Origin of the sequence: Streptacidiphilus rugosus AM-16 (genome assembly GCF_000744655.1) — a bacterium.
Lineage (GTDB): Bacteria > Actinomycetota > Actinomycetes > Streptomycetales > Streptomycetaceae > Streptacidiphilus > Streptacidiphilus rugosus.
Genome location: NZ_JQMJ01000003.1, coordinates 965171 through 1077728 on the forward strand (window position 1 = coordinate 965171; position 112558 = coordinate 1077728).

Consider the following 112558-nt stretch of genomic DNA (forward strand, 5'->3'; position numbering starts at 1 on the left):
CGCACCCGCTGGCGCGCGCTGTTCAACCTGGTGCTGATGGGCGCGCTGAGCTTCGGCCTCGGCATGATCATCGTGTCGGCGCACGCGAAGACGACTGTGGGGAACCCCTCACTGCGCGAGCGGTTCTGGGAGGTGTTCTGGGGGCTGGTCGGCATCGGCGGCCCGATCCAGTACACCGGCGACCGGACCGGCGACCTGGTCTACTACTCGCTCGCCGGCCTCGGCCTGTTCACCGCGGTCAGCACGGCGTGGCTGGCGCTGCGTCCCTCCAAGCCCTTCGCCTCGCTGGACCAGGCCGAGGAGCAGCAGGTCCGCGAGCTGCTGACCAAGCACGGCGCCCGCGACTCGCTCGGCTACTTCGCGCTGCGCCGCGACAAGTCGGTGATCTTCTCGCCGACCGGCAAGGCGGCGGTGGCGTACCGCGTCGTCTCCGGTGTGATGCTGGCCTCCGGCGACCCGATCGGCGACGTCGAGGCCTGGCCCGGCGCGATCAAGCGGTTCATGGAGGAGGCCTACCAGCACGCCTGGGTCCCCGCGGTGATGGGCTGCAGCGAGACCGGCGGCGAGGTGTGGACCCGCGAGGCGGGTCTGGACGCGCTGGAGATCGGCGACGAGGCGATCGTCGAGGTCGCCGACTTCACCCTGGAGGGCCGCGCGATGCGCAACGTCCGCCAGATGGTGAAGCGGATCGAGCGCGCGGGCTACGAGTGCCGGGTGCGCCGGGTCTCCGACCTGGACGCGCAGGAGCGCGACGCGATCCGCCACGCGGCGGACACCTGGCGCGGCACGGAGACCGAGCGCGGCTTCTCGATGGCGCTGGGCCGCTTCGGCGACATCCGCGACGAGGGCTGCGTGGTGGTGACCGCGCACAAGGCGGTGGAGGGCGCTCCTGAGGGGACGTCGGACATCCGCGCGGTGCTGCACTTCGTGCCCTGGGGCAAGGACGGCATCTCGCTGGACCTGATGCGCCGTGACCGGGACGCGGACCCAGGCCTGAACGAGCTGCTGATCGTGAAGGCGCTGGAGGCCTGCCCGTCCCTGGACGTCACCCGGGTCTCGCTGAACTTCGCGATGTTCCGTTCGGCGCTGGCGCGGGGTGAGCGGATCGGGGCCGGTCCGGTGCTGCGTGCCTGGCGGGGGCTGCTGGTGTTCCTGTCGCGGTGGTTCCAGATCGAGTCGCTGTACAAGTTCAACGCGAAGTTCCGGCCGATCTGGGAACCGCGGTTCCTGGTCTACCCGAGCACGGCGGACCTGCCGCGGATCGGCATCGCCGCGCTGCAGGCGGAGGCGTTCATCGTGATGGAGCTGCCGAAGGCGCTGCGCCGCTTCCAGAAGCAGCACCCGGAACCCAACGCCGCGATCACCGTCCCCGCCCCGAGGTAGTCGCACGCTCCGGCGACCGACGGCGTGCGGAGGGCCCTGCGCGTGGGCGGCCATCCGCTCGTCAGTGGCTCGTCACGCAGTTCCTCGCGCCCCTTGGGCAGGCGGTCGTCTGCCTGAATTGTCACGCGCGGGATAATCAACGCATGAACACTCCGCACCGCACGCTGCCCGGGTTGCCCGATTGGGGTCGCTGCGGGGTGATGGGCATCGTCAATGTCACGCCGGACTCCTTCTCGGACGGCGGGCTCTGGCTCGACCCGGACAAGGCGGTCGCCCACGGGCTCGCGCTCGCGGAGTCGGGCGCGGACATCGTGGACGTCGGCGGTGAGTCGACCCGGCCAGGGGCCACGCGGGTGACCGAGGACGAGGAGCTCCGGCGCGTGCTGCCGGTCGTGCGGGGGCTGGCCGGGGCCGGGGTCGTGGTCAGCGTGGATACCATGCGCGCGGTCGTCGCCGAGGCCGCCGTCGCCGCCGGGGCGAAGGTGATCAACGACGTGAGCGGAGGGCGCGCCGACTCCGGCATGGTCAAGGTCGCCGCGGAGACGGGCGTCCCCTTCGTGGTGATGCACTGGCGCGGCCAGTCGACGGAGATGGACGCGCTGGCCCGCTACGAGGACGTCGTCGCCGAGGTGGTCGCGGAGGTCGAGGCGCAGATGGAGACGGTCGTGGCCGGCGGGGTCGACCCGGCCCAGGTGATCGTCGATCCCGGCCTCGGGTTCGCCAAGACGCGTGAGGACGACTGGGCCCTGCTGGCCCGGCTCGACGCCTGGGCGCGCCTCGGGCGCCCGCTGCTGGTCGCGGCCTCGCGCAAGCGGTTCCTCGGCACACTGCTCGCCGACGAGCAGACCGGCGAGCTGCGCCCCGCCCGCGCCCGTGACGCCGCCACCGCGGCCGTCTCCGCGCTCGCCGCGGCCGGCGGCGCCTGGGCGGTGCGGGTGCACGAGGTGACGGCCAGCGCCGACGCGGTCCGTGTCGAGGCGGCCCTGCGGGCCGCCCGGTGACCGGGGTTCCCAGGGGGAGCGAGGCCGAGGTCGCCGCGGTCACCGAGGCGAATCTGGCCCTCTACGCCGCGCTGGAGGCGGGCGACCTGGACGCGCTGACGGACGTCTGGGTCTCCGGGGCCGACGCGGACGACGTGCACGGCGCGGTCTGCGTGCATCCCGGCTGGCCGGTGCTGCGCGGGCGGGCGTCGGTGCTGCGCTCCTACGCGCTGATCATGGCCCACACCGAGTACATCCAGTTCTTCCTGACCGACGTCGAGGTCGAGGTGCTCGGCGATGTGGCACTGGTCACCTGCACCGAGAACATCCTCTCCGGCGGCGAGGCCGAGGAGGAGGGCGAGCTGGGCCCGCTGGTGGGCGGGCGGGTGGTCGCGACCAACCTGTTCCGGCGTAGCGGGGAGGGCTGGCGGCTCTGGTCGCACCACGGTTCTCCGGTGCTCACCGGCGGCGACGACGACGAGGACTGACCGGCCGCGCGTCAGCAGCGGCGGCGCGAATTGATCCTTTCGGGCGGGGCCTGGGAATCAAATGGGCCCCGCGCGGGATTGTCGGTTTTGCAAGGTAGCTTGGTGCCGGTAGGCATCGAAGCCTGCTCGCTCCCGCGTGCGTCGCCGGCGAGCCGGACGACAGGGAGTCTTCACATGCTCGACCGCATCACGGTCACGGGCCTGCGCGCTCGCGGCCATCACGGCGTCTTCCCGCGTGAACGGGAGCTGGGCCAGACCTTCGTCGTCGACGTCTCCCTCGGCGTCGACACCCGCCCGGCCGCCTCAGGGGACGACCTCGCCGCCACGGCGCACTACGGCGTCATCTCGGAGGAGGTCGTCGCCGTCGTCACCGGCGACCCGGTCGACCTGATCGAGACGCTCGCCCAGCGCATCGCCGACCAGTGCCTCAGCCACGCCGCCGTCCAGGAGGTGGAGGTCACCGTGCACAAGCCGGACGCACCGATCACCGTCCCGTTCGACGACGTCACCATCACCATCGTTCGGAGCCGCGGATGAATCTCATGAATCCCGATCCCACCGCCACGCCGGTCCCCGCCGAGGTCAAGGCGACCGTCGACTCGGCGGACACGACCCTGCACAACCCGCGCCACGCCGTGATCGCCCTCGGCAGCAACCTGGGCAACCGCCTGGAGACGCTGCAGGGCGCCGTGGACGCGCTGGAGGACACCCCCGGCGTCCGGGTGAAGGCCGTCTCCGCGGTCTTCGAGACCGACGGCGTGGGCGGCCCCGAGGACCAGCCCGCCTACCTCAACGCGGTGCTGCTGCTGAAGACGACGCTGCCGCCGCAGTCGCTGCTGGAACGCGCCAACGCCATCGAGGACGCCTTCGGCCGCGTCCGCACGGTCCGCTGGGGCCCGCGTACGCTGGACGTCGACATCGTCTCCTACGAGGGCGTCGAGCAGGACGTCCCCGAGCTGATCCTGCCGCACCCGCGCGCCCACGAGCGCGGCTTCGTGCTGGCCCCCTGGCTGGACGCGGACCCCGAGGCGCAGTTGCAGGGCCACGGTCCGGTCGCCCAGCTCCTGGCCGCCGTGGGCGCCGAGGGCGTCCGCAGGCGTGAGGACCTCGCGCTGCATCTGCCGCGCTGACGCCCTCTCACGACGCCTGCCGCGCCCCAGGTCGTAAGGTGGAGCGAATCCTTGGCTGGAGGGACTTTCGTGAAGGCGCTTCGCCCGCTCGTGCTCGCCGTGATCACGCTGATCGCCGGATTGCTGTCCTGGGCGGGGGCGCGGCTGTGGAATTCCGTCGGCTCGCTGCCCGGTGTGCCCGCGGCGGCGCCGATCGTGCTGGCCGTGATCGCGGTGGTGCTGACCGCCACCGCGATCTCGCTGCGCGGGCGGCTGCGCGCGCAGCGGGACCGGGTGCCCGGCGCGAAGGGCGTCGATCCGCTGTCCGCCGCGCGGGCGGTGGTGCTGGGTCAGGCGAGCGCCCTGGTCGCGGCGCTCGTGACGGGCGTCTACGGCGGCATGGGCGTCTTCCTGATCAGCCTCTGGGACACCTCGCCGGCCCGCAAGGGGCAGTCGCTGACGGCGCTGTTCGCCGTCGTCGCGGGCATCGCGGTGATGGCGGCGGCGCTGTGGCTGCAGCAGGTCTGCAAGCTGCCGGAGGACCCTGACGACCCGTCGGTGCCCGACCGCACACGGTGATCGAAGCCGTCTGTCAAGAGTGTCTTTGGGACCTCGCCTGACATAAGTCGGACGATCACGCTAGATTTCTGGCCATGTCTCGTGGTCGCCACCGTCAAGCCTCCCCGCTGCGCCGGGCGCTGCCGTCGCTCGCCTGTTCGGTCCTCGCGCTCGCCGCGCTGGCGGCTGCGTTGTTGACCAGCAGTACCGGCGTGCTCAGGGTGCTGGTGATCGCGGTCTCCGTGGGCGCGTGCGCGGCCGCGGTGCTGCTGCGTCAGCGCGAGCAGGCGGCGGAGCAGGAGCTGGCCGCCGAGCAGGCCGCGCGCGGGCGCGACGAGGCCCGCTTCGAGGAGCGGGTCGCCGAGCTCGAGTACCAGGCGGAGGCCGCCGAGGAGCAGGTCAAGCGCCTGGAGCGGCGGGTCCTCGCGCAGCGGAGCCAGCTGGCGCACGCGGAGGCCACCCACGGGCAGCTGCTGCGCGAGCGCGCCCGTCTGGCCGCCGAGCAGGCGCTGCGCGAGGCGGAGGCCGTGCAGGCCCGCGAGTCCGCGAAGCGCGGCGCCCGCCCGACCACGACCGCCTACCTCAAGGCCGCGGCCGCCCTGCGCACCCTGGAGCGCCGCGCCGAGCTCGCCGAGACCGGCCACGCCGTCGCGCTCCGCCGGCCCGCCCGTGCCGAGCTGGTTCCCGCGGCGGAGGCCGACGCGGCCACCGCCGCAACGGCCGTGACGGACGCTCAGGTCCCCGCGGCGACGGCGGACGCCACCCCGGCGCCGGCCACCCCGGCCGCGACGCCTACGACCGCGGCCACCCCGGCCGCGACGGCTCCGGCCGCGCAGGCGGGCGAGAAGGCGGCCGCCCCGGCGGCGCCAGTGCGAGCGGGGCGATCGACCGACGGGCCGCGGCGGCGGAGACCGCGGGCGCACAGGGACAGACCTACGGGGCCGCCTCGGCTGCGGCGGGCGCCACCGGGCGCACCGGCCAGCGGCTGGTCGCGCCGTACGTCGCCGGGCGCGCCGGCGCCGCGGGGTCGGAGCCGTCCGCGGACGCCGCGCCCGCGTGGGCGCGCGCCGCGCTGCCGCCGCTGCGGCCCGCGGCCGCCGTGCCGCCGACCGCGATGCCGCGTCAGGGCCGGGCCACCGGGACGTTCAACTTCTTCGCCCGCCAGGAGGGCGCGATCGGCTCCAAGCTCGGCGCCGAGACCGGGCCGGAGACCGGGGCCGGGACCGACACCGCCGACGTGGTCGGGGACGAGGCAGCGGCCGCGCAGGCGCGCTACGTGGCGGCCCCTGAGGCCCCGTCGGTGCTGCCGACCAACGCCCACGAGCGGACCGAGCACGCCATCGTCGACCTCACCGCCGAGGACGAGACCGAGCCGATCGACGTCCGCGCCATCCGCGCCGTCTGACGGGCACCGCGCCGCGGGCTACTTGTCGACGTCGCCGACGACGAAGAACATCGAGCCCAGGATCGCGACCATGTCCGAGACCAGCGTCCCCGGCAGCAGCTCGCTCAGCACCTGGATGTTGTTGTAGGACGCCGAGCGCAGCTTCAGCCGCCACGGCGTCTTGTCGCCGCGCGAGACCAGGTAGTAGCCGTTGATCCCGAGCGGGTTCTCCGTCCAGGCGTAGGTGGCGCCCTCCGGCGCCTTCAGCACCTTCGGCAGTCGCACGTTGACGGGACCCTGGGGCAGCTCCGCGATCCGGTCCAGGCAGGCGTCCGCCAGGTCCAGGCTGTTGTGCAGCTGCTCCAGCAGGCACTCGAAGCGGTCCAGGCAGTCGCCGCGCTGCCGCACCGGAACCCGCAGCACGTCCGCCAGCTCGCCGTAGGCCAGGTACGGCTCGTCGCGGCGCAGGTCGAAGTCGACGCCGGAGGCGCGGGCGATCGGCCCGCTCACCCCGTAGGAGTGCACCAGCTCGGGCGCGAGCACGCCGACGCCGCGGGTGCGGGCGCGGAAGATCTCGTTGCCCAGCACCAGCTTGTCGAAGACCTCGCTCTTCGCCCGCACCGCCGCGACCGCGCCGCGGACCCGCCCGTACCAGCCGGCCGGCAGATCCTCCTTCAGGCCGCCGACGCGGTTGAACATGTAGTGCATCCGCCCGCCCGAGGCCTCCTCCAGGACCGCCTGCAGCCGCTCCCGCTCCTCGAAGGCGTGGAAGATCGGCGTGATCCCGCCCAGCTCCAGCGGGTAGGAGCCGAGGAACATCAGGTGGTTCAGCACCCGGTTCAGCTCGGCCAGCATCGTCCGGGTCCAGGTCGCCCGCGCGGGGACCTCCATGCCGAGCATCCGCTCGACCGAGAGCACGACGCCCAGCTCGTTGGCGAAGGCGGAGAGCCAGTCGTGCCGGTTGGCCAGCATGATGATCTGCCGGTAGTCGCGGGCCTCGAAGAGCTTCTCCGCGCCGCGGTGCATGTAGCCGATGACCGGCTCCGCCTCGGTGATCAGCTCGCCGTCCAGCCGCAGCCGCAGTCGCAGCACGCCGTGGGTGCTCGGGTGCTGCGGACCGATGTTCAGCACCATGTCGCTGGTGCCGAGCTCCGTGGCCGCGCCCGCGCCGATGCCCACCGTCGTCTCCCTCATGGGCACAGAGTCTGCCATCCCGCGGGGATCTCCATGTCCACAGCCTGTGCACCCCACAGGAAGGAGCCGAGTCCGCCGAGCGCGGTCAGCTCCGCCGCCTCACCGGCGGCGGTCAGGGCCCGGACGTAGCCGGCCGGATCGGTGGACGCCAGGGCGAGCGGCGGCCGCTCCCCGGAGACGCCCAGCGCGCGCAGCGCCTCGCGCTGCGTCGTCCACAGGCTGTGGGTGACGCGGCGGTGCGCGGCGGCAGCCGCGTCCAGGCAGGCGTCGAGGGCGACGTGCGCGGTCAGGTCGCAGGAGCCGTCGGGGACGGGCTCGACCTGCCGGCCGGCCCGGTAGCCGGTCAGGGTGCCGAAGGGAGGTCGGTCCGCCCGGGTGTGGGCGTAGTCGACGGCGACGGCCAGGCCGCGTCCCAGCGAGCCGACCGCCTCGGCCCAGGCGCGGTCGCGCGTCCCCCCGAGCTCGGCGCGTTCGGCGGCGCTGCCGAAGGCGGCGTCGAGCCAGTCGGCGTCCTCCCTCGAGAGGAGCTCGCCCGGCCGCTCGTCCCCGGTGGCAGGGTCGACCAGGACGTAACGGGCCGCGCCCGTCCCGTCCCGTTCGGCGATCTCGCAGGGCACGTTGTCGAGCCATTCGTTGGCGAAGACCAGCCCGGCCCCGACCGGTTCGATCCGGTCGGTCCACTCCACCCAGCCGGGCAGCTCGGCCGGTCGCTCCGCCCGCTCCACCGCCCGCAGCCGCAGCCGGTCCGCGAGCCCGGGGTCCTGCCGACGCGCCTGCGCGCCCAGCTCGACCAGCAGCTCCCCGCGTCCGGCCCCGATGTCGCAGACGACCAGCTCGTCCGGACGGTCCAGTGCCTCGTCCACCCACCGGGCAAGCCGCAGCACCGCGCCCGCGAACAGCGGGGACGCGTGCACGGAGGTGCGGAAGTGCGCGGCCGGGCCTCCGCCCGCGCGGACGAAGAAGCCGTCCGGGCGGCCGTAGAGGGCCTGGTCCATCGCCTGACGCCATCGCACATAGCCCATGCGTCCACCCTGGCAGCGGGTGCCCTTTCCAACCAAACTCCGACTTGGGGAGGAGGAGGACTCCGCCCGGCGGCGGACGGTGGGGCCCTTCGGCACTGCCTAATCTGGAAGCGTGCAACTCCTCTACAGCTGGTTCCGCCGCCACCCCACGGTGTCCGACACCGCGTGGGCGCTGCTGCTGCTCCTGCTGTCGTCGATGCAGATCCTCTCCACCCACAGCGTCGTCCAGTTGCTGATCTCGCTCTGCCTCTGCGGCCTGCTGTGCGTGCGGCGCATCTATCCGGACGCGACGCTGTGGATCGCGGCCGCCCTGTCCTTCGTGCAGCTCGCCTACGGCGACAACGTCTACGTGGCCGACATCGCGCTGCTGGTGCTCTGCTACGGCGCGGCGGCCTTCGGCAAGCCGTGGACCTCGCGGGCCGCGCTGATGCTGGGCTTCGCGTCCGGGCCGCTGGCGGTCATCGCCTTCGACCACACGGTGATGTCGCGTCCGTCGATGATCGCCGAGGCGCTGCTGGCCTCCACCCCGTTCGTGCTGAGCTGGGTGCTCGGCCGCTTCACCAGCATCCGCCGCGCCTACTACCTGGAGCTGGAGGACCGCGCCGCGCGGCTGGAGCGCGAGCGCGACGCGCAGGCCAAGGTCGCCGTCGCGGCGGAGCGCGCGCGGATCGCCAGGGAACTGCACGACGTGGTGGCGCACAACGTCTCGGTGATGATCGTCCAGGCGGACGGCGCCTCCTACGTGATGGACTCCTCGCCCGAACAGGCCAAGGAGGCGCTGGCCACCATCGCCGGCACCGGCCGCCAGGCGCTGACAGAGATGCGCCGCCTGCTGGGGCTGCTGCGCAGTGAGGAGACGACGGGCGAGTACGTCCCGCAGCCCGGCGTCGAGCAGCTGCCCGACCTGCTGGAGCAGGTCCGCAGCGCGGGCCTGCCGGTGGAGTTCAAGGTCGAGGGCGAGCCCAGGCCGCTGCCGCGCGGCGTGGAGCTGACGGCCTATCGCATCGTCCAGGAGGCGCTGACCAACGCCCGCAAGCACGGCGGCCCGCAGGCCAGCGCGACGGTCAGGATCAGCTTCGAGGACGGCGACCTCGCCATGGTCATCGAGGACGACGGCCGCGGCGCGAGCGCGCAGCTGGCCAAGGACGGCGGCGAGGACGGCTTCGGCCACGGCCTGATCGGCATGCGCGAGCGCGTCGGTATGGTCGGGGGCAGTCTCGACGCGGGGCCGAGGGTGGGCGGCGGTTTCCGCATCAAGGCCGTGCTTCCGCTGGGCCCGTCCCGTATCTGAAAGGCAGAGTTGTCCAAGTGACCGTCCGAATCATGCTGGTCGACGACCAGGAGCTGCTGCGCACCGGCTTCCGCATGGTGCTGCAGTCGCAGAGCGACATCGAGATCGTCGCGGAGGCCGGGGACGGCGCGCAGGCGCTGGAGGTCCTGGCGGACACCGAGGTAGACGTGGTCCTGATGGACGTCCGCATGCCCCGCCTGGACGGCGTGGAGGCCACCCGCCGCATCTGCGATCCCGCGACGCGGCTGGCGTCCTCGCCGCGGGTGCTGATCCTGACCACCTTCGACCTGGACGAGTACGCGTTCTCTGCGCTGAAGGCCGGGGCGAGCGGCTTCCTGCTGAAGGACGTCCCGCCGGTGGAGCTGGTCGCGGCGATCCGCGCGGTCAGCAGCGGCGAGGCGGTGGTCGCGCCGACGACGACGCGGCGGATGATCGACCGGTTCACGACCGTGCTGCCGGCCGCCGGGCCCACGAAGCTCCCGCCGGAGGTCGAACGCCTGACGGACCGTGAGCGCGAGGTCCTGCTGCTGGTGGCCCAGGGCCTCTCCAACGGCGAGATCGCCATGGGCCTGGGCCTCTCCGAGGCGACGGTGAAGACCCACGTCGGAAGGATCCTGACCAAGCTGGGCCTCCGCGACCGCGTCCAGGCCGTCGTCCTGGCGTACGAGACCGGCATCGTTCAGGCACGCGGGTAACCGTCAGAGGCCTTGCCTGGTTTCTCGCCTGCAGAGCCCGGCGCGCCCCTGAGGGGTCATCCCAGGAGCGAAAGGAACTCCGTCAGCGCGTCGGCGATCTCCTGGGGGGACCAGTCCAGGGCGGGGTCGGCGACGGTGATCTCGGTCAGGGCCAGGCCCGGGACGGGGCTGTCGCGCCAGCCGCCGAACAGGGCCCGCTTGGTTTCCTCCGCCTGACGGAGCGTCGCCTCGTTGAGGGCTTCGGCGGTGAAGGGGAGCCAGAACTGGAACTGGTGCGTCTGCGGGACCGCCGGGTGGACGCGGGAGCCGGGGGCCGTGGCGAGGGCCAGGGCGACCTGCTTGGCGTGGACGACGTAGTCGTCGAGGCGGGGGATTTCGCGGTCCAGCCCGATCAGCGCGGCCAGCGCAGCGGGCCACTGCTGGAACAGCTGGCCGCCGTAGCGGTGCCGCCAGGCCTTCGCCTGGGCGACGAAGTCCGTCGGGCCGGCCAGCGCCGCGCCGCTGACGCCGCCGAGGGTCTTGTAGAAGGACACGTACACCGAGTCCGCCAGCTCCGCGATCTCCCGCAGCGGGACGCCGAAGTGCCGGACGGTCTCCCACAGGCGCGCGCCGTCGAAGTGCACCACCGCGTCCCGGTCCCGAGCCGCCTGGACCGTGGCCGTGAGCTCCGCCCAGGACGGCAGGACGAAGCCCGCGTCGCGCAGCGGCAGCTCCAGCATCAGCGTGCCGAACGGCTCGCCGCAGTCGGCGACCTCGCTCGCCGTCGGCAGGCGCGGCGCGGTCGTCGGCCAGACGCTGCGCAGGTCGCTCAGTTGGGCGTAGGCGTGCCGCTCGTGCACCTCGGGGTGGGCCAGCGGGTGCATCGCGACGAGGTCGTTGCCGGTCCGTTCGGCCCAGCAGCGCAGGGCGACCTGCTGGGCCATCGTGCCGGTCGGGAAGAACGCCGCGGCCTCCGTGCCGAGCAGCTCGGCGACGCGGTCCTCCAGCGCGGCGACGATGCCGTCGCCGTAGACGTCGGACCGCCCGTCCAGGTCGTACGCGGCGCGGCCGGCGTCGCCGGAGAGGTCGGCCAGTCGCTCGGCCAGGCTCTGCGGGCGGACCCCGGACAGCTGCCGTTCGCAGCCGCGCAGCGCCAGGAAACGGCGCTCGACGGGGTCGGTCGTGGTGGTCTCGTCTGCGTCAGCCATGGGGCCAGCCTCTCAGACGCGGCCGCCGCTCTCGCCTCGGACGAGGCTCCCGCGGGCGCGGCCGATGACGTACGATCCGCAGCGCCCGTCAGTGCACTCCGGAGGAACCGTGTCCCAAGCGCTCGCCAAGCTGGTGCTGTCTCCCTTGGCGCGGATGATCTACCGGCCGGTCGTGATCGGACGTGAGAACGTCCCCAAGCGCGGCGCCGTCATCATCGCCAGCAACCACCTCGCCGCCATCGACAGCGCGGTGATCCCGCTGCTCGCGCCGCGTCCCGTGTCGTTCCTGGCCAAGGCGGAGTACTTCACCGGGACGGGGATCAAGGGCTGGTTCACCAAGCTCTTCTTCTCCTCGATGGACTCGATCCCGGTCGAGCGCGGCACCCACCGTTCGGCGCAGGCCTCCCTCGACGCCGGGCTGGCGGTACTCCAGGAGGGTGGTGCGTTCGGGATCTACCCCGAGGGGACCCGCTCCCGCGACGGGCGGCTCTACCGGGGGCGCACCGGAGTGGCCTGGCTCGCGCTGGCCTCAGGCGCGCCGGTCGTGCCGGTGGCGCTGACCGGGACGGAGCGGATCCAGCCGGTCGGCAAGCTGCTGCCGCGGATCCGCCGGGTCACGATCAGGTTCGGCGAGCCGATCGACTTCTCGGATCGGATCGGGGTCACCCCGGTCGGCCCGGTCCGCCGCGAGGTGACCGACCAGATCATGGACGCGATCCACGCCCTGTCCGCGCAGCCACGGGCCGACGTCTACAACGAGCCGCCCAGGGCGGCGTAGCGGGCGGCGTCGCGGGGCCCTCCGGTCCGCGACGTTGCGTACGCCACACCGCCGCACCGCCGCGTCGGTCGCACCGTAAACTGGCTCGGAACGTCTGGTACCCCCACCTGGGACTGGAACGGAACTGCACCGCTGTGAGGCGTCGGCAATGAGCAGTGAGTCATGAGCGCGGACGAGTTCGGCCTGCCGGTCTTCGGCGATCCCGACCCGAGCGCGCCCGACAACCGGCCCGCGCGGCTGGCCGTCGGCATCGTCGGCACCGGGCGCGTCGGCCCAGCGCTGGGCGCCGCGCTGCAGTACGCGGGGCACAAGGTGGTCGCCGCCTCGGGTGTCTCGCTGGCGTCGCAGCGGCGCGCGAACGCGCTGCTTCCCGGGGTGCGGCTGGTCACGCCGCCGCAGGTGATGGCCGCCGCCGATCTGGTGCTGCTGACCGTGCCCGACGACGCGCTGGCCGACCTGGTCGCCGGGCTCGCCGCGACCGGCGCCGTGCGTTCCGGGCAGCTGCTCGCGCACACCTCGGGCGCGCAGGGCATCGCGGTGCTCGAACCCGCCACCAGGGCCGGTGCGCTGCCGCTGGCCCTGCACCCCGCGATGACCTTCACCGGCACCAGCGTCGACGTGGCCCGGCTGGCCGGCTGCCCGTTCGGCGTCACCGCGCCGGAGGAGCTGCGCCCGGTGGCCGAGGCGCTGGTCGTCGAGATGGGCGGGGAGCCGGAGTGGATCCCCGAGGCCGCCAGGCCGCTCTACCACACGGCTCTGGCGCACGGTTCGAACCACCTGGTCACACTCGTCGCGCAGGCGATGGAGCTGCTGTCGCTGGCCGGCGTCGCCGAGCCGGGACGGATGCTCGGCCCGCTGCTGGGCGCGGCGCTGGACAACACCCTGCGCGCCGGGGACGCCGCCCTGACCGGCCCGGTCGCCCGGGGCGACGCCGGCACGGTCCGCGCCCACATCGGCGAGCTGCACCGGACCACCCCCCAGCTGCTGGAGACCTACCGGGCGATGGCCCGCGCCACCGCCGACCGTGCGCTGGCCAACGGCATGCTCAAGCCCGAGGCCGCCGAGGCCCTGCTGGACGCCCTCGCGGAGGAGACCTGATGACCTTCCTGGTGAACACCGCGCGCGAGCTCGAGGCGGCCCCGCGCGGCGGCGGCCCCCGCGCCGTCGTGATGACCATGGGCGCCCTGCACGAGGGCCACGCCACGCTGATCCGCGCCGCCCGCGAGCGGGCCGGGGCGGAGGGCACGGTCGTGGTCACCGTCTTCGTCAACCCGCTGCAGTTCGGCGCGGGCGAGGACCTGGACCGCTATCCGCGCACCCTGGAGGCCGACCTGGTGCTGGCGGGCGACGCGGGCGCGGACCTGGTCTTCGCGCCCTCCGTCGAGGAGGTCTACCCCGGCGGCGAGCCGCAGGTCAGGCTGAGCGCCGGGCCGATGGGCACGGGCTACGAGGGCGCCTCGCGGCCGGGCCACTTCGACGGGATGCTGACCGTCGTCGCCAAGCTGCTCCACCTGACCGGCCCCGACCTGGCCTTCTTCGGGGAGAAGGACGGCCAGCAGCTGGCCCTCATCCGGCGCATGGTCGCCGACCTCAACTTCCCGGTGGAGATCGTGGGCGTGCCGACCGTCCGCGAGGCGGACGGTCTGGCCCTGTCCAGCCGCAACCGCTTCCTCTCCGCCGAGGAGCGGAAGCGCGCGCTCGCGCTCTCCCGCGCGCTCTTCGCCGGGCGGGACGCCCGCGCGGCGGGCGCGGATCCTTCGGCGGTGCGGAAGACGGCCCTCGGCGTGCTCGAGGAGGCGGGGAGCGGCATCGCCCTCGACTACCTCGGGCTGATCGACCCGTCCGACTTCACCGAGATCGACAGGGACGACTTCACCGGCGAGGCGGTTCTGGCCGTCGCCGCCAAGGTGGGGGCGACCCGGCTCATCGACAACGTCCGCATCCGGTTCTGACGCCCGTCAGCAGCCCAGGCATGTACTTCCCCCAGGAGACGTGACCACCCATGATCCGCACGATGCTCAAGTCCAAGATCCACCGGGCCACCGTCACCCAGGCCGACCTGCACTACGTCGGCTCGGTCACCGTGGACGAGGACCTGCTCGACGCCGCCGACATCCTGCCCGGCGAGCTGGTCCACATCGTCGACATCGACAACGGCGCGCGCCTGGAGACCTACACCATCGCCGGCGCGCGCGGCACCGGCGTGATCGGCATCAACGGCGCGGCGGCCCGCCTGGTCCACCCCGGTGACCTGGTCATCCTCATCGCCTACGGGCAGATGGAGGACGCCGAGGCCCGCGCGTACACGCCGCGTATCGTCTTCGTTGACCGCGACAACCGGATCAGCCACACCGGCGCGGACGCCGCCGCTGCTCCAGAGGGCAGCGGTCTGACGCGGGGCGACGCGATCGGGACGATCGCGCCGCAGCCCGCCTACGCAGTACGGAGCCAGTCATGACAGTGCGCAGACTCGCCGCCCCTGCACCGGGCTGGATCACGACCGCGGACGTGGTCGTGGTCGGCTCCGGCGTCGCGGGGCTGACCACGGCGCTGCGCGTGCGCGCCGCCGGGCTGCGGGTGCTGGTCGTCACCAAGGCGATGCTCGACGACGGGTCGACCCGCTGGGCGCAGGGCGGCATCGCCGCGGCGCTGGGCGACGGCGACACCCCCGAGCAGCATCTGCAGGACACCCTGGTCGCCGGCGCGGGCCTGTGCGACGAGGACGCCGTGCGGACGCTGGTCACCGAGGGCCCGGACGCGGTCCGCCGCCTGATCGCCACCGGAGCGGCGTTCGACCGCGACGGCGACGGCGAGATCATGCTCACCCGCGAGGGCGGCCACCACCGTCGCCGCATCGCCCACGCGGGCGGCGACGCCACCGGCGCGGAGATATCGCGTGCGCTGGTCGCGGCCGTCCGCGAGGACGAGGGCGTCGAGCTGATCGAGCACGCGCTGGTGCTCGACCTGCTGACCGACGCGGAGGGCCGCACCGCGGGCCTCACCCTGCACGTGATGGGCGAGGGTCAGCGCGACGGCGTCGGCGCGGTCCACGCCCGGGCCGTGGTGCTGGCCACGGGCGGGCTCGGGCAGGTCTTCTCCGCCACGACCAACCCGGCCGTCTCCACCGGCGACGGCGTCGCGCTGGCGCTGCGCGCCGGCGCCGAGGTCGCCGACCTGGAGTTCGTGCAGTTCCACCCGACGGTGCTCTGGCTGGGCCCGGACGCGGAGGGACAGCAGCCGCTGATCTCCGAGGCGGTCCGCGGCGAGGGCGCCCACCTGGTGGACGCGGACGGCGTCCGCTTCATGGTCGGCCGGCACGAGCTCGCCGAGCTCGCCCCGCGCGACATCGTCGCCAAGGGCATCATGCGGCGGATGCAGGAGACCGGCGCGGAGCACATGTTCCTGGACGGCCGGCACTTCGGCGCGGAGATGTGGGAGGAGCGCTTCCCCACCATCCTCGCCTCCTGCCGCGCGCACGGGATCGACCCGGTGACGGAACTGATCCCGGTCGCCCCCGCCTCGCACTACGCCTCCGGCGGGGTTCGCACCGACCTGCGCGGCCACACCTCGGTCTCCGGCCTCTACGCCTGCGGCGAGGTCGCCTGCACCGGTGTGCACGGCGCGAACCGGCTGGCGTCGAACTCGCTGCTGGAGGGCCTGGTCTTCGCCGAGCGGATCGCGGCCGACATCATCGAGCGGGACCGGCTGGGCAAGCTGGCGCCGCGTCACGAGGACACCACCCGCCCGGTGGAGATCGTCCCGCTGCTGGCCGCGGAGGCGCGGGCCGAGATCCAGCGGGTGATGACCCGCGGGGTCGGCGTGCTGCGCTCCGCCGAGAGCATGGCCGGGGCCGCCGAGGGGCTTGCCGCCCTGGTGGGGTCCGACCTGGAGAAGAACGAGCCTCCGCAGGTGGAGACCTGGGAGGCCACCAACCTCCACCTGGTCGCCTCCGCGCTGACGGCCGCGGCACTGCTCCGCGAGGAGACCCGCGGCTGCCACTGGCGCGAGGACGCGCCGGATCGCGACGACGTCCACTGGCAGAAGCACCTGATCACGACCTTGAACGAAGGACGTCTGCAAGTGCGTTAGGTGCAGCCACCTCAGGGGCGCGGGGAACTGCGCGAGCAACCACCGGCATGCGGATGGCCCCGCTCGTTCGGCGCGCACCTGGGTGGGTGGCTTGTCGCGCAGTTCCTCGCACCCCCGAACACTCCGTCCCTCTCTGCAAAAAGGAATCCGACGTGCACACCCACGAAGAACTCGAGATCGTCGACGCCTGCGGCGACGGCTGCGCCTGCGGTGAGGGCGAGTACGAGACCGGGCTGGACCCGGAGCTCGCCGCGCTGCTGGAGGCCGCGGGCCTGGACCCGGTCGAGGTCGAGGACATCGCCACGCTCGCGCTCGCCGAGGACCTGGCCGGGGGAGAGGACGTCACCTCCGTCGCCACCGTGCCGGCCGACGCCGTCGCCACCGCGGACTTCGTCGCGCGGGAGGCCGGTGTCGTCGCCGGCCTGCGGATCGCGGAGGCGGTGATCTCGCTGGTCGCCGAGGAGGAGTTCTCCGTCGAGCGGCACGTCGAGGACGGCACGTCCGTCGCCGCGGGCACGGTGCTGCTCAGCGTCACCACCCGGACCCGCGACCTGCTGACGGCCGAGCGCTCCGCGCTCAACTTGCTCTGCCACCTGTCCGGCATCGCCACCGCCACCCGCGCCTGGGCCGACGCCCTGGACGGCACCGAGGCCGTCGTGCGGGACACCCGCAAGACGACCCCCGGCCTGCGCGCGCTGGAGAAGTACGCCGTCCGCTGCGGCGGCGGGGCCAACCACCGGATGGCGCTGTCGGACGCCGCGCTCGTCAAGGACAACCACGTCGTCGCCGCGGGCGGCGTCGCCGAGGCGTTCCTGGCCGTGCGCGCCGCCTACCCGGACCTCCCGGTCGAGGTCGAGGTCGACACGCTCGCCCAGATCCCGCCGGTGCTGGAGGCCGGTGCGGACCTGATCCTGCTCGACAACTTCGGCGTCGACGAGCTGCGCGAGGCCGTCGCGCTGGTGGGCGGCCGGGCCAAGCTCGAGTCCTCCGGCGGCCTGACCCTCGCCAACGCTCGCGCCGTCGCCGAGACCGGCGTCGACTACCTCGCGGTGGGTGCGCTGACCCACTCGTCGCCGATTCTTGACATCGGCCTCGACCTGCGCGGATAGTCCTCCCGCCCTCCCACCCGCCATCGAGGCCCGGCTGTTCCAGAAAGCGACAAGCGCCCATGCTGCTCACGATCGACGTCGGCAACACCCACACCGTCCTCGGACTGTTCGACGGTGAGGAGATCGTCGAGCACTGGCGGGTCTCCACCGACCCGCGCCGCACCGCGGACGAACTCGCGGTGCTGATCCAGGGGCTCATGGGCGCCCACCCGATGCTGCGCACCGAGTCCGTCGACGGGCTGGCGATCTGCTGCACGGTCCCGACCGTGCTGCACGAGCTGCGCGAGGTGACCCGGCGTTACTACGGCGACGTGCCCGCCGTGCTGGTCGAGCCGGGCGTCAAGACCGGCGTGCACGTGCTGACCGACAACCCCAAGGAGGTCGGCACCGACCGGATCGTCAACACCCTGGCCGCGAAGCACCTGTACGGCGGGCCGTGCATCATCGTCGACTTCGGCACCGCGACCAGCTTCGACGCCGTCAACGAGCGCGGTGACTTCGTCGGCGGCGCGATCGCGCCCGGCATCGAGATCTCGGTGGAGGCGCTGGGCGTGCGCGGCGCGATGCTGCGGAAGATCGAGGTGACCCGGCCGCGCAGCGTCATCGGCAAGAACACCGTCGAGGCGATGCAGTCCGGGGTGCTTTTCGGATTCGCCGGCCAGGTGGACGGAATAGTGAACCGGATGGCGGCGGAGCTTTCGGAGAACCCCGACGACGTCCAGGTCATCGCCACCGGCGGGCTGGCCCCGCTGGTGCTGGGCGAGGCGACCAGCATCGACGTGCACGAGCCGTGGCTCACCCTGGTCGGTCTGCGGCTCGTCTACGAACGGAACACGGCCACCAGCTGATTCGCCGGGCCCGCCGAGCACACGGCCGAACGGCTGGCTTTGTTCGGACGACCCGCCGACATGCTCGTGGTTCATCCGATTTTCCCTTTTCGCTACGTACAGTCATCCCATGCCTACGCCTCACGGGTCGCGCGGCGGCATGGCCTTCAGCGCAGACGAGCTGCGAGTCCTCCGGCGGGCCCTCGCCCACGTCCTCAATCCACCGATCGGCGCCGACGCCAGACCGGACGGGTCCGCCCGTGCCGCCTGGGTGGAGGACGTCCAGGACGTCCTCCGGCTGTCCGAGGCGATCGACGAGGCGGTGCTGGAAGGCGGCAGAATGCGCGCCTTCGCGCTCGCCGAGCTGGTCCGGTACCGCGCCGCGCTGCCGGGCAGCGCGTCCGGCTATGTGGAGCGGCTTGAGGAGGCCGTCGCCGACGGCTACCTGCCGGACTCCGAGGACCTGACGGCCCTGCGCTCGGTCAGCGCGCTGCCCTGCGCCCAGCCCGAGCGCGCCCGCCGGGCGTCGCTGCGGCAGCGTTGCGCCGAGCTCGCGGAGGCGGGCGTGCGGCGTCGGCTCGACATCCCGCCCGTCGTCGCCCTCGCCGCCCCGCGCTCCGCTCCAGAGCTGTCGGTGGCGGTGCGTCAGGTGGCGGAGCCTCCGGCGGCAGAGCGTCCGGTGACCGAGCGTCAGGCACCGGAGATCCCACGGCCGCCGCGGATCGCGAGCGTGTCGATCGGGGGGAAGGTGGCGGATTTCGCGCGTGCGAACCGCCCGACCAGGCTGCGTGAGAAGACCCGCGCAGAGTCGTATCCCCTGCCCGTCCGTCGAGGAGGAACGATCGCCATGAGCAGCAGCACCGAGCACACCGGCCAGGCGTCCCGGCCCCAGCCCCACGCCCCCGCCCCGTCCCCGGCGCAGCCCGCGACCGGCCCCGTGCGGCCGGTGCGGCCGATCCCGACGCCCGGCGACCTGTTCCCGCGCGGCGTCCGGCCCTCGGGCGAGCAGGACGAGGAGCTGGCCACCGGCACCGGCTGAGCCGCCGCGGCGCCGAGGTAACGGTCGGGCCACAGGCCTGGCCTCCGGGTTCCCCGAGGTGTTTGGATCTTGCTTTCTTCTCGCCTCCTCCTCACCGGGAACCTCACATGGTGTTCGCACGCGCGCGGAGGACGGCCCTTCTCGGGGCCGTCGCCGCTGCCGCAGTCATCTCCGGCGGCCCGACCGCTCTCCCCGCGTTCGCTGCGGGCGCCGCTCCCGCCGGCGGCGGCAGGCAGTTCACCACCGTCGTCACCTCGCCCGAGGTGACGCTGCTGCCGCAGTCCGGCGGGGCGCAGGCCCGGTCCTTCCACGACGTCGGACTGGTCGTCATACCCGAGAGCGACGGCGTGACCGGGGTGAAGGTCGCCGTCGACGCGAGCTCGCTCGCCGGGCTCGTCGAGCTGTCGCTGCCGCAGAACTGCGCCTTCACCGACGCCGCCAAGGTGCACGCGAGCTGCACCCTGGCCGCGGTGGACGGGATCGCGCCGCTCCAGCTCGGCCTGCGCACCACCGCGTCCGCCGCCGTCGGGGCCAAGGGCACGGTCGCCTTCAAGGTCACCGCCGCGAACGCGACCGAGGACCCGGGCGACGACCCGGACACCACGGCGGTGACCGTCGGCGACGGCCCCGACGTGGCCGTGGGTCAGCTCCCGCCGGTGCTCGACCTGAGCTCGGGCAAGCCGGTCGAGGCCAACCCCTCCGTCAGCAACCTCGGTGACCGGGACGCCCACGGCGTCACGCTGGTGCTGTCCAGCCTGACCGAGGACTTCAAGGTCGGCGGCTCGTACGGCAACTGCCGCTACGGAGCCGACCTCCACATCTTCCCCGGCGCCCCGAAGAACGGGGTGGTCTGCCACTTCGACACGGTGGTCAGGCCCGGGGAGACCTACTGGCTGGGCGCGGCCGCGCCGGTCTCCGTCGCCGCATCGGGGACGGACGGCCTGGACGGCGCGCTGATCTACGGCTGGGACACCGCGGACGGGGCCGTCGCGTCCGGCGTGACCGGCGGCACGCCCGGCACCGGCGCCGCGCTGACCCTCGTCGCCTCCCCACCGGCGGCCAGGGCGGCCCAGGCCGTCGACATCAACTACGACAACAACCTGGGCCTCTCCGGCCTGCACGTCGTCAGCCAGGACGACCTCGCCGCCGTCGCGCACAACGTGCGCGGCACGGTGGGCCGGACGCTGACGGCCTCCTTCGGCGTGCGCAACGCCGGCAAGGTGCCGACCCGCGCGCTGCCCGGCACGGCCGACGTCACCGCCGTGATGGTGCTCGGCCTGCCCAAGGGCGTCCAGGTGGTCTCGGCGCCCAAGAACTGCGTCGACGACACCAAGGTCGGGAACTCGCTTAAGCACGCCCCGGCCGTCGCCCACGCCCGCACCGCGGCCGGCTTCGACCCGGCGACGGTGTACTTCTGCCCGGTCCAGCACGTGCTGCAGCCGGGCCAGGAGGCAGACTTCTCCTTCTCGCTCAAGCCGACCGAGCCGCTCCGGGCCGCCCAGGGCGCCGTCGTCGCGGCGGGTCAGGTCTCGGACGCGAACGAGGACGACAACCTCGCGACCTTCACGGTGACCGCGACCAAGGCCGCGCCGGGGAACCCGACCCCGAAGCCCTCGGCGCCGGCCTCGCAGTCGGCCGGATCGGCGTCGGCCTCCCCGGCGGCGGGCGGCGGCCTGGCGCACACCGGCGGCGGCTCGGACACGCTGCCGCTGGCGGGCGCGGGCGCGGCGGCGATCGTGCTGGGCGCGGGTGCGGTCCTGCTGGCCCGCCGTCGCCGGGCGGGTGCGGGCAGCCACGGCTGAGCCGCGGTCCGGGCCGGTATCGGCCCGCTGACTGAACCGGACCGGGACAGGACATGTCCCCGCGAAGAACTGACGAGTTCTTTGCGGTTGACTGTCCTGTCCTGTCCCTTTGTGGCCGAAGTATCGGGCCGGGGTCTCGGCCGCGAGACGGGTGGGAAGCGGGCGCCCGGCCCGCGCCGCCCGGGCTCTCCGGGATATCGGGTGGCGGGGCACCGCCGTGCGGTCGATACCCTGGTGGGGTGAGCGATCAGCAGACCCCCGCAGCCGCAGCCGGCTCCGCAGCAGCCCAGGACGACCTTCCCGAGCAGATGCGGGTGAGGCGCGAGAAGCTGGAGCGGCTGCGCGCCGCCGGCGTCGACCCGTACCCGGTCGGATTCCCGCGCACCAGCACGCTGGCCGACCTGCGGGCGGCCTACCCCGGCCTGGAGCCGGACACCGCCACCGGTGAGCGCGCCGGCGTCACCGGCCGCGTCGTGCTCAGCCGGACCGGCGGCAAGCTCTGCTTCGCCACGCTCCGCGACGGCACCGGCGACCTGCAGGTCATGCTCTCCCTCGACAAGCTCGGCGAGGACCGCCTGGCCGCCTGGAAGGGCGACATCGACCTCGGCGACCATGTCGGGGTCGAGGGCGAGGTGATCACCTCCAAGCGGGGCGAGCTGTCGATCATGGTCGACCGCTGGGAGCTGACGGCCAAGTGCCTGCGCCCGCTGCCGGACAAGCACAAGGGCCTGTCCGACCCCGAGGCCAGGGTCCGCCAGCGCTACGTGGACCTGATCGTGAACCCCGAGGCCCGCGAGATGCTGCAGCTGCGCGTCCGGGTGCTGCGCTCGCTGCGCGACACCTTCGAGCGCCGCGGCTTCCTCGAGGTCGAGACGCCGATGCTGCAGCCGATCCACGGCGGGGCCAACGCGCGTCCGTTCACGACGCACATCAACGCCTACGACATGACGCTCTACCTGCGCATCGCCACCGAGCTCTACCTCAAGCGGCTGATGGTCGGCGGCGTGGAGAAGGTCTTCGAGATCAACAGGAACTTCCGCAACGAGGGCGCGGACGCGACCCACAACCCGGAGTTCACCGCGATCGAGTCCTACGAGGCCTACGGCGACTACGACACCCAGGCCGAGCTGACCCGTGAGCTCATCCTCAACGCGGCCAAGGACGCGCTGGGCACCACCGTGATCCGCGGCCTGGACCAGCACGGCGAGGAGGTCGAGATCGACCTGGCCGAGCCGTGGGAGGAGATCAGCGTCTACCCGGGCATCAGCGCCCGGCTCGGCGTCGAGGTGACCCCGCAGACCTCGGTCGACGAACTGCGCAAGCTCGCCGACGAGCACGGCGTGCCCTACGAGAAGAAGTGGGGCCACGGCCAGCTGATCCTGGAGTTCGTCGAGCGGCTGCTGGAGCACAACGCGGTCCGGCCGACCTTCATCAGGGACTACCCCACCGAGGTCTCCCCGCTGACCCGCAAGCACCGCTCGATCGACGGCGTCGCGGAGAAGTGGGACCTGGTGATCTTCGGCAAGGAGGTCGCCACCGCCTACTCCGAGCTGATCGACCCGATCGACCAGCGCGAGCGCCTCACCGCCCAGTCGCTGCTGGCGGCCGGCGGCGACGTCGAGGCGATGCAGGTGGACGAGGACTTCCTGCGGGCCCTGGAGTACGGCATGCCGCCCACCGGCGGCATGGGCATGGGCGTGGACCGGCTGGTGATGCTGCTCACCGGAAAGCCGATCAGGGAGACCCTCCTCTTCCCGCTCGTGAAGCCCGAGTAGAGTCGACGCCATGCAGTACATCGAGGCACTGACCCCGCCCGTCGTGATGGCCGTCGCGTTCGGCTTCATGATTCGTGCGATCTTCCGCAACCAGGGCGGCGCCAACGCCGCCAAGGAGGATGCGGCCGCCGAGGCGATCACGCTGTCCCAGGAGTAGGGAACACCGGCCGAGGGGTGCGGGGTGAAAACCCCGCACCCCTCTGTCATGCCCTGTGGATTAATTCGGGCAAAAGTGATATTTGCACTGTATGGCGCGCCCACTCGGTGAACTCGAGAACGAGGTGATGACCCGGCTCTGGCAGTGGAACCGGCTGGTCACCGTTCGCGAGGTGCTGGAGGATCTCCAGCAGGAACGCGAGATCGCTTACACCACGGTCATGACGGTGATGGACAAGCTGTTCCAGAAGGGCTGGCTGCGCAGGGAACAGGAAGGGCGCGCCTATCGATATGCGCCGGTGTCGACGCGCGAGGCGTATACCGCGACGTTGATGAACGACGCGTGGGAGACGAGTGACAACCCGGCGGCGGCTCTGGTGCACTTCTTCGGCATGATGTCGCCGGAGCAGCAGGAGGCGCTCGGCGACGCCCTGCGGGTCTTCGCGCCCTCGCTCTTCCCGGCCGATATCGACGCCTCCGTCGACGCCCCGGAGGAGGCTGTGCGGGACGGCGACCCCGCACGGTAGCGTCTCTCCATGCAGGTCACCATCCGCCGCGCGCGGACCACCGATGTGCCCACGATCCGGCGGCTCGTGGACGGCTACGCCCGCGAACGGATCCTCCTCAACAAGCCGACGGTGACCCTGTTCGAGTCGCTGCAGGAGTTCTGGGTGGCGGAACGGGACGACAATGCCGAGGTCGTCGCGTGCGGAGCGCTGCATGTCATGTGGGAGGATCTCGCGGAGGTCCGCACCTTGGCGGTGGACCGTTCCTGCCGCGGTACCGGCATCGGTCACCTGCTGCTGCGGAAGCTGGTGGAGACGGCCCGCTGGATCGGTGTGCGTCGTATTTTCTGCCTGACGTTCGAAGTCGAGTTCTTCACCAAACACGGCTTCCAGGAGATCGCCTCGACTCCGGTCGACGCCGGCGTCTACGACGAGCTCTCGCGGAGCTACGACGAAGGCGTCGCGGAGTTCCTGGATCTCGAACGCGTCAAGCCGAACACCCTCGGCAACACCCGGATGCTTCTGCATCTGTGAGAGATGAGTTCTCCGGGGCCGGTTGAATTTTTCCCGCAAAGACGGTTTGCTTTCCTACAAGTAATCCAGGCTTTTGAGGAAAGGGACAGCCCGTGGCGCAGAAGGTCCAGGTCCTTCTTGTCGACGATCTCGAAGGCGGCGAGGCTGACGAGACAGTGACGTTCGCTCTCGACGGGGTTGCCTACGAGATCGATCTCACCCACGCCAATGCGGGCAAGCTGCGCGAGCTGCTGGCCCCGTACACGGACAAGGGACGCAAGCAGAGCGGCCGCCTGGCCGGTGGGCGCGGTCGTGGCCGCGCCGCCGCCGCACGGCCGGTGGGCGGGAACCCGGACACCGCGAAGATGCGCGCCTGGGCCAAGGAGCAGGGCTTCGAGGTCAACGAGCGCGGCCGGGTGCCGAGCAACATCCGCGAGGAGTACGAGAAGGCGCACAGCTGATCCGCGCCTGACGCTGTGCCGGGACGGTCGGCCACGGGTCGGCCGGCCGGGGCAGCCCGGCGAGCTGGGTGCGGGCGCAGGCGTCGGCGCAGGCGTCCACCAGGCGCGGCGGCGGCAGCGGGCCGGGGCTGCGGCCCTCGCGCAGCCGGCGCGCGGACGGGAGCCGGCCGGCCTCGTGGCCGCGCAGCACGCCGTCGAGGTGGGCCCAGCCGAGCCAACGCAGCAGGGCGGGCAGTTCCGCCGCCACCCCGACGGGGAGCGGCAGCAGCAGCCGTCCACCGGCCTCGGCGCCTTCGGGTCCGTCCGCGGCCCCGGCAAGGGCCCAGGCGGCTCCGGTGGCCCGGCCGCGCAGGTCCATCCTGGCCAGTGCCAGCAGTCCGGCGCCCAGGGGAACGTCGAGCAGGTCGCAGTCGCCCGGCAGGGGGACCGCGGCCTGCTTTGCCGTACTCGTGGACTGAGGCACAATCGGGACAACCGGTGGAGTGCTCTTCCGGTTACGGGTTCCCCCAGTCGCCCGCGGTCGTCCGTGAAATCGGCGGATTCCTCGGTGGGCGAACACCAGACGGAGTCGCTCCGGTATGGAACGGGCCGTCGCCGGGGTATGAATGCCCATGTGGGAAGCCGGATGCAGGCGCGCTGCGGCGTGTCGGCGGTGGCGTTCGCCGTCGGCGTAGCGATTCCAGGTGGATCTGCCTGGCCTGCGGGAACACCATCCCGGAGCATTCGGTTGGAGTCATTGTCGGCCGTCGCACGGTCCCCCACCAGCGGGTGTCGACGGTTGGAGTGAGGAGCTGTTCCGGCCCCCGGGACTAGCATGCGGTAGGACAGGGAGGGGATTCCCTCGTTGCCCCGACCGCTCTGAGGAGCGATTAACGATGTTCGAGAGGTTCACCGACCGCGCGCGGCGGGTTGTCGTCCTGGCTCAGGAAGAAGCCCGGATGCTCAACCACAACTACATCGGCACCGAGCACATCCTTCTGGGCCTGATCCACGAGGGTGAGGGTGTCGCCGCTAAGGCCCTGGAGAGCCTCGGGATCTCGCTCGAGGCGGTCCGCCAGCAGGTTGAGGAGATCATCGGACAGGGGCAGCAGGCCCCGTCCGGCCACATCCCCTTCACCCCCCGGGCGAAGAAGGTCCTGGAGCTGTCGCTCCGCGAGGCTCTTCAGCTGGGTCACAACTACATCGGCACGGAGCACATCCTGCTCGGCCTGATCCGCGAGGGCGAGGGCGTCGCCGCCCAGGTCCTGGTCAAGCTGGGCGCCGACCTGAACCGGGTGCGGCAGCAGGTCATCCAGCTGCTCTCCGGCTACCAGGGCGGCGGCAAGGAGTCCGCCACCGCCGGTGGTCCCGCCGAGGGCACTCCTTCGACCTCCCTGGTCCTGGACCAGTTCGGCCGCAACCTGACGCAGGCCGCCCGCGAGGCCAAGCTCGACCCGGTCATCGGGCGCGAGAAGGAGATCGAGCGGGTCATGCAGGTGCTGTCCCGCCGCACCAAGAACAACCCGGTCCTCATCGGCGAGCCCGGCGTCGGCAAGACCGCCGTCGTCGAGGGCCTGGCCCAGGCGATCGTCAAGGGCGAGGTGCCCGAGACGATCAAGGACAAGCAGCTCTACACGCTCGACCTGGGCGCGCTGGTGGCCGGCTCCCGCTACCGCGGTGACTTCGAGGAGCGCCTGAAGAAGGTGCTCAAGGAGATCCGCACCCGCGGCGACATCATCCTGTTCATCGACGAGATCCACACCCTGGTGGGTGCGGGCGCCGCCGAGGGCGCGATCGACGCCGCCTCGATCCTCAAGCCGATGCTGGCCCGTGGCGAGCTGCAGACCATCGGCGCCACCACGCTGGACGAGTACCGCAAGCACCTGGAGAAGGACGCGGCCCTGGAGCGCCGCTTCCAGCCGATCCAGGTCGCCGAGCCGTCGCTCGCCCACACCATCGAGATCCTCAAGGGTCTGCGCGACCGCTACGAGGCGCACCACCGCGTCTCCATCACGGACGCCGCGCTGGTCGCCGCCGCGACGCTGGCCGACCGCTACATCTCGGACCGCTTCCTGCCGGACAAGGCGATCGACCTGATCGACGAGGCCGGCTCCCGGATGCGCATCCGCCGGATGACGGCGCCGCCGGACCTCCGCGAGTTCGACGAGAAGATCGCGGACGTGCGGCGCGAGAAGGAGTCCGCGATCGACGCGCAGGACTTCGAGAAGGCGGCTTCGCTCCGTGACAACGAGAAGCAGCTGCTGACCGCGAAGGCCAAGCGCGAGAAGGAGTGGAAGGCCGGCGACATGGACGTCGTGGCCGAGGTCGACGAGGAGCTCATCGCCGAGGTCCTGGCGACCGCCACCGGCATCCCGGTCTTCAAGCTGACCGAGGAGGAGTCCTCGCGTCTGCTGCGCATGGAGGACGAGCTGCACAAGCGCGTCATCGGCCAGAAGGACGCCATCAAGGCGCTCTCCCAGGCCATCCGGCGCACGCGTGCGGGCCTCAAGGACCCGAAGCGTCCCGGCGGCTCCTTCATCTTCGCCGGCCCGTCCGGCGTCGGTAAGACGGAGCTGTCCAAGACGCTCGCCGAGTTCCTCTTCGGCGACGAGGACGCGCTGATCCAGCTCGACATGTCCGAGTTCAGCGAGAAGCACACGGTCTCGCGGCTGTTCGGCTCCCCGCCCGGCTACGTCGGGTACGAGGAGGGCGGCCAGCTGACGGAGAAGGTGCGCCGCAAGCCGTTCTCGGTCGTCCTCTTCGACGAGGTCGAGAAGGCCCACCCGGACATCTTCAACTCGCTGCTGCAGATCCTGGAGGACGGTCGCCTGACCGACTCCCAGGGCCGGGTCGTGGACTTCAAGAACACGGTCATCATCATGACCACCAACCTCGGCACCAGGGACATCTCCAAGGGCTTCAACCTGGGCTTCGCCGCCACCGGCGACATCCAGACCGGCTACGAGCGGATGAAGGCCAAGGTCGGCGAGGAGCTCAAGCAGCACTTCCGCCCCGAGTTCCTCAACCGTGTCGACGACATCGTGGTCTTCCACCAGCTCGGCGAGGACGAGATCATCCAGATCGTGGACCTCATGGCCGCGAAGGTGGACGAGCGCCTCAAGGACCGCGACATGGGTCTGGAGCTGCGTCCGGCCGCGAAGCAGCTGCTCGCCAAGCGCGGTTACGACCCGCTGCTGGGCGCGCGTCCGCTGCGTCGCACGATCCAGCGCGAGATCGAGGACACGCTGTCGGAGAAGATCCTCTTCGGCGAGCTGCGCTCCGGCCACATCGTCGTCGTGGACGTCGAGGGCGAGGGCAAGGACGCCAAGTTCACCTTCGTCGGCGCGGACAAGACCCCGGTCGTGGACGCCCCGCCGGTGACGGCGGGCCCGGACCTGACCAAGGGCTGACCAGCCCGAACCGTGTAGTCCACCCAAGGGCCGCCCCCGCGAAAGCGGGGGCGGCCCTTGGCGTCGGGCCATCGAACGCCACCTGATATCGTTCGCCCACTGCTGACACCGAGATCATCGGGCCCGGCCAGGGGGTCGGGCGACACCCAGGGGCGGGTTAGTGAAACCACATCACAGACGCACGCGTTCGAAAGCATGGATCGGCGCGACCGCGGCCCTCGCGGCCTCCGCGCTGGTCTACGGGGCGATAGCCGAGGCGTCCTCCTCGTCCTCCTCCGCGCCGACCGCGGCGGGCACGAGCGTGACGCCGGTCCGGCTGGGCAGCACGCTGCAGGGTCAGTTCGCCGCCGCCGCCCGCGAGTTCCACGTCCCCACGCGGGTGCTCCTGGCGCTCTCCTACCAGCAGTCGCTCTGGGACACCCACGAAGGCCTGCCGAGCACCACCGGCAACTACAACGTGATGGGCCTGACCCAGGTCAGCGCCGCCGATCTGGCGCCGACGGCGGCCGGCGAGGTCGAGAGCGGCGGCTCGGACGACCCGGCGATCGTGCGGCACGCCGCGGCTGCGAAGTCGAAGGCGAAGAAGCAGGCCCCGGCGGTCGACGCCTCGGCTCCCGGCTTCCACACGCTGGACGCCGCCGCGAAGCTGATCGGCGAGCCCGCCTCCGCGCTGAAGTCCGACGCGCGCCAGAACATCCGCGGCGGGGCGGCGCTGCTGGCCTCGTACGAGAAGAAGCTGAACGGCTCGCTCCCCGCCGACCCGGGCCAGTGGTACCGGGCCGTCGCGCAGTTCGCCCACGCGGACGACGCCGCCACCGCGAAGGAGTTCGCCGACCGCGTCTACACGGTGATGCGCACCGGCGCGCGCCGCACGACCGCGGAGCAGCAGGCGGTGTCCCTGTCGGCCGACCCCGGCCTGAAGGTGACCGGCGCCGCCTCGGCGAGCACGCTGGCCGGCGCGGGAGTGGCGCCGAGGGCGCTCACGGTGACCCGCGCCGCGGCGGGGCCGTCGTTCAGCGCGGAGTGCCCGACCGGTCTCAGCTGCACCGTCGCGCCGGCCCTGTACAAGCAGGACTCCGCGGACATCACCGACTACGGCAACTACGCGCTCGCGGACCGCTCCGCGGCCGGCGGCGACATCACCTCGATCGTCATCCACGACGCCGAGGGCACCGTGGCGGGGGCGATCGCGCACTTCCAGGACCCCACCAGCTACGCCAGCTCCCACTACATCGTGGGCATGGACGGCTCGGTCGCCCAGATGGTGCCGACGGCGGACATGTCCTGGGACGCGGCCAACAAGACGTTCAACACGCACTCCGTCGGCGTGGAGCACGAGGGCTACGCGGCCAAGAGCGGTCAGTGGTACACGCCGTCGGAGTACCAGTCCTCGGCCAAGCTGGTCCGCTACCTGGCCACGCGCTTCAGCATCCCGCTCGACCGGCAGCACATCATCGGTCACGACGAGGTGCCCGGCATCAACGACTCGATGCTGCCGGCGCAGCACTGGGACCCGGGACCGTACTGGGACTGGAGCTACTACTTCAGCCTGCTGGGCGCCCCGCTGAGCGGCAACGACCAGGCTGTCGTCGGCGGCACCGTCACCATCGCGCCGCCGTACACGACCGCCAACCAGCCGGCGATGGTCGGCTGCGACGGCACCGGCACCGGCACGGCGGCCTGCCCGGCGCACCCGGCGAACTTCGTCTACCTGTACAAGGGGCCGGGCACCGGCTCCGGGCTGATCCAGGACGCGGACTACGCCGCCAACAACCGCACCGGCAGCACCGGCAAGACCTGGGCCGCCGACTGGACCGACAAGGCGGTCTACGGCGAGACCTTCGTCGTCGCCCAGATCTCCGGTGACTGGACCGCGATCTGGTACGGCGGGCAGAAGGCCTGGTTCTACAACCCGGGCGGCGCCAACGCCTATGCCAACAACAAGCCCGGCGCGCAGCTGGCCACCCCGGCCGCCGGCAGTGCCGTGCCGGTCTACGGTCGTGCCTTCCCGGATTCCAGCGCCTTCGGCACGAACACCGCGCTGGCGGCCAACGCGCCCATGGTTCCGCTGAGTTACTCGTTCTCTCCGGGGCAGAGCTACTTCGTGGCCGGAGCGCTCACCACGGGCGACTACTACGACTCGAACAACTACTACCCGGACTACACGAGTTGTGTGAACGGTGGTGGGTGCCAGTACTACAAGAGCTCGGTGCAGTACTACCCGATCTCGTTCAACCACCGTCTGGTGTTCGTCAAGTCGAGCGACGTCAAGCTGTCGGCCCCGGTGACCCCGGCCACCAGCACCTACGTGCCGGTGACGCCGACGCGGCTGCTGGACACCCGGTACGGGATCGGGGCCGCCAAGGCCAAGGTCGGTCCCGGCGCGTCGATCGCGCTGAAGATCGCGGGCGCCACGGCCGGGGCGAGCACGGTGCCGAAGTCGGGCGTCACCGCCGTCGTGCTGAACGTCACCGAGACCGGCGCCACCCAGAGCGGCTTCGTCTCGGTCTACCCGGACGGCACGCCGCTGCCCAACGCGTCGAACCTCAACTTCACGACCGGCCAGACCGTCCCCAACCTGGTGACGGTCCCGCTGGGCGCGGACGGCTCGGTGCGGCTCTACAACCGGGCGGGCAGCGTCCACCTGATCGCCGACATCAGCGGCTACTACGTCAGCGGACCGAGCGGCGCGCACTTCGTCGGCTCCGGGCCGACCCGGGTGATGGACAGCCGCACCGGCAAGGGCGTCCGCACCGGCCCGGTCGGTCAGGGCGGTTCGGTGGCGCTGCAGCTGTCGGGCGCCGGCGGCGTGATCTCCGACCCCGGCGTCACGGCCGTCGTGCTGAACGTCACGGTGACCTCGCCGACCGCCGCCAGCGACCTGATCGTCTACCCGAGCGGGCCGAGCAGGCCGACCGTCTCCAACCTGAACTACACGGCGAAGCAGACGATCTCCAACCTGGTGGTCGTCCCGGTCGGCGCGGACGGGAAGGTGATGTTCTACAACCAGTCCGGCACGGTCCAGGTCATCGCCGACCTGGCGGGGTACTTCACCACCGGCGGCGGCTCGGTCTTCCACACCGTCGCCCCGGCGCGGGTGATGGACACCCGGTACGGCACCGGCGTGCGCGCCGGCGTCGTCGGGGCCGGCGGCACGGTCAGCCTGCCGCTCGGTGCGACCCACGGGATCCCGCTCAACGCCACCGCCGTGGTGATGAACGTGACCGTGGCCGGGCCCACGGCGGGCGGCTTCGTGACGGTCTATCCGGACGGCAGGACGATGCCGGGGGTGTCGAACATCAACTTCGCCGCCGGCCAGACGCTGCCGAACCTGGTCGTGGTCCCCGTGGTCAACGGCCGGGTGGACTTCACCAACAAGTTCGGCAGCGTCAGCCTGATCGCCGACCTCACCGGCTTCTTCACCGCCGGCTGAGCGCGGGCGCTCCGCGCCGCAACGCACCGCAGGGCCCGGCTCCCGAGAGGGGAGCCGGGCCCTCGGTCATGTGAAGCGGTACCAGCGGAAGTTCTCCGAGGGCCGGATCCGCGGTGCGGGCGCGGGCACGGCGTTCGTCGGCACCTCCTTCATCCCCGTGTCGAAGCCGACGAGCAGGTCCGCGGGGAAGCCCTCGACCGCCCGGCCCGGCGCCCAGTCCACGCCGTAGAACCAGAGGCTGGTCAGCCCGGGGAAGAGCCGGGTGACGGCGGTCGGGCTGAAGAACCTGGGCTGCCGCAGCCGCAGCACCTCGACGTGGGGGAGCGGCGGTGCCAGGTCCACCAGCGGGTGGGAGTCGAAGGCCTCCAGATCCAGGGTGGTGATCCTGCGGTGCGCGCGCAGCAGCTCCCAGTCCTCGGGGAGCAGGTCGGAGGCCATCAGCCGCAGCGAGCTCAGCTTCGGCGCGCGCAGCACCTGCTCCAGTTCCAGACGCCGTCCGAAGGGGGCGGACGCGTTCGCGAAGCTCACGTGCTCCAGCTCGGTCATCCGCCCCAGCGGCGCCATCGAGGGGACGCCGGGGCAGCCGAGGACGATGACCCGCTCGATCGGCCGGTCCGCGAGCGGAGCCAGGTCGAAGGAGCCGGAGCAGTTGATGAGCAGCAGGTTGGTCAGCTCCGGTGCGTCGCGCACCAGGCCCAGGTCGACGGGGTTGGGGTTCTCGTGCAGACGCAGTTCGCGCAGCGGCTCGCGCGGCAGCAGGCGGATCACGTCGTCGGTCAGGTCGCCGGAGAACTCGATCCGCCGCACCGGCTCCTCGACCTGCGTGCACAGGAACTCGACCTCGGCCCGGCCGGTGGCGACCAGGCGCAGGTCCTTCGAGCGGTCCAGCCGGGCGATCACGGCGCGGCCGTAGTCCTGCGTGTCGAAGCGCTGCCACGCGTACGCCAACTGGGCGCGGACCTCCAGCATCGGGTGGTCCGCGTAGGCGGCGAGCAGCGGGAGGGCCCGCTCGGTCCCGATGAGCGAGGCGCAGACGACCACGCCGAGCGCCGTCGCGTCGTCCAGGCCCTCCGGGCCGGGCAGCAGCTCCAGGACCACGGGGCCGGCGATGGCGAGCGCTTTGCCCGCCTCGCGGCCCTGCGGCGGCACCAGGGCCTCCGAGGCCCGGGTCACCTCCTCGCGGACACCCGGGTCCAGCTCGACCGCCAGCTCCAGGCAGGCGGCGGCCAGCAGCCGCAGCCGGTGGGCGTGCTCGGGCTCGGCCTCCGCCCGGCGCAGGATGCCGGTCAGCAGGTCCGCGCGCTCCCTGCGGCGGCCGTGGCCGACGGCGAGGCGGAACACGTCCTCCCACTGGTCCTCGTGGGCGTGCTCGACCAGCAGCGGGAGGTCGCCCTCCTCGATCGCGGCGAGGGCGCCGAGGTAGTCCTGGAAGGTGCGGTGGACGAAGTCCACGGCGCCGGAGACCGGTTCGCGCAGCAGGCCGCAGCGGACCAGCAGGTGCCGCAGCACCCGCGGCGGGTCGGGCTCGATCTGCGGCATCTGCGGCAGCGCGCGCTCGATCCTGGCCAGCGCCTGATCGGTGGAGAGCTCGGACCGGCCGTTGCGGATCAGCCAGTAGGCGAGTTTCTGCAGCAGCGCCAGCTGCTGCGCCTCGGTCAGCCTGATGCCCTCGGACGCGGGGTCGACGCCGCGCTCCTCGTCCCTGCGGACCAGCAGCATCTCCAGCGCCGCGTCGTAGAGGGCCATCCTGCCGTTGGGCAGATGGCCGCGGCGGTCCGCGTTGAGGGCGCAGATCAGCGAGCACATCAGCGGGTTGGTGGCCAGCCGGCCGAGGTCCTGCTTGCGGCCGACCGCCTCGGTCAGCTGGGCGCGCCACAGGGACAGCTCCTCGCGCTGCTCGGCGACGGCCCCCACCGAGGCGGCACGGTGCCAGCGGTCGATGAAGGCGACGACGTCGCCGCGGCTCATCGGCAGCAGCTCCAGCTCGGAGAAGCCGAGTTCGGACAGCCACCCCTCGCGGACGGCGGAGGGGCGGGTGGTGACCAGGCAGCGGGAGTCGGGGTAGGCGGCGAGCAGTCCCCGCAGCCAGTCGTGGACGCGGCGGCGTTCGGTCTCCGGCACCTCGTCGATGCCGTCGATCAGCAGCAGCACGCGGCCCTCGGCCAGGCGGCGGCTCATCCAGCCCTCGGAGCCGGGGAAGCCGGCCAGCGGGTTGCCGGACGCCTTCAGGAACTCCTCCGGCCCGGGCAGGTCCCTGCCGGGCCTGGCGATGGCCCGCAGCCGCAGCAGCACCGGGATGCAGTCCTTGAACTGGCTCAGCTGGTCCGGCAGTTCGTCGCGGGCGGCCAGCGTGGTGAGCCACTGCAGCAGGGTGGTCTTGCCGGAGCCCGCGCCGCCGCGCAGCAGGATCCGGCTCTCCTGGGCTAGCGCGTCCTCGACCCGCTGTGAGGAGGGGGCCTCGGACTCCTCGTCGAGGCGGGGCCGTCCGCCGGTGAGCTCCAGGCTCAGATAGGCGACGTCGAGCTGCCAGGAGTCCCCGTCCTGGCCGGAGCGGGTGACGCCGTAGATCTTGACCTTGTCCCACTCCGCCGCGAGGTAGTCGCGCAGCCGGTCCTCGAAGGACTCGGCCTGCGGGGCGAGCGTGGTGCGGAGGAAGGTGACATTCCCCCGGTCGAAGATCTCGCAGACCTCGTCGTCCTCGACGAACTCCTGGCCGAGGGTGAGCTCCAGTCGGCTCTCGCCCCAGTGCGGCGGCACCGAACGCACCAGGCCCACCAGGCAGTTGTTCACGAAGACCGGCGCGCCGGACATGCCTGCCCAGGGGGAGGGGCTGCCCTGGTCTCCGACGGGCGGCTGATGGTCGCCGTCCAGCACCGGCCGCCCGTTCAGCAGGCCGCTGGCGGGCTTGAGGGTGCCGGTGAGCTGCTCGGTGTCGAGCTCCCCGCCGCCCGAGCGCTGCATCCGCGGATAGCCGACGGCGCCGGCGCCGGTCAGCGGGGACAGGCCCCGCAGGAACCCCCAGGTCAGGCGCTCGAAGCCGCGGAACACGGTCGCGGGCAGCAGCAGCGAGTCCGAGACCAGCAGGGCGGCGTCGCACCGCTCGTCGTGGCGCCGCCAGACGACCTTGCACGGGTAGGGCCCGCCGTGTCCGGGGATCGCGACGGAGGCCTCCTCCGCGTCGCCGACCACGTGGGCGGCGGTGAGCACCATCCACGGACTGAGCAGGTAGCCGCTGCCCTGGCCCTCGCCGAGGACGGCGGCCAGGCGTTCGGGTTGAGGATGGGTCACGGCGTCTGCGTCGGTCCGAAGTTGCCGGTCCTGGCCCGGTCGGGGTTGCTCACGTCCCACCGCGCGTTGCTGCCGCGGTGCTTGGGCGACAGGGTGACCGAGACCCGCTGGGTCTCGGTGCGGCCGCGAGCGGCCTCGTAGCCCGCGGCCAGGACCCAGGCCTTGACCCCGCCCTTCACCGTGCGGTCGTGGTTCAGCTGGACCTCGAACTCCAGGTGGATGTCCCCGACTTCGAAGGCGAGGTCGGAGTTCGTGCCGCGGGCCGCGGCGTCGACGAGCTGGGTGCGGATCGCCTCGATGGCGTCGGCGAGCTCGATGCGGTGGTCGTGGTCGTCCATGCCTCAATGATCCCCGAACCCGCGCCTCTCGAACGGGCTTTCGCGACCGTTGCTCAGGCCTCCGCGCCCTGGGCGATCGCCTCGGCGACCTCCTCCACCCGCGCGGCCTCCTCGGCGGCGAAGCGCTCCGCGTCGAGCTGCTCGGCGATCTCCTCGTCCTGCGCCATCAGCGCGTCCAGGTTCGAGTCGCCCATGTCGAAGACGCCCATGTCGAGGTAGGCCTGCTGCAGCTTCGGCCCCCACAGGCCGATGTCCTTGACGCAGGGCACGATCCGGGAGAACAGCAGCTTCCTGAAGAACTGCAGGTACTCGCTCTTCTCGCTCAGCTCCTCGGCCTCCTTGAGCGGGACGCCGAAGTCCTCCAGCACCTCCACGCCCCGGATCCGGTCCCGCATCAGGTAGCAGCCCTCGATCACGAACTCCTCGCGCTCGGCGAGCTCGGCCGAGGAAAGCTGGGCGTAGTAGTCCTTGAGCGCCATCCGACCGAAGGCCACGTGCCGGGCCTCGTCCTGCATGACGTAGGCGAGCAGCTGCTTGGGCAGCGGCTTGCTGGTGGTGTCCCGCAGCATGCCGAAGGCGGCGAGCGCGAGGCCCTCGATCAGGACCTGCATGCCCAGGTAGGGCATGTCCCAGCGGGAGTCGCGCAGCGTGTCGCCCAGCAGCGACTGGAGGTTGTCGTTGATCGGGTAGAGCATGCCGATCTTCTCGTGCAGGAAGCGCGAGTAGAGCTCGACATGGCGGGCCTCGTCCATGGTCTGGGTCGCCGAGTAGAACTTGGCGTCCATGTCCGGCACCGACTCGACGATGCGCGCGGCGCAGACCATGGCGCCCTGCTCGCCGTGCAGGAACTGGCTGAACTGCCAGGAGGCGTAGTGCCGGCGCAGGTCGGCACGGTTGGCCTCGCTCATCCTGTCCCAGTACGGCGTGCCGTAGAGGGTCATCGCCTCGTCAGGGACGCCGAGCGGGTCGTACGGGTCGACCTCGATCGACCAGTCGATCCGCTTGACCTGGTCCCACTGCTTGTCCTTGCCCTTCTGGTACAGGTTGAGCAGCCGCTCACGGCCCTCGTCGTACTCCCAGTTGAAGCGGGCCGCCCCGGAGGCGGGGACGGTCCAGAGGCCTTCGGCCGGTGGGGTGGTGTAGAGGTCGTGCGTCGGCATGGTGGGCTCCTTTGACGCCGAGTACGGGCCCGAAACGAGGGCCTGCCAGGAGCGTCACATGCGTTTACCAACCGGTCAACCACGGCTGGGGACAGCGCGGAGCCACCCGGATCCGGCGGATCCTTGTGGCCCCTGCGTATTGACAGTCAGTCGAATGAGCGCATGCGACCGGTCCGCCGGACGGTCCGTTGTCGGGCCGCGCGCCCGGTTTCCGGCTGGGTCGGGGTCTACCTGGTGGGAGGCGGCTCCGGCCCGGGGCGCGCCGCGGATACCGGGAGAGTCACGATGGGAAAACTCGTGGTCAGCCAGAACGTCACGCTCGACGGCGTCGTCGAGGATCCGAGCGGTGAGGGAGGGCTCAGGCACGGCGGCTGGTTCGTCCGGTTCATGGGCCAGGACTGGGAGGCGTGGGCGGAGCTCGAACTGGCCGAAGCGCAGGCCGCCGAGGCGCTGCTGATGGGTCGGCGAACCGACGAGTACTTCGGCGCGCGATCGTCGGTCATGAGCGGCGAGTGGTTGGACCGTTTGAACCGTCTGCCCAAGTACGTCGTGTCCGGGACGCTCAAGGAGCCCAAGTGGACGAACGCCACCGTCCTGGCGGGCGAGGTGGTCGCCGAGGTCTCGAACCTCAGGCAGCGGACAGCAGGCGAGATCGTCGTGTACGGCAGCCGTCCGCTGGTGCGCACGCTGATGGAACACGACCTGGTCGACGAGCTGCGCCTGACCGTCTTCCCGGTCGTGGTCGGCGCGGGCGAGCGCCTGTTCGGCGAGACCGACGACGAGCGACCCCTGCGCCTGATCCGCACGAGGACCGTGGGGAACGGCCTCGCCCACCTGACCTACGAGCGCGCCCGTGAGGTCCCCGGCCGGACGGCCGCCCGTCGCTGAAGCACGCCGTCCGCCGGAACAGGCACGGCCTCTGCTAGCGGGCGGGGTAGAGGGAGTAGCCGGGGAAGTTGCCGTAGAGCTTCTCCTCCGGGCCCTCAGGGCCGTAGGTGACGGCCTGGACCAGCAGGTCGCCGCCGACGAAGGCGCCCTTCCACGAGGCGCCGAGCCCGCCGAAGACCTCCTCGCGGTCGCCGCGCGAACGCGGCTTGTTGATGCCGACCTTGAAGGCCAGCAGGTCGGGCGCGACCCTGGCGGCGAACTCGGCGTCGTCCGTGGCGATGCTGGCGACCAGGGAGCCGTTGCCCGCGTTCATCCCCGCCAGCAGCTCCGCCTCGGTGTCGACCAGCACGATCGAGTCCAGCGGCCCGAAGGGCTCGCTGTGCTGGAGGGTCCAGCTGCGCGGCGGGCTCAGCAGCGCGGCCGGGGCGATGTACGCGCCGGTGTCCTGGCCGTCGAGGAAGACGCCGTCGGCGAGCGTGCCCCGGTGCAGCGGGACGGCGCGGCCGGCGACGGCCTCGTCGAAGTGGCGGTGCAGCTCCGCCGCCTTCGCCGCGTGGATGACCGGGCCGAAGTCCAGCTCGGGCAGCGGCGCGTCCGCTTCGGGCACCGCCAGCGGGTGCCCGAAGCGCAGGCTGCCGAGGACGCCCAGGTAGGTCTCAAGGAACTGGGGGAACATCCGCCGTTGGACCACGTAGCGGGGGTAGGCGGTGCAGCGCTGCTTGGCGTACTCGAAGCCCTTGCGCAGATGCGCGGCCAGCGTCGGCCAGTCGCTGAAGTCCCAGACGCCCCACGCGTTCAGGCCTTCCTGTTCCAGGAAGTGACGTCGGTTCAGGTCGGCCAGGGAGGTGGCCGCGCGGCGTCCGTTGGCGCGTCCGCCGACGAAGGCGAGCGCGCCGAGGCCCGGGGCGCGGATCAGCGCGTCGGCGATCTGGTTGCCCATGCCGGAGAGCAGCGTCACCGGCAGGCCCGCCCGGCGCATCAACGCGTGCGCCAGGGTGAGGCAGTGGAAGCCGCCCTGCGAGGGGGTCTTGGCGACCACCGCGTTCCCGGCCAGCAACTGCACCAGCTCCGCGTGGACCTGGACGCTCATCGGGTAGTTCCAGCTCGCGATGTTGGAGACCGGACCCGGCAGCGGAGTGCGCGGGCTCGTGCCGGCGACGCCGAGCTGCCGGTCGATCTCGTCGAGGTACCAGCGCACCCCGTCGAGGCAGCGGTCCACGTCGGCGCAGGCCAGCCGCCACGGCTTGCCGATCTCCCAGACCAGCAGCATCGCCAGCAGCTCGCGCTGCGCGGCCAGCGCGTCGACGGCGGCCGACACCCGCGCCCTGCGCTCGTCCAGCGGGGTCCTCGACCAGGCGGCGTGCTCGGCGATCGCGAACCGGACGGCGGCGTCGGCCTCTTGGATGCCGATGCGCGGCGGCCCGGGGATCGGACTGCCGTCGAGCGGCGTGGAGTGCTCGCCGGGGGCGCCGACGGCGTGCCAGTCGCCGCGGACCAGGTTGAGCAGGCGGTCGGGTGCGAAGGCCTCGGGCGCGGCGGCGAGACAGCGGGCGTAGGTGTCGCTCCAGGACGTTCCTGGCTTCAGGACGAGGGTCACGGCAGCTCCTGGGATACGGGCGAGAATGACCGGAGAGCGTGGCGTGGCCGCGTGACAGCGTGCTGTGCGGATGTTGCACAGGCCACCCACCGGACAGGCTCGCAGGACGCGCCGGAGGTTGGTACAGGCGTGCGCCCCGTGGTGACCTGTCTCACGTCCAGGCCCTCGGGGCGTTCGTCGGGAGCAGCGCTCGTCCCACCTGACGACGGTAACCGCGGATCAGCGGCTCCGCAGGTCAGGACGGCCAGGGGCGGGGGAGCGACGGGGGAGGGCCGGAGGGGCTCAGGCGTCGGCGGGGGTCTTGCCGATCCGGTCGGCCACGTCGAGCGCGATGCGCAGGGCCGCGTCGCGGCGGGCGGGCTCGTCCGGGAGCTCGGGCAGGTCGCGCACGTCCTGCTCGCAGTGGTGCGCGTCGGCCACGAAGGCGGCGACGTTGATGGTCATCAGGGCGACGGCGGCGCGGACCCGGTCCTCGAAGCTCGGGTTCGGCCCCTGCATCAGCCGGGTCAGCACGATCATCCGCTCCTTGAACGCGTTGCCGGCGTTCAGCTCGCGCAGGGTGGGCTGGTTCTCGTGGAAGAACCGCAGCATCGGCTGCCGGTCCGCCATGCCCTCGGCGAAGCGGCGCAGGATCTCGTCCCGCACCTCGGCGCTGTACTCCTGCTGCTCGCCCCAGGCGATGGCCTCCTCGATCGGCGCGGACATGCTGGCCACGATCCCGGCGAGGATGTCCTCCTTGGTGCGGAAGTGGTAGTACAACGCGGCTTTGGTGACGCCCAGACGGTCGGCGATCTCGCGCAGCGAGGTCTTCTCGTAGCCGTGCTCCACGAACAGCTCCAGGGCCACGTCGAGAATGCGTGCCCGGGTGTCGCCGCGGGGGGTCTGGGTGGTCATGGCTTCTTCTCGCTCCGCCTGTGGTGTGGTGCGCCCCGGAAGGCCGCACTGCCCCGTTCTCGGGATGAGCTTAGCGTGCTCCGATCAGGGTACTAGCCGGTCGTCAAGTAAGCGAGAGCGGGTGGGACCTCAACGCGGGAGCCGGTAGACGCCCGGCGCGACCGGCTCGACCAGTCCGTCGGCGACCAGCCCGTCCAGCGCCCTGGCCCGCTGGACGCCGTCCGGCCACACCGCGTCCAGCGTCGCCTGGGCGACGCTGTCCGGGGCGTCCCGCAGGACCGCCAGCAGCTTCCCGCGGACCTGGCGGTCCGTGCCCTCGTAGCTCTGCCCGCGCCGGGCCGGCCCCTCGTACGGCGGACTCCCCGCCAGCCGCCAGGCGCAGGACCGCTGCACGGGGCAGGCCCCGCACTCCGGGCTGCGCGCGGTGCAGACGAGTGCGCCGAGCTCCATCACGGCGACGGCCCAGGTGGCGGCGGTCTCCGGCAGCTCCGGCAGCAGCGCGGCGGCGGTGCGCCGCTCGGCGGCCGTGGTGGCGTTGGCCGGGTACTCCTGCCCGCTCACCGCCCGGGCGAAGACCCGTCGCACGTTCGTGTCCAGCACGGCGTGCCGCTGACGGAAGGCGAAGGACGCGACGGCGGCGGCGGTGTACTCGCCCACGCCCGGCAGCGCGAGCAGCGCGGCGTGGTCCTCGGGGACCTCGCCGCCGTGCCGCTCGGTGATGGCCACGGCCGCGCCGTGCAGCCGCAGTGCGCGGCGGGGGTACCCCAGCCGCCCCCACGCCCGGACGGCCTCGCCGGCAGGCTCCTCGGCCAACGCCTCCGGCGTCGGCCAACGGCGGATCCACTCCTCGTACACGGGGAGCACGCGTTTCACCGGGGTCTGCTGCAGCATGAACTCACTGACCATGACGCCCCACGGCGTCGCCCCCGCCTCCCGCCACGGCAGGCTCCGCGCGGCGACGGAGTACCAGGCGAGTATCGGCCGATGCAGTGCGTGTGCGGTATCCATGGCGCACCCGATCCTATCGGTGCGGCGCGCCGCCCGAGGGGCGCGAGGCTCCGCTGACGTCCGCCTCCGGCGCGTGCGTGCGGGCAGGTCGCCGAGGAGAGCCGGTTCCGACACCTCAGGGGCGCGAGGAACTGCGCGACAAGCCACCGGCGACCGGACGGTCCCCACTTGGACAGGGCCATCCGCACCGGGTGGTTGCTCGTGCAGTTCCTCGCGCCCCTGGGGGCGTGGGAACGGCCCGCCGGTGCCAAGCGCGCGTCAGAGCCGGAGGTTCAGGGTCTGGGTCAGCCAGTTGCGTTCGGCAGGGGTGTGGAAGGGGACGCCGCGGAGCGGGAGGCGGAGGGTGACGCGGGTGCCGTGGCCGCCGGGGGCGTCGGAGAGCGAGACGGTCCCGCCGTGCAACGCGGCCTGCTGGGCGACCAGCGTCATGCCGAGGCCGGAGCCGGGGCTGTTCGGGCCGCGGGTGAAGCGGTCGAAGACCGACGCGCGGAGGGCGGGCGGGATGCCGGGGCCCCGGTCGTCGACCGTCAGCAGCGCCGAGCCCTCCCGGCCGTCGGTGACCGTCAGCGAGACCGCCACCCGCGCGGGCTCGCCGGGCGCGTGCCCGTGCACCACCGCGTTCGTCAGCAGGTTCGTCACCAGGATCTTCAGGCCGGGTTCCCAGCCGCGCACGCGGACCCCGAAGCCGCCGGTCAGCGTCAGCGACGCGTCCGGCCGGGCGCGGGCCACCGACTGGACGCAGGAGTCGACCAGCTCGCCCAGGTCCAGGTCGGTGAAGGCCTCCTCCTCGACCAGGTCGCCGCGCGCCAGCGTCCGCAGCGCGGTCAGCAGCTCCAGCAGGCGCGCGTGCTCGCCGCGCAGATCGGAGACGACCTCCGCGCGTTCCTCGGCCGCCAGGCCGGGGTGCGCGGCGAGGATGTCGAGGTTGGTCTGCATGGACATCAGCGGCGTGCGCAGCTCGTGCGAGGCCGCGGAGGCGAACGCGCGGGCGGTCTCCAGTGCTTCGCCCGTTCGCGCCGCCTGCTGGTCGTAGCGGGCGAGCACCGTGCTCAGGGACGCCGCGAGCTCGTCGACCTCGGAGACGCCCGAGCGGCGGTGCCGGAAGTTCTCCGCGCCCTCGGCCGGGTCGAGCTCGGCCGCGCGGGCGCTGAGCGAGCGCAGCGAGCGGGTCGCCCGGCGGGCCAGCCCGAGCGTCAGCAGCCCGGCCAGCGGGGCCGCCAGCAGCGCGACCAGCAGCACCCGGCCGCGCACCGCGGCCTGCTGTGCGTGGTCCTGGCCGACCGGCGAGAAGACCCAGAGCGTTCCCGCCTGCCCGCCGGGCACCGCGACCGCGCGGCCGACCGCGCGGAAGCCCGCGACCGTCACCGCGCTGCCGGTCGGCTGCGGCAGCGCGACGCCGGCGGCCGGGCGCGGACCCCCGGAGATGACGTCCACGCCCTGGGCGTCGGTGACCTCCACGCCGGCGTTCAACGCCGCGTCGAGGACGCGGCGGCCCTGGTTCTGGACGACCTTCGGCCGGCCGGCCCGGTTCGCGGCCAGCTCCCGCTGCACGTCGGGGACGAGTGCCACGGACAGCGAGCGCAGCTGGGAGTCCTGCTGCTGCCGGATGTCGTGGTTGACCAGTCCGAGCAGCAGCGCGCCCGCGGCCAGCACCAGCAGCGGGACGGCCAGTGCGACCGTCAGCGCCAGTCGTGTGGAGAGTTTCATCTCCCTGCCCCGTCCGTCGGCTCCTTCGGCAGGCGCAGCACGAAGCCGACGCCCCGCACGGTGTGCAGCAGGCGCGGACGCCCGCCCTCCTCCAGCTTGCGGCGCAGATAGCTGACGAAGGTGTCCACGGCGTCGGTGCGCACGTCGAAGTCGTAGCCCCAGACGCGGTCCAGCAGCTGGTCCCGGGTCAGCACCAGGCCGGGGTTGCGCACGAACTGCTCCAGCAGCGCGAACTCGCGGCGGGTGAGCCGCAGCTCGGTGCTGTCGCGGAACGCCTGGCGGGTGGTCGGGTTCACCACCAGCGGGCCCGCCTGGAGCACCTCCGTCGGCGGGGGCGCGGTCCGGCGGCGCAGCAGCGCGTGCAGCCTGAGCACCAGCTCCTCCAGCGCGAAGGGCTTGATCAGGTAGTCGTCCGCCCCGGCCTGCAGCCCGGCGACCCGGTCGGCCAGCTCGTCGAGCGCCGAGAGCATCAGCACCGGGGTCTCGTCGCCCTCGGCGCGGATCCGGCGGCACACCTCGGTCCCGGTGAGACCCGGCATCGAGACGTCCAGGACCAGCACGTCAGGGGCGGCCGTGGCGACCAGGTCCAGGGCGGCCGCCCCGTCGGCGGCGAGCAGCACGGTGAAGCCGCTGAGCCGCAGCCCGCGCTCCAGGGAACGACGGATCGCCGCGTCGTCGTCGACGACCAGCACGCGTCCGGCCATAACGCCTCCAGCCCGAATGCCAGCCGAGTGGCCCAGTACTGACCGTCAGTCGGCTCAACAGGACGATGATCTGAAAGAAGAAGCGGCAGGTACGGCGGTGTTGCACAGAGCAGGGGTGGAACTCTCGTAAGGTTTGCTCGTGCCTTCTCTGCGCAATCCCGTCGGACCGCTGCCCGCGTCAATCTACTGGCGGCGTCGTCTCGTCGTGCTGGCGGCCCTCGCGAGCGCGGTGACGCTGGTGTCCGTGCTGGCGTTCGGGGGCGGTGGAGGCAAGCAGCCGACCGCCGGGGGCGTGAACACCCCGGCCGGCTCGATCACGCCGGGACCGACGGGCGGACACGGTTCGACCGGCTCCAACGACGGCGCGGTGGGCGGCTCGGGCAGCGCGACGCCGAGCGCCGGCACGCCGACGGGCTCGCCGACCGGTGAGCCGGTGGTGACCGGGCCGGGCGGCTCGGGCGGCGGCTCCGGTGGCTCCGGCGGCGCGACGGGCTCCACGAGCTCGACGGGATCCGGTTCCGGCGGGACGCTGGCGGCGAACCAGCCGGGCACGATGAACCTGCCCGCCTGCAACTCGGCCGACCTGGACCTGTCGCTCACCAGCACCGCGCAGACCTACACCTCCTCCGAGTTCCCCGCCTTCCACCTGGGGATCACCAACACCGGCGGCGGCGCCTGCCGGGTCGACCTCGGTGCGAAGTCGGCGGTCCTGACCGTCACCTCGGACACCGGCGCGCAGGTGTGGTCCTCCGGCGACTGCCCCAAGGACGCCTCGGCCCAGTGGTACGCCGTGCCCGCGGCCGGGGGTGGCCCGCTCAACGCCGTGTTCGGCTGGGGCCGGACGACCTCCAGGCCCGGCTGCACGCCCGGCAACGGCGGCAGCGCGGCGGCGGCGGGGACGTACGTGGCCCACATCGCCATCGGCGGCGTCTCGGCGCAGCCGCAGCACTGGTTCAAGCTGGCCCCCTTCGGGAGCTGACCGGCCGGGCGCTCGCCGCCTCCGCCGAACGGGTGAGTCGTCAGATAGTCCGGTATGTCCGGGCGGCGGCGATCGGGGCCAGCGCCGAAGCTGGTACGCATGGCGTCGAACAACGCAGTTCCCGCACGACCGGGCGAGCCGGCCGCAGCGCCCGACACGGCTGAGGCCCCCGGCCCGGCGCAGCTCAAGGCGGTGCTGCTCAGCCCCGGCTACCTCAAGCTGCTGGTGCTCGCCGCCCTGGTGGGGATCCCCGTCTCCCTGGTGGCCTTCGGCTTCGTCAGCCTGGAGCACCAGTTGCAGCACTGGGTCTGGGAGTCGTCGCCCGACGCACTCGGCTACTCCACCCCGCCCTGGTGGTGGCCGCTGCCGACCCTCACACTCGCCGGGCTGCTGATCGCGCCGGTGCTGATCCTGATGCCCGGCCACGGCGGCCACCTGCCGGTGCAGGGGATGGGCGGCCCGCCGCTGCCGCCGAAGGCGGTGCCGTCCGTCGTCTGCGCCGCCCTGATCGCGCTGCCGCTGGGCGCGGCGCTCGGCCCCGAGGCGCCGCTGATGGCGCTCGGCGGCGGGCTCGCCCTGCTGGCGGTCAGACGCCGGCAGCTGGACGCGAACCCCAAGCTCGGCGCGGTCGTGAGCGCGGCGGGCTCCTCGGCGGCGATCTCGACGATCTTCGGCAACCCGCTGGTCGCCGGCGTGATGATGCTGGAGGCCGCCGGTCTCGGCGGCCCGCAACTGCTGCTGCTGATCGTGCCCTGCCTGCTCGCCAGCGGCATCGGCGCGCTGGTCTTCACCGGCTTCGGCCACTGGACCGGCCTCGGCATCGGCGCGCTCTCGCTTCCCTCGGTCCCCAAGAGCGGCATCCCCGACGCCGCGGAGCTCCTGTGGACGCTGCCGGTGGCCGCGCTCATCGCGCTGGTCGTGGTCGGCGTGCAGGCGCTGGGCTGGCAGACCGCGGCGTTCGCGCGCCGCCGCGCGGGGCAGCCCACGGCCGTGCCGACGGCCCTGCGGACGCTCCTGTGCGCGGTCGCGGTCGGCGTCGCCATCGCCGCCTACGCGCTCTGCACCGGGCGTTCCCCCGAGGACGCGGCGCTCTCCGGTCAGATCACCCTGGCCCAGATCGCCGAGCAGCCGGCCTCCTGGGGCATCGGCACGCTGGTGCTGCTGGTCCTCTTCAAGGGCCTGGCCTGGGGGTTCAGCCTCGGTTCACTGCGCGGCGGACCGATCTTCCCCGCCCTGATGGTCGGGGCCGCCGCGGGGGTCGCCTGCGGTGGACTGCCCGGCCTCGGGATCCCGTCCGGCTTCGCGGTCGGCCTCGCCGCGGCGGGCACGGCGATCACCGGGCTTCCGGTGACGTCGACGCTGCTGGCGATGCTGCTGATCGGCGACAGCGTCGGAGAGGTGACCCCGCTGCTGATCGTCTCCTCGGTGGTGGCCTTCATCGTCTCGACGAAGTTCCGCTTCCGCCCGGAGACGGCGCGTCAGAGTAGCGGCCCGTCAGAGCCGGAGCGTCAGACGTAGCGCTCCAGGATCGACGACTCCGCCAGCCGCGACAGCCCCTCGCGGACCGAGCGGGCACGGGACTCGCCGACGCCCTCGACCGTCTGCAGATCGTCGATGCTCGCGGCCAGCAGTTTCTGCAGCCCGCCGAAGTGCTCGACCAGCCGCTCGATGACCGTGTTGGGCAGCCGGGGCACCTTCGCCAGCAGGCGGTAGCCGCGCGGGCTGACCGCCGAGTCCAGGGCCTCGGGCGTGCCGGGGTAGCCCAGCGCCTTGGCGACCGTCTGGATCTCCAGCAGCTCGGAGTGGGTCAGCGCCTCCAGGTCCGTCAGCACGTCCTGGACGGTGCGGCCGCGCTTGGCCGCGCGCTCGGGGAAGTAGTCCCTGGCGACCAGCTCGCGGTCCGGCTCGACGCCGGCGATCAGCTCGTCCAGCTGGAGCGAGAGCAGGCGGCCGTCGGTGCCCAGCTCGACCACGTACCCGGCGATCTCACTCGCGATCAGGCGGACCATCTCCTGCCGCTGCGCCACCGCGGCGACGTCACGGACCGTCACCAGGTCCTCGATCTCCAGGGCGGAGAGCGTGCCGGAGACCTCGTCCAGCCGGAGCTTGTAGCGCTCCAGCGTGGCCAGCGCCTGGTTGGCGCGGGAGAGGATCGCGGCCGAGTCCTCGATGACCCGGCGGGCGCCGTTGACGTAGAGGGCGATCAGCCGCATCGACTGGCTGACCGAGACGACCGGAAAGCCGGTCTGCTTGTTGACGCGCTCGGCGGTGCGGTGCCGGGTGCCCGTCTCCTCGGTGGGGATGTCCGCGTCCGGGACGAGCTGGACGCCGGCGCGCACGATCTTCGAGATGTCCTTGTCGATCACGACGGCGCCGTCGAGCTTGCACAGCTCGCGCAGGCGGGTCGCGGAGAACTCGACGTCGAGCACGAAACCGCCGGTGCAGAGCGCCTCGACCTGCTTGTCGAAGCCCACGACGATGAGCCCGCCGGTGCGGCCGCGCAGCACGCGTTCGAGGCCGTCACGCAGCGCGGTACCAGGGGCGACGGCACTGAGGGAGGCCCGGAGAAGGGCCTCCTCGCGGGAGGAGCGATCCGCCCGGTCGTTGGCTGCCACGGGGGCGACTCCTCCGGTGGGGTGCGGTGTGCGCATACGAGTTTACCGATGACCGCCCGTGCATGTGCCCGGATATCGCGCGTGCGGGCCCGGTTCGTGGTCGGAGGGAGGGCGTCGGCGCAGCTCGTGACTACTGGGGATCGATCTCCTCCCAGCCCTGCATCAGCTCGTCGGCGCTGTCGGGGATGTCGAGATAGTTCGGCACGGCGCGCTGCGCCTCGTCCGTCAGATCGACCCGGCCACGGCGGTTCTCGTCGCTGTCGGCGTCCCGCACCTGGCGCGGCGCGCGGCGACCCGAGGCGCCCTTGCGGTCGGGGTCGCGCCCGATCCGGCCCGGTCGGCCGGGGATCGCGGCCATCGCGTCGCCGATGGTGGTGACCTCTATCACGCGCATGCCCTTGGGGATCTTGCCGGGCTCCGGCGGCACCAGCGCGTGGGTGAAGCCCAGTCGCGCGGCCTCGGCCAGCCGCCGTTCCACGCCGGTGACCCGGCGCACCTCGCCCGCGAGCCCCACCTCGCCGATCGCGACGAGCTCCTGGGGCAACGGCGTGTCGGCCGCCGAGGAGGCCAGCGCGAGCGCGATCGCCAGGTCGGCGGCCGGCTCGGACAGCTTCACTCCGCCCACCGTGGCGGCGTAGATGTCCAGCTTGCCCATCCGGACGCCGCCGTGGCGCTCCAGCATGGCCAGGATCATCGCGATGCGCGGCGACTCGAGACCGGAGGTCGCCCGGCGCGGCGACGGGATCACCGAGTCCACCAGCAGCGCCTGCACCTCGGCGACCAGCGGTCGCCGGCCCTCCAGCGTGACCGTCAGGCAGGTGCCGGGCACCGGCACCGAACGCTTCGTCAGGAAGAGCCCGGAGGGGTCGGGCAGCCCGGTGATGCCGGAGTCGTGCAGCTCGAAGCAGCCGACCTCGTCGGTGGCGCCGTAGCGGTTCTTCACCCCGCGGATCAGCCGCAGCCTGGCGTGCCGGTCGCCCTCGAAGTGCAGCACGACGTCGACCAGGTGCTCCAGCAGACGGGGACCGGCGATCGCCCCCTCCTTGGTGACGTGGCCGACCAGCAGGGTGGACATCGCCCTGGTCTTGGACTCCCTGATCAGCGCGGCCGCGACCTCCCTGATCTGGGCCGGGCCGCCGGGCGCGCCGTCGAGATCGGCGGAGGCGATGGTCTGCACCGAGTCCAGGACCAGCAGGGACGGCCGGACCTGCTCGATGTGGCCGAGGACCGCGGCGAGGTCCGTCTCCGCGGCGAGGTACAGGTGCGGGGAGAGCGCGTTGATCCGGTCCGCGCGCAGCCGCACCTGGCTGGCCGACTCCTCCCCGGTGATGTAGAGCGTGCGCTGCTCCGGGCCGGCCGCCTTCGCCGCGACGTCGAGCAGCAGCGTGGACTTGCCGACGCCGGGCTCACCGGCGAGCAGCACGACGGCGCCGGGCACCAGACCGCCGCCGAGCACCCGGTCCAGCTCGTCGATGTTGGTCGGCCGCGAGGCGGCGACGGTGGCGTCCACCTGCCCGATCGGCCGCGCGGGCGCGGAGACCGGCCCCGCCGCCGTCGTCCGCACGGCCGGCCCCCCGGCCTCCTCCACCGTGCCCCAGGCGTTGCACTCGCCGCAGCGGCCGGTCCACTTGGGCGGCGTGAAGCCGCAGTTCGTGCACCGGTAGCTGGTGCGGGTCTTTGCACTGTTGCTTCGCGCGGCCATGCGGGAACGCTACCTCGCGCCACTGACAACGCCGAGAAGTTGCACAGTCCTCAGGGGCGCGGGGAACTGCGCGAGAAACCACCCTCGGCGGATGGCCCTGGGTGTTGAGGGCCATCTGCTCGTCAGTGGCTTGTCGCGCAGTTCCTCGCGCCTCTGGCGGGTGCAACCGGCTGTTCCGGGTCGGGTCACCCGAAAGTGTGGATGGGGGGCGCATCGGGGGAGGGGGTGGCGCGGCGTGTCTACCGTCGGTGGGGTGGACACTGTGCTGGACCAGTTAGCGGACGCCCTGTTCAGCTACAGCCTTTCCGTGCTGTGCGACCAGGACGAAGCCGTCGTCGCCGTACGGCAGACGCGGCGGCTCGCCGCGCGGCATCGGCGGCGCCTGCGGCGGCCGGAGCAGCAGCGGGCGTGGCTGTACGCGCTCGCGCGGTACGTCTGTCTGGTGCGGCTGGAGGCCAGGGGCCAGGGCGACGCGCCGCGACTCGTCCCGCAGGAGTCCGGCGCGGCGCGGTCGCGGCTCGCCCGGCTCGCCTGGCCGGAGGCGGCCGGGACGACGCCCGCGCAGCGCGAGGCGCTGGAGCTCGCCGGACGGCACGGGCTGGAGCCGGTGGAGATCGCCGCCGTGCTCGGCCTGCGGGCCGACGCCGCGTCCGTGCTGCTCTCGCAGGCGGTCTGCGAGGTCGAGCGCACCGCCGCCGCCCTCGCCGTACTCGTCGCCGACGCCTGCCCCGAGCTGCGGCGGCTCGGCCGGGGCCGGGGGCCCGTGCTCGGGCGGGCGCTGCGGGGAGAGCTGGTGCGGCATCTGGACGACTGCCCCACCTGCCGCGGGACGGCGGAGCGCGGCGCCGCGGAGGGCCCGTGGCCCGGCACCTTCCGCGCGCCGGGCTCGCTACCGCTGGTCCACCTCCCTCGCGCGGCGCTCCGCGCGGCCGCCGGGCGCGCGGAGCCGCCGCTGCCGGAGCCGCGCTTCGACCGGCGCGGCTTCCCGCAGCACCTGGCGCCGGAGGAGGAGCACGCGGCGCTGGTCAGGCATCGGGCGCTGATCGGCTCGGTGGCGGCGGCCGTCGTGGCGGTGCCTGCGGCGGCCATCTGGACGGTCCACAGTGCCGAGGGGCCGAGCGTCCCGGCGGCCCAGGTCACCTCCGTCCGGGTGGCGAACCCGCCGTCCACGCCGCCGGCTGCCACCCCGACCGGCGCCGACGCCTCGTCGACGGGTCTGCCGGCCGGGGCCGGCAGCGGCCACCTGGGCGAGAACGTCTCCTTCACCGGCGTTCCCTCCGCCGCGCCGACGCCGATACCGGTCACCTCCGACGGCGGGCCGCAGCCGCCGGTCGGCGTCCCTGTCGCCGGTCCCGGCGTGCTCACCGTGACCGCCACCCAGTCGGGCGCCCGGACGCTGATCACGCTGGCCAACTCCGGCGGCAGCCCGCTGCTCTGGACGGCGACGTCCCGTGCCCCCTGGCTGCGGCTCAGTCGCGACGGCGGCACCCTCGCGCCGGGCGCGCAGCTCACCGTGCTCGTCACCGTGGACGAGGCCGCGGCCCCGACCGACGCCTGGACGGCGCAGATTCTCTTCCGACCCTCGGGCAGCGTGGTCACCCTCTCCGGCAGCGGCTCCCGCCGCGGCATCCCGACGCCCACCCCCACGCCGACCCCGACCCGTACGTCGACGCCGACACCGACGGCCAGCCCCTCGCCGAGCGGGGGCGCCACGGCGAGCCCGACACCGAGTCCGACCGTCACGCCGTCCGACACGGCGTCAGGCTCCGCCGCTCCCACGGTCACGGCTCGATAACAGCTCCCCGGGCCGTGCAGCAGGCCCACCCCTCCCGTCGTCAGATCCGGGTGCAGGCCCAGCCGGGCGGCATGTCGACGTACGGGGGATGAGGATGGATGCGACCCGATGAGGCCGAGGAGTTCGCCGCGTTCGTGCGGGCGCGCTCGGCGGCCCTCTACCGCACGGCCCTGTTGCTCACCGGCAGCAGGGACACCGCGGACGACCTGGTCCAGTCGACGCTGGAGCGGGCCTGCCGCCACTGGCCCCGGGCCCGACGCGCCTCCTCGCCGGAGGCGTACGCCCGGCGGATCCTGGTCAACCTGGCCAACGACCGCCGGCGCGTTCTGCGCCGCCGTCCCGAGGTGCCGCTGACGGCCGACCGGGTCGACCTGGACGACCCCTACGGGCGGCTGGCCCAGCGCGACCAGTTGCTGCGCGGGCTCCAAGCGCTGCCCGTGCAGATGCGTACGGTGCTGGTGCTGCGCTACTTCGACGACCTGCCCGACGAGGGCATCGCGGAACTGATGGACGTCTCGCCCTCCACGGTCCGCTCCCAGGCCTCCCGCGCGCTGGCCAAACTGCGCGCGGCCGTCGGCCGACCCGAGACCGAGGAGGAGACCGGTCGTGCCCGCACCCACTGACGAGACAGCAGCCAGGTTCGAGAGGGAGTTGAGCCTCGCCATGACCGAGTTCGCCGAGCGCGCGCCCGTTCCGGACTACGACCCGCAGGCCTTCCTGCCCGCGCGGCACCGCGGTCGGCGCGGTCCGTGGGCGCTGGCGGCCTGTGCCGCGGTCGCGGCCACGGCGACCGTCGCGGCGCTGCTCTCCGGCGGCGGCGACGGCGCCACCCCGACGGTCGCCCCGACCGGGACGGTGTCGGCGTCCCCGTCGCCCTCGTCCTCGCCGACCGCCGCGGTGCCTCCGGCGCCGTCGAGCAGCGCGCCCGACCCCTACACCGCGCAGCGCTGGAACCTGCGGGCCCTGGTGGTCGCCGCCGAGCAGCAGGAGCACGCCGGACTCAGCGGCCGGGTCTCGCTCGCGGCCGTGGCGGCGCTCTTCACCGACAAGGCCGCCTTCGACGCCGCCTGGGGCCACGACGGTCTCGGGGTGACCTGCGGGGCCCTGGCCGACGGCGCCGTCAGCGTCGACGAGCACACGGTCCAGCTCTACCGGGGCACCACCGCGCTCCCCGCCGCGCCCACCGTCACCTTCGACCCGACGAGCAACAGGATCAGCGGCCTCCGGTGCGTGCCGGCCGCCCGCGGCACGGGCGACCCGGCCCTCTCCGGCTATCTGGGCCGGCTCGTCCAGGGCCGGGCGACGAGCAGCCACGCCATGGACGCCTGCCGCTCCGTCCGGCCGACCGTGTGGTTCGCCGACGACCCCGCCTCGGGGACGGTGGTCGTCGGCTGGAAGGTCGTCGTCGACGGGGGTTGGCCGCTGACGGTCGCCATGACCGACCAGGGCGCGGTCCAGCACGTCGACTGCCGCGCCGACGCCCCGTAGCGGCGGCGGGAAGGTCCTACGCCGGGTCCGCCGGGTCCGCGGGGTGGGGGGCGACCGGGCCGGCCGGGTTGTCGAGGTGGCGCAGGCAGTGGCGGACCAGTTCCGCGTAGCCGGCCTCACCCATCAGCTCGGTCAGCTCGGCGCGGTAGCTGACGTAGACCGGGTCGGCCCCGACGTGGGCGTCGGGGCTGCCGGTGCACCACCACTGCAGGTCGTGACCGCCGGGGCCCCAGCCTCGGCGGTCGTACTCGCCGATGGTGACCTGGAGGTAGCGGGTCTCGTCGGGGCGGTCGATCCAGTCGTAGCCGCGCCGGATCGGCAGCTGCCAGCAGACGTCCGGCTTGGTCTCCAGCGGTTCCAGACCCTCGGTCAGCGCCAGCGTGTGCAGGGCGCAGCCCTCGCCGCCGGAGAAGCCGGGGCGGTTGAGGAAGATGCAGGCCCCGTCGACGCGGCGGGTGCGCAGCTCGCCGTCCTCGTCCGGCTCGCTGATGCCCTTGGGGCCGGTGCCCTGCCGGTGGTACTGCCAGGTCTCCGGCGTCAGCCGGGCGGCGTGGCCGAGGACGCGTTGCTGGTCGTCCTCGTCGGACCAGTGCGCGCCGAGCGTGCAACAGCCGTCGCTGGCGCGCCCGGGCCGGATGCCGTGGCAGCCGCGTCCGAAGACGCAGGTCCACCGGGAGGTGAGCCAGGTCAGGTCGCAGCGGAAGACCTGCTCGGCGTCGGCGGGGTCGGCGAACTCGACCCAGGCGCGCGGGAAGTCCAGGCTCACCTCGCGCTTGCGCGCGGCCTTCGCGGCCTTCTTCGCCGCCTTGAGGTCGGCGGTGCTGCTGATCGTCACGTCTACGGCTGCCACCCACTCAGCCTATGCCGCCGTCGGCGGTCGGCCCCCTCGGCCTGCGGACGACATCGCGCATTTCTTCGCGACGGCCCGCGTCGGCCGCCGGCGGGCTGACCTGCTGACTCGGTCGCACCGGATCGCGTAGCGTGGACCGCTATGCGACTGGGCGTACTCGACGTGGGATCCAACACCGTTCACTTCCTCGTGGTGGACGCACACCCGGGTGCGGCCCCCCTGCCGGCGTACTCGCACAAGATAGAGCTGCGCCTGGCCGAGCTCCTCGACGACGCCGGAGCGATCCGTGAGGACGGGGTGCAACGGCTGGTCGACATGGTCACCTCCTCGATGCGGGTCGCCGAGGACAAGGGCGTGGAGGAGGTCCTCCCCTTCGCCACCAGCGCGATCCGCGAGGCGGCCAACGGCGAGGACGTGCTCAAGCGCGTCCAGGACGAGACGGGCGTCGCCCTGCGGGTGCTCCCCGGCGGGGACGAGGCCCGGCTGACCTTCCTGGCCGCCCGCCGCTGGTACGGCTGGTCGAGCGGCCGCCTGCTGCTGCTCGACATCGGCGGCGGCTCCCTGGAGATCGCCTGCGGCCTGGACGAGGAGCCGGACACGGCGATCTCGCTCCCGCTGGGCGCGGGCCGGCTCACGGCGGGCTGGCTGCCCGGTGACCCGCCGACCCCCGAGTCGGTCCGCGAGCTGCGCCGTCATGTGCGGGCGAAGATCGCCCGCACGGTCTCCGAGGTCGCCCGGCTCGGTCCTCCGGACCACGTGGTGGGCTCCTCGAAGACCTTCAAGCAGCTCGCCCGCATCACCGGCGCGGCGCGGGAGGCCGAAGGGCCGCTGGTCACCCGCAAGCTGACCCGCGGCGCGCTGGAGGACTGGGTCCCCCGCCTGGCCGCGATGACCGAGGCCCAGCGCGTGCTCCTTCCCGGAGTCTCCGAGGGCCGCGCCCGCCAGCTCCTGGCCGGAGCGCTGGTCGCCGAGGGCGCGATGGACCTGTTCCGCATCGACGAGATGGACATCTGCCCCTGGGCGCTCCGCGAGGGCGTCATCCTGAGACGCCTCGACAGACTCTCCTCGGGCCAGTGAGCTCGTGCTCCCGCGGGCAGTCGCACCTCCAGGGGCGCGGGAGACCGCCTGGTGCGGATGGCCCGGCGCGTCCCGGACCACCTGTGGTCAGTGGCTCGTCGCGCAGTTCCTCGCGCCCCCGAGAAGGCAACTTCCCTAAGCTGTGAGGTGTGGCGAAAGTGGGCGGTAAGGGCGTGAAGCAAGACGAAGAGTGCATCGTCGTGCCGAAGGCGCAGATCGCGCTGTCGACCGCCTCGGTGTATCCGGAGAACACCGCCGCCGCGTTCGAGATCGCGGGACGGCTCGGGTACGACGGCGTCGAGGTCATGGTGTGGACCGATCCCATCAGCCAGGACATAGAAGCGCTGCGCCGCCTCTCCGACTACCACCAGGTGCCCATCCTCGCCGTGCACGCGCCCTGCCTGCTGATCACGCAGCGCGTCTGGGGCACGGACCCGTGGCAGAAGCTGGAGCGGGCCCGCAGCGCAGCGGAGAAACTGGGCGCCTCCACGGTCGTCGTGCATCCGCCGTTCCGCTGGCAGCGCCAGTACGCGCGGGACTTCGTCCAGGGCATCTGGCGGATGGCCGACGAGACCGACGTCCGCTTCGCCGTCGAGAACATGTACCCCTGGCGCTACCGCGACCGCGAGGTCGCCGCCTACGCGCCCGACTGGGACCCGACGACGGAGGACTACCGCCACTTCACGATCGATCTCTCCCACGTCGCGACCTCCCGCGCCGACGCGCTCGCCATGGTGGACCGGATGGGCGACCGGCTCGGTCACGTCCACCTCGCCGACGGCTCCGGATCAGCCAAGGACGAGCACCTGATCCCTGGTCGCGGCACCCAGCCCTGCGCGGAGCTGCTCGAACGGCTGGCCAGGAACCGCTTCGACGGCCACGTGGTGCTGGAGGTCAACACCCGCCGGTCGCCCGGGCCCGTGGAACGGGAGGCCGACCTCGCCGAGGCGCTGGCCTTCACCCGGCTGAACCTCGCCGCGGCGCCCTCCGCGGCCTCCGCCTCGTCCGCCCGCATGCCGGACACGATGTCCGAAGGGCGGTCATAGGGCGTACCCTCGACGGCACCAGTCAAGGAGTTGAACACCATGCCGCAGCTGAGGTCTCGTACGGTCACCCACGGTCGCAACATGGCGGGCGCGCGCGCTCTCATGCGCGCCTCCGGTGTAGCCAGCGAGGACATCGGCAAGCCGATCATCGCGGTGGCCAACTCCTTCACCGAGTTCGTGCCCGGCCACACCCATCTGTCGCCGGTCGGCCGGATCGTCTCCGAGGCGATCAAGGCCGCGGGCGCGGTGCCGCGCGAGTTCAACACCATCGCGGTCGACGACGGCATCGCCATGGGCCACGGCGGCATGCTCTACTCGCTGCCCTCCCGCGACCTGATCGCGGACAGCGTCGAGTACATGGTCGAGGCGCACTGCGCGGACGCGCTGATCTGCATCTCCAACTGCGACAAGATCACCCCCGGCATGCTGATGGCCGCGCTGCGGCTCAACATCCCCACGGTCTTCGTCTCCGGCGGCCCGATGGAGGCCGGCCAGGCCACGCTCGTCGACGGCACGGTCCGCAAGCTGGACCTGATCAACGCCATCTCGGACGCGGTCAACGAGAACGTCTCCGACGAGGACATCCGCCGGATCGAGGAGAACGCCTGCCCGACCTGCGGCTCCTGCTCCGGCATGTTCACCGCCAACTCGATGAACTGCCTGACCGAGGCCATCGGGCTCTCGCTCCCCGGCAACGGTTCGGTGCTGGCCACGCACACCGCCCGCCGCGGCCTGTACGAGCGCGCCGGGCAGACCGTCGTGGAGATCACCAAGCGCTACTACGAGCAGGGCGACGAGTCCGTGCTGCCGCGCGCCGTCGGCTCCAAGGCGGCCTTCGAGAACGCCATGTCGCTGGACATCGCGATGGGCGGCTCGACCAACACGATCCTGCACCTGCTGGCCGCCGCGCAGGAGGCCGAGCTGGACTTCGGGCTGGTCGACATCGACCGGCTCTCCCGCAAGGTGCCCTGCCTGGCCAAGGTCGCCCCGAACGTCGCGCCGACCACCACGTACTACATGGAGGACGTGCACCGGGCCGGCGGCATCCCCGCCATCCTGGGCGAGCTGCACCGCGGTGGCCTGCTCAACGAGGACGTGCACACGGTCCACTCCGACTCGCTCGGCGAGTGGCTGAAGACCTGGGACATCCGCGGCGGCTCGCCCTCCGACACGGCGGTCGAGCTGTGGCACGCGGCCCCCGGCTGCGTCCGCTCCGCCGAGGCCTTCTCGCAGTCCGAGCGCTGGGACACCCTGGACACCGACCAGGCGGGCGGCTGCATCCGCTCCGTCGAGCACGCCTACTCCAAGGACGGCGGCCTCGCCGTGCTGCACGGCAACCTGGCGGTGGACGGCTCGGTCGTGAAGACGGCCGGCGTGGACGAGTCGATCTGGACCTTCGAGGGTCCGGCGGTCGTCTGCGAGTCGCAGGAGGAGGCCGTCGACAAGATCCTGCGCAAGCAGGTCAAGGAGGGCGACGTCGTCGTCATCCGCTACGAGGGGCCCAAGGGCGGCCCCGGCATGCAGGAGATGCTCTACCCGACCTCGTTCCTCAAGGGCCGGGGCCTGGGCAAGTCCTGCGCGCTGATCACCGACGGACGCTTCTCCGGCGGCACCAGCGGCCTCTCCATCGGCCACGTCTCGCCGGAGGCGGCCTCCGGCGGCACGATCGCGCTGGTCCGCGACGGCGACCGGATCCGGATCGACATCCCGAACCGCGGCATCGAGCTGCTGGTCCCCGACGAGGAGCTGGCCGCGCGCCGCGCCGAGCTGGGCGGCGTCTACGCGCCGAAGGCCCGCGAGCGCAAGGTCTCCGCCGCGCTCCGCGCCTACGCGGCGATGGCCACCAGCGCCGACCGCGGTGCCGTGAGGGACGTCTCCAAGCTGGGCTGACCGGGTTCGCCCCGGCGAGCCCGCATAATCGAAGAGTGTCGACGAGCATCGCCCCCGCCCCCGAGTCCATCCGCTGGTTCGGTACCACCTGGGTGGACCGGGGCCGCGACTACTGGCTGCGCCGCCTCGCGGTGAGCGTCGGCGCGCTGGTCGCGGCCGTGGCGGGGGCGTTCGTCATGCGCCTGGCCGTGCAGGGCGTGCTGATCGCCAAGACCGGCGCCTTCGTCGAACTGCTGCTGATCCTGGCGATCGCGGTGTGCAGCTGCGTGGCCGCGATCCGCACCTGGACCGTGCTCGGGCAGGGCAAGGAGTCGCTCAGCGGCTGGATGAAGGACGAGAAGTCGATCGGCGTCATGCTGATCGTCGGCTTCGTCGGGTCCCTGGTCGCCTACTTCGTCCGCAGCCTCATGGAGGCACCGGGCGAGGGCGTCGCGCGCACCCGCTACGAGCTGGCCACGGCCGCCCACGCCCGCCGCAAGGCCGCCCCGAAGCAGGCGGCCGGGCCGAAGGCGAAGGCGGGCCGACGCCGCCGCTGAGCCCCTGCCCGGGCGAGGCTACGTGCGGCTCAGCGTGCCGCAGCCCTGCTGCTTGTCGTCGGGGACCTTGCTGCGGTCGTAGGGGTCGGTCGCCGGTCCCGACGGGCTCGCGGTGTCCGCGCCCATGGACTCGGGGAACTCCGGGTTGATGAAGCCGTTGCTGACCCCGCAGGCGCTGTTGCCGATGTCCGGGTTCCACTGGGTGATCCAGAGCTTGCCGGGAGTGTGCTCGTAGGCGTGGGCGTCGGCGACCTGGAAGTCGACGATCCGGCGGATGATGCTGCGGGCCACATCCAGATCGTCGGCCACAGGGGTGGCCTGCTCCAGCGAGACCTGTCCGGCGTTCGCGGACGGAGCGGCGGACGTGCCGGTGAGCCACGGAGTGGGGTGCGGCCCGGGCTTGAGGGCGTAGACGAAGGTGACGTCGGCGTGGATGGCCAGGCCGCCGCTGCCGTCCGACCTGTAGCTCAGCTCGCCCTGGATCTTGACCACGTCGCCGATCGGGATCGCCTGGTCAGGGTTGAACCGGCTGAAGAGTTCGGTGCCGTCGCCGGAGGCCGAGGGATGGGCGAGTTCGTGACGCAGCGAGGTGAGCAGCTTGCTCTCGTCCGGATCGATCAGCGCCAGGGCGGCCGTCGGATAGCCGCCGCCCACCACCGCGGGGGAGAGGTTGCTGTCGACCAGGAAGTCCTTGGCGTGCTGCAGGTACGAGGCGACCGTGGCCGCGCTGTAGACGCCGACGGCGCGCGCCGCGGGCACGGTGATGGCGTTCGCGCCGCTGGGCCAGGAGTCGGCCGGGGAGCCCGCGAAGGGGTGCTCCAGCGTCGGGGTCTGCGGGTCGAACTCGGTGGGCGGTGCGGCGGTGGGCGTGGTCGTCTCGTTCGGCGCTGTGCTGGGGGTCGGGGTGTCGCCCGCGCCGGCGAAGGGGTTGCCGGAGACGGAGCCGGTGCCGGGAGCCTTGCTCAGCGCCCAGTCGTGGACGGCTTTCGGGTTCATGGCGACCGCGACCAGACCGGCCGCGAGCAGCACGAAGAGCGGCGCCTGCCAGCGGCCGGCGACGAGGCGGCGCAGGCGGCGTCGCCTGGTCGGGGTGACCGGCGCGCGGAAGGCCGTGTCCTTGGGGGGCGTGTGCTTCCACCGCGCGGCCAGCATCCGGGAGCGGGCCGAGTGCTCCTTGTGCTCGGCCGCGCGGACGAACTCCTCGTCGAGAACGAGCTTCTCGAAAGGGTCCTCTGGCTGGTCGTTCAACTGATCATCGGTGGTCGGCACCGCGCCAGTATGGCCAGTGTCAAACCTCCGCGCCGGAATGATCAGTTAAGAATCCGGCAAGAGCCTCGGTGTCCGAGCCATGTCCCTTTCGAGCCCGGCGGTCACCCGCCGGAGCGCCGCCTGGCACCCGCGACGCTGCTGACCACGCCGACGATCGCGTAGAGGATCGCCGCATGCCAGAGGCCGGTGAAGATGCTGGCGAAGATGCCGTCGCCGCTGAAGACGTACTGCGTCACCGTGTTGGTCACCGCCAGCGCGGCGGCGGGCGCCGCCGAGGCCTGCCACGGGTGTTCCGCCGCCCAGCGCCGCAGGCGATGATCCCCGCCCTTCTTGGAGAGCGCCGCGCCCGCGCCGCCGACCAGGAAGAACAGGAACAGACCGATGCTGGCCGGACCGGCCAGGATGCCCAGGCTCCAGTGCAGGGTGACCAGGTCGACGCCGACCGCCGCGCCGGCGCCCACCAGACCGACGACACCCGCCGTCTTCCAAGGCCCCCGCGAGGCCGCGGCGGCGGCCAGTGTGCCGGATTCGCGCGGGCTGACCTCACTACTACTCATGTCTCAACGGTGCGCCCCCGACGCCGCAGAAGCCATAGGGGACTTCCCTGAGTTTGCCCCGGGATCAGCATGCGGCGACCGGCCGTACGAGGGAGGAACCGGTGAGAATTCGTGTCCTGCCACCGCGCGACGGCCGGGCGCGGGCCGGTACGGCCTAGGCTGGCGGCATGCTCTCGCGTCGCGTGCTGCTCGCCGCCGCCCGCAGTCCGCAGGCCCGCAGGGTCGTCGTGGGCGCCCCCGGAGGGAAGGCCGTGGTGGCGCGGTTCGTCGCCGGTGAGGAGCGGGCGGACGCGGTGGCCGCCGTGGACCGGCTGATCGCCCGCGGGCTGCACGTCTCGCTGGACCATCTCGGAGAGGACCCCGAGGACGACGAGCACGCGGCGGCGATCACCGCCGAGTACGTCGGCCTGCTGGCGGCGCTCGACGAGGCCGGCCTGGCCCGCCGCGCCGAGGTCTCGGTCAAGCTCTCCGCCCTCGGGGCAGGCCTGGGCCGCTCCGGCGACGCGCTCGCCGCGGACCGCCTGCGGACGGTCTGCGCCGCAGCGGCCGCGGCCGGCACCACCGTCACCGTGGACATGGAGGGCCACGCGCGGACGGACGCCACCCTCGCCACCGCCCTCGCGCTGCGCGCGGACTTCCCCGACCTCGGCGTCGTGCTGCAGGCGTACCTGCGCCGCACCGAGGCCGACTGCCGCGAACTGCTCGGCGCGGGCTCGCGGGTCCGGCTGGTGAAGGGCGCCTACGACGAGCCGGAGGCGCTCGCCTTCAAGGAGCGGGTCACGGTCGACCGCGCCTACGTGCGCTGCCTGCGGCTGTTGATGGAGGGTCAGGGCTATCCGATGATCGCCACCCACGACCCCCGCCTGATCGAGATCGCCGGCCGCTTCGCGGTGCGCACCGGACGACCGCAGGAGAGCTACGAGTTCCAGATGCTCTACGGCATCCGCGAGGACGAGCAGCGGCGTCTGGCCGCTGCGGGCGAAACCGTGCGCGTCTACGTGCCCTACGGCACCGACTGGTACGCCTATTTCATGCGGCGTCTCGCCGAACGCCCCGCCAACCTCGCCTTCTTCGCCCGCGCACTCGTCGGCCGCTGACCACGCGGGAGGTCGGACCTCCTGTGTCAGACCTCCTGCACCACGGCCAGGATGTTGCCCTCGCTGTCCTTGAACCAGGCCCCGCGCACCCCGCCGGTCGCCGCCACGCCGTCGACCGTCTTCAGGCCGGGCATGTCGTACTCCTCGAAGCGGACGCCGCGTCCGCGCAGCTCGGCCATCTCGGCGGCGAGGTCGTCGACCTTCCACGCGGCCAGCGTGTGCGCGGCCTGACCGCCGCTCGGGGTCGCGTAGAGGGTGAACACCTGCCCGCCGGACTCGAAGCGCACGTCCTCGCCCTCGTCGACGGTCAGCTTCAGGCCGAGGGTGTCACGGTAGAAGCGCTTGGCCCGATCGATGTCGCTCGCCGGGATCACGGCGATCGCAGGGAAGTCAGCCAGCATCGGAACCACCTCCTTCGACCAGCCTAGGCAGCCGCGCCGCGCCCCGCCTGCCCGCGTTTCGGACGCCTCCGACAAGGTCCCGCCGCGCGGTGCGAGACTGACGGCATGACGCAACGAGTCGCCGTCCTCGGTACCGGAAAGATCGGCGAGGCCCTGGTCTCCGGCCTGCTGCGGGCCGGCAAGGCCCCCGCCGACGTCCTCGTCACCGCCCGCCGCCCCGAGCGCGCGGCGGAGCTGCGCGAGCGTTACGGCGTGGAGGCGGTCGGCAACGAGGAGGCCGTCAAGGCCGCCGAGACGATCATCCTCACGGTCAAGCCGCAGGACATGGGCACGCTGCTGGACGAGCTCGCGCCGCAGCTGCCGGCGGACCGGCTGGTGATCTCCGGCGCGGCCGGCATCCCCACCGCCTGGTTCGAGGAGCGCCTCGCGCCCGGCACGCCCGTCGTGCGCGTGATGACCAACACCCCGGTCCTGGTCGACGAGGCCATGAGCGTCATCTCCGCGGGCTCCCACGCCTCGGAGGAGCACCTGCGGCGGACCGAGGAGATCTTCAGCCAGGTCGGCAAGACGCTGCGCGTGCCCGAGTCCCAGCAGGACGCTGCCACCGCCCTCAGCGGTTCAGGACCGGCCTACTTCTTCTACCTGGTCGAGGCGATGACCGACGCGGGCATCCTGCTCGGCCTGCCGCGCTCCGTCGCGCACGACCTGATCGTCCAGGCGGCGGTCGGCGCGTCCGTCATGCTGCGCGACTCGGGCGAGCACCCGGTCAAGCTGCGCGAGGCGGTGACCTCCCCGGCCGGCACGACGATCGCGGCGATCCGCGAGCTGGAGAACCACGGCGTCCGCGCGGCCCTGCTGGGCGCGCTGGAGGCGGCCCGCAACCGCTCGCAGGAACTGGCCTCCGGGGGCAAGTAGGTAGGGTTGGCCGGGTGCCCCGATACGACTTGGTGATATTCGACAACGACGGCGTCCTGGTGGACAGCGAACCGCTGTCCAACCGGCTCCTGGCCGACTACCTCACCGAGTTGGGCTTCCCGACCACGATCGAGGACTCCTACCGCGACTTCATGGGCGCGGCGGCGCACACCGTCCACGACGTGATCGCGGAGCGGTACGCGGGCGCGACGCTGCCGGCCGGCTTCGACGAGGACTTCCACGGCCGGGTCTTCGCGGCGTTCAGGGAGAATCTGACCGCGGTGGCGGGCGCGCCGGAACTGCTGAAATGGGCGCAGGCGAACGCCGTCCGCTACTGCGTCGCCTCCTCGGCGCACCACGAGTGGATCCGCACCGCCCACGAGGTGACGGGCCTGCGCCCGTTCTTCACCGACGCCCAGCTCTTCAGCGCCCAGGACGTCGGCCGCGGCAAGCCCGCCCCCGACCTCTTCCTCCACGCGGCGGCGGCGATGGGCGTCGCCCCCGACCGCTGCGTGGTCCTCGAGGACAGCCCCCTCGGCGTCGCCGCGGCCCGCGCCGCGGGGATGGACGTCTACGGCTACTCCGCGCTGACGCCGCGGGAGCGTCTGGCCGCCGCGACCGGCCTGATCGACGACCTGGCCCGGTTCCCGGCCCTGCTGTAGTTGCACGTTGCACTACCTCCGGGGGCGCGGGGAACTGCGCGAGAAACCACCGGCGTGCGGGTGGTCCTCAACGCGCAGGGCCATCCGCACAGGATGGTTGCTCGCGCAGTTCCCCGCGCCCCTCAGGGTTCCCTAGTCGGTGACGGTGATGCGCCGATTGCGGGTGAGATCGCCCCTGAGTTCCGTGAGGCGGAAAGGGAGGCCCAGGCCGACGCTGTTCTCGGCGCGGAGGCGGAGGGAGGGTTCCGGCGCGGACGCGCTGTTGCCGACGGTGCCCAGCGGCGTGCCCGCCGCGACGTGCTGGCCGCGGCGGGGGAGGACGGAGTCCTCGCGGAGGCCGCTGAGGACGACCACGCCGCGGTCCGTGCCGATGCGGACGTGGTTGCCGTCCGGGTGGCCGGCCGACGTTCCGCCCGGTGCGTGGTCGGGGAGGCCGTCGACCGCCGCCAGGATCACGCCGTCCACCGGACTCAGCACCGGGTGGCCGAAGATCGCGTAGCGCTCGTTCGTCGCCGGGGCCAGACCCAGCGCGCGCCTGCCGCGCCACTGCGGGCCCGAGCCCAGCTGCACCAGGTCCGCCGCGTACCGCAGCGCCCGGTCGCCGCCGGGTGCGAGGGAGGCCTCCGCATGGCGGTTGACCGCCGGGCCGCCTGCCTCCGTGCAGACGAAGGTCCCGTCCCGGAGCGGGGACCGCAGCACCAGCGGATGGGCGGTCGGCGCTCCGGGAACGGGCAGGGAGCGCCGCCAGGTCCACGCCGCCAGACCCACCACGCCGACGCAGAGCCCGATCTCGGGCAGTCCGGGGAACCCCCAGCGCAGCCCCAGGCCGAGCACCCGCCCGTAGGCCAGGACGGCGACCACCGCAGGCACCAGCGGCAGCGACCTGAACCACGGCGGCAGCGCGTGCGTCGGCGCGGTGCGCAGCGCGTACCAGGCGAAGGCCGGGGTCTGCGCCAGGACCAGCAGCCAGCCCGTGGCGGTGCCGGTCAGCCAGGGGAAGGTCAGCTCCGCGGCCGTCGCCGCGGCGTAGGCCAGCACCGTGCGCTGCAGCCGCGCCACCGCCGCCGGCTTGGGCGGCCCGGACGGCCCGGGCGCCGCCTCGGCGGGCGCGGCGGGCGCCGGCGTCGGCAGGTCCTCGCTGGACCTGGCCGGCGCCGGGATCGTGCTCGCAGCGAGCCTCGCGGTGAGCGCGCCGGGGCCGGTGACGAAGGACGTCAGGAGGCCCGCCTCGTCCAGTCGGGCCCAGACCAGCTCGGAGCCGTGGGCGAAGACCAACTGGTGCAGGTCCCGGTGGCGGCGCACGGACCGCAACTCGCCGTGGCGCTCGCGCAGCCCGTCGACCGACTCCTGCAGCCGCTGCACCGGCACCCGGCGCAGCAGTGCCGCGCTGACCAGCGCGGGCTCGACCTCGGTCGCCCCGAAGAGGGCGACCAGCGTGTGCACGACCGGGTCGTTGGCGGACCCTGAGGCGCGAAGACGGGGACGCGTAGCCTTACCCATAGGCCCACCGTAGGCACAGCGAGCCGCGCAGCCCGGCAATGACGTGGGTCGACGCGGGTTGCCTTTTCCGATCATTTTTCGGACGGGGGTTCCGCTGCCGACCACGAGTCCGTACGCTCACGCCAACTTGTTCGGATACCGGTCGGTAGCAATCCGCAGTGAGCAGAGGTACCGGAATGACCACACCCGCCGTCGAGATCTCGCCCGGACTGAGGCAAGCGCGCAGCGCCCTGCTGCTCAGCTATGTCGCCCAGGGGGCGGTCTTCGCGCTGCTGGTCACCCGGATCCCCGGAATCCAGACCCAGTACGGGATCAGTGACGGTCTGCTGCCGCTCTTCCTGGCCGCCGTGCCGATCCTGGCCGGCGTCGGCTCCATCTCCATGGAGTACGTGGTCAAGCGGACCTCGCCGCGGGCCGTGCTGCGGGTCGTGCAGCCGGTCGTCTGCCTGACCCTGGTCGGGGTCGGGCTGGGCGACAAGATGTGGGAGGCGGCCGTCGCGCTCGCCGCCTTCGGTCTCGCCGTCGGCGGTCTGGACGCCAGCCAGGCCATGTCCGCCGTCGCCCTCCAGCACCGCTACGGCCGCAGCATCATGCAGACCTTCTACGCCGCGTTCAGCCTCGGCGGCATCATCGGCGCCTCGCTGGCCTGGGCCCAGGTGCACTTCAAGCTGAGCCTGCTGGCCATGTTCGGCACCACCGGGCTGGTCGTCGGCGTCACCGTGCTGATCGTCGGCCGCTGGTACGCGGGCCCGGCGGAGCTCGGCCACGCGGTCGAGGAGGCCGCTGCTGCCGCTGCCCGCTCCATCCCGTGGAAGCCGCTGCTGCCGCTCTGCCTGGCCATGTGCGTCGCCTACATCGGCGACGCCACGGTCTCGAACTGGGCCGCCAAGTACCTCCAGGAGGGCCTGCACAGCTCCGAGCAGATGACGACGGTGCCCTACAACGCCTACATGGTCGTGATGCTGATCGGCCGCCTGCTCGGCGACGCCCGCGTGCAGAGCTGGGGCAGCGTCCGCACGGTGCGCCTCGGCGCGGCGGTCTGCGCGCTCGGCTTCCTGCTCGTCGCGCTCTCGCCCGGCCCCTGGGTCGCGGTCGCCGCCTTCGCGGTGGTCGGCCTCGGGATCAGCGTCATCGTGCCGCAGGTCTTCGCGGCCGGCGGCCGGCTCTTCCCGAAGGACTCCGACGCGGCGGTGGCCCGCCTCAACATCTTCAACTACGTCGGCTTCCTGGTCGGCGCCCCGCTCGTCGGCGGCCTCGCCGGGGCGCTGGGCTACCGGATCGCGATGGTGGTGCCGATGCTGCTGATCCTCTCCGTCTTCGCCGTCAGCAAGGCCTTCGGGCCGGGCGCCGCGGTCGAGCGTGAGGCCGATACCGTGGCGGTATGACCGTCACGCGGCTGTACTGGGACGACGCCCTCACCTCGTACGACTTCGGCCCGGGCCACCCGATGGACCCGGTCCGGCTGAGGCTCACCATGGACCTGGTGCGCGCCTTCGAGCTCGACCGGCTGCCGCAGCTGCGGCTGATCGCCGCCCCGGCGGCGGGGGAGTCGACGCTGCGCCTGGTCCACGAGCCCGGCTACATCGCGGCGGTGGAGGCCGTCGGCGCGACCGGCGTCCCGAACACGGCCCGCGGCCTCGGCACCGAGGACAACCCGGCCTTCGCGGCCATCCACTCCGCCTCCGCGCTGATCGCCGGCCAGTCCGTGGCGGCCGCCGAGGCGGTCTGGCGCGAGGGCGGCCACGCGGTCAACTTCTCCGGCGGCCTGCACCACGCCATGCCGGGCCAGGCGTCGGGCTTCTGCGTCTACAACGACGCCGCGCTGGCCGTCGCCAGACTGCTGGAGCTGGGCGCGGAACGCGTGGTCTACGTGGACGTCGACGTGCACCACGGCGACGGCGTCGAGAAGGCTTTCTGGAACGACCCCCGGGTGCTGACGATCTCCCTGCACGAGCACCCGCGCACGCTCTTCCCGCAGACCGGCTGGCCGGAGGAGACGGGCGGCGCGGCCGGCACCGCGGTCAACGTGGCGCTGCCCGCGGGCACCGGCGACGCGGGCTGGCTGCGGGCCTTCCACGCGATCGTGCCCCCGCTGGTCGAGGCCTTCCGCCCGCAGGCGCTGGTCACCCAGCACGGCGCGGACACCCACATCGACGACCCCCTCGCCCACCTCGCCGTCAGCCTCGACGCTCAGCGCGCGCTGATGCTCGCCGCGAGCGAGCTGGCGTCCCGGCACGCGGGCGACCGCTGGCTGGCGCTGGGCGGCGGGGGCTACGCGGTGGTGGACGTGGTCCCGCGCTCCTGGACCCACCTGGTCGCGATCTCGGCGGGCGCGCCGATCGCCCCCGAGGCGGAGGTCCCCGCGGACTGGCGCGCCCAGGTCTTCGCGAGAACGCGGGAGACCGCACCGCTCCGCATGACCGACGGCTTCGCCGCGACCTGGAAGGACTTCGACTCGGGCTACGACCCCGCGGACCGGGTCGACCAGGCCGTTCTGGCTACCCGCAAGGCCGTCTTCCCGCACCACGGACTCCTGCTGTAGTCGCACCGCCTGGCGCGCCAGGCTCTGCCGTGCGCCTCCGGCGCGTGAGTGCGCAGGTCACAGGGGAGGGCCGGTCGCACCCACCTCAGGGAGCGAGGCTCTGCCGTCGTCCGCCTCCCATGGGCGGGCGCGGCAAGCCACCCTGTGTGGTGAGTCACCGAACGTGCCGGGCCATCCGCTCGTCGTGGTTTCTCGCGCAGTTCCCCGGACCCCTGGGGTCGCTGCCTGGCTGAGGGAGTGCACACGTGAAGGCGATCAGTCGAGACGAGCTCGTCTCCCATCTGCTGGAGACCGGACTGGCCGGACGCGTCGCCACGACGCGGGAGCACAACCTGCGGAACTTCGCCCGGTTCGCCCGGCGGGATCCCGACGTCCTGTTCGGGCTGGACCCGGACGGCGCCTGGGGGGAGGCGGACGTGCTGGCGCTGATGGCGCGGCGCTGCGGGGTGAATCCCGACCCCGCGCACCGGCACGGCGTGGACACCATCGACGCCGAGCTCACCGCCGACGCCCTCGGCCGGCTCGCCGCCGTGCTGAGGCGGCTCGCCGAGGCGCGCGGCAGCGTCCTGCTCGGGACCGGGCACCCCTCGCGGCTCCAGCCGATGTACGCCGCCTACGGGCGAGCCCTGCGGGCCGCCGGATGCGCCACGCTCACTCCGGCGCGCGAGCGGAGCTTCGACATGCACGGGGCGGACGGCGCGCGCCCCTGCGCCCTTGACTACCGCGAGCAGGTCGGCGTGCTCAGGGTGTATGAAGAGACCGCGTCAAGCAACCAGAAGGGAGCCCCCCGCTCCCTGGGGGAGCCGGTCCACACCCACTCGCCGCAGCCCGTGCGGATCGCCCTCGCCGCTCTCGCGGAGCAGGAGCGGACCGTGCCCGACCTGGTGCTCGGCGACCACGGGTGGGCCTGCGGCGCGGGCCGGCTCGGGATCCGCAGCGTCGGCTTCGCCGACAGCAACGACCCGGCCGTGTTCGTCGCCGAGGAGGAGGGGCACGTCGAGGTGGCGATCCCCCTCGACGACGGACTGCGTCCGGACTGCTACAGAATGCTTACTGCCTACGTACTGCAACTGGCCGGTCTGTCTCAGTAATCCCGGGGCCCTTCCCCCTCTTCCCACCCGTACCACCCGCAACTACTCTGGGGATACGCGTGTGCTGGCTTAAGTCACCGGAGGGGAAGCCGGTGCCCGTCACACGGAGAAGGTTCGGTGTTGTCATGGCGTCTGGAGAGCGGCCTCTGAACGAGGTCAACTTCCTCACCGTGGCGGAAGTCGCCTCGGTGATGCGAGTGTCGAAGATGACCGTGTACCGACTGGTGCACAGCAGCGAGTTGCCGGCCATCCGGGTCGGCCGCTCGTTCCGTGTACCGGAACAAGCGGTGCACGACTACCTCCGCGACTCCTACGTGGGACGGGAGACCGCGTAGGCAGGATGACGCACGAGTGATCCACCGATCCGGCCCGGCGCCCCGTGCGTCGGGCCGGATTACGTTTCGAGCGCGGTCTTGGGTAGTCTGTTGGCCTACATCAGTCGTTTGGACCCTGTTGCCCGCGCTCGCGGGTTAGTCCAGTGAGTGAGGGTTTTCATGGGTTCCGTCATCAAGAAGCGTCGCAAGCGTATGGCCAAGAAGAAGCACCGCAAGCTTCTCAAGCGCACGCGCGTCCAGCGTCGTAACAAGAAGTAACACCACTCGGCCACGCCGAAGGTGTCCAGCCGTCCGCACCGACGTTACTGTCTGGTGCGGGCGGCTTTTTCATGTCCGTGAGCTGGGGAGAGGGGCTGGTTCGCCGTGGGCAACGTCGTACTCGTCACCGGGGTCGGCAGGCATCTGGGGAGCCGCTTCGCGCAGGTGATCAGAGACCAGCCCGGGGTCGACCACGTCGTCGGCGTCGACGTCCACCCCGGCGCGCACGCGATCGAGGGCGCCGCGCCCTACACCTTCGTCGGCGCCGACATCCGGCGCCCGGTCGTGGCCAGGGTGATAGCCGACCACGGCGTCACCACCGTGGTGCACCTCAACGTCAGCACCACCACCCTGGGCTCCACCAGCCGCGGCGCGGTCAAGGAGACCAACGTCATCGGCACCATGCAGCTGCTGGCCGCCGTGCAGAAGGCGCCGAGCGTGAAGCGGCTGGTGGTGAAGTCGACCACCAGCGTCTACGGCTCCGCCCCGCGCGACCCGGCCGTCTTCCAGGAGCGGATGCAGCCCAAGGTGCTGCCCACCGGCGGCTTCGCCAAGGACGCGGTCGAGGTCGAGGGCTACGTCCGCGGCTTCGCGCGCCGACGCCCCGACGTCGCGGTCGGGGTGCTGCGCTTCGCCAACATCCTGGGCGAGGACGCGGACACCCCGCTGAACGAGTACTTCGCGCTGCCGGTCCTGCCGACGGTCCTCGGCTTCGACCCCCGGTTGCAGTTCGTGCACGAGGACGACGCGGTGGAGGTGCTGCGCCTGGCGGCCATGGAGCCGCGCCGCGGCACGACCAACGTCGGGACGTTCAACGTCGCGGGCGAGGGCGTCATGGTGCTCTCGCAGGCCGCGCGCCGGCTCGGCAAGCCCACCGTGCCGATGCTGCTGCAGGCGGTCAGCTGGATGGCGGGCCTGGCCCGGCAGACCCGGCTGCTGGACTTCTCCCCCGAGCAGCTGCGGCTGCTGACGCACGGCAGGGTCGTCGACACGACGCTGCTGCGGGAGACCTTCGGCTACACCCCCGCGTACACCACGGAGCAGGCTCTCGCGGCACTGGCCAGGGCCAAGCGCCCGGGACTGCTGCCGCCGGAGCGGATCGCGGACTGGACCGACCGGGCGGCCACGCTGCTGCCGAGGCCGGACGCGGCCGCGGCGACGTCGACGATCAGGAGGACAGAGGGATGAGCCCGGCCAGGGAGCAGGCGTGGCGTGATGAGCGCGAGGCCAAGGTCATCCCCATCACGAAGCGGCGCGGCGCGCCCGCGGCGCAGCCGCCGGAGGCCGTGAGCGAGCCGCAGCCCGCCGCGGGTGGCGGGATCGCGGACACCGTCGCCCACGCGGTCGGCGGCGCCCTGGCGGGCCCGTTGGGCGGCGTGGCGGGCAGGCTCTTCGGCAAGGGATGGGAGCAGCGGGCCGCCAACGGCCTGGGCTTCCTGCGGCGGCGGCTGACCGGCGACTACGAGGTCGACGAGTTCGGCTTCGACGAGGAGCTGACCGAGGAGGTGCTGCTCTCGCTGGTCCGCCCGCTGGCGGAGAAGTACTTCAGGCTGGAGGTCCGCGGCGCGGAGAACCTGCCGCTGGAGGGCGGCGCGCTGGTCGTGGCCAACCACTCGGGCGTGCTTCCGCTGGACGCGCTGATGACACAGGTGGCGATCCACGACCACGCCGGCCGCAACCTGCGGATGCTGGCGGCGGACCTGGTCTTCGTGCTGCCGGGCGTCAACGAGCTCGCCCGCAAGGCCGGACACACGCTGGCCTGCAACGAGGACGCGCAGCGGCTGCTGGAGAACGGCGAGATCGTCGGCGTCTGGCCGGAGGGCTTCAAGGGCATCGGCAAGCCTTTCGCGGACCGCTACAAGCTGCAGCGTTTCGGGCGCGGCGGCTTCGTCTCCTCCGCGTTGCGGGCCGGGGTGCCGATCGTGCCCTGCTCGATCGTGGGCGCGGAGGAGACCTATCCGATGATCGGCAACGCGAAGACGCTGGCCCGTCTGCTGGGCCTGCCCTACGTGCCGATCACGCCGACCTTCCCCTGGCTGGGCCCGCTGGGCGCGGTGCCGCTGCCGACGAAGTGGGTCATCCAGTTCGGCGAGCCGATCCCTACGGACGCCTACCCGCCCGAGGCGGCGGACGACCCGATGCTGATGTTCAACCTGACGGACCAGGTCAGGGAGACCATCCAGCACACGCTCTACCGGATGCTGGTCCAGCGCCGCTCGGTGTTCTTCTGAGCGTGCGTCCTGGGAGCGCGCGTTCTTCTGAGCCCTGCGCCCGGACGCCCTGCACCACCGCTCAGCGGTGGTGCAGGGCGTCCAGCAGGGCCAGCTCGTCCGCGGAGAGCCGCAGCGCCCCGGCGGCCACGTTGGCGGCCAGATGGTCCGGGTCGCCGGTGCCGGGAATGGCCAGCAGGTGCGGGCCGCGCTGCAGCGTCCAGGCGATCCTGACCTGGGCGGGAGCGACGCCGTGGACCCGCGCGACGGCCAGGACCTCCGGATGCTCCGCCCCGCCCGCCCCGCCCTGCCGACCGTCGGCGGCGATCGAGTAGAACGGCACGAAGGCGACGCCCTGCCCGCCGCAGTGGCGGACGAAGTCGTCCTGGTCGGGCCGCACCCCGAGCCCGTACATGTTCTGCACGCACACCACGGGCGCGATCCCCTGCGCCTCGGCGAGCTGGTGCGGCTGGACGTTGGAGAGACCGAGATGGCGGATCAGCCCGGCCTCGCGGAGCCCGGCCAGCACCCCGAAGCGCTCGGCGACCGAGTCGGGGCCGACGATGCGCAGGTTCACCAGGTCGAGGTGGTCGCGGCCGAGTTGACGCAGGTTCTCCTCCACCAGCCCGCGCAGCTGTCCCGGCCCGGCGTGCGGCAGCCACGCGCCCGAGGGGTCCCGCGGCTGGCCGACCTTGGTGGCGATGACGAGGTCGTCCGGATAGGGAGCGAGCGCCCGGTTGATCAGTTCGTTGGCCGACCGGAGCGGTGAGAAGTAGAACGCGGCGGTGTCGATGTGGTTCACGCCGAGCTCGACGGTGCGGCGCAGCACGCCGATCGCCTGGTCCCGGTCGCGCGGAGCGGCGCCGGGCACGAGCGCGGGCCCGGTCTGCGGCAGCCGCATCGCCCCGAAGCCGATCCGGTTGACCGTCAGGTCGCCCAGTGTCCAGGTGCCGGAGGCGGCGGCGGTGATCGTCGGTGAGGTCATGGCGGCATGCTTGTCGCGGGATAGGGTGACCGCCATTGATTCGGTCCCAGCTGAATCCTGGAGTGGTTCCTGTGGCGGAGTCGGCGCAGTCGGCGCAGCTGACGTTCTCGGCGGACGACGTGGCGCGCGTGCGCTTCGCGGTCTCGCCCCTGTGGCAGGTGGGGACCAGTTTCCGGCTGCTGGCGTCCGGCGTCTCCGACCCGGTGCACCGGCGCTGGCTGGAGCAGGTCCGGCCGCGGGTGGCGGCCGCCGGACTGGACCGGGGCCGGCTCGCCGAGCTGATCCCGCCCTCCGGCTACGCCCCGGACTTCCTGAACCCCGCGCCCGCCGGTCCCGCTCCGACCCTGGCGGAGGAACTGGCCGCCCTCACCGCCGGTCCCGCGGACCGGGTCCGCGCCGACCTCGACCATCTCGGGTGGCACCGGGGCGGCCTCGGCCCCGGCCTGCGCTCCCTGCACGCCGACCCGGCGGGCCGGCTGGCCCGGGTCGCCGAGGAGATCGAGACCTACTGGGAGCTGGCACTCGCCCCCTACTGGGCGCGGATCCGCGCGGTGCTGGACGCCGACGTCTTCCACCGGGCCCGGCAGGTCGCCCGGCACGGGGCCGGCCATCTCTTCAACGAGCTGCATCCGCAGCTGAGCTGGGACGAGAACGCGCTGCGGCTGGTCCGTCGGCAGCGGAAGCTGACCAGGGAGACGGCGGGAGCGGGACTGCTGCTGATCCCGTCGGCGTTCAAGGGACCGGGCCTGTCGACCAGGGTCGCGCCGCCGGATCCGCCGCAGCTGGCCTACCGGGCGCGCGGGGTCGGAGCCCTGTGGGAACGCCGCGCCGTCGGTGGGACGGAGGCGACCGCCGCCGTGCTCGGCCGCTCCCGGACGCTGCTGCTCGGTGAGTTGGAGAACCCGGCGACCACGTCCGACCTGGCCCGGCGCACCGGGATCTCGCCGGCCGGCGTCTCCCAGCACCTGAAGGCCCTGCGCGAAGCCGGCTTCGTCACCGCGCACCGCGCCGGCCGCGAGGTGCTCTACGCCCGCACCGCTGTGGCGGAGGCCGTGCTGGCCGCGGCAGTCGACGGCTGAGGGCCGACGGCAACACCCCAGGGGCGCGAGGCTCTGCCGATGTGCGCCTCCGGCGCGTGGGCGCGACAGGTCGGAACGGTGGGTCGGTTGCCACACCTGAGGGGCGCGGGGCTCTGCCCCGCGCCCCTCAGGTGCAACTACCCCGCCGCCGCGAAGCGATCAGCCGCCGACGCCGAGGCCGATGCCCGGCAGGAGGCCGGGGATCAGCGGCGGGATGGTGACCCCGCTGCCCGGCGTCGCCGCGGCCGATGCGCTCGCGCTCGGCGCGCCGGAGGGGCTCGCCGCAGGCGAACCGCCGCCCAGCAGGCCGCCGGTGAGACCGCCGACGAGGTTGCCCGTGCCGGTCGTGGTCTGACCCGACGGAGCGGTGGACGCCGCGCCGCCGTCGCTCCCCCCGCGCATCGTGCCCGAGCCCGAGGTCGTCGCGCCGTTGGGCGACGTCGCCGCACCCGAGGACGAGGGGCTCGCCGACGCGTCGCCGGGATCCGTCGCCGCGGAGCCGCCGGTGGCCGGCAGCAGCGGGGTGACCTCGGAGCTTATCCCGGCCAGCAGACCGCGGACCTGGCTGGCCACCGGGTCGAGCTGGTCGGGGAGTTGGGGCTCGATCTGGTCCAGCTCGCGGCTCTGCACCGCCGCGAAGCCCGCCAACTGCCGCAGCGGGGCCAGCGAGTGGCTGTGCAGGTAGATCGCGTTGAGCAGGTCGCGGCCCCGCTTGCCCTCGGCGTTCATGTCCGTGAGCGCGCGGTTGAGATCCTCGACCGTCTGCGGGCTCAGCTCGTGGTGCGGGCCGCTGGAGCGCGTCATCAGCTGCTGGGCCTCGGCCATGCGGGTCGAGGCCTCGTCGAGCAGCAGCTGTCCGCGTTCCGCGTCCGTACCGGCGAGGTTGAGCCGCCAGTCCTCCAGGCCGCGCTTCATGCCGTAGAGCGTGTCGCCCGGGACGGACGAGCCACTGGCCACGGCGACGCCGCCCAGCGTGCCGAGCGCCATCACGGAGGCGAGCCCGCCCACCGCGAGCCTCCGGCCCCACCGGCCGGAAGGCCACAGCGCGGCGGGACGCACCGCGCGGTGCGAGCCGCGCCGGATGCGCTGGCCGGGGACGACCGCCCCGCCGCCGCCCGCGAAGACCCGCTCGAACTCGGCGACCAGAAGGGCGCGTTGGGTGAGCCGCACCTGGGAGTCAAGGGTGGGCCCGGGAACGGTGGCCAGGGCGGCCACCGTGGCGAGCATATGGTCGTACTGACCATCTCCGTCGCCGGTCTCGTCGTCGAATCGAGCGTCCCGAGCATCCACGGCGTCGGCGAAGGCTCTCGCCCGGCGGAGTTCCAGCACGTTCGCTGTCATGGGCAGCACCTCCTCTCGACGTTGTCGACTGTTCGGCCGACCGATGGGTTGCACAGTCGCGCCACGATCCACCCGTAAGGGTGAAGCAGACCCCCGAATTGGGCCTTGCATCCTGCGCAACGAGTGGGGATGTGCGTGGTTACGCGGCTACCGCGCATCGCTCGGCAGGAGCCGGGCCAGGGTGCGCACCGCCCGGTACTGGAGCGTCTTGATGGCGCCCTCGTTCTTGCCCATGACGCGCGCCGTCTCGGCCACCGAGAGGCCCTGGAGGAAGCGCAGGGTGACGCACTCCTGCTGCTGCGGATTGAGCCTGCGGACCGCCTCCAGGAGGGCGGCGTTGGAGAGCCTCTCCAGCACCGAGTCCTCCGGGCTGGGCTCGACCTGGTTGGAGTCGAGCATCTCGCCGGTGGTGACCTCCAGCCGGAAGCGGCTGGACTTGAAGTGGTCGGCCACCAGGTTGCGGGCGATGGTCACCAGCCAGGCCCCGAAGTCCCTGCCCTGCCAGGTGAAGGTGCCGATCCTGCGGAGCGCCCGCAGGAAGGTCTCGCTGGTGAGGTCCTCCGCCGTCGCCTTGCCGCCGACCCGGTAGTAGATGTAGCGGTAGACCGTGTCGGCGTAATGGTCGTACAACTGCCCGAAGGCCTCGCCGTCGCCGTCCTGGGCGCGCTCGACCAGCGTCATCATCGGGTTCGCCGACGGGCTGTCCCAGCCCGTCGTCGTGCCGCCGGCGCCGCCCGCGCCACCCGTCGCTCCGCCGCGAGGGCGCGCGGCCGTCGTCCGGGTGCGCAGTGCGACGGGCGTCGCGAGCGGGGCGAGTGGCGCGACGACCGGTCCGCCCGCGAGGGCGAAGGCAGGGGCCGGGAGCAGCTGCTCCTGGCGCACCAGGCTGCGCAGCAGGGCCAGGCCGTCGTTCCGGACGTGTGGGTACACGGGACTCCCAGAGGCAGGACTGTGTGATGTGCAGGGTGGGACCGCTGGATGAGGATAACGCTTCGTGCAACAACAGCTACACCCAGTTGCCAAATTCACCGCTTCCGTCACATCTGTTGCACGTCGGTGGCAGAATGTGACCGACTATGCCGCGGTCAGTTGGCGGCCTTCTGGGCAGAGTTGATCCCGGCCTGCCGGGGGCTGACCGGATCCCGGCGCGTTCCCGAGCGTGTGCCGACGAAATCCCGCGCAACTGCGCGAGCAAGGACCGATCAGAAACGGTCAGTTGTGCTGCGGCTCACGACAGGCCGCCGCAGCCGTTCGGCGGCTGTTCCGCGGGTGTTCAGCGGCGCCGGTTGCGGTAGAGGGCGACCGCCGCCGCGGTGCCGCCGGCCGCCGCGCCCAGCCCGGCCGCGGCCGGAATGCCGACCTTGGCCGCCTTGCGGCCGGTGCGGAAGTCGCGCACCCGCCAGCCGTTGCGACGGGCGTGTCGGCGCAGCTCCGCGTCCGGGTTGATGACGTAGGGGTAACCGACCAGGGAGAGCATCGGGATGTCGTTCGAGGAGTCGCTGTAGGCCGCGCAGCGGGCCAGGTCCAGGTTCTCGCGCGCGGCCAGCGCCTTCACGGCCTCGGCCTTGGCAGGCCCGTGCAGCGGCTCGCCGACCAGTCGCCCGGTGTAGACGCCGTCCAGGGCCTCGGCGACGGTGCCCAGCGCGCCGGTCATGCCGAGCCGCGCGGCGATCACCCGCGCCGCCTCCTGCGGTGCGGCGGTCACCAGCCACACCCGCTGCCCCGCTTCGAGGTGCATCTGCACCAGCGCGCGGGTGCCCGGCCAGATCTTCTCGGCCATGAACTCGTCGAAGACGTCCTCGCAGATGCCCTCCAGGTCCGCGACCCTGTGGCCCTGGACGATGGAGAGGGCGCTCTCCTTCGCCTCCGCCATGTGCCCGGCGTTCTCCGCGCCGTGCAGCCGGAAGTAGGCCTGCTGCCAGGCGAAGCGCAGCAGCTCGCGGGAGCTGAAGAACTTGCGCTTGTAGAGGCCGCGGCCCAGATAGAAGATGGCCGCGCCCTGCATGATCGTGTTGTCGCAGTCGAAGAACGCGCCGGCGTACGGGTCGACCGGAGTGTCCTCGGTCTCCCCGGCGTTCGCGGCGGCGTCCGCGGCGGCTTCGCCCGCGAGCTGCGTGGAGCGGCGTCGCTCCTGGATGTTCCGCTGCCTGGCCATGCGGCGAGCATAGCCAGCCAAGGGCTGGAACCTCGTATCCGCTTGGTGGAGCCGCTGTTAACTCTGTGTGGTCCAGAATGTCGGTATGGCTCCTCTCCTTCCCCGCAGCAGTGCGAAGCGCCCCTCCGACCACGTGGTCACGCTCATCGGCAAGCCCGACTGCCATCTGTGCGAGGACGCGCGGGCGGTGCTGGAACGGCTGCGGGAGGAGCTGGGCTTCCAACTGGAGGAGCTGAACATCAACGAGGACAAGGAGCTGTTCCGTCAGTACTGGGAGCAGATTCCGGTGACCCTGATCGACGGCGCCCAGCACGACTTCTGGAAGGTCGACCCCACCCGCCTCCGCAAGGCGCTCGGCGCCTGAGGGGCGAAGCCCGTTCGGGGGCGCGCCCCCGGACGGTGCAACGTCCCCCGTGCCCATGCTTGCGGGTTGCAACTTGGTCGCGGCGGGGATGATTTGGGGGGTTTGTCCGGTTGTAAGGCGTAGGCGTGAGCCGTTAGTGCGCTTACCATCAAGGGGCTTTGTGCCGCGGGGGGTACGACCGAGAAGGAGCCCACCGTGCAGCCGCCGCCGTCCGCGCCGTCGTCGCCCGCTCGCGGGCTCGCCGTCGTGGACGTGGAGGCGAGCGGGCGGAGCCCCTGGCGGCACCGGGTCGTGGAGATCGGCGTGGTGCTGCTCGACTACCCGCTGCTGCGGGTCGAGGCCGAGTTCAGCACCCTGATCGACCCCGGGGGTCCCGTCGGCCCGACGGACGTGCACCGGATCGCGCAGGAGCAGGTCGTCGGCGCGCCCACGTTCAGGGAGATCGCCCCCCATCTCGCGGCCCTGCTCCGCGGCCGCGTCCTCGTCGGACACCACGTGCGCTGCGACGAGGGCTTCCTCGCCCGCGAGTTCGCGCGCTTCGGCGTGCAGCTCCCGGTGATGCCCACGCTCTGCACCATGGCTCTCGCCGAGCGCGTCCTCGGCGGCCGGCTGACCGGGCGCGGGCTCGGCGCGTGCGTGGAGGCGTTCGGGCTGCCGGAGTTCGACGCGCACACCGCCCTCGGTGACGCCCGTGCGGCCGCGCGGCTGTTGCGCAGCGCGCTGGCCACTCCCGCCGGCGGCGTCGAGCCGCTGCGCGCGTTGGTGGAGAGCGCCCAGCACACCTGCTGGCCGAAGCTGCGGCAGCGGGCGGGGGCCGTACCCACGAAGAATCGTTCCGGCACGGTCTTCCCCGCCTCTTCTCTCTCCTCCGCGTACGCCGTACCGTGCGCCGTACCGTACGGCGTCCCGGTTCTGGTTCCTGCGGGCGTGGAGGAAATCGCGTGATGCGCATCACTCCTGGTGGACAAAACGGACACCATCTTTGTGCACGCGTTCACAAACACATAGCCTGGCAATCGCAGTCGAAGCCCAGCTTCACCCACAGGAGCACCGTGGCAACTGGCCGAACCACTCAGAACAACCAGAACCCCGCTGCCGGCGCACGCCGCAGCCGGGGTCGGGGCATCCCCGACGCGACGGTCGCCAGGCTGCCGCTCTACCTCCGCGCGCTCACCGCACTGTCCGAGCGCTCGGTGCCGACCGTCTCGTCCGAGGAGCTCGCCGCCGCCGCCGGGGTCAACTCCGCCAAGCTGCGCAAGGACTTCTCCTACCTCGGCTCCTACGGCACCCGTGGGGTCGGCTACGACGTCGAGTACCTCGTCTACCAGATCTCCCGCGAGCTGGGCCTGACCCAGGACTGGCCCGTTGTCATCGTCGGCATCGGAAACCTCGGCCACGCCCTCGCCAACTACGGCGGCTTCGCCTCCCGCGGCTTCCGCGTCGCGGCGTTGCTCGACGCCGACTCGGGGCTCACCGGGCAGCTCGTCGCGGGCCTGCCGGTGCGCCACACCGACGAGATGGAAGAGATCATCCGCACCGAGCGGGTCTCCATCGGCGTGATCACCACCCCGCCCGGCGCCGCCCAGCAGGTCTGCGACCGCCTGGTCGCGGCCGGGGTGACCAGCATCCTCAACTTCGCGCCGACGGTGCTCTCCGTGCCCGACGGCGTCGACGTGCGCAAGGTCGACCTCTCCATCGAGCTGCAGATCCTCGCCTTCCACGAGCAGCGCAAGGCCGGCGACGAGCTGCGCGACGCCGAGGAAGAGCCCCCTGCCGCCCCGCCCGCCGCAGTAGTCTCGCGGCCGGAAGGCGTTGCCGAGGACGTCGAAGCGGCTGCGAGCGGCGCGGCCGGCCTCGGTGCCGCGCGGCAGAAGTTCGAGGAGGCAGCGGGATGAGCCTGCTTGTCGTTGGCCTGAGCCACCGAAGCGCGCCGGTCGGTCTGCTGGAGCGCGCCGCGCTGACGGGGCACCAGCCGTCCCGGCTGCTGCACGCCGCGGCCGCCTCCGCGCCCGTCGCCGAGGCCGCGCTCGTCAACACCTGCAACCGGATCGAGCTCTACGCGGACGTGGACAAGTTCCACGCCGGCGTCGCCGACCTCTCCACGCTGCTGGCCGAGCACTCCGGCGTGGGGCTGGAGGAGCTGACCTCGCACCTGTACGTGCACTACGAGGACCGCGCCGTGCACCACCTCTTCTCGGTGGCCTGCGGTCTGGACTCGATGGTCGTCGGCGAGGGCCAGATCCTCGGCCAGCTGCGCGACGCGCTGAACCTCGCGCAGGACCAGCACACCGCGGGCCGCGGCCTGAACGAGCTGTTCCAGCAGGCCCTGCGGGTCGGCAAGCGCGCCCACAGCGAGACCGCGATCGACAAGGCCGGCCAGACCCTGGTCACCTTCGGCCTGGAGCAGGTCGCGGCCGTCGCGGGCCCGATCGAGGGCAAGCGCGCGCTGGTGGTCGGCGCCGGCTCGATGAGCTCGCTCGCCGCCGCCACGCTCTCCCGCGAGGGCGTCGCCGAGCTGGTGGTCGCCAACCGCACCCAGAAGAAGGCCGAGCGCCTCGCGGAGCAGCTGGGCGGCCGGGCCGTCCCGTTCGCCGAGGTCGGCGCCGCGCTGGCCGAGGCCGACCTGGTCATCTCCTGTACCGGGGCGGCGGGCATCGTGCTCGACGCCGAGGACATCGCCGCCGCCGCAGAGAAGCGCAGCGCCTTCGAGGCGCCGCTCGCCCTGCTCGACCTGGCCATGCCCCGCGACGTCGACACCGCCGTGCACTCGCTGCCCGGCGTCCACCTCGTCGATCTGGAGACGCTGGCCACCGCGGCCCAGCACACCGACTCCGGCGCCCTCGACGTCGACGCGGTCCGCCGCATCGTCGGCGAGGAGGTCGACGCCTTCGGCGCGGCCCAGCGTGCGGCGGCGATCACCCCCACCGTCGTCGCCCTCAGAGCGATGGCCTCCGAGCTGGTCAACGCCGAGCTCGAGCGCCTGGACGCGCGCCTCCCCGGACTGGAGGACCGCACCAGGGCGGAGATCCAGCAGACGGTCCGCCGTGTCGTGGACAAGCTGCTCCACCAGCCCACCGTTCGCGTCAAGCAGCTGGCCGGAGAACCGGGCGGCGCCTCCTACGCGGCGGCGCTGCGCGAACTGTTCGACCTCGATCCCATGGCCGTTGAGGCGGTCAGTACTACCAGGATGATCTCATGACGGGTCAGACGAGCATGCAAGCACCCCCGCTCCCCAGCGACCACCCCACCCTCGGCGGCGACCGGCCGCCGCTCCGTCTGGGCACCCGGCGCAGCGCGCTGGCGATGGCCCAGTCCGGCATGATCGCCGACGCCGTCTCGGCCGTGACCGGACGTGAGGTCGAGCTGGTCGAGATCACCACCTACGGCGACGTCTCCCGTGAGGCCCTCGCCCAGATCGGCGCCACCGGCGTCTTCGTCTCCGCGCTGCGCGACGCGCTGCTCGCGGGCACGATCGACTTCGCCGTCCACTCCCTCAAGGACCTCCCCACGGCAGCGCCCGAGGGCCTGGTCCTGGCCGCCGTCCCCACCCGCGAGGACCCGCGGGACGCGCTGGTCGCCAGGGACGGTCTGACCCTGGCCGAGCTGCTGGAGAAGGGCGACGCCCACCGTCCGGCCCGGATAGGCACCGGCTCCCCGCGCCGCATGGCGCAGCTCAACGCCTGGGCCGCCGCCCAGGGCCTGGCCGTCGAGACGGTGCCGATCCGCGGCAACGTCGACACCAGGATCGGCTACGTCCGCTCCGGCGAGCTCGACGCCGTGGTCCTGGCCGCCGCCGGCCTGAACCGCCTGGGCCGACTGGCCGAGGCCACCGAGGTCATCGACGCCGACGTGATGCTGCCGGCCCCCGGCCAGGGCGCCCTCGCCCTCGAGTGCGCCGCGACCAACAGCGAGCTGGCCGCCGTCCTCGCCGCTCTCGACGACGCGCCCACCCGGGCCGCGATCACCGCCGAGCGCACCCTGCTCGCCGCCCTGGAGGCGGGCTGCTCCGCGCCGGTCGGCGCGCTGGCCGTCCCCGCCACCGAGGGAGAAGCCGACGAGATGGAACTGCGTGCTCTCGTCGGCACCGTCGACGGTGCCACCGTCGTGCAGATGTCCGCCACCGGCCACGGCGCCCCCGACGAGCTGGGACGCGGCCTCGCCGCACAGCTGCTCGCGGCGGGCGCGGCCGGTCTGATGGGGGAGCGAACCAAGTGAGCCCCACGAGTCCCGACACCCCGCGCCGCCCCGTCGGCCAGGTCACCTTCCTGGGCGCGGGCCCGGGCGACCCCGGGCTGCTGACGCTGCGTGCGGTGGAGGTGCTGGCCTCGGCCGACGTGCTGGTCGCCGACCCGCTGACGGTCGCCGCGGTGCGCGCCTACTGCCCCGAGCGGGTCGAGCTGCACCACGCCGCCGACCCCTCCGACGCCTTCGTGCTCGACGAGGGCGGCGTGCTGGGCGGCGTCGGCGGCGAGACCGTCTCCCGCTTCTTCGGCGCGGTCCGCAACGGCAAGCACGTGGTCCGCACGGTCGACGGCGACCCGGGCCTCGACGGCCGCGCGGCGGAGGAGATGCTGGCCTGCGCCGAGGCGCGCGTGCCGTTCCAGGTCGTCCCCGGCGTCGCCCAGTCCGTCGGCGTCCCCGCCTACGCCGGCGTCCCGCTGCGCGCGGGCGCACAGGGCGCGGACGTCCGCTTCGTCGACGCCTCCGGCCTGCTGCCGGAGACGGTGTGGACGGACCTCGGCGCCTGTGAGTCGACGCTGGTCGTCCGCACCCTGCTGGGCTCCGTGCCCGGCGCGGCCACCACCCTGGTCTCCCACGGCCGCAAGCCCGACACCCGGGTCTCCGTGACCCTGGAGGGCACCACGACGCGTCAGCGCACCTGGTGCGGGACGCTCGGCACGATCGCGGCGGAGCTGAAGGCCGCGAAGGTGCTGCCCTCGCCGGTCTCGTCCCCGGTCGACCCGGCGAGCAACGTCATAGTCGTGATCGGCGAGCAGGTCGAACACCGGGCGGAGCTCTCCTGGTTCGAGACCAAGCCGCTCTTCGGCTGGAACATCCTGGTGCCGCGCACCAAGGACCAGGCCGGCGCGCTCTCCGACCAGCTGCGCGGCTACGGCGCCGTGCCGAGCGAGGTGCCGACCATCGCCGTGGAGCCCCCGCGCACCCCGCAGCAGATGGAACGCGCGATCAAGGGCCTGGTCACCGGCCGCTACGAGTGGATCGCGTTCACCTCGGTCAACGCCGTGAAGGCGGTCCGCGAGAAGTTCGAGGAGTACGGACTCGACGCCCGCGCGTTCGCCGGCATCAAGGTCGCGGCGGTCGGCGAGACGACGGCCCAGGCGCTGGTCGACTTCGGCGTGAAGCCGGACCTGGTCCCCAGCGGCGAGCAGAGCGCGGCGGGCCTCCTGGAGGACTGGCCGCCCTACGACCCGGTCTTCGACCCGATCGACCGGGTGCTGCTGCCGCGCGCGGACATCGCCACGGAGACGCTGGTGGCCGGCCTGGTCGAGCTGGGCTGGGAGGTCGACGACGTCACGGCCTACCGCACCGTCCGTGCGGCGCCGCCGCCGGCGGAGACCCGCGAGGCGATCAAGGGCGGCGGCTTCGACGCGGTGATCTTCACCTCCTCGTCGACCGTGCGGAACCTGGTCGGCATCGCCGGAAAGCCGCACAACGTGACCGTGATCGCGTGCATCGGCCCCGCGACGGCCAAGACGGCGGAGGAGCACGGGCTCCGCGTGGACGTGCTGGCGCCCGCGCCCAGCGTCCACGCCCTGGCGGAAGCCCTGGCCGACTTCGGCGCGGCGCGCCGCGACGCCGCCCGCGAGGCGGGCGAGCCGGTCTACCGTCCGTCGGAACGCCGTCCCGGTTCACGTCGCAAGGCACGTTGAGTTGCACCGTCAGGGGCGCGGGGAACTGCGCGACAAGCCACTGATGAGCGGGTGGTCCTCCCTACACGGGGCCATCCGCACAGGGTGGTTGCTCGCGCAGTTCCCCGCGCCCCTGGGGCTTTGCCACCTGGGAACTTGCAGAAGGAGCACGTAGTCATGGGTATCGAGAGTCCCTACATCCGCCCCCGACGGCTGCGCGCCACTCCCGCGGTGCGGCGACTCGTCGCGGAGACGCGTCTGCACCCGGCGGAGCTCATCGCGCCGATGTTCGTGCGGGAGGGCATCGACGCGCCCAAGCCCATCGCCTCCATGCCCGGCGTCGTCCAGCACACCCGTGACACCCTGCGGAAGGCCGCCGTCGAGGCCGCCGCCGCCGGGGTCGGCGGCATCATGCTGTTCGGCGTGCCCGCCGTGCAGGACGCGATCGGCTCCGAGGGAACCAACCCCGAGGGGATTCTGCAGCAGGCCATCCGCGACGTCGTCGCCGAGGTCGGCGACCAGGTCGTCGTGATGTCCGACCTGTGCCTGGACGAGTACACGGACCACGGCCACTGCGGCGTCCTCGCGGCGGACGGGAGCGTCGACAACGACGCCACGCTGCTGCGCTACGCCGAGATGGCCAGGGTGCAGGCCGACGCCGGCGTCCACATGGTCGGCCCTTCCGGGATGATGGACGGTCAGGTCGCGGTGATCCGGCGGGCGTTGGACGAGGCCGGGCATCAGGACGTGTCGATCCTCGCCTACACCGCGAAGTACGCCTCCGCGTTCTTCGGCCCCTTCCGCGAGGCCGTCGGCTCCTCGCTCAAGGGCGACCGCAAGACGTACCAGCAGGACCCGGCCAACGCCCGCGAGTCGTTGCGGGAGCTGGAATTGGATGTCGCCGAGGGCGCCGACCTGGTGATGGTGAAGCCCGCCATGGCCTACCTCGACGTGCTGCGCGAGGTCGCCGACCACAGCCCGGTGCCGGTCGCGGCATACCAGGTCTCCGGCGAGTACGCGATGGTCGAGGCGGCCGCCGCCAACGGCTGGATCGACAGGGACCGGATGATCATGGAGACACTGACCTCGATCCGTCGGGCCGGGGCCGAGCAGATCCTGACCTACTGGGCCGTCGAGGTCGCCCGGCAGCTGCGCGACAGCTGAGTCGCCCGGGCGGGTCGCCCGCCTGACGCCGTGAGGCCCCGGGAGCGGTGCTCCCGGGGCCTCACGTGTGGAATCCGGAGGGTCAGCCGATGGCGTGCGAAACCGCACCGTCGCCGGTGGACTGCGTCGCCTGGCCGACGTTGCAGACCTGGTGAAGCTGCTGGTTGCCGACCGGCACGTCCACCTGGACCGGGACCAGCAGGCCCACCTGCACGTGGTGGATCTCGGGCAGGCAGATGTTCGGGTTGTCCAGGAAGTGGAAGTTGGGGCTGTTGTCGCCCCACGTCCCGGTGACGTTGGTGCCGCCGGCGCCCTGGGAGGAGACGGCGGAGCCGTCAGCATCCCCGATGGCGGAGGCGGGCGTCGCCGTGGCGGCGACCGCGGCGACCGCGACACCGGCGTAGGCGAGAGCCTTCTTCAGCATGGGTCCTTCTCGATTCGTTCAGGCCGAGCAGAGCTGAGAGCTGAGCTGGATCAGCCGATCAGGTGGCTGAGCGGGGCGTCGCCGAAGGTCTGCGTGGTCTGGCCGACGTTGCAGATCTGGTGGCCCTGCTGGTTGAGCACCGGGATGTCGGCCTGGATCGGCACGAGGCCGACCTGGACGTGGTGGATCTCCGGCAGGCAGATGTTCGGGTTGTCGGCCGTGTGGAAGTTGGGGCTGCCGTTGCCCCAGGTGCCGGTCACGTCGGTGCCGCCCGCGCCCTGGGTCGACATCGCCATGCCGTCGCTGTCGCCGATGGCGAAGGACGGGCCGGCCGTGACGGCGAGCGCGGAGATGGCGAGGCCGGCGGCGGCCAGGGACTTCTTGATCACGGGATTTCTCCTGTTGGTTTCTGGTTCGTGTCGGTACTGCCGGTACTGCGGGTTACTGCGGGAAAAGCTCGGGGAGTGCTCAGCCGATCAGGTGCGAGGCCGCACCGTCGCCACTGGTCTGGGTGGCCTGGCCGACGTTGCAGGTCTGGTGGAGCTGCTGGTTGCCGACCGGCACGTCGACCTGGATCGGCACGAGGCCGACCTGGACGTGGTGGACCTCGGGCAGGCAGATGTTCGGGTTGTCCAGGAAGTGGAAGTTGGGGCTCTCGTTGCCCCAGGTGCCGGTGACGTTCGTGCCGCCATCGCCCTCCACCGAGCTGGCCATCCCGTCCTGGTTGCCGATGGCCATGGCGGGGGTGACGCTCGCGGCGAACGCGGCCGCGGCGATTCCGACACCGGCGAGGGACTTCTTGAACATTGCTCGCGCCTTTCTGAACAGCTAACAATCCGTCGTGCTGGCAATGGAATCAACGAAATCAAAACCAGCAGGTTGCGGCTCCGATCGGGGGAATCCGACAACGGCCTCGCCTGCCGTCATCTCACTCTTTCGGTGGATTCCGCATCGCAGCCGAGGGAATGCGCGGGGACGCGTTCGGCCATACGGGTGGATCGCGCAAGGAGCTTGTGGTTCAAGGCTGTTGAATCGACCTCAACCCATGTCCAGACAGGAATGAGCGTCACGATGAACAAGTCCCTCCGTGGAACGGCGGTCGCGCTGGCGGCCTGCGCGGCGCCGGTCCTTGCCGCGGCGAGCGCCACCGGTGCCCAGGCGGAGCCGCTCAACCCGCAGCAGCAGGAGGCGCTCCAGCAGACCGTGGGCCGGATGCAGGTGCCGTTCGGCATCCCGCTGGGCGCGGTGGTGCAGCATGTGACGGGCAAGCACTCCGACAGCGGCGTCCAGGGCAGCATCCCGGCGATGCCGCTGGATCCGCCGAACGCGAGCCGCGACACCCACGCGCTGATTCCCGACCCGCTCGTCCCCTCGCTCAACTCCGCGTCGCGGACGCCGGAGCTGGGCGTCATCGCGCCGATGCCTTCGGCGGACGGCGCGGTCCACGACGGCGGCACCCGCCTGGCGGTGCCCGCGGCCCCGCTGAAGGCGGTCAGCTCGGCGCTGGGCCTGGGGCACCCGGTCACCTACCAGGGTCGCGCGATGGCCGCGCCGGCCGCGGCGGAGCTGCCGCAGCTGGATCTGACCCGCCTCCGGCCCTCGGTGACCCCGCCGCTGGTGGAGAGCGCGCCCGGCGGCCAGCTCTCCTTCGACCAGCGCACGCCCGACGGCAACGTCATCAAGCCGGTCGAGGACGTCGTCGCCAGCGCCAAGGGCGCCCTCGACGCGGCGCGCGGCTGACACCGTCAGGTGGTTGCACCATCAGGGGCGCGGGGAACCGCGTGACAAGCCACCGATGAGCGGATGGTCCTCACTGGGCAGGGCCATCCGCACAGGGTGGTTGCTCGCGCGGTTCCCCGCGCCCCTGAGGTAGTGCTTCCGGCCGTCTGCAGCAGGGCAAAAAGGATCCGCCGGGCCTTGCCGAAGGAGGAGGAGGCAAGGACCGGCGGAGGTCGGGAGGTCAGCCGGGCAGGAGGCCGGACGCGCTGCCGAGGAGCGGGAGGCTGGAGAGGCCGCCGCCGTTGCTCAGGGGAGAGGTGACCGGGAGGGTCGAGACCGGGGCCGCGTGGGGCGAGTCCGGCTGCAGGGCGACGCCGTTGTTGAGGGGGTCGGCCGCCGAGTTCGCCAGGGGGTCGAGGCTGAACGTCTTCGCCGGGTGGACCACGTAGGGGACCGCGCCGGTCAGGCCGGCGACCGCGGGGGCCACCGCCGGAGGCTGCAGCGCGGCGCTCGGCTGCTGGTTCGCCGAGGTCGTCGCCGCCTGCGCGGGCGACGCCGTGGCGAGGCCGGCCATGGTCAGGAAGAGAGTGCCGAGCGCGGCTGCTCTCGCAGTGTTCATCGTTGGTCTCCAGATCCGGAACAGGGGCCCGCCGTCCCCGGCGCTCGGGGCGCGGGGACGGCGGCGTCCTGCTCACCGAAAGCGGATCAGCAGGGCTTGTTCTCGCACGAGTTGCCGAACGCGGGGTTCAGCGCGCCGATCACGTTGACCGAGTTGCCACAGAGGTTGACCGGGATGTGCACCGGCACCTGGACCAGGTTGCCCGACAGGAAACCAGGGGAGTGGTCGGCCTGGCCGTTCGCGGTGGCGTCCGCCGAAGCCGCTCCCGCGCCGGCCAGCAGCAGGCCGGTGGCCGCGACGGAGACCGCGGCGGCGGACTTGAACTTGCGCACGATGAATCTCCTACGGAGTAGCGAGTGGGAAGAGAGGAAGGTCAGCTGGTCAGCTGTTGGAGCAGTGGTTGCCGAACGCGGGGTTCAGCGCGCCGATCACGTTGATCGAGTTGCCGCACAGGTTGACCGGGATGTGGATCGGGATCTGGATGACGTTGCCCGACAGGAAGCCGGGGGAGTTGCTGGCGGAGCCGTTCGCGGTCGCGTCGGCCGCGGCCGCACCCGCGCCACCCAGCAGCAGGCCGATGGCCGCGACGGAGACGGCAGCGGCGGTCTTGAACTTGCGCACGATGAATCTCCTACGGAATAGCGAGTGGAAAGAAAGGAAGGACAGCAGGAACAGCCGTCAGCTGTTGGAGCAGTGGTTGCCGAACACCGGGTTCAGCGCGCCGATCACGTTGACGGAGTTGCCACAGACGTTCACCGGGACGTGGACCGGGACCTGAACAGCGTTGCCCGAGCCGAAGCCGGGGGAGTGGTCGGCGGAGCCGTTCGCGGTGGAGTCGGCGGCGGCGACGCCCGCACCCGCGAGGGAGACGGCCGCAGCGGCCGCGGAGAGGGCGGCAGCCTTGGTGACCTTGTTCATCTTGGAAATCCTTATGTGATGAAGGCGCCCGTCCGAACTGGAGGGGACGCAAGACGCAACGAGCGCCGGGGATCGTGAGACACGTCGGGTCTCGAACGACCACTCGGACAGCCGATCGGTTTTCGTCCACCCGACCGGGGAGGCCGCCGGTGGACGAAGGGCTCGGCCGCAGAGTGCGGCCGAGCCCTCGCACTGCCTGGCTGAGAAGGTCAGCCCTCGTTCTCGCAGTGGTTGCCGAACGCCGGGTTCAGCAGCGCGATCACGTTGACGGTGTTGCCGCAGACGTTGACCGGGACGTGGACCGGGACCTGGACCAGGTTGCCCGACAGGAAGCCCGGGGAGTGGCTGGCCTCGCCGTTGGCGGTGCTGCTGGCCGCGGCGACGCCGCCACCGGCGGCGAGCAGACCGGCCGCCGCAACGGAGACCAGAAGGCCGCGCTTGGTGTTGACCATGGGAGGTGTCCCCTCTCGTGAGGAACTCGGGAGTCTGCGGAGCCGGCCATTTCCTGGCCGAAAGTCCGCACTTGGTAATCCGGTCTCTCCAACGAACCGCCGCGGCGCAGGACATGGGTCCGCGGTAGCTCCACCCGAATGGGCGCATCGATGGCGGAATCCAACTTCCGGGTGATAGTGCGGAGAGGCCGGTGACGGCCCGCTCCGGGCGTCGTTGGTCGGGGTGCCTGCTGCTCGGCAATTGCGCAGGCCCCGCCCCCGGTCCGTACGTCAGGTCGGTACGTCTGTTCCCGTACGTCTGTTCCGTACGTCGGCCGGATTCGTGGTGCGGTCCATCGTGTGAGGAAGAGAAGTCATGACGAACGTTCTGAAGGGCGCCCTGGTCGCCACCGCCGCCGTGGGTGTCGTTGCGGCGGGCGCGGGCGCGGCCTTCGCCAGCTCGCACGCCTGCGGCGACACGTCCGACTCCCCGGGCGCGGTGAGCGGCAACAACATCGCGGTTCCGGTCCACGTCCCGGTCAACGTCTCCGGCGTCACCGGCAACCTGGTGGGCGTGCTGAACCCGGCGTTCGGCAACCACGCCGTCAACGAGGGCTGAGACGCCTGACGCCGCACGACGATCGGCCCTGCTCCATGCCTGGGAGCAGGGCCGATGCGTATTATCGGCGGCGACGGCGGGTCAGCGGGGCATGGCTTCGCATGCTGGTGCGGTCGCCGGGCGGCTACGCGTCCGGATATCAATCGCAGTCCCGGTCGTCGGCCGCGGCATCGTCGTCGTGGTGCCACCAGTGGTGCCAGACGGTGTGGTGCCAGGCGACCGCGTGGTCGCCGTTCGCGCAGCGGTTGCCCACGGCGGGGTTCAGCACGCCGACCACGTTCACCGAGTTCCCGCAGACGTTCAGGTCCGCGTCGATGGGTACCTGCACGATGTTGCCGGACAGGAACCCCGGTGAGTCGGTGGCGACGGCGTTGGCCGTCGCGTCGGCGCTCGCCGTGCCTGCCGCGGCGAGCACGAAGCCCGCCACCAGTACGCCGGCGGCTGCCAGCCGGGAGGGTGTGCGCATGGTTTCTCCTTGCTGTGTCGGCGGGAGCCTTCGCGCGGTCGCGAGGGTCACCCGACGTGTCCACAGCAACACTGTGCGGGGCCGGTGGGCCGCCTCGGGGGCGGCGCGGCGCAGAGTCGCCCGGCCGGACGAACCGTGCCGGGCGGTACGGGAGGCCGGTCCCTGGCGTGCGGGCCCGGTACGGGGGCCGGGTGCGAGGGTCCGGACGGGGGGAGACGATAATGCAGGCATGCGTCACCGTTCCCGCGCCGCGTTCGCGCTCTCCGCTCTGGCCCTGTCCGCCGCGCTCGCGCTGTCCGGCTGCGCCGGCAGCGGGGTCCAGCGGGAGGAACCGGCGGCCGCGCAGTCCTCGATCAGCACCGGTGCGGACGGCACGAACCTCTCGCTGCGGGGGCGCAACGTCGACCTGCGGATCACCAAGGCGGCGGTGCATCTGGGGGCGTCGGGCGGCGCGCAGCTGGGCTTGGCGGTGGACAACGCCGGGCCGGTGACCGAGCACCTGGCGCTGGCCTCGGTGGACGGCGTCCAGGCGAAGCTCGTCGGCGGCGACCCGAAAGCCAATCCGCTCTCGGTGGCCGGCGTGCTGATCGCCTCCGGCACGACGGCGCAGTTCGGCGTGCCCGGCGCGCCGAAGATCGTCATGACGAACGGCGCCGCCCTGAAGCCGGGCGGCACCGTCCCTGTCATGCTGCAGTTCGGGGTGGCCGGGATGATCCGCATGGACGTCCCCGTCCTCGCGGACTGAGCCGGCCCGCCCCTGCCTCGTGCGGGGCCGCTAGGCGACCGAGAAGTCGTCCGCGTTCACGTTGCCCTGGCCGTACCAGCCGTGCACGAAGACGCTCACCGTGCCGCTCGCGCCGGTGGTGAAGTGCACCGTGAGCTGGTTCCAGCCGCTGCCGGAGGACCAGGTGCTGGCCGACGCGCCGCCGGTCACGCCGATGTAGGCGTAAGGGCCCTGGACCCAGCCGGTCAGCGTGTAGGCGTGGTTGGGCGAGAGCGTCACCGTCTGGTCGCACTCGCCGGTCGTGGACGAGCTCGGGGCGACCAGCAGGGCGTGCGACCCGCTGTGGACCGGGGAGGAGACCACGGCGCTGCCGCTCTGGCAGGTCCACGGGCTGAGGCTGCCGCTCTCGAATCCGCCGTTGACCAGGCTGCCGCCGCCACCGCCGCCGCTGGTGGAGGTGACCGTCAGCGTGAACGTGGCCGCGTGGCTGCCGGAGGCGGCCGAGCCGGTGACCGTGATCGGGTAGCTGCCGGCCGGGACCGAGGCGCCGACCGTCGCGGTCAGCGTGCTGCTGCCGCCCGCCGTGACCGAGGTGGGGCTGAGCGAGAGGCTGACGCCGGAGGGCGCGCCGCTCGCGGTCAGGCTGACGCTCTGCGCGCTGCCCGAGGTGACCGCGGTGGCGACCGTCGCCGTGGTCGAGCCGCCCTGCTGCACCGAGGCCGAGGCGGGGTTCAGGGCGACCGAGAAGTCGTTCTGGGTGGTTCCGCCGCCGCTGGTGAAGGGCTCCATGGCGTGGCTGAAGTCCCAGGTGCCCTGGCTGATCCCGGAGCAGGTGTCCGAGCCCCCGGTGCCGGGGCAGCCGCCGTTGTCGCGTTCGAGGGCCCAGAAGGAGAGCTCGGCCAGGCCCTTGCCGTTGGCCCAGTTCTCCACGTTGGCGGCGTCGGCCACGGTGGTGGTCTCGGCGGCGCCGTAGTCGTCGATGCCCGGCATCATGGTGATGCCGACCATGTTCCACAGCTGCGCCGCGGACTTGGACGGGTAGAGCGAGGCGAGCTGGCTCTCCAGGCCGGTGGCCGCGTGCTCCGCGTCGGTGCCCATCTCGTGGCTGGCACCGTCGTAGTAGTCGAAGGTCATGATGTTGACCACGTCGACCCTGGCGTTGTTCTGCACCGCGTTCTGCAGGACCGCGAGGCCGCTGGAGGCCAGCCCGCCGGTGGTGGTCGGAAGCGTGTAGGAGAACTGCACGGTGCGGCCGTTGCTCGCGGCCCAGGACTCGACCTGGGCGATGGCCTTGTTGCGGCGGTCGATGCCGGCGCTGTTGGTCAGCGAGTTGTCCTCGGTGTCGAGGTCGATCCTGGTGACCCCGTAGGTGGTGATCACCGACTCGTAGGCCGCGGCGATGGAGTTGACGTTGGTGCAGCTGTCGGCGATCTCGGTGCCGGTGTTGTCGGCCGTGTAGCCGCCGAAGGAGGGGACGACGTCGCCGCCGCCGGCCTGGATGGTGGAGATCTGGCTGCCGAAGGTGGAGGAGCTGATCGGCTGGCTGGTGCTGCCGTTCCAGTAGGCGGTGCACGAGCCCTTGGTGGCCGCCTGGAGGAAGGCCATGCTCAGGTACTTTGCGCCGGAACTGGCCGAAAGCGTCGCCGGGTTGTCGCTGCTGTAGGCCTCGAAGTAGGGCGAGAAGACGTGGGCCGGCAGAGGTGTGTTCGCCGCGTGCGCCGTGGGGGACGCCGCGACCGCCAGGCCCGCGCCGAGCAGCGCGGCCGTGAGCAGGGTTCGGACTGATCTCATGCAGGACTCCCGTGGGGTGGAGTGGTGCAAGGGGACGTGTCTGGACCCTGCCAATGATTGGACTAGACCAAATAACTGTCAAGAGTGTTAACAGTTAACGGCCGAGGCCCGCCCGGACGCTCGCCAGGCAGTCGCGGTGGGTCGGCTTCCAACCGAGCTCCGTCCTCGCCTTGCCGTTGTCCAGGCGCAGGTTGGTCGTCATCGCGACCGAGCCCAGCGGGGCGAGGGGGCGCACCAGCCACAGCGGCACGGTCATCGGCTGCGGCGTGCCGTAGGCGCTCGCGATCGCCCTCAGGTGCTCGGTCCAGCCGACGGCCTCGTCGTCGGCGATGTTGTAGGCCTGCCCGGCCCGGCCGTGGTGCAGCGCCGCGACCACCGCGCGGGCGGCGTCGGGCACGGCGGTCCAGGCGAGCCTGCGGCCGTGGTCGGCGATGCCGGGCAGCATCCGCTTGCGCAGCATCGGCACCACCAGCTGGTCGGTGACCCCCGGCCCGTAGAACAGGCCGAAGCGCAGCGCGACGCCCTCCATGCCCTCCGCGTTCAGCATCAGCTGTTCCTTGACCCGCATCGCCCCGACGTGGCGCTCCAGCTCCGGGCTCGCACCGGGCGGGCCGAACAGGTCCACGTCCTCGACCAGCGGGCGGTCGCCGTGGTCCCCGTAGCCGTAACCGAACATCATCGACTCGGCCACCAGCCTGCGCGCACCTGTCGCCCGGGCGGCCTCGATCAGGTTCGGGGTGCCGAGGCGGCGCAGCACGTCGGTGGGCTCCATGTCCGCATGCCGAGTCAGCTTCTTGCCGCTCAGACCGGTCGCCGCGTGCACGACGGCGTCGAACCTCAGCCCCTCGACCGCGCGCAGCACCGCGTCGCGGTCGAGCAGATCGGCGCGCAGGTCGTTGCCCGCGCCGCGGCCGAGCGTGGCGACCTCCTGCCCGTCGGCGCGCAGCGCCGCCACGATCTGCTGCCCCAGAACCCCGCTGCCACCGGCCAGTAGCACGCGCATGACTGCCTCCTCGTCCGTTCCTCCGTACGTCTTCCCGCCCGTTCACAGAGGAGACAGGGCGGGCCCGCGAAACGTGACATCGGGCGGAGAGGATCTTTCGGACCGGTGGAACGGCTTGACCCTGACACAGTGGGAGGCTCTGCACTGGAGGGGTCATGTTCACCATCGGAGACTTCGCCGCCTACGGCCAGGTGTCGGTCCGCATGCTGCGTCACTACGACGCGCTCGGGCTGCTGCGTCCCGCCCGCGTCGACCCCTGCAGCGGCTACCGCTACTACGAGGCGACGCAGCTGTCCCGGCTCAACCGCATCATCGCGCTCAAGGATCTCGGCTTCAGCCTGCAGCAGGTCGGCGAGGTGCTGGACGCGAGGATCGGCGCGGAGGAGCTGCGCGGCATGCTCCGGCTGCGGCGGGCCGAGCTGGCGGAGACCGTCGCGAGCGCGACGGCCCGGCTGGCCCAGGTCGAGGCGAGGCTCCGGACCATCGAAAGCGAGGGCGCGATGCCCACCGACGAGGTCGTTCTCAAGTCCCTTCCCGCCGCCCGCCTGGCCGTGCTGACCGGCACCGCCGAGAGCTTCGACCCGCGCCACGTCGGGCCGGTGATCTCTCCGCTCTACCGCAGGCTGCACGAGCTGCTCACCGCCGCGAACGTGCCGGTCACCGGCCCGGACATCGCCTGGTACGAGCAGGCCGCGCCGGAGCTCGGCGAGCCGATCGTGGTACACGCGGGCGTCCAGGTCGCCCTCGACCCCGGCCCGCTGCCGGGCGGCGGCGACGCCGAGGTGGTGGAGCTGCCCGCCGTCGCGCGGGCCGCGACGATCGTCCACCGCGGCGACATGGACCAGGTGCTCGGCAGCGTGCAGACCCTGGCCCGCTGGATCGAGTCCGGCGGCCACCGGGCCGACCGGCTGGGCCGGGAGCTCTACCTGAACTCCTGCGGCCCCCGGTCGGAATGGGTCACGGAGATCCAGTGGCCGCTGGTGGTCAGTCCCGTTCCCGAGGGCTGATCCGGGGGCTGCGGGTCAGCGTCCGGTGGTAGGGCCCGACGAGTTCGCGGTGCCACCATGCGCCGGAGGCACGCCGTTCGGCGCGGGTGGTGAAGCGGTAGCGGTAGAGCGTCGCCCGGACCTGGACGGGCGGCGCGCCGCCGAAGGGGTCGCCGTTCCTGCGCAGCAGCCGCAGCGTCGCGGGGTCCGCCGCCAGCAGCCTGCGCAGCAGCGGCCCCAGCCACGGCCCGGCGTAGCCGGGGTTGAGCGCGGCGAACCACATCAGCCAGTCCAGGCGCAGGTGGTAGGGGGCGAACTGCCGGGGCCTGCGGTGCGGGTCGCCCGGTTTGCCGGGGAACTCGTAGGCCAGCCAGGTGCGCCCGTCCACGGTGCCCTCCAGCACGACCTCGTGGCGCAACCGGGTCACGCTGCCGAACGCGCCGTAGGTGTTGACCAGGTGGAGCGAGTCGAAGGAGCGGTTCATCACCTGGCGCGAGGAGAGCAGATTGCGCGCCGGACGGTAACTCAGCACGAGCACGAGTGCCGCGTAGGCGAGGGCGGCCGCCTGGAACCAGAGCGGGCCGGCGGGGTACGCGCGCTCGGTCCCGCTGCTGACCGCGCCGAGCGCCAGCGTGATCGTCAGCCAGTTCAGCCAGGCGAAGTTGCCCGACAGCACCAGCCATAGCTGGGTGACCACGACCAGCCCCGCGGCGACCGTCGCGCCCGGCTGCGGCAGGAAGAGAGCGAACGGAGCGCCGAGCTGCACGACGTGGTTGGCCCCGGCCTCCACCCGGTGCAGCGGCCGGGGCAGGTGGTGGAACCACCAGCTGAGCGGCCCCGGCATCGGCTGCGTCTCGTGGTGGTAGTAGAGGCAGGTCAGCTCACGCCAGCAGCGGTCCCCGCGCAGCTTGATCAGGCCCGCGCCCACCTCGACCCGGAACAGGATCCAGCGGATCAGCAGCAGCGTCGTGAACGGCGGTGCGACCTCGGCGTTGCCCAGGAAGACGGCCAGCGCGCCCGTCTCCAGCAGCAGCGACTCCCAGCCGAAGGAGTACCAGGTCTGGCCCACGTTGACGATCGAGAGGTAGAGCGCCCAGAGCAGGAACCAGCCGAGCATCGCCGCCCACAGCGGCACCGCGTCCCCCGCCCCGGCGGCCACCGCCGCGGCGAGCGCGCAGCCGGTCCAGGCGACGCCGGCGAACAGCCGGTCGGAGAAGCCCCAGTGGAACAGCGAGGGGGCCTCCCGCCAACCGCGCCGGGCCAGAAAGCGCGGCACCGGCAGCAGCCCGTGCTCGCCGATCAGCGCCCGGCCCTGGCGCGCCGCGGCGAGGAAGCCGACGAGATAGACGCCCGCGAGCGCGCGCTGGAACAGCAGCCTGCCCAGCCAGTACCCGGACGCGTCCAACCAGCGCATGCCTTCACTCTGCCGCAGCGGGCGGCCGATGCCGCCCGCAGGCGCGGGCGCGATCGGATGAACGGCGACCGCGGCGACCGGACGGCGGTGACCGGACGGCGGCGACCGGACCGCGGTGACCGGACGGCGGCGACCGGGCGGGGGCCGGACGGCCAGCCGGTCGGCCGGTCGGCCGGTCGGGAAACCATTCGCGTTCCGCCCCTGCCCCGGTCTAGCGTCGAGGGATGCCGCCCACCGACCGCCTGCTCGCCTTCGTCGCCCTCGCGACGGTCATCATCGTGATCCCCGGCCCGAGCGTGCTCTTCGTCCTCGGCCGGGCGCTGGCCCACGGCCGCAGGACCGCGCTGCTCAGCGTGGTCGGCAACACCCTCGGCTCGCTGCTGCTGGTGGGCGGGATCGCGCTCGGTCTCGGCCCGCTGCTCGCCGGTTCCGCGCTCGCGCTCACCGCGCTCAAGCTCGGCGGGGCGAGCTATCTGGTGTACCTGGGCGTCAAGGCCTACCGGCACCGCGGCACGCTCGTCGCGGCCTTCGAGGCCGTCGCCCCGGCGGAAGGCGTCGCCGCCCCGCGCGGCGATCTGCGGACCCTCGGCGAGGGGCTCGTCGTCGGCGTGAGCAACCCGAAGACGCTGGTCTTCTACGCCGCCGTGCTGCCCCAGTTCGTCGCGCGCGGCGAGGGCACGGCGCCGGTTCCGCTGCAACTGCTGGTGCTCGGGCTGATCTTCAACCTCATCGCGCTGACCTGTGACTCCGCCTGGGGCCTGGCCTCCTCCGCGGCGCGCTCCTGGTTCGCCCGCTCGCCGCGCCGGCTGCGCGCCGTCGGCGGCGCCGGCGGCCTGGCGATGATCGGCCTCGGCGTCACCGTGGCCGCCACCGGCCGCACCGACTGAAGGAACCCGTCTCCCGGATCGGCGCGAAACCCCCTCGACACCGCGCCGCCGCTGGCTACGCTTACCCCCATGCGCACGCATCTCTCCGGACCGCACTGACGGACCCCGCCGCCGCGAACGCAGGACGTGACCTGACGCCGTCCTGACTCCTCGCGGTGGTGCGCCCTGCCATGTCACGCCGTGTTCTCGGCGTGGGCAGCCCCGTCCCTCGTGCCGTGCACCACGTCTCTTTCCGGAGAACTGCCATGTCCCGCCCCGCCCGGGGCGGCGCGTCGTCGTACCGCGCCGTCCTCGCCCTGCCGCATGCCCGCGGCCTCTTCCTCGCCGGTTCGCTCGCCCGGCTCCCCTACGGTCTGCTGTCCCTCCCGTTGCTGCTCGCGCTCCGCCATGGGGTCGGCTCCTATGCCGGCGCCAGCACGGCCTTCGGTGCGTTCGGCCTGGTCAGTGCGGTGCTCGCGCCGTACAGGGCCCGCCTGGTCGAACGCCGCCCTGCGGCGCTGCCCTGGCTGGCGTTCGGCTTCGCGGCCGTGCTCGCCGCCGTCGCGCTGCTCGCCGCGCAGACGCGACTGCCGCAGGACGCCGCCGTCTTGCTCGCCGTACTGGCCGGTGCGCTGCCGCCGCCGGTTGGCCCGCTGCTGCGGGCCCGCTGGAGCGAGATGTCGGCGGGCGAGGCGCAGCGGCAGGCCGCGCTGAGCCTGGACACCGTCGCCGAGTCGACCATCTTCGCCGCCGGACCGCTGCTGGCGAGCGCGCTGCTGGCGGTGGGCACGGCGTCCACGGCGCTCGGCGTCTGCGCCGCCGTCCTGGTCGTCGGCTTCGTCGCGCTCTCGTTCCAGCTCGCTTCCCTCCCGGTCGCCCGCACCCGACCGGCCGATCCGCTCGTCCAGGTCCGCGGCGCTCGGGCCCGCGTCCCCTTCCGCTCCGGTGGGTTCCTCACGGTGCTGGCCGTGGTCCTCGCGGTCGGCTGGGCCGTGGCGATGGCGGAGCTGGCGGCCGTCGCCGCCTGGGGGCCGACCGTCTCCGGGCCGCTGCTGGCACTCCTCTCCGTCGGCGGCGTCCTGGGTGGGCTGCTCTACGGACGCCGCAGCTGGCGCTGGTCGCCGCGCAGCAGGCTGGTGGCGCTGGGCGCGGCCGGCGCCCTCTGCCATGCGCTGCCGGTGCTGCTCTTCGCGCCGGGCGGCGCGGCGGTCGCCCTGTTCTGCGCGGGCGCGGTGACGGACGCGGCGCTGATCACCGGCTACCTGCTGGTCGAGGAGCTGGTCCCGGAGGGCGCCCGCGCCGAGGGCCTGGCCTGGGTCAACACCTGCTTCAACCTCGGTGTCGCCCTGGGCTCCAGCGCCGGTGGCCTGGTCCTCGGCACCCCCGCGGGCCCGCGCGGAGTCCTGGTCCTCGGGGCCGTCGGCGCGGCGCTGCCCGTGCTCGCCGCCGTGTGCGTCCGGTCCCTCCGCGCCGCGGCCGTGCGCGCTGTGGACGCCGTCCGCCTGCCGAAATCCGGTGGACAGGGCGGGAGGGCGGCAGAGACTGGGCTCATGACTACGCATCAGGCCCAACCCGCGCCGGTCGACCTCCACGCCGCCCTCGCCACCTTCGACGCGCTGTGGAGCCCGCGCATCGTCGCGGCCGTCAACGACTACGACGTGCGCATCGCCAAGGTCCAGGGACAGTACGTCTGGCACTCGCACGCCGACACCGACGAGTTCTTCCTCGTCATCGACGGTGAGCTCACCATCGGCCTGCGCGAGCCGGACGCCGCCGAGCGCACGGTCACCCTGACACGGGGCTCCGTCTTCGTGGTGCCGCGCGGCGTGGAGCACCGCCCCGAGTCGGCGGCCGGGGCCGCGATCCTCATGTTCGAGCCGACCGGGACGCTCTCCTCCGGGGACTTCGAGGGCGCGATCCCCGACCACATCGACTCGACCACCGGGCACGCCCTCACCGGCTGACGGGGGCCAGCAGTCCCTGCAGTGCGGGATGCAGACCGGGGCCGGCGACCAGGACGCTCTCCGCGCCCGCCCGCCACGGCCTGCCCCGCACGTCCGTCACCAGCGCGCCCGCCTCCCTGGCGATCAGCGCGCCCGCCAGCAGGTTGGCGTCGTCGCGGCCGAACTCCCAGAACGCGTCCAGCCGTCCGGCGGCGGTGTCGGCCAGCTGCCAGGCGGTCGGGCCGAGGTTGCGTACCGCCGCGACGGCCGGAAGCACCGCCGTCAGCGCCCGTCCGGCCGGCTCGGCGGCCTCCGGCTGGGTGGCGCCGAGGAACGGCGGGTGGCTGGTCGCCACGACGGCCAACTGCGGGTCGGTCTTCGCGGACGGCGCGACGGCCGCACCGTTCCGCGTCGCACCCGCTCCGGCGGCGGCGAGGTAGGTCTCGCCGAGCAGCGGCGCGTGCAGCGCGGCCGCCACCGGCTCACCGTCCTTGACCAGGGCCAGGCTCACGCAGAACTGCGGCAGGTGCTGCAGGAACTGCACCGCGCCGTCGACGGCGTCCACCACCCAGACCTCGCCGGACTCCGGCAGCCTGGTCTCCATCTCGTCCGCCCACGGCGTGCCGGGCCGCAGCGGATCCAGGCGCCGGTGCAGGATCGCGACCGCGGGGGCCTCCAACGCGTCGAACGCCCGCCGGTATCCGGCGAGATCGGCGGCGGGTGCGGGCCGGGGAGTGGCCAGCAGCAGCGCGCCGACCTCCTCCGCGGCGGCGGCCATGGTGGGAAGCAGTTCCTGGACGTCGGACATGCGCGCTCCTGAGGGAAGGAAGGGGGCGGGGTCGCCGGCGTCCATCCTTCGCCGGGTCGCCCGGCCCGGGCCGACGCAGCGGGCCTGGATGAGCGAAACTGTCCGTCATGACGCGTGAATCGGCTGATCACGACAATCAGATGCTCGACAAGCGCGATCAGCGACTGGTCGCCGCCCTCCAGTGCGACGGCCGACTGAGTGCCGAACGCGCCGCCGAGGTGCTCGGCATCGGGGTGCGGACCGTCCAGCGCCGGTGGCGGGCGCTGCTGGAGTCGGGAGCGGTCCGGGTGCTGGCCCTGCCGGAGCGACCGGCGTCGCTCAGGGCGACGATGCTGCGGGTCCGGGTGCTGCGCGGCCGGCTCGACACCATCACGGCGGCGCTGGCCGCGCGGGACGACATTCCCTTCGTCGACGTGTCCGCCTCCGGCGACGAGATCAACGCCGTCCACCTCGCCGAGCCAGGCCCCCGCGACCGCCTGGTGTTCCGTCAACTCCCCGGCACGCAGGCGGTCACCGCGGTCTCCGCCGCCGTCGTCCTGCACGCCTTCGGCGAGGCGTCGGACTGGCGTCTCGACGTGCTGACCCCGGCCGAGCGCGCCGCTCTGACGCCGCGCCCACCCGTGCCCCGGTCCCAGGGCGCGACGGCCGCGGACGCCGAGGGGCTGCTCGGGCACCTGGCCGAGGACGCCCGCCTGCCGGCTGCCGTTCTCGCGGCCCGCACCGGGCTGCCCGAGTCGACCGTCCGCCGCAGGCTGGCCCGGCTGGCCGCGGGCGGGCTGCTGCGCACCATGGTCGCGGTCGATCCGCGCCGTCTCGGCTTCGCGATCGACGCCAACGTGCTGATGCGCGTCCCGCCCGGTCGCCTCGATTCCGCCGGCCGGGCGCTGGCCGCCCATCCGGCCGTGCACGGCGCGCTCGCGACCACGGGGGAGGCCAACCTGCACGTGGCCGTCTGGTTCCGTGACCTGGAGGAGTTGTACGGCTTCGTCAGCCGGGAACTCGGGGCGCTGGGCGTCGAGTCCGCCGAGACCGTGATCGTCGGCGAGGCCGTGAAGCGTCCCGGCGTGAACCGCGTCACGCTGCGCTGAACCGCCGGGGCCCCTGCCGGGGTGACCCGGCTCACCCCCGACGCGGGAATGGGCGACGAACGTCGTTCGGGTCGCTCCACGCGGTGCCTTCGGAGCGCGGTGACCCGGCTCACGCGGCTCGGTCGAGCCCGGCCGACCCAGGGCCCACGCTCGTCGCGCGTCGGCGGCTCAATAGAGCCGATTCATGAGGTTTGAAACGCTTCCACCTGCTTTGAACAGCAATGCCGTGTCCGTTGTGGTTTGGACCACTTGGGTCGGAAGTCCCTTGCTCGGCCCCCTCGGGGCGTGTGACGGTGGAGAACGTCGAGCGGTGAACGCGGTCGATTCCACGATCGCGGAAGGGTGCCAGGCGCCCAGGCCGGAGAGCCCCGCCGACGAAGACAAGCTCGACTGAAGAACCCGTGGCGCGGTGTGTGCGCCGGGTGGGTCGAGATCATCCGCCAGTTCCCCGAGCGGCACCGCCTTGCCTCGCGCAGGTCGTCGCTCACGACTTCTGGAGCGACATGCGTCTCGCCTTCCGTCACCCTGCCCGCCTCACCGCCGACGTCCTGATGGCCTCCGCCGTCGCCGGGGCCCTGCTCGTCTCGCAGAGCGGCGCTCCGGCGAACGCAGCGGCCCACAAGGCCCCGGTGAGCGACCGAATACCGGCCCAGGCCCCGAAGGCCGCGGCCAAGCCCGCCGCGAAGCCTGCCGCCAAGCCCGCCGCGAAGCCGGCTGCCAAGGCTGCCGCGAAGCCCGCGGCCAAGCCCGCCGCGCCCAAGAAGACCTACGGCGACAACCTCAACGGCTGGATCGCCGAGGCCCGCGACATCCTGGCCGCCCACGGCGACAAGGTCCCCTCCGCGGCCTCCATCCACGCCCGGGCCATGACCGAGTCCTCCGGCAACCCGCACGCCGAGAACCACTGGGACTCCAACGAGGCCCTCTACGGCGGGACCTTCGGCCTGATCCAGACGATCCGGCCGACCTTCGCCGAGTGGTCGCTGCCCGGCCACAAGGACATCTTCAACCCGGTCGACTCGATCATCGCGGGTGTCCGCTACGCGAACGACCGCTACGGCTCCTTCGAGACCATCGCCTACGGCAAGCAGGGCTACTGACCCCGCTGCGCCGAACCGCTCCGCGACGCCGTCCGTCCGCGCCCACGAGGGCGCGGCGGGCGGCGTTCCGCGTTGTCCCCGTCGGCGTTGTGGCCGTCCGCGCCGCCCGCGGGCGCTACGCTGCCCCCGAACGGAGTGTTGTCTAGACCTCTTGAGCCTCCTGAAGGGACCGCGGGATGCAGCAGCACCTCCTCGATCCGGAGCACCGCGACTTCGTCGCCGCGGTGCGCACGTTCATCGCCAGGGAGGTCGCTCCCCATCACGAGAGCTGGGAGCGGGCCGGACTCGTCGACCGCTCCGTCTGGGCCGCCGCGGGAAGGGCCGGGCTGCTCGGCTTCGACGTCGCCCCCGAGTTCGGCGGTGGCGGCACCGACGACATCCGCTATCCCGTGCTGCTCGCCGAGGAGTTGATCAGAGCCGGGGCCACCGGGCTCGGCTTCGCGCTGCACAACGACGTCGTGGCGCCCTACCTCAACCGGCTGGCCACCCCCGAGCAGCAGCACCGCTGGCTGCCCGGCTTCTGTTCCGGCGAGCTGGTCTCGGCGATCGCCATCACCGAGCCCGCCGCCGGCAGCGACCTGCAGGCGCTGACGACGAGCGCGGCGCCGGACGGCGACGCGTACGTGCTGACGGGGACCAAGACCTTCGTCACCAACGGCGTCCACGCCGACCTGGTGATCGTCGCGGCGCGCACCCACCCGGCCGACCGGCTGCGCGGCGGCCTCAGCCTGCTGGTGGTCGAGCGAGGGATGCCGGGATTCGAGCGGGGCCGCCCGCTGGAGAAGATCGGGCGGCACGCCCAGGACACCGCCGAGCTCTTCTTCGACGAGGTCAGGGTGCCGGCGGCGAACCTGCTCGGGCGGCCGGGCCGGGGCGCGCAGCACCTGAACGAGCACCTCCAGCGAGAGCGGCTCAGCATCGCGGCCGCCGCGGTGGCCGGCGCGGAGACGGTCTTCGCCGAGACGCTGGAGTACTGCCGCACCCGCACCGCCTTCGGTCAGCCGATCGGCAGCTTCCAGCACAACAGGTTCGAGCTCGCCGAGATGTCCACCGAGATCGAGATCGCCCGCGGCTATGTCGACCAGTGCCTGCTCGACCACAACGCGGGCCGCCGTGACGCCGTCACGGCGGCCCGCGCGAAGTGGTGGACGACCGACCTGCAGAAGCGCGTCGTCGACCGCTGCCTCCAACTGCACGGCGGCTACGGCTACATGCGCGAGCAGTCGGTGGCCAGGGCCTTCGTCGACACCCGGATGATGCCGATCTACGGCGGCACGAACGAGATCATGAAGGAGCTGATCGGCCGCTCGCTCGGGGTGTGAGGGACGCTCAGTTCCTCTTCCGCAGCGCGGCGATCGCGGCGGCCGCCTCGCCCACCGTGTCGTGGTCGAAGAAGACGTCCACCGGCACGTCCACGCCCCACACGGTGTGCATCCGCCCGACGATCTGCATCAGCGTGAGCGAGGAGGCCCCGAGATCGGCCAGGTCGTCGCCGGGGAGCACCTGCGGCACGTCCAGGACCTCGCGGCAGATCGCACAGACCTGCGCCAGCAGTCCGGTGGGCTCCCCGGACGGGTCCGCAGGGGCGTCGGCTTCGGCGGCGGTCGCGGGGCCGGTCGGCTCGGGCAGCGCACGGCGGTCGACCTTGCCGTGCGGGGTGAGCGGAAAGGCGTCCAGCGCCACCAGCAGGCCCGGCACCAGGGCGGCCGGAAGGCGGGTCCGGCCGAAGTCCCGCAGCGCGGCGGCGTCGGGCACGGCCGCGCCCGCCTCCGGCACCACGTAGGCGACCAGCACCGACCCGCCGTTCGACCGCTCGTGCACGGCCGCAGCGACGCCGGCCACGCCCGGCATCGCGCTCAGGGCGGCCTCCACCTCGCCGAGTTCGATCCGGCGGCCGTTGAGCTTCACCTGGTCGTCCGCGCGGCCGACGAACTCCAGCAGTCCGTCCGCGCGCCACCGGCAGCGGTCGCCGGTCCGGTACATCAGCGAGCCGTCCGGGCCGCCCGGCTCGGGCACGAAGCGCGCGGCGGTGAGCTCCGGGCGGTCGGCATAGCCGTCGGCCACCCCCGCTCCCGCGATGCAGAGTTCGCCGACCGCGCCGTCCTCGACCGGCTGCCCTTCGTCGTCCAGCAGGTGCAGCCGGGTGTTGGCGATCGGCGCGCCGATCGAGACGGCGGTGGCCCCGGGCGGCACCCGCCACAGCGTCGACAGCACCGTGGTCTCGGTCGGTCCGTAGCCGTTGAACAGGCCCGCGAGCCTGGCCCGCAGTTCTCCGGCCAGATTCACCCCGAGGTTCTCGCCGCCGATCATGGCGACCATCCGTGGCGCGTCGAAGCCCGCGTCGAGCAGCAGCCGCCACTGCGAGGGCACCGCCTGCATCCGGGTCACCTCCCGCTCCCGGATCAGCCGCACCAGGGCGCGCGGGTCGCGCAGTTGCTCCTCCGTGCTGAGCACCAGCTCAGCCCCGGAGGCGAGCGGTACGCAGAACTCGGCCATCGAGATGTCGAACCCGGCGGCGGCCATCGCCAGCCAGCGGTCACCGGGGCCGCAGGGCATCTCCGCCGCCAGCTCCAGCACGACGTTGAGCAGCGCCCGGTGGCCGGTCAGGACGCCCTTGGGCAGGCCGGTCGAGCCGGAGGTGTAGATCAGGTACGCCGGATCGGCCGGGCCCGGATGGGCGTACTCCGACGCCGTCGCGGCGCCCGCGTCCGGGAGGTCCACGGCGTCGTCCCGGTCGATGGCGACCGCCGGAGGGGCGGACACCGGCAGCCGGGAGGTCAGGTCGGACCGGGTGAGGGCGAGGTCCGCCGCGGAGTCGGCCAACAGGAAGGCGATGCGCTCGGCCGGATAGCCCAGATCGACGGGGAGGTGGACGCCGCCCGTCTTCCAGACGGCCAGCAGGCCGACGACGAGATCCGCGGAGCGGTCCAGGCAGACCGCGATCCGGCTGCCTGGACGGGCCCCCGCGGCCCGCAGCGAGCGCGCGGCCCGTTCGGCGGCTTCGTCCAACTCCCGGTAGCTGAACCGTCGTTCCGCCCAGCTCAGGGCCGGAGCGTCCGGGTGGGTGCGGGCTCCCGCCTCGAAGAGGCCGAGGACGGTCGTGGCCGGCCTCTCCCTGACCGGCCCGACTCGTGCGCGGTCGGCGAGTTGGTCCAGTGTCGCGGTGCTCTCCGGCATGACTGCTCCCCGGGCTCGGATGGGCTCGAACGGCCGGAGTCTAAGCGGAGGTCTAAACCAATCGGGGGCGAACGGAACCGCGCCCCCGGCGCTCAGGACGCCTGTGACCAGCGGAAACAGCGGCCCGCTCCGGAGCCGTCGGTGGACACCTGGGGCCATGGCCCCAGGTGTCCACCGGAAGAGCCTTTCGATCCTGCGGGCCGTCGTTGAAGGATGGCGTCGACGGCGTGCGGGGAGCGCGCCGACGCCGTGCCGCCTGGGGGATCCATGTCAGCCACTGTCCGAACGCATGCCCGCAACGCCGTGGGACCGAAGCCGACGTACGACATGGGCTGGCAGTGACGACGCCCGCCGCGCGTCGCCCGGTCACCGCCGGAGCGAACCCGTGACCGCCCTGACCGAGGTCGCCGACTACGTCCCCGACCAGAGCGTCGAGATCGCCGACCTCGCCGAGGAACTGGGCGTCTCGGCCGCCGACCTGCGGATCTTCCACCGCTACTTCGACCTCCACCGGATCCGCCTCGCGCCCGACAAGGACCTGCGCGGCCTGATGGTCGCCGCCGCCGACGCCCTCACCGGCCTGCGCGGCAACGAGCACCGGGTGCGCTACGTCCTCGCCGGAAGGACCATCGGTACGGTCGGCCGGGTCTCGAAGAACGCACTCCACGAGGCCTGCGACGAGCTCGGACTCGGCCACGCAGTCGCCCTGACCGTCACCGAACACGCCTGCGCCTCCGGGCTGTTGGCGGTCGACCTGGCCGGCCGCCTGCTCGCCGCCGACGGTGACCCTGACGCGCTGGCGCTGGTGCTGACCGGGGAGAAGGCCACGATCCCCGGCAGCCGCATGATCCCCGGTACCACCGTGATGGGCGAGAGCAGCGCCGCCTGCCTGGTCCGCGCGGGCGGCGGTCCCGGCGAACTGCTCGGCTACGCCGCCCGCACGCACGGCGAGTACCACCGGGTGACACCGCCCAAGGAGCTCGCCGTCCGGTTCGGCCAGCAGTACCTGTCCATGCTGGTGGACGCGATGCGCGCGGCCGTCGCGGCGGCCGGGATCGACTTCGCCGACCTGGCGCTGATCCTGCCGCACAACGTCAACCGGTACTCCTGGAGCCGGGTCTGCCAGCAGCTCGGACTGCCGCTGGACCGGGTCCACCTCGACAACGTGCCCGAACTGGGCCACTGCTTCGGCGCGGACGCCTTCCTCAACCTCGCGGACGCGCTGCGCCGCGGCCGTCTCGCGCCGGGGGACCACTACCTGATGGCCGGCGTCGGCCTGGGCGCCACCTTCTCCGCGATGGTGTTCCGGCACTGAGGGGGCGCGTCCCCGGACCGGGTCCGTCGTCAGGTGCCGGAGCCGCCTCGCGCTCGACCGCACCCTTCACCGTCTCCGCCACTTCCCGACCCCGTCACTCCCTTCACCGCTCCCGCGTCACGCCGACGAGAGGAACCGAGTTGTCGCACGCAGCCTTTCCCGGATTTCTGGAGGGGGTGAAGCAGGCCTGTACCGGAGATCCCGGCACGCCCTTCGTCCACCTCGGGAACTTCGGAGTGGAGGACGAGTGGGCCAAGGGCGAGCCGGGCCTGCCGTCGGTCGGCAGCCCGGCCGGTGCGGCGGGCACCGCCGTCGTCCACCGGATGGACGAGTTCGCGCTGCTGCTCGCCGACCCGACCGACCATGTGGTGCTCAAGGCCGCGCCCGACCCCGACCACCTGGACCATCTGAGGGGCCTGGGCATCGGACTGCCGACCGTTTTGGTCCCCGGGGCCGCGTCCGCCCCCGACCCGACCCGCCCGGCCGGCGCCGACCTGCTCGACTCGCCGCCCCTGCTGCGACTCCTCGGCGAACTGGCCGCCACCGGAGCCAGGCTGCTGCCGCACGGCATGTCGGCGGTCGAGGAGCGGATCTGCGCGGCCGCCGCCCTGCCCTCCGCGCTCCCGTCGGCGGAGGTCGCCAAGGCCGTCAACAGCAAGATCTACAGCCGCCGGGTCGCCGACGAGCTGGGCATCCGTCAGGTGCGCGGATGGGAGTGCGACACCGTCGGCGCCTTCGAGGCCGCCGCCCGCGCGGCCGCCGCCTCGCTCGCCGCCGGGTGCAGGATCGGCGTCAAGGACGCCTACGGCGTCTCCGGCCGCGGCATCGCAATGATCGACCGGGTGGAGCGGCTGGACCAGCTGCTCCGCAAGCTCGTCCGCCGCGCCGAACGGACCGGCGACGACCGGCTGGCCCTGGTCGTGGAGGAGTGGGCGGACAAGGCCGTCGACCTCACCTGCCATTTCACCCTCGGGCAGGACGGCTCGGTGCGCTTCGACTTCGTCAAGGAGGCCCTGATCGAGAACGGCGTCAGCGTGGGCCACCGGATGCCGGCCCGATTGGCCCCGGCGCTGGTCGACCAGGTCGAGGAGTGCGTCGCCGCCCTGGGCAAGCGTCTGGCCGCCGACGGCTACCACGGTGTGGTCGGCGTCGACGCGATGGTCGAGCAGGACGGCCGGCTGCTGCCGGTGGTCGAGATCAACGCCCGCAACAACATGGCGACCTACCAGAGCCGCCTCCAGGAGCACCTGCTCGACGCCGGGTCCGTCGCCCTGGCCCGCCAGTACCCGCTACGGCTCCACGCACCGCTCCGCTTCGCCGAGTTGCGCGCCCTGCTGGACGGCCTGCTCTTCGACCCGGCCACGGCCACCGGTCTGCTGGTCACCAACTTCGCCACCGTCAACGCCGCCGCGACGGCCGCCTCCGACCGGGCCTTCCCCGGCCGCCTCTACGGCCTGGCCGTCGCCCGCTCGCAGACCGGGGCCGACGCACTGGACACCACCGTCGCCCGACGGCTCGCCGACGCCGGAATCGCCCAGAGGAGCCACGCATGACCGAGGAACACGAAAGACGCGAAGGACATGAAGGACGCGAAGGTCATGCCGTCCAGGGAATCCCGGTCGAGACGCTCGCCCGCGAGTTCGGCACGCCGGTCTACGTCTACGACGCGGCAGTGATCTCCGAACAGTTCCACGCGCTGCGGGACCGCCTGCACCCGGCCGTCGAGATCTTCTACTCGCTCAAGGCCAACCCGAACGTCAGCGTCTGCGCCCTGCTGCACCGCCTGGGCGCCCGCGCCGAGATCTCCTCGCTCGTCGAGCTGGCCACCGTCATGACCGCGGGCGTTCCCGCCGACCAGACCCTCTTCCTCGGGCCGGGCAAGAGCGAGGCGGAGATCGAGGCCTGCCTCAAGGTCGGCATCCTCGCGCTGATCTGCGAGTCGATAGAGGAACTGGCGCTGATCGACCGGACCGCCGGGCGCCTGGGCGTCACCGCGCGGGTCGTCCTGCGGGTCAATCCCAGCTTCTCGGTCAAGGGATCCGGCCTGACGATGGGCGGAAAGCCACGCCAGTTCGGCATCGACGAGGAGCTCCTGCTGTCCTCGACGAGCCTGGCCGCGGCCCACCCCTCGGTGCGGCTGACCGGCGTCCAGGCCTATCTGGGCACCCGGTTCCTCTCCGAGGAGACCATCGTCGCCAACACCGCGCGGATCCTCGAACTGGCGGAGCGTATCGCCGCCCACGTCGGCTTCGCGCTCGAACTCGTCGACGTCGGCGGCGGCCTGGGCGTCGCCTACTTCGCGGGCGAGCGGGACCTGGACGTCGAGTTGCTCACCGACGGCGTCAACCCGCTCGCGGAGGACTTCTCCGCCCGGCACCCCGGCACCCGCCTGGTGATGGAACTGGGCCGGTACCTGGTGGCCCGCAGCGGCCTGTACGTGACGTCGGTCCGCTACGTGAAGGAGTCGATGGGGGAGCGGTTCGCGGTCGCGGACGGCGGGACCAACCACCACCTGACGGCCGTCGGAATCGGCTCGCCGGTCAAGCGCAACTTCCCGATGCGACTGCTGAACCGGAAGGGCGCGGCGGAGTCCGCGCGCTGGAACGTCACCGGCCCGCTCTGCACCCCCAACGACACCATCGGCCGGGGCGTCGAACTGCCCGCCGATCTCCGGGCCGGCGACCTGCTGGGCGTGGACCGCTCCGGGGCCTACGGGCCGACGGCGTCACCGGTGTTCTTCCTCAGCCACGGCTACCCGGCCGAGGTGATGGTGCACCGGGGCAAGGCCCAGCTGATCCGCCGCCGTGACGCGGTCGACGACCTGCTCGGTCCGCAGACGCTGATCCCGTTGCGCTGATCCACCCGCCCTGACCGGCCCGCGCTGACCGGCCTGTGCCGATCCGCCTGCCCGTCCGTTCCAGCCTCCCTCCCTCCCTCCCTCCCTCCCTCCCGCCCTCCCGCCCGACCGTTCACGACCGGAGACGCCATGCCCGCCTCACTCCCCACCGAAGCCCGCCGCGAGGACGTGGTCCGCGCCGTCGTCGCCGCGCTCGCCGACGCGCTGGGCCACGAACTGCCGGACGTCACCGAGGCCACCCGCCTCTTCGACGACCTCAACGTGGACTCCACCAGCGTGCTCGGCCTGCTGATGAGCCTGGAGGACAGCCTCGACATCGAGGTCGACACCGACATCCTGGAGCAGCACCACCTGGAGAGCGTCGCCGCGCTCACGGACTTCCTGCTCGAGAACCTGTAGCGGGGCGCGACGTCGTGGCTACCGCCGACTCTCCACTGACCGACGTCCGGTTGGAGCAGGTGCTGCTCCTGCCGCTCGACACCCTGCCCGGCCATGCGCCGGACTCCCCGCTGATGCGGGAGTACGCCGACCGGCTCACCTGGTTCTACCCGCCTGCCGACGCCGACGCCGAGCGTCACTGGCTCCGGCGCGGCCGTGGGGTGACCTTCGCCGAGACGGTCGAACTCGCCGCCCGGCTGCTGGGACCGGCCGAGCCGGTGGACCTGGCCGTCACCGTCACCGCGACCCCGGACAGCGGCGAGGCCGGCTACCCAGGCTGCCTGCTCAGACCGCTGCTGCCGGGCGCGCCGGCGGTGCTGGGGATCACCGGGCAGGGCGCGGCCGGGCCCTTCACCGCGCTGCGGATCGCCGCCGAGCGGATCGCCTCGGGCGAGGCCCGGCGGGCCGTGGTGCTCGTGATGGAGCAGTGCCGGCTCCCCGACGAGGACGGCCTGGTGCTCCCGGCCCGTGACCGCGCGGTGCTGCTGGTGCTGGGAGCGGAGGGAAGCCACGCCCTCGGCGCGTCGCTCGTGTCCCGCACCCCGCCCGCCGACGCCGCCACGATCACCGGTCCCGCGCCCGGTGAGGGAATCACCGGGCCGTGGGCGGACCTCGCCGAGCGGTGGGCGGGCCTCGCCGGGGCGTCCGTCGCCGTCACCGCCCACGATGCCGCGTTGTCCTACTGGTGCCGGCTCGAACTCGACGCGGTGCCGGACGCGTTCGACTCGTCCGGACTGGAGCTCGCGCTCTGGGCCGAGGACGGGGTCGGCGCGTGACGCTGAGCACCCCGGACACCGCCGAGCCGGCCCGGCTGACCCCGCCGCCGGTCCCGATCCGCGCGGAGATCGTCTCCGTCGCGGTCCCGGTGGCCGTCGGCGCGGTGGTGTGGGTCGGCGGCCAGTTCGTCGTGGGTGCGCTGCTCGGGCACCTGCCGGGCGACGCGCTCTACGTCCGGGGTCTGCTCATCCCGGTCGGCTTCCTCTTCGTGGCCCTCCAGGAGGCCTTGGAGGTGGTCACCCAGATCGGCACGGCCCGCTGCCGGGGCCGCGGCGAACTCGCGGCCCTGCGCGGCCTGTTCGGCCGGCTCTGCCTGGCCGGCTGGGCCGCCTTCGCGGTCGTCGCCGTGGCGGTGGCGCTCGCCGCGCCGACGCTCGCCGCGCTGATGCACGTGCCGGCCGGAGCGGCAGGCGACTTCGTCGCGGTGCTGCGCTGGACGGCGCTGGTCAACGTGTTCGGTGTGCCGGTGAACGTCGCGACGGCCATGCTGCGCGGCGGCGGCCGGCCGAGGGGCGCGGCGGCGCTCACGTTCACGGTGACCGTGCTGCAGATCGCGGGGGTGTGGCTGCTCGGACTCCGCGGCGGTCTCGGCGTGTTCAGCCTGCCGTGGTCCGCCGCGGCGTCGGGCGCCTGCGGGCTGGCGCTCGGAGTCGGCCTGCTGCTCCGCTCCGGCGCGCTGCGCCGCGCGCCCGCCGAACCACCGCCTCCGGCCGTCGCCGTGGCCGTCGAGGCCGAGCGGGGCGGGCCGCCGGTCGCCGTCCGCTCGCTGCTGGTCGGCATCGGACTCCCGATCGCCGCCACCTACGTCATGCTCAGCCTCAGCAACCTCGTCACCGAGTGGATCCTCACGCCCTTCGGCACCGCGACCGTGGCCGGCTACGGCGCGGCGATCTCGGTCCAGTCCGTCGCGGTGGTCCCCGCCCTGGCGCTCGGCACCGCGACCGCCGTGACCGCCAACCGGCGCTGGGCCGGCGGCGAGGTCACGGCCCTTCCTGCCGCCCTGCGGACGGGCCTGCGGATCGCCGTCGCCGGTTACCTGTTCATCGCGCTGCTCTGCCTGCCCGCGGCCGGGACCCTCGCCCGGCTGATGACCTCGGACCCGGAGACGGCGGCCCGGGCCGCGACCTTCCTGCGGATCGTCGGCCCGTCGTTCCTCGGCCTGGGCGTGGTGCTCTTCCTGCTCACCTTCCTGGAGCAGATCGGCGGCGGACTGCTCGCCGCCTCCTCGAACCTCTGCTACTTCACCCTCACCCTGGCCGTGGGCGGGTCGCTGGCCCGCGCGTGGGGCGATCCGCAGGCCCTCTACGGTGTCTGGGCGGCGGCCAACGTGCTCGGCGTGGCGGGTGTGCTGCCGCTGACCCTGCACCGGGTCCGCCGGGTCACCGCCCGCGCGGAGTCGCCATGACGGCCGTCGGCCACGTCGACGTCTGGTACCTGCGGCTCGACGTGCACCCCGACCGGGAACGGACCCTCGCCGCGCTGCTCGACGCCCGCGAACTGCGCCGCGCGACACGGCTGCGGGCGCCGGACGAGCGCCGTCGGCTCGTCGCCGCGCACGGGCTGACCCGGCTGCTGCTCGCCCGCCGCACCGGAACCGACCCCCGGACGCTGAGCTGGTCCCTCGGCGTCCACGGCAAGCCCGGGCCGGTCGGCGACCCGGACCGGCCGGTGCACTGGAACCTCAGCCACACCGGGGACCGCGCCCTGCTCGCCGTCTCGGGGGAGGGCCCGGTCGGCGTCGACATCCAGTCGGTGCCGCCGGACACCCCGGTTCTCGCGCTGGCCCGGCGCTTCCTACCGCCGTCGGAGTACGCGTGTCTCGCCGCCCTCGGCCGGGACGCCGACCGCCGCACCGGCTACTACCGGGCGTTGTGCCGCCGCGAGGCCGGGGTCAAGGCGCACGGCGGACGGCTGCTCGACGCGCTCGGACCCGCCCGGCCCCCGGACGGCGGCGTCTGCGGCGTCGGCGGTTCGCTGCGGGACCTGCCCGCGCCGGCCGGCTGCGTCGCCGCCCTGGCCACGGTCGCCGGCCCCGCCCGGGTCCGCCACCGCATGCGGCCTCCCACGTCCGGCCCGCCGTCCTTCGCCCCGCCGCCGTCCGCCCCACAGCCGTTCGCCCCGCCGTCCTTCGTCCCCACCGCTTCGAAGGGAACCGCATGACCACCGACCAGTTGCTGAAGGTGCACGTCTCCGCCGCACGCAGCGGCACGGCCCAGGCCACCTGGGGACAGCAGGCGATCTGGGACGCCGTGTCCGGGCTCGGCGCGGACGCGCCGCGCTACAACCTGATGCTTCCGGTCGAGCTCGATCCCGGCCGGCCGCTGCCCGAGGTGCTGGACGACCTGACGGCGCTGTTGCATCTCCACGAATCGCTGCGCACCAGACTGCGGCCGGACGAGTCCGGCGGCCTGCGTCAGATCCTCGACGGCGAGGGCGACCTGCCGGTCGCCCTCTGGAACTGCCCGCCCGAGGAGGCGGACCGGCAGCGCGACGCGCTCCTCGCCGACCTGCTCGGCCGCCCCTTCGACACCGCGCGCCAATGGCCGGTACGGGCGGGCCTGGTGGAGTGCGACGGCCTCGTCCGGCACCTGGTGCTCGTGCTCTCGCACACGGCGTCCGACGGATGGGGCATCCGACGGCTGCACCAGGACGTGATCGACCTCGGGCGCGGGCTGACCGTCGCGCGGATCCGCGCCCGGCGCCCCTCCCTGCAGCCGCTCGACGAGGCGGCACTGCAGGCCTCCGACCGCGGGCGCCGCCGCGACGTGGCCGCCCGACGCCACTGGTGCGAGCGCCTCGAAGGCGGAGCGGCCCGTCTCTTCACCTCCTCCGGCGCCGAGCCCGACGACCCGGCGCGGCTGCTCCCCAACGCCAGGCTGCACTCGCCCGCCCTGGCCCATGCCGTCGAACAGGTCGCCGCGGGGCGCGGGGTCAGTACCTCCTCCGTGCTGCTGGCGGCCCTCGCCGTCCAGCAGTCCAGGCTCTCCGGGGCCGAGGCGGCGCTGCTTCAGGTCGTCGTCAACAACCGGTTCCTGCCCACGACCGCGCAGGCGGTCAGCACGATGGCGCAGGAGGGCCTCTTCCACCTGCCGTCCGCGCGCGGCCGCTTCACCGAGGTGCTGCGCCGCGCCCACCTGGCCGCCCTCGGCTGCTACCGCCACGCCGCCTACGACAGACGCCTGCTGACCCGCGACCTCGCCGAACTCGGCCGGGTGGCCGGACCGCTCGCCGACCGCTCCTGCACCTTCAACGACGCCCGCATCGTCCGCGCCGACGCCGCGCCGACGACGGATCCGCCGCCCCTGGACCGGCCGCCCCGGGACCGGCTGGACCGGCTGCGCGAACAGACGCGGCTCAGCTGGCCCGTCGAGTTCCCGCCCCGCGCCGACTTCACCTTCGCCCTCGACGCCGTGCTGACGCCCGGCGCGCTGGAACTGGCGATGACCGCCGACAGCGCCCTGATCTCCCGCGCCGGCATGGAACGGCTGCTGTACGGCGTCGAGGAACTGATCGTCGACGAGGCCGTCTCGTTGGGCCGCGACCGTGACTGACTCCGCGCAGCCCACCCCGCTCTGCGCGGGCGTCGCCTGGAGCGGCGGCTCCCTCGGCCAGGAGGCCGCCGGCTACGAGGCCGAGGTGCTCGACGCCGCAGGCCGGCGGGTCGCCGGACCGACCCGCTGGACCGCGGACCGGGTCGCCGAGTTGATCGCCTGGCTGCGGGAGACCGCCGAGCGCGCCGGTCGGCCCCTGGTCGTGGTCGTCGACAGCACCAACGGGCTGCTGGACGGCCCGATGACCGCCGCCGGACTGGACGTCCGCCGCGCCGACCCGTGGACCCTGCCGCCCCGCCCGCCCTTCGGCTCCGTTCCCCCGCACGCCCTCGCCGGGCTGGCCCGGACCGCGCTCTCCTCCCTCTCCCGGCTCACCCCCGAGGGCGGGACGCTGACCGGCCGTGGCGAGGAGTACCTGGAGGGCGTCCGCCGCAGCGCCCCGGTCCGGGCGGCGCTGACGGCGGCGGGCCGCTGCGTCGAGCACGGCCGCCGGGACCGCCCGCAGGTCGCGCTCACCTTCGACGACGGCCCCGACCCGGTGCTCACCCGCCGGATCCTGGACGTCCTGGCCCGCTACGACGCCCGGGCCACCTTCTTCTGCGTCGGCCACCACGTCGCGGCCCTTCCCGACGAGGTGCGCCGGACCGCCGCGGCCGGACACGAACTGGGCAACCACTCCTGGTCGCACCCGTTCCTGCCCGACCTGACGCCGACCCAGCTCTCCGCCCAGGTCGAGCGGACCTCGGAGGCCATCGAACGGCTCACCGGCCGGGCGCCGACCCGCTTCCGACCGCCCTACGGCTCGCAGACGCCGGAAGTGCTGCGGGTTCTGGCCACGCACCCGACCACGCTCACCTTCTGGGACGTGGACTCCCGCGACTGGGCCAGGCCCGGCCCCGACCGGATCGCCGCCACGGTCCTTGACGCCGCCGGTCCCGGCTCGGTGGTCCTCATGCACGAGGGCGGCGGCGACCGCCGGCAGACCGTGCAGGCACTGCC

General features: G+C 72.8%; 107 protein-coding genes and 1 pseudogene (2 of these 108 cut by a window edge). 72 read left to right on the forward strand and 36 right to left on the reverse strand.

Going from position 1 to position 112558, the window contains the following annotated elements; translation table 11 throughout:
• The 7 genes from BS83_RS07805 to BS83_RS07835 all read left to right on the forward strand — a co-directional run.
• Positions 1-1383: the 3' portion of a phosphatidylglycerol lysyltransferase domain-containing protein gene (locus BS83_RS07805; protein WP_037602161.1), read on the forward strand. It extends 426 nt beyond the left edge of the window; the window shows 1383 of its 1809 coding nt (coding positions 427-1809); its start codon lies off the left edge, out of view; its stop codon occupies positions 1381-1383.
• 143 nt (positions 1384-1526) lie between these two features.
• On the forward strand, positions 1527-2384 hold the full coding sequence (folP, locus tag BS83_RS07810; RefSeq protein ID WP_232248125.1) for a dihydropteroate synthase: 858 nt from the start codon (positions 1527-1529) through the stop codon (positions 2382-2384).
• On the forward strand, positions 2381-2851 hold the full coding sequence (locus tag BS83_RS07815) for a nuclear transport factor 2 family protein (protein WP_037602165.1): 471 nt from the start codon (positions 2381-2383) through the stop codon (positions 2849-2851). Before folP ends, BS83_RS07815 begins: the two co-directional genes overlap by 4 nt.
• Before the next feature lie 174 nt (positions 2852-3025).
• Positions 3026-3388 carry a dihydroneopterin aldolase gene (folB, locus tag BS83_RS07820; protein WP_037602167.1) on the forward strand — a complete coding sequence of 121 codons (363 nt, stop codon included), beginning with the start codon at positions 3026-3028 and terminating at the stop codon, positions 3386-3388.
• Positions 3385-3981: a 2-amino-4-hydroxy-6-hydroxymethyldihydropteridine diphosphokinase gene (gene folK / locus BS83_RS07825; protein ID WP_037602168.1), complete on the forward strand. Its 597-nt coding sequence runs from the start codon at positions 3385-3387 to the stop codon at positions 3979-3981. Before folB ends, folK begins: the two co-directional genes overlap by 4 nt.
• Positions 3982-4050: 69 nt before the next feature.
• The gene (locus BS83_RS07830; RefSeq protein ID WP_037602170.1) at positions 4051-4539 is read left to right on the forward strand and encodes a DUF3180 domain-containing protein; all 489 of its coding nucleotides are present in this window, start codon (positions 4051-4053) and stop codon (positions 4537-4539) included.
• Positions 4540-5617: 1078 nt separating this feature from the next.
• A complete protein-coding gene (locus BS83_RS07835) occupies positions 5618-5923 on the forward strand; it encodes a hypothetical protein (protein WP_157597013.1) in 306 nt (101 codons plus the stop codon).
• An 18-nt stretch (positions 5924-5941) separates the two neighbouring features.
• Here the strand turns inward: BS83_RS07835 and BS83_RS07840 are convergent, their stop codons facing one another.
• Both BS83_RS07840 and BS83_RS07845 read right to left on the reverse strand, forming a co-directional pair.
• Positions 5942-7096: an NADH-quinone oxidoreductase subunit D gene (locus BS83_RS07840; RefSeq protein ID WP_037602173.1), complete on the reverse strand. Its 1155-nt coding sequence runs from the start codon at positions 7094-7096 to the stop codon at positions 5942-5944.
• Positions 7093-8118 (reverse strand): SAM-dependent methyltransferase, encoded by a 1026-nt coding sequence (locus BS83_RS07845; RefSeq protein ID WP_037602175.1) that lies wholly within the window; start codon positions 8116-8118, stop codon positions 7093-7095. The genes BS83_RS07840 and BS83_RS07845 overlap by 4 nt, the downstream gene beginning before the upstream one ends.
• A gap of 112 nt (positions 8119-8230) precedes the next feature.
• Here BS83_RS07845 and BS83_RS07850 point away from each other — a divergent pair, with 112 nt between their 5' ends.
• Together BS83_RS07850 and BS83_RS07855 are read left to right on the forward strand one after the other, a co-directional pair.
• Complete coding sequence (locus BS83_RS07850) at positions 8231-9409, forward strand: sensor histidine kinase (protein WP_037602177.1); 1179 nt, start codon at positions 8231-8233, stop codon at positions 9407-9409.
• Positions 9410-9426: 17 nt separating this feature from the next.
• The gene (locus tag BS83_RS07855; RefSeq protein ID WP_037602179.1) at positions 9427-10104 is read left to right on the forward strand and encodes a response regulator; all 678 of its coding nucleotides are present in this window, start codon (positions 9427-9429) and stop codon (positions 10102-10104) included.
• A 56-nt stretch (positions 10105-10160) separates the two neighbouring features.
• On the opposite strand, the gene BS83_RS07860 is transcribed toward BS83_RS07855, so the two are convergent.
• A complete protein-coding gene (locus BS83_RS07860; RefSeq protein WP_037602180.1) occupies positions 10161-11291 on the reverse strand; it encodes a threonine aldolase family protein in 1131 nt (376 codons plus the stop codon).
• 109 nt (positions 11292-11400) lie between these two features.
• On the opposite strand from BS83_RS07860, the gene BS83_RS07865 reads away from it, so the two are divergent.
• The 16 genes from BS83_RS07865 to BS83_RS07945 all read left to right on the forward strand — a co-directional run bounded on the left by BS83_RS07865 (position 11401) and on the right by BS83_RS07945 (position 31168).
• Positions 11401-12069, forward strand: coding sequence for a lysophospholipid acyltransferase family protein (locus BS83_RS07865; RefSeq protein ID WP_037602182.1), 669 nt, complete (start codon positions 11401-11403; stop codon positions 12067-12069).
• Positions 12070-12231: 162 nt separating this feature from the next.
• Positions 12232-13167: a Rossmann-like and DUF2520 domain-containing protein gene (locus tag BS83_RS07870; protein WP_051942764.1), complete on the forward strand. Its 936-nt coding sequence runs from the start codon at positions 12232-12234 to the stop codon at positions 13165-13167.
• Entirely contained in the window at positions 13167-14021 is an 855-nt protein-coding gene (gene panC / locus BS83_RS07875; protein WP_037602184.1) for a pantoate--beta-alanine ligase, read from the forward strand. Before BS83_RS07870 ends, panC begins: the two co-directional genes overlap by 1 nt.
• 50 nt (positions 14022-14071) lie before the next feature.
• A complete protein-coding gene (gene panD, locus BS83_RS07880; RefSeq protein WP_037602186.1) occupies positions 14072-14527 on the forward strand; it encodes an aspartate 1-decarboxylase in 456 nt (151 codons plus the stop codon).
• Positions 14524-16158: an L-aspartate oxidase gene (locus BS83_RS07885; RefSeq protein WP_051942765.1), complete on the forward strand. Its 1635-nt coding sequence runs from the start codon at positions 14524-14526 to the stop codon at positions 16156-16158. The genes panD and BS83_RS07885 overlap by 4 nt, the downstream gene beginning before the upstream one ends.
• A 53-nt stretch (positions 16159-16211) precedes the next feature.
• Positions 16212-17267 (forward strand): carboxylating nicotinate-nucleotide diphosphorylase, encoded by a 1056-nt coding sequence (nadC, locus tag BS83_RS07890; protein WP_084713259.1) that lies wholly within the window; start codon positions 16212-16214, stop codon positions 17265-17267.
• Between the two features lie 59 nt (positions 17268-17326).
• Positions 17327-18115 carry a type III pantothenate kinase gene (locus tag BS83_RS07895; protein ID WP_037602188.1) on the forward strand — a complete coding sequence of 263 codons (789 nt, stop codon included), beginning with the start codon at positions 17327-17329 and terminating at the stop codon, positions 18113-18115.
• A gap of 109 nt (positions 18116-18224) precedes the next feature.
• Entirely contained in the window at positions 18225-19133 is a 909-nt protein-coding gene (locus tag BS83_RS41520) for an FUSC family protein (protein ID WP_198035164.1), read from the forward strand.
• A gap of 107 nt (positions 19134-19240) precedes the next feature.
• Positions 19241-20935: an LPXTG cell wall anchor domain-containing protein gene (locus BS83_RS07905; protein WP_037602190.1), complete on the forward strand. Its 1695-nt coding sequence runs from the start codon at positions 19241-19243 to the stop codon at positions 20933-20935.
• Between the two features lie 239 nt (positions 20936-21174).
• Positions 21175-22710, forward strand: a complete 1536-nt coding sequence (lysX, locus tag BS83_RS07910; protein ID WP_084713205.1) for a bifunctional lysylphosphatidylglycerol synthetase/lysine--tRNA ligase LysX — start codon at positions 21175-21177, stop codon at positions 22708-22710.
• Between the two features lie 10 nt (positions 22711-22720).
• Complete coding sequence (locus tag BS83_RS46320; protein WP_037602194.1) at positions 22721-22867, forward strand: hypothetical protein; 147 nt, start codon at positions 22721-22723, stop codon at positions 22865-22867.
• A 91-nt stretch (positions 22868-22958) separates the two neighbouring features.
• Positions 22959-23393 (forward strand): BlaI/MecI/CopY family transcriptional regulator, encoded by a 435-nt coding sequence (locus tag BS83_RS07920; protein WP_037602196.1) that lies wholly within the window; start codon positions 22959-22961, stop codon positions 23391-23393.
• Between the two features lie 9 nt (positions 23394-23402).
• Complete coding sequence (locus BS83_RS07925; RefSeq protein WP_037602198.1) at positions 23403-23906, forward strand: amino-acid N-acetyltransferase; 504 nt, start codon at positions 23403-23405, stop codon at positions 23904-23906.
• A 92-nt stretch (positions 23907-23998) separates the two neighbouring features.
• On the forward strand, positions 23999-24346 hold the full coding sequence (locus BS83_RS07930) for a histone-like nucleoid-structuring protein Lsr2 (protein WP_037602200.1): 348 nt from the start codon (positions 23999-24001) through the stop codon (positions 24344-24346).
• A gap of 875 nt (positions 24347-25221) precedes the next feature.
• Positions 25222-27735, forward strand: coding sequence for an ATP-dependent Clp protease ATP-binding subunit (locus BS83_RS07940; protein ID WP_037602204.1), 2514 nt, complete (start codon positions 25222-25224; stop codon positions 27733-27735).
• A 160-nt stretch (positions 27736-27895) separates the two neighbouring features.
• Positions 27896-31168, forward strand: a complete 3273-nt coding sequence (locus BS83_RS07945) for an N-acetylmuramoyl-L-alanine amidase (protein ID WP_157597015.1) — start codon at positions 27896-27898, stop codon at positions 31166-31168.
• 66 nt (positions 31169-31234) lie between these two features.
• Here the strand turns inward: BS83_RS07945 and BS83_RS41525 are convergent, their stop codons facing one another.
• The 3 genes from BS83_RS41525 to BS83_RS07960 are packed head-to-tail and all read right to left on the reverse strand — an operon-like array spanning position 31235 to position 35954.
• Positions 31235-34456 carry a serine protease gene (locus BS83_RS41525; RefSeq protein WP_051942769.1) on the reverse strand — a complete coding sequence of 1074 codons (3222 nt, stop codon included), beginning with the start codon at positions 34454-34456 and terminating at the stop codon, positions 31235-31237.
• A complete protein-coding gene (locus tag BS83_RS07955) occupies positions 34453-34794 on the reverse strand; it encodes a trypco2 family protein (RefSeq protein ID WP_037602206.1) in 342 nt (113 codons plus the stop codon). The genes BS83_RS41525 and BS83_RS07955 overlap by 4 nt, the downstream gene beginning before the upstream one ends.
• Positions 34795-34847: 53 nt before the next feature.
• Positions 34848-35954 carry a ferritin-like domain-containing protein gene (locus BS83_RS07960; protein ID WP_037602208.1) on the reverse strand — a complete coding sequence of 369 codons (1107 nt, stop codon included), beginning with the start codon at positions 35952-35954 and terminating at the stop codon, positions 34848-34850.
• A gap of 285 nt (positions 35955-36239) precedes the next feature.
• Here BS83_RS07960 and BS83_RS07965 point away from each other — a divergent pair, with 285 nt between their 5' ends.
• Positions 36240-36842 carry a dihydrofolate reductase family protein gene (locus tag BS83_RS07965; RefSeq protein ID WP_037602210.1) on the forward strand — a complete coding sequence of 201 codons (603 nt, stop codon included), beginning with the start codon at positions 36240-36242 and terminating at the stop codon, positions 36840-36842.
• A gap of 34 nt (positions 36843-36876) precedes the next feature.
• On the opposite strand, the gene BS83_RS07970 is transcribed toward BS83_RS07965, so the two are convergent.
• The 5 genes from BS83_RS07970 to BS83_RS07990 form a co-directional block, all read right to left on the reverse strand.
• On the reverse strand, positions 36877-38439 hold the full coding sequence (locus BS83_RS07970) for an aldehyde dehydrogenase family protein (protein WP_037602212.1): 1563 nt from the start codon (positions 38437-38439) through the stop codon (positions 36877-36879).
• Between the two features lie 282 nt (positions 38440-38721).
• A complete protein-coding gene (locus BS83_RS07975) occupies positions 38722-39333 on the reverse strand; it encodes a TetR/AcrR family transcriptional regulator (protein ID WP_037602214.1) in 612 nt (203 codons plus the stop codon).
• Between the two features lie 129 nt (positions 39334-39462).
• Positions 39463-40341: an HhH-GPD family protein gene (locus BS83_RS07980; RefSeq protein WP_037602216.1), complete on the reverse strand. Its 879-nt coding sequence runs from the start codon at positions 40339-40341 to the stop codon at positions 39463-39465.
• Between the two features lie 258 nt (positions 40342-40599).
• Positions 40600-42048, reverse strand: coding sequence for a sensor histidine kinase (locus BS83_RS07985; RefSeq protein WP_037602218.1), 1449 nt, complete (start codon positions 42046-42048; stop codon positions 40600-40602).
• Complete coding sequence (locus BS83_RS07990; protein ID WP_037602219.1) at positions 42045-42752, reverse strand: response regulator transcription factor; 708 nt, start codon at positions 42750-42752, stop codon at positions 42045-42047. The genes BS83_RS07985 and BS83_RS07990 overlap by 4 nt, the downstream gene beginning before the upstream one ends.
• Before the next feature lie 139 nt (positions 42753-42891).
• On the opposite strand from BS83_RS07990, the gene BS83_RS07995 reads away from it, so the two are divergent.
• Both BS83_RS07995 and BS83_RS08000 read left to right on the forward strand, forming a co-directional pair.
• Positions 42892-43731: a hypothetical protein gene (locus tag BS83_RS07995; protein WP_051942770.1), complete on the forward strand. Its 840-nt coding sequence runs from the start codon at positions 42892-42894 to the stop codon at positions 43729-43731.
• A gap of 99 nt (positions 43732-43830) precedes the next feature.
• Positions 43831-45249 carry a chloride channel protein gene (locus tag BS83_RS08000; protein ID WP_063774118.1) on the forward strand — a complete coding sequence of 473 codons (1419 nt, stop codon included), beginning with the start codon at positions 43831-43833 and terminating at the stop codon, positions 45247-45249.
• Here BS83_RS08000 and disA read toward each other — a convergent pair.
• Both disA and radA read right to left on the reverse strand, forming a co-directional pair.
• Positions 45240-46346: a DNA integrity scanning diadenylate cyclase DisA gene (disA, locus tag BS83_RS08005; protein ID WP_037602221.1), complete on the reverse strand. Its 1107-nt coding sequence runs from the start codon at positions 46344-46346 to the stop codon at positions 45240-45242. The genes BS83_RS08000 and disA overlap by 10 nt on opposite strands.
• Before the next feature lie 130 nt (positions 46347-46476).
• The gene (gene radA / locus BS83_RS08010) at positions 46477-48048 is read right to left on the reverse strand and encodes a DNA repair protein RadA (RefSeq protein WP_084713207.1); all 1572 of its coding nucleotides are present in this window, start codon (positions 48046-48048) and stop codon (positions 46477-46479) included.
• Between the two features lie 253 nt (positions 48049-48301).
• Here radA and BS83_RS45215 point away from each other — a divergent pair, with 253 nt between their 5' ends.
• The 3 genes from BS83_RS45215 (at position 48302) to BS83_RS08025 (ending at position 51331) form a co-directional block, all read left to right on the forward strand.
• Positions 48302-49843, forward strand: coding sequence for a BACON domain-containing protein (locus BS83_RS45215; RefSeq protein WP_051942771.1), 1542 nt, complete (start codon positions 48302-48304; stop codon positions 49841-49843).
• 98 nt (positions 49844-49941) lie between these two features.
• Positions 49942-50466 carry a SigE family RNA polymerase sigma factor gene (locus BS83_RS08020; protein ID WP_037602223.1) on the forward strand — a complete coding sequence of 175 codons (525 nt, stop codon included), beginning with the start codon at positions 49942-49944 and terminating at the stop codon, positions 50464-50466.
• Complete coding sequence (locus BS83_RS08025; RefSeq protein WP_157597018.1) at positions 50450-51331, forward strand: hypothetical protein; 882 nt, start codon at positions 50450-50452, stop codon at positions 51329-51331. Before BS83_RS08020 ends, BS83_RS08025 begins: the two co-directional genes overlap by 17 nt.
• A gap of 16 nt (positions 51332-51347) precedes the next feature.
• On the opposite strand, the gene BS83_RS08030 is transcribed toward BS83_RS08025, so the two are convergent.
• Positions 51348-52160, reverse strand: coding sequence for a hypothetical protein (locus BS83_RS08030; RefSeq protein ID WP_037603185.1), 813 nt, complete (start codon positions 52158-52160; stop codon positions 51348-51350).
• 162 nt (positions 52161-52322) lie between these two features.
• On the opposite strand from BS83_RS08030, the gene BS83_RS08035 reads away from it, so the two are divergent.
• From BS83_RS08035 to BS83_RS08050, 4 genes are all read left to right on the forward strand, one after another.
• Positions 52323-53258 (forward strand): Ppx/GppA phosphatase family protein, encoded by a 936-nt coding sequence (locus tag BS83_RS08035; protein ID WP_037602227.1) that lies wholly within the window; start codon positions 52323-52325, stop codon positions 53256-53258.
• 173 nt (positions 53259-53431) lie between these two features.
• Complete coding sequence (locus tag BS83_RS08040) at positions 53432-54304, forward strand: sugar phosphate isomerase/epimerase family protein (protein WP_051942772.1); 873 nt, start codon at positions 53432-53434, stop codon at positions 54302-54304.
• Between the two features lie 39 nt (positions 54305-54343).
• Entirely contained in the window at positions 54344-56194 is a 1851-nt protein-coding gene (gene ilvD, locus BS83_RS08045; RefSeq protein WP_037602229.1) for a dihydroxy-acid dehydratase, read from the forward strand.
• A 35-nt stretch (positions 56195-56229) separates the two neighbouring features.
• The gene (locus BS83_RS08050; protein WP_051942773.1) at positions 56230-56730 is read left to right on the forward strand and encodes a hypothetical protein; all 501 of its coding nucleotides are present in this window, start codon (positions 56230-56232) and stop codon (positions 56728-56730) included.
• A gap of 18 nt (positions 56731-56748) precedes the next feature.
• Here the strand turns inward: BS83_RS08050 and BS83_RS08055 are convergent, their stop codons facing one another.
• Positions 56749-57999, reverse strand: a complete 1251-nt coding sequence (locus BS83_RS08055; protein WP_037602230.1) for an SCO2583/SCO2584 N-terminal domain-containing protein — start codon at positions 57997-57999, stop codon at positions 56749-56751.
• Positions 58000-58100: 101 nt separating this feature from the next.
• Positions 58101-58556 carry a hypothetical protein gene (locus BS83_RS08060; protein ID WP_037602232.1) on the reverse strand — a complete coding sequence of 152 codons (456 nt, stop codon included), beginning with the start codon at positions 58554-58556 and terminating at the stop codon, positions 58101-58103.
• A 167-nt stretch (positions 58557-58723) separates the two neighbouring features.
• Between BS83_RS08060 and BS83_RS08065 the strand changes: the two genes are divergently transcribed.
• Complete coding sequence (locus BS83_RS08065; RefSeq protein ID WP_037602234.1) at positions 58724-59653, forward strand: proline dehydrogenase family protein; 930 nt, start codon at positions 58724-58726, stop codon at positions 59651-59653.
• A gap of 26 nt (positions 59654-59679) precedes the next feature.
• Here BS83_RS08065 and BS83_RS08070 read toward each other — a convergent pair whose 3' ends face one another.
• Positions 59680-60054: a VOC family protein gene (locus BS83_RS08070; protein WP_037602237.1), complete on the reverse strand. Its 375-nt coding sequence runs from the start codon at positions 60052-60054 to the stop codon at positions 59680-59682.
• 105 nt (positions 60055-60159) lie between these two features.
• On the opposite strand from BS83_RS08070, the gene proC reads away from it, so the two are divergent.
• Both proC and BS83_RS08080 read left to right on the forward strand, forming a co-directional pair.
• Positions 60160-60969, forward strand: coding sequence for a pyrroline-5-carboxylate reductase (gene proC, locus BS83_RS08075; RefSeq protein ID WP_037602239.1), 810 nt, complete (start codon positions 60160-60162; stop codon positions 60967-60969).
• Between the two features lie 14 nt (positions 60970-60983).
• Positions 60984-61631 (forward strand): HAD family hydrolase, encoded by a 648-nt coding sequence (locus BS83_RS08080; protein ID WP_037602241.1) that lies wholly within the window; start codon positions 60984-60986, stop codon positions 61629-61631.
• A 132-nt stretch (positions 61632-61763) separates the two neighbouring features.
• Here BS83_RS08080 and BS83_RS41530 read toward each other — a convergent pair whose 3' ends face one another.
• Complete coding sequence (locus tag BS83_RS41530) at positions 61764-63131, reverse strand: M23 family metallopeptidase (protein WP_157597020.1); 1368 nt, start codon at positions 63129-63131, stop codon at positions 61764-61766.
• Between the two features lie 176 nt (positions 63132-63307).
• Between BS83_RS41530 and BS83_RS08090 the strand changes: the two genes are divergently transcribed.
• The 7 genes from BS83_RS08090 (at position 63308) to BS83_RS08115 (ending at position 69588) form a co-directional block, all read left to right on the forward strand.
• The gene (locus BS83_RS08090) at positions 63308-64516 is read left to right on the forward strand and encodes an MFS transporter (RefSeq protein ID WP_037602243.1); all 1209 of its coding nucleotides are present in this window, start codon (positions 63308-63310) and stop codon (positions 64514-64516) included.
• Positions 64513-65673, forward strand: coding sequence for an acetoin utilization protein AcuC (locus BS83_RS08095; RefSeq protein ID WP_037602245.1), 1161 nt, complete (start codon positions 64513-64515; stop codon positions 65671-65673). The genes BS83_RS08090 and BS83_RS08095 overlap by 4 nt, the downstream gene beginning before the upstream one ends.
• 245 nt (positions 65674-65918) lie before the next feature.
• Positions 65919-66764, forward strand: coding sequence for a phosphatase (locus tag BS83_RS08100; protein WP_037602247.1), 846 nt, complete (start codon positions 65919-65921; stop codon positions 66762-66764).
• A 125-nt stretch (positions 66765-66889) separates the two neighbouring features.
• Positions 66890-67099: a helix-turn-helix domain-containing protein gene (locus BS83_RS08105; RefSeq protein WP_037602249.1), complete on the forward strand. Its 210-nt coding sequence runs from the start codon at positions 66890-66892 to the stop codon at positions 67097-67099.
• 159 nt (positions 67100-67258) lie between these two features.
• Positions 67259-67357: a 30S ribosomal protein bS22 gene (locus BS83_RS43650; RefSeq protein WP_003948845.1), complete on the forward strand. Its 99-nt coding sequence runs from the start codon at positions 67259-67261 to the stop codon at positions 67355-67357.
• 105 nt (positions 67358-67462) lie between these two features.
• On the forward strand, positions 67463-68545 hold the full coding sequence (locus tag BS83_RS08110) for an NAD-dependent epimerase/dehydratase family protein (protein ID WP_037602251.1): 1083 nt from the start codon (positions 67463-67465) through the stop codon (positions 68543-68545).
• Positions 68542-69588: a lysophospholipid acyltransferase family protein gene (locus BS83_RS08115; RefSeq protein ID WP_037602253.1), complete on the forward strand. Its 1047-nt coding sequence runs from the start codon at positions 68542-68544 to the stop codon at positions 69586-69588. Before BS83_RS08110 ends, BS83_RS08115 begins: the two co-directional genes overlap by 4 nt.
• Before the next feature lie 61 nt (positions 69589-69649).
• On the opposite strand, the gene BS83_RS08120 is transcribed toward BS83_RS08115, so the two are convergent.
• Positions 69650-70552 (reverse strand): aldo/keto reductase, encoded by a 903-nt coding sequence (locus tag BS83_RS08120; protein WP_037603192.1) that lies wholly within the window; start codon positions 70550-70552, stop codon positions 69650-69652.
• 71 nt (positions 70553-70623) lie between these two features.
• Here BS83_RS08120 and BS83_RS08125 point away from each other — a divergent pair, with 71 nt between their 5' ends.
• Complete coding sequence (locus tag BS83_RS08125) at positions 70624-71631, forward strand: DUF5937 family protein (RefSeq protein ID WP_232248126.1); 1008 nt, start codon at positions 70624-70626, stop codon at positions 71629-71631.
• 159 nt (positions 71632-71790) lie between these two features.
• Here the strand turns inward: BS83_RS08125 and BS83_RS08130 are convergent, their stop codons facing one another.
• From BS83_RS08130 to BS83_RS08145, 3 genes are all read right to left on the reverse strand, one after another.
• Positions 71791-72972 carry a DUF5667 domain-containing protein gene (locus tag BS83_RS08130; protein WP_157597022.1) on the reverse strand — a complete coding sequence of 394 codons (1182 nt, stop codon included), beginning with the start codon at positions 72970-72972 and terminating at the stop codon, positions 71791-71793.
• Positions 72973-73119: 147 nt separating this feature from the next.
• Entirely contained in the window at positions 73120-73902 is a 783-nt protein-coding gene (locus BS83_RS08140; RefSeq protein WP_037602258.1) for an ECF subfamily RNA polymerase sigma factor, BldN family, read from the reverse strand.
• Positions 73903-74245: 343 nt separating this feature from the next.
• On the reverse strand, positions 74246-75127 hold the full coding sequence (locus BS83_RS08145; RefSeq protein ID WP_037602260.1) for an HAD family hydrolase: 882 nt from the start codon (positions 75125-75127) through the stop codon (positions 74246-74248).
• An 85-nt stretch (positions 75128-75212) separates the two neighbouring features.
• Here BS83_RS08145 and BS83_RS08150 point away from each other — a divergent pair, with 85 nt between their 5' ends.
• The 7 genes from BS83_RS08150 (at position 75213) to hemB (ending at position 82525) form a co-directional block, all read left to right on the forward strand.
• Positions 75213-75491: a glutaredoxin family protein gene (locus BS83_RS08150; protein WP_037602262.1), complete on the forward strand. Its 279-nt coding sequence runs from the start codon at positions 75213-75215 to the stop codon at positions 75489-75491.
• Between the two features lie 195 nt (positions 75492-75686).
• Complete coding sequence (locus BS83_RS41535; RefSeq protein WP_051942776.1) at positions 75687-76436, forward strand: 3'-5' exonuclease; 750 nt, start codon at positions 75687-75689, stop codon at positions 76434-76436.
• A 107-nt stretch (positions 76437-76543) separates the two neighbouring features.
• On the forward strand, positions 76544-77386 hold the full coding sequence (locus BS83_RS08160; protein ID WP_051942777.1) for a redox-sensing transcriptional repressor Rex: 843 nt from the start codon (positions 76544-76546) through the stop codon (positions 77384-77386).
• On the forward strand, positions 77383-78690 hold the full coding sequence (locus BS83_RS08165; protein WP_037602263.1) for a glutamyl-tRNA reductase: 1308 nt from the start codon (positions 77383-77385) through the stop codon (positions 78688-78690). The genes BS83_RS08160 and BS83_RS08165 overlap by 4 nt, the downstream gene beginning before the upstream one ends.
• Before the next feature lie 14 nt (positions 78691-78704).
• Positions 78705-79706 (forward strand): hydroxymethylbilane synthase, encoded by a 1002-nt coding sequence (gene hemC / locus BS83_RS08170; protein WP_051942840.1) that lies wholly within the window; start codon positions 78705-78707, stop codon positions 79704-79706.
• Positions 79703-81382 (forward strand): bifunctional uroporphyrinogen-III C-methyltransferase/uroporphyrinogen-III synthase, encoded by a 1680-nt coding sequence (locus BS83_RS08175; protein ID WP_037602265.1) that lies wholly within the window; start codon positions 79703-79705, stop codon positions 81380-81382. The genes hemC and BS83_RS08175 overlap by 4 nt, the downstream gene beginning before the upstream one ends.
• A 156-nt stretch (positions 81383-81538) precedes the next feature.
• Entirely contained in the window at positions 81539-82525 is a 987-nt protein-coding gene (hemB, locus tag BS83_RS08180) for a porphobilinogen synthase (RefSeq protein ID WP_037602267.1), read from the forward strand.
• An 82-nt stretch (positions 82526-82607) separates the two neighbouring features.
• Here the strand turns inward: hemB and BS83_RS08185 are convergent, their stop codons facing one another.
• The 3 genes from BS83_RS08185 to BS83_RS08195 form a co-directional block, all read right to left on the reverse strand.
• The gene (locus BS83_RS08185) at positions 82608-82949 is read right to left on the reverse strand and encodes a hypothetical protein (RefSeq protein WP_051942778.1); all 342 of its coding nucleotides are present in this window, start codon (positions 82947-82949) and stop codon (positions 82608-82610) included.
• A gap of 50 nt (positions 82950-82999) precedes the next feature.
• Positions 83000-83338, reverse strand: a complete 339-nt coding sequence (locus tag BS83_RS08190; protein ID WP_037602269.1) for a hypothetical protein — start codon at positions 83336-83338, stop codon at positions 83000-83002.
• Positions 83339-83417: 79 nt separating this feature from the next.
• Positions 83418-83756: a hypothetical protein gene (locus BS83_RS08195; RefSeq protein WP_037602271.1), complete on the reverse strand. Its 339-nt coding sequence runs from the start codon at positions 83754-83756 to the stop codon at positions 83418-83420.
• A gap of 264 nt (positions 83757-84020) precedes the next feature.
• Here BS83_RS08195 and BS83_RS08200 point away from each other — a divergent pair, with 264 nt between their 5' ends.
• Entirely contained in the window at positions 84021-84689 is a 669-nt protein-coding gene (locus BS83_RS08200) for a hypothetical protein (protein ID WP_037602273.1), read from the forward strand.
• 220 nt (positions 84690-84909) lie between these two features.
• Here BS83_RS08200 and BS83_RS08205 read toward each other — a convergent pair whose 3' ends face one another.
• The 5 genes from BS83_RS08205 to BS83_RS46330 form a co-directional block, all read right to left on the reverse strand.
• Complete coding sequence (locus tag BS83_RS08205; protein ID WP_037602275.1) at positions 84910-85287, reverse strand: hypothetical protein; 378 nt, start codon at positions 85285-85287, stop codon at positions 84910-84912.
• A gap of 86 nt (positions 85288-85373) precedes the next feature.
• The gene (locus tag BS83_RS08210) at positions 85374-85619 is read right to left on the reverse strand and encodes a chaplin (protein ID WP_037602277.1); all 246 of its coding nucleotides are present in this window, start codon (positions 85617-85619) and stop codon (positions 85374-85376) included.
• Between the two features lie 49 nt (positions 85620-85668).
• A complete protein-coding gene (locus tag BS83_RS08215; protein ID WP_037602279.1) occupies positions 85669-85908 on the reverse strand; it encodes a chaplin in 240 nt (79 codons plus the stop codon).
• A 57-nt stretch (positions 85909-85965) separates the two neighbouring features.
• Positions 85966-86205: a chaplin gene (locus BS83_RS46325; protein WP_037602281.1), complete on the reverse strand. Its 240-nt coding sequence runs from the start codon at positions 86203-86205 to the stop codon at positions 85966-85968.
• Positions 86206-86414: 209 nt separating this feature from the next.
• A complete protein-coding gene (locus tag BS83_RS46330) occupies positions 86415-86657 on the reverse strand; it encodes a chaplin (protein WP_037602283.1) in 243 nt (80 codons plus the stop codon).
• A gap of 355 nt (positions 86658-87012) precedes the next feature.
• Here BS83_RS46330 and BS83_RS08230 point away from each other — a divergent pair, with 355 nt between their 5' ends.
• Complete coding sequence (locus tag BS83_RS08230; RefSeq protein ID WP_037602285.1) at positions 87013-87255, forward strand: chaplin; 243 nt, start codon at positions 87013-87015, stop codon at positions 87253-87255.
• Positions 87256-87394: 139 nt separating this feature from the next.
• On the opposite strand, the gene BS83_RS08235 is transcribed toward BS83_RS08230, so the two are convergent.
• Positions 87395-87721, reverse strand: a complete 327-nt coding sequence (locus BS83_RS08235) for a chaplin (RefSeq protein WP_051942779.1) — start codon at positions 87719-87721, stop codon at positions 87395-87397.
• A gap of 229 nt (positions 87722-87950) precedes the next feature.
• On the opposite strand from BS83_RS08235, the gene BS83_RS08240 reads away from it, so the two are divergent.
• Complete coding sequence (locus BS83_RS08240; protein ID WP_037602287.1) at positions 87951-88466, forward strand: hypothetical protein; 516 nt, start codon at positions 87951-87953, stop codon at positions 88464-88466.
• Between the two features lie 30 nt (positions 88467-88496).
• On the opposite strand, the gene BS83_RS08245 is transcribed toward BS83_RS08240, so the two are convergent.
• Positions 88497-90236 carry a carbohydrate binding domain-containing protein gene (locus BS83_RS08245; RefSeq protein ID WP_037602289.1) on the reverse strand — a complete coding sequence of 580 codons (1740 nt, stop codon included), beginning with the start codon at positions 90234-90236 and terminating at the stop codon, positions 88497-88499.
• A gap of 94 nt (positions 90237-90330) precedes the next feature.
• The gene (locus tag BS83_RS08250; RefSeq protein ID WP_037602291.1) at positions 90331-91239 is read right to left on the reverse strand and encodes an NAD-dependent epimerase/dehydratase family protein; all 909 of its coding nucleotides are present in this window, start codon (positions 91237-91239) and stop codon (positions 90331-90333) included.
• A 155-nt stretch (positions 91240-91394) separates the two neighbouring features.
• Between BS83_RS08250 and BS83_RS08255 the strand changes: the two genes are divergently transcribed.
• On the forward strand, positions 91395-92246 hold the full coding sequence (locus tag BS83_RS08255) for a MerR family transcriptional regulator (RefSeq protein ID WP_037602293.1): 852 nt from the start codon (positions 91395-91397) through the stop codon (positions 92244-92246).
• Here BS83_RS08255 and BS83_RS08260 read toward each other — a convergent pair.
• Positions 92224-93639, reverse strand: a complete 1416-nt coding sequence (locus tag BS83_RS08260) for a lipase maturation factor family protein (RefSeq protein WP_037602295.1) — start codon at positions 93637-93639, stop codon at positions 92224-92226. The genes BS83_RS08255 and BS83_RS08260 overlap by 23 nt on opposite strands.
• A gap of 224 nt (positions 93640-93863) precedes the next feature.
• On the opposite strand from BS83_RS08260, the gene BS83_RS08265 reads away from it, so the two are divergent.
• The 3 genes and pseudogenes from BS83_RS08265 to BS83_RS08270 all read left to right on the forward strand — a co-directional run bounded on the left by BS83_RS08265 (position 93864) and on the right by BS83_RS08270 (position 96469).
• Positions 93864-94526, forward strand: coding sequence for a LysE family translocator (locus tag BS83_RS08265; protein ID WP_037602297.1), 663 nt, complete (start codon positions 93864-93866; stop codon positions 94524-94526).
• Between the two features lie 245 nt (positions 94527-94771).
• Positions 94772-95725: pseudogene (locus tag BS83_RS48540) on the forward strand (MFS transporter); the annotation flags it as partial.
• 330 nt (positions 95726-96055) lie between these two features.
• The gene (locus tag BS83_RS08270) at positions 96056-96469 is read left to right on the forward strand and encodes a cupin domain-containing protein (RefSeq protein WP_037603207.1); all 414 of its coding nucleotides are present in this window, start codon (positions 96056-96058) and stop codon (positions 96467-96469) included.
• On the opposite strand, the gene BS83_RS08275 is transcribed toward BS83_RS08270, so the two are convergent.
• Entirely contained in the window at positions 96459-97256 is a 798-nt protein-coding gene (locus tag BS83_RS08275; RefSeq protein ID WP_037602300.1) for an inositol monophosphatase family protein, read from the reverse strand. The two genes, BS83_RS08270 and BS83_RS08275, sit on opposite strands and share 11 nt — an antisense overlap.
• A 107-nt stretch (positions 97257-97363) precedes the next feature.
• On the opposite strand from BS83_RS08275, the gene BS83_RS08280 reads away from it, so the two are divergent.
• From BS83_RS08280 to BS83_RS08290, 3 genes are all read left to right on the forward strand, one after another.
• Positions 97364-98344: an Lrp/AsnC family transcriptional regulator gene (locus tag BS83_RS08280; protein WP_037602301.1), complete on the forward strand. Its 981-nt coding sequence runs from the start codon at positions 97364-97366 to the stop codon at positions 98342-98344.
• A gap of 503 nt (positions 98345-98847) precedes the next feature.
• A complete protein-coding gene (locus BS83_RS45225; RefSeq protein ID WP_051942780.1) occupies positions 98848-99444 on the forward strand; it encodes a transglycosylase SLT domain-containing protein in 597 nt (198 codons plus the stop codon).
• Positions 99445-99620: 176 nt separating this feature from the next.
• Entirely contained in the window at positions 99621-100766 is a 1146-nt protein-coding gene (locus BS83_RS08290) for an acyl-CoA dehydrogenase family protein (protein WP_037602303.1), read from the forward strand.
• Between the two features lie 7 nt (positions 100767-100773).
• Here the strand turns inward: BS83_RS08290 and BS83_RS08295 are convergent, their stop codons facing one another.
• Entirely contained in the window at positions 100774-102621 is a 1848-nt protein-coding gene (locus tag BS83_RS08295) for a non-ribosomal peptide synthetase (RefSeq protein ID WP_051942781.1), read from the reverse strand.
• Between the two features lie 385 nt (positions 102622-103006).
• Here BS83_RS08295 and BS83_RS08300 point away from each other — a divergent pair, with 385 nt between their 5' ends.
• From BS83_RS08300 to BS83_RS08340, 9 genes are all read left to right on the forward strand, one after another.
• Positions 103007-103936: a 3-oxoacyl-[acyl-carrier-protein] synthase III C-terminal domain-containing protein gene (locus tag BS83_RS08300; RefSeq protein ID WP_037602305.1), complete on the forward strand. Its 930-nt coding sequence runs from the start codon at positions 103007-103009 to the stop codon at positions 103934-103936.
• Positions 103937-104076: 140 nt separating this feature from the next.
• Positions 104077-105489 (forward strand): preATP grasp domain-containing protein, encoded by a 1413-nt coding sequence (locus tag BS83_RS08305; RefSeq protein WP_037602307.1) that lies wholly within the window; start codon positions 104077-104079, stop codon positions 105487-105489.
• Positions 105486-106793 carry a type III PLP-dependent enzyme gene (locus BS83_RS08310; RefSeq protein ID WP_051942782.1) on the forward strand — a complete coding sequence of 436 codons (1308 nt, stop codon included), beginning with the start codon at positions 105486-105488 and terminating at the stop codon, positions 106791-106793. Before BS83_RS08305 ends, BS83_RS08310 begins: the two co-directional genes overlap by 4 nt.
• Positions 106794-106922: 129 nt before the next feature.
• Positions 106923-107192 (forward strand): acyl carrier protein, encoded by a 270-nt coding sequence (locus tag BS83_RS08315; protein ID WP_051942783.1) that lies wholly within the window; start codon positions 106923-106925, stop codon positions 107190-107192.
• Between the two features lie 14 nt (positions 107193-107206).
• Positions 107207-108007, forward strand: coding sequence for a hypothetical protein (locus tag BS83_RS46335; protein ID WP_198035165.1), 801 nt, complete (start codon positions 107207-107209; stop codon positions 108005-108007).
• Positions 108004-109413 carry an MATE family efflux transporter gene (locus tag BS83_RS08325; protein ID WP_037602309.1) on the forward strand — a complete coding sequence of 470 codons (1410 nt, stop codon included), beginning with the start codon at positions 108004-108006 and terminating at the stop codon, positions 109411-109413. Before BS83_RS46335 ends, BS83_RS08325 begins: the two co-directional genes overlap by 4 nt.
• Positions 109410-110168 (forward strand): 4'-phosphopantetheinyl transferase family protein, encoded by a 759-nt coding sequence (locus BS83_RS08330; protein ID WP_051942785.1) that lies wholly within the window; start codon positions 109410-109412, stop codon positions 110166-110168. The genes BS83_RS08325 and BS83_RS08330 overlap by 4 nt, the downstream gene beginning before the upstream one ends.
• Entirely contained in the window at positions 110165-111559 is a 1395-nt protein-coding gene (locus tag BS83_RS08335) for a condensation domain-containing protein (protein WP_037602311.1), read from the forward strand. Before BS83_RS08330 ends, BS83_RS08335 begins: the two co-directional genes overlap by 4 nt.
• Positions 111552-112558 carry the 5' portion of a polysaccharide deacetylase family protein gene (locus BS83_RS08340; protein WP_063774119.1) on the forward strand. The gene runs 172 nt beyond the window's last position, so the window shows 1007 of its 1179 coding nt (coding positions 1-1007); its start codon is at positions 111552-111554; its stop codon lies off the right edge, out of view. The genes BS83_RS08335 and BS83_RS08340 overlap by 8 nt, the downstream gene beginning before the upstream one ends.

Bases quoted from the DNA above. Each gene is read 5' to 3' on its own strand.
- folP (WP_232248125.1), top strand. From the start codon at position 1,527: ATGAACACTCCGCACCGCACGCTGCCCGGGTTGCCCGATTGGGGTCGC.
- folB (WP_037602167.1), top strand. From the start codon at position 3,026: ATGCTCGACCGCATCACGGTCACGGGCCTGCGCGCTCGCGGCCATCAC.
- folK (WP_037602168.1), top strand. From the start codon at position 3,385: ATGAATCTCATGAATCCCGATCCCACCGCCACGCCGGTCCCCGCCGAG.
- BS83_RS07840 (WP_037602173.1), bottom strand. From the start codon at position 7,096: ATGAGGGAGACGACGGTGGGCATCGGCGCGGGCGCGGCCACGGAGCTC.
- BS83_RS07845 (WP_037602175.1), bottom strand. From the start codon at position 8,118: ATGGGCTATGTGCGATGGCGTCAGGCGATGGACCAGGCCCTCTACGGC.
- BS83_RS07860 (WP_037602180.1), bottom strand. From the start codon at position 11,291: ATGGCTGACGCAGACGAGACCACCACGACCGACCCCGTCGAGCGCCGT.
- BS83_RS07870 (WP_051942764.1), top strand. From the start codon at position 12,232: ATGAGCGCGGACGAGTTCGGCCTGCCGGTCTTCGGCGATCCCGACCCG.
- panC (WP_037602184.1), top strand. From the start codon at position 13,167: ATGACCTTCCTGGTGAACACCGCGCGCGAGCTCGAGGCGGCCCCGCGC.
- panD (WP_037602186.1), top strand. From the start codon at position 14,072: ATGATCCGCACGATGCTCAAGTCCAAGATCCACCGGGCCACCGTCACC.
- BS83_RS07885 (WP_051942765.1), top strand. From the start codon at position 14,524: ATGACAGTGCGCAGACTCGCCGCCCCTGCACCGGGCTGGATCACGACC.
- nadC (WP_084713259.1), top strand. From the start codon at position 16,212: ATGGCCCCGCTCGTTCGGCGCGCACCTGGGTGGGTGGCTTGTCGCGCA.
- BS83_RS07895 (WP_037602188.1), top strand. From the start codon at position 17,327: ATGCTGCTCACGATCGACGTCGGCAACACCCACACCGTCCTCGGACTG.
- BS83_RS41520 (WP_198035164.1), top strand. From the start codon at position 18,225: ATGCCTACGCCTCACGGGTCGCGCGGCGGCATGGCCTTCAGCGCAGAC.
- BS83_RS07905 (WP_037602190.1), top strand. From the start codon at position 19,241: ATGGTGTTCGCACGCGCGCGGAGGACGGCCCTTCTCGGGGCCGTCGCC.
- BS83_RS46320 (WP_037602194.1), top strand. From the start codon at position 22,721: ATGCAGTACATCGAGGCACTGACCCCGCCCGTCGTGATGGCCGTCGCG.
- BS83_RS07920 (WP_037602196.1), top strand. From the start codon at position 22,959: ATGGCGCGCCCACTCGGTGAACTCGAGAACGAGGTGATGACCCGGCTC.
- BS83_RS07925 (WP_037602198.1), top strand. From the start codon at position 23,403: ATGCAGGTCACCATCCGCCGCGCGCGGACCACCGATGTGCCCACGATC.
- BS83_RS07940 (WP_037602204.1), top strand. From the start codon at position 25,222: ATGTTCGAGAGGTTCACCGACCGCGCGCGGCGGGTTGTCGTCCTGGCT.
- BS83_RS07955 (WP_037602206.1), bottom strand. From the start codon at position 34,794: ATGGACGACCACGACCACCGCATCGAGCTCGCCGACGCCATCGAGGCG.
- BS83_RS07960 (WP_037602208.1), bottom strand. From the start codon at position 35,954: ATGCCGACGCACGACCTCTACACCACCCCACCGGCCGAAGGCCTCTGG.
- BS83_RS07965 (WP_037602210.1), top strand. From the start codon at position 36,240: ATGGGAAAACTCGTGGTCAGCCAGAACGTCACGCTCGACGGCGTCGTC.
- BS83_RS07975 (WP_037602214.1), bottom strand. From the start codon at position 39,333: ATGACCACCCAGACCCCCCGCGGCGACACCCGGGCACGCATTCTCGAC.
- BS83_RS07980 (WP_037602216.1), bottom strand. From the start codon at position 40,341: ATGGATACCGCACACGCACTGCATCGGCCGATACTCGCCTGGTACTCC.
- BS83_RS07985 (WP_037602218.1), bottom strand. From the start codon at position 42,048: ATGAAACTCTCCACACGACTGGCGCTGACGGTCGCACTGGCCGTCCCG.
- BS83_RS07990 (WP_037602219.1), bottom strand. From the start codon at position 42,752: ATGGCCGGACGCGTGCTGGTCGTCGACGACGACGCGGCGATCCGTCGT.
- BS83_RS08000 (WP_063774118.1), top strand. From the start codon at position 43,831: ATGGCGTCGAACAACGCAGTTCCCGCACGACCGGGCGAGCCGGCCGCA.
- radA (WP_084713207.1), bottom strand. From the start codon at position 48,048: ATGGCCGCGCGAAGCAACAGTGCAAAGACCCGCACCAGCTACCGGTGC.
- BS83_RS08020 (WP_037602223.1), top strand. From the start codon at position 49,942: ATGCGACCCGATGAGGCCGAGGAGTTCGCCGCGTTCGTGCGGGCGCGC.
- BS83_RS08035 (WP_037602227.1), top strand. From the start codon at position 52,323: ATGCGACTGGGCGTACTCGACGTGGGATCCAACACCGTTCACTTCCTC.
- ilvD (WP_037602229.1), top strand. From the start codon at position 54,344: ATGCCGCAGCTGAGGTCTCGTACGGTCACCCACGGTCGCAACATGGCG.
- BS83_RS08060 (WP_037602232.1), bottom strand. From the start codon at position 58,556: ATGAGTAGTAGTGAGGTCAGCCCGCGCGAATCCGGCACACTGGCCGCC.
- BS83_RS08065 (WP_037602234.1), top strand. From the start codon at position 58,724: ATGCTCTCGCGTCGCGTGCTGCTCGCCGCCGCCCGCAGTCCGCAGGCC.
- BS83_RS08070 (WP_037602237.1), bottom strand. From the start codon at position 60,054: ATGCTGGCTGACTTCCCTGCGATCGCCGTGATCCCGGCGAGCGACATC.
- proC (WP_037602239.1), top strand. From the start codon at position 60,160: ATGACGCAACGAGTCGCCGTCCTCGGTACCGGAAAGATCGGCGAGGCC.
- BS83_RS41530 (WP_157597020.1), bottom strand. From the start codon at position 63,131: ATGGGTAAGGCTACGCGTCCCCGTCTTCGCGCCTCAGGGTCCGCCAAC.
- BS83_RS08090 (WP_037602243.1), top strand. From the start codon at position 63,308: ATGACCACACCCGCCGTCGAGATCTCGCCCGGACTGAGGCAAGCGCGC.
- BS83_RS08095 (WP_037602245.1), top strand. From the start codon at position 64,513: ATGACCGTCACGCGGCTGTACTGGGACGACGCCCTCACCTCGTACGAC.
- BS83_RS08105 (WP_037602249.1), top strand. From the start codon at position 66,890: ATGGCGTCTGGAGAGCGGCCTCTGAACGAGGTCAACTTCCTCACCGTG.
- BS83_RS43650 (WP_003948845.1), top strand. From the start codon at position 67,259: ATGGGTTCCGTCATCAAGAAGCGTCGCAAGCGTATGGCCAAGAAGAAG.
- BS83_RS08115 (WP_037602253.1), top strand. From the start codon at position 68,542: ATGAGCCCGGCCAGGGAGCAGGCGTGGCGTGATGAGCGCGAGGCCAAG.
- BS83_RS08120 (WP_037603192.1), bottom strand. From the start codon at position 70,552: ATGACCTCACCGACGATCACCGCCGCCGCCTCCGGCACCTGGACACTG.
- BS83_RS08130 (WP_157597022.1), bottom strand. From the start codon at position 72,972: ATGACAGCGAACGTGCTGGAACTCCGCCGGGCGAGAGCCTTCGCCGAC.
- BS83_RS08145 (WP_037602260.1), bottom strand. From the start codon at position 75,127: ATGGCCAGGCAGCGGAACATCCAGGAGCGACGCCGCTCCACGCAGCTC.
- BS83_RS08150 (WP_037602262.1), top strand. From the start codon at position 75,213: ATGGCTCCTCTCCTTCCCCGCAGCAGTGCGAAGCGCCCCTCCGACCAC.
- BS83_RS08165 (WP_037602263.1), top strand. From the start codon at position 77,383: ATGAGCCTGCTTGTCGTTGGCCTGAGCCACCGAAGCGCGCCGGTCGGT.
- hemC (WP_051942840.1), top strand. From the start codon at position 78,705: ATGCAAGCACCCCCGCTCCCCAGCGACCACCCCACCCTCGGCGGCGAC.
- hemB (WP_037602267.1), top strand. From the start codon at position 81,539: ATGGGTATCGAGAGTCCCTACATCCGCCCCCGACGGCTGCGCGCCACT.
- BS83_RS08185 (WP_051942778.1), bottom strand. From the start codon at position 82,949: ATGCTGAAGAAGGCTCTCGCCTACGCCGGTGTCGCGGTCGCCGCGGTC.
- BS83_RS08195 (WP_037602271.1), bottom strand. From the start codon at position 83,756: ATGTTCAAGAAGTCCCTCGCCGGTGTCGGAATCGCCGCGGCCGCGTTC.
- BS83_RS08200 (WP_037602273.1), top strand. From the start codon at position 84,021: ATGAACAAGTCCCTCCGTGGAACGGCGGTCGCGCTGGCGGCCTGCGCG.
- BS83_RS08205 (WP_037602275.1), bottom strand. From the start codon at position 85,287: ATGAACACTGCGAGAGCAGCCGCGCTCGGCACTCTCTTCCTGACCATG.
- BS83_RS46325 (WP_037602281.1), bottom strand. From the start codon at position 86,205: ATGAACAAGGTCACCAAGGCTGCCGCCCTCTCCGCGGCCGCTGCGGCC.
- BS83_RS46330 (WP_037602283.1), bottom strand. From the start codon at position 86,657: ATGGTCAACACCAAGCGCGGCCTTCTGGTCTCCGTTGCGGCGGCCGGT.
- BS83_RS08230 (WP_037602285.1), top strand. From the start codon at position 87,013: ATGACGAACGTTCTGAAGGGCGCCCTGGTCGCCACCGCCGCCGTGGGT.
- BS83_RS08235 (WP_051942779.1), bottom strand. From the start codon at position 87,721: ATGCGCACACCCTCCCGGCTGGCAGCCGCCGGCGTACTGGTGGCGGGC.
- BS83_RS08240 (WP_037602287.1), top strand. From the start codon at position 87,951: ATGCGTCACCGTTCCCGCGCCGCGTTCGCGCTCTCCGCTCTGGCCCTG.
- BS83_RS08245 (WP_037602289.1), bottom strand. From the start codon at position 90,236: ATGAGATCAGTCCGAACCCTGCTCACGGCCGCGCTGCTCGGCGCGGGC.
- BS83_RS08250 (WP_037602291.1), bottom strand. From the start codon at position 91,239: ATGCGCGTGCTACTGGCCGGTGGCAGCGGGGTTCTGGGGCAGCAGATC.
- BS83_RS08255 (WP_037602293.1), top strand. From the start codon at position 91,395: ATGTTCACCATCGGAGACTTCGCCGCCTACGGCCAGGTGTCGGTCCGC.
- BS83_RS08260 (WP_037602295.1), bottom strand. From the start codon at position 93,639: ATGCGCTGGTTGGACGCGTCCGGGTACTGGCTGGGCAGGCTGCTGTTC.
- BS83_RS08265 (WP_037602297.1), top strand. From the start codon at position 93,864: ATGCCGCCCACCGACCGCCTGCTCGCCTTCGTCGCCCTCGCGACGGTC.
- BS83_RS08270 (WP_037603207.1), top strand. From the start codon at position 96,056: ATGACTACGCATCAGGCCCAACCCGCGCCGGTCGACCTCCACGCCGCC.
- BS83_RS08275 (WP_037602300.1), bottom strand. From the start codon at position 97,256: ATGTCCGACGTCCAGGAACTGCTTCCCACCATGGCCGCCGCCGCGGAG.
- BS83_RS08280 (WP_037602301.1), top strand. From the start codon at position 97,364: ATGACGCGTGAATCGGCTGATCACGACAATCAGATGCTCGACAAGCGC.
- BS83_RS45225 (WP_051942780.1), top strand. From the start codon at position 98,848: ATGCGTCTCGCCTTCCGTCACCCTGCCCGCCTCACCGCCGACGTCCTG.
- BS83_RS08290 (WP_037602303.1), top strand. From the start codon at position 99,621: ATGCAGCAGCACCTCCTCGATCCGGAGCACCGCGACTTCGTCGCCGCG.
- BS83_RS08295 (WP_051942781.1), bottom strand. From the start codon at position 102,621: ATGCCGGAGAGCACCGCGACACTGGACCAACTCGCCGACCGCGCACGA.
- BS83_RS08310 (WP_051942782.1), top strand. From the start codon at position 105,486: ATGACCGAGGAACACGAAAGACGCGAAGGACATGAAGGACGCGAAGGT.
- BS83_RS08315 (WP_051942783.1), top strand. From the start codon at position 106,923: ATGCCCGCCTCACTCCCCACCGAAGCCCGCCGCGAGGACGTGGTCCGC.
- BS83_RS08330 (WP_051942785.1), top strand. From the start codon at position 109,410: ATGACGGCCGTCGGCCACGTCGACGTCTGGTACCTGCGGCTCGACGTG.
- BS83_RS08335 (WP_037602311.1), top strand. From the start codon at position 110,165: ATGACCACCGACCAGTTGCTGAAGGTGCACGTCTCCGCCGCACGCAGC.